Origin of the sequence: Sphingomonas sp. PP-CE-3A-406 (assembly GCF_003688625.1) — a bacterium.
Classification (GTDB): Bacteria; Pseudomonadota; Alphaproteobacteria; order Sphingomonadales; family Sphingomonadaceae; genus Sphingomonas.
Window position 1 is genome coordinate 851,710 of the sequence record NZ_RCWY01000003.1, and the last position, 113,149, is coordinate 964,858.

Consider the following 113,149-nt stretch of genomic DNA (forward strand, 5'->3'; position numbering starts at 1 on the left):
CGCTGGACGCTCTGCCGCGCTGATGCCGGTCAGCGATCCGGGCAACAGCGACAATCGTCCGGATCCGGATGCCCTCCTGCGTCAGGCCGAGCAGGAGGGGAGGGGGAAGCTCAAGATCTTCCTCGGCGCGGCACCGGGGGTCGGCAAGACCTTCGAGATGCTGTCCGAAGGCGCGGCACGGCGGCGCGACGGTGTCGACGTCGTCATCGGCATCGTCGAGACGCATGGCCGGGTCGAAACCGAACGGCTGACCCGCGGGCAGGAAATCGTCCCGCGTCGCGACGTCGCCTATGAAGGGCGCGTCCTGGCGGAAATGGACATCGACGCGATCCTCGCCCGCGCGCCCCGGCTCGCGCTCGTCGACGAACTCGCGCATACAAATGCCCCCGGCAGCCGCCATCCCAAACGCTATCAGGATGTCGAGGAACTGCTGGCGGCGGGGATCGACGTCTATTCGACGATCAACATCCAGCACGTCGAGAGCCTCAACGACATCGTCGCCAGTTTCACGCGGGTCCGGGTGCGCGAGACCGTGCCCGACCGAATCCTCGAACTCGCCGAGATCGAGGTCGTCGATATCCCGCCCGACGAGCTGATCGAGCGGCTGAAGGCGGGCAAGGTCTACCTGCCGCACGAGGCGACCCGTGCGCTCAGCCATTTCTTCTCCAAATCCAACCTGTCGGCGCTGCGCGAACTCGCGTTGCGCCGGGCCGCGCAAGCGGTCGACGCGCAGATGCTCGATCATGTCCGCGCGATCGGCATTGGCGGGACATGGGCGGGCACCGACCGGATCGTCGTCGCGATCAACGAACTGCCCGGCGTCGACGGCCTGGTCCGCGCGGCCAAGCGGGTCGCCGACGGACTGCACGGCCCGTGGACGGCGTTGTTCATCGAAACGCCGCGCACCGCGCACTTCACCGATGTCCAGCATCAGCGCGTCGCCGCGGCGATGACGCTGGCTACGCAGCTCGGGGCGGCGGTCGCGACGGTGCCGGCCGCGTCGGTGGTCGAGGGTATCCAGGGCTTCCTGATCCACGCGCGTGCGACCCAGCTCGTCGTCGGCAAGTCGCGCCGATCGCGTGCGTTCGAATTCATCCACGGATCGATCGTCGACCGGCTGATCCGCGGCACGAGCGGCGTCACCGTCCACGTCCTGCCGATGGAAACCGAAACCAGGACCTCCGCGCTGGCGTGGCGGCGGTCGAAGGCGGGTTGGGGCTCGCCGACCGGCTATGCCATCACGCTCGCGCTGGTCGCCGCGATCACGACCGTCGCCAGCGCGTTGTTCCATATCCTCGATCTCGGCAACGTCGCGCTGTTGTACCTGCTGCCGGTGATGGTGGCGGCCAGCCTGTTCGGGTTGCGCACCGGGCTGTTTGCCGGGATCGCGTCCAGCCTCGCCTACAACTTCTTCTTCCTGCCGCCGGTCGGCACGCTGAGCATCAGCAATCCCGAGAACCTGATCTCGATCTTCGTCCTGCTCGGCGTGGCGATCGCGACCAGCCAGCTCACCTCGCGGGTGCGGGCGCAGGCCGACCTCGCGGCGGCGAGCGCGCAGACCAACGCGACGCTGGCGGGGTTCCTGCGGCAGTTGAGCGCGATCAACGATCCCGCGGTCGCGGCGCGGATGATCTGCGACGACGTCGCGCAGGTCTTCGCGGTGCAGTCGGTCCTGCTCGCCCCGACGACGGGCGCCGGGCTGACCGTCCAGGCTGCAAGCACCGCGGATTACCGGCTCGACACGATGGATCTGGCCGCCGCGAACTGGGCGTTCGATGCCGGCGCGGCGGCGGGCAAGGGATCGGCGACGCTGGCCGCATCCGAATGGCTGTTCCAGCCGGTCAAGGCGGGCGGGCGGACGCTCGCGGTGCTCGGCATCGCGCGCGAGAACAGCGGCGATCCGGTCCGCGCCGATCAGCTGCCGCTGCTCACCAGTCTGGTCGATCAGTCCGCGCTGGTGCTCGAACGGCTGCGGCTCGAGACCGAGATGCGCGATGTCGACGCGGTGCGGACGCGCGATCGGCTGCGTGCGGCGCTGCTCTCGTCGGTCAGCCATGATCTGCGCACGCCGCTGACCGCGGTGATCGCTGCGGCGAACGAACTCGATCACGGTGCCACCCCCGACCTGATCGCGACGATCAAGACCGAGGCGGCGCGGCTCAACCGGTTCGTCGCCAATCTGCTCGACATGGCACGGGTCGAGGCGGGGGCGCTCAAGCTTAACGTCGAGGCGACCGATCTCAGCGATGCGGTCGCAGGTGCCGCGCACGACGCGCGCCGCGCGCTGGAGGGGCATGCCGTGCGGCTCGACGTGCCGCCCGACCTGCCGCTGGTCCGGGTCGATCCGCAGCTGCTGCATCACTGCCTGCTCAACCTGCTCGACAATGCCGGGCGCTACGGCGATCCCGGTACCGAGATCGTCGTCGAGGGGCGGCATCGCTACGGCGAGCTCAGACTGGCGGTGCTCGACCACGGCGCGGGCCTGCCGCCGGGTCGCGAGGCCGAGGTGTTCGAGACGTTCCGGCGGCTCGAAGGGTCGGACCGCGAGATCGTCGGGACCGGGTTGGGGCTTGCCATCGTCAAGGCCTTCGCCGAGGCGATGGGGATGATGGTCGAAGCCGGCAATCGCGTCGACGAACCCGGCGCCGCGTTCACGCTGGTGTTCCCGTCCCCTCTCATCGTGCGCAACGTCGCACCCGAAAGCGCGATCTGATGCCTGCGAAGATCCTGGTCGTCGACGACGAAATCTCGATCCGCCGCCTGCTCCGCAACACGCTGGAGCGCGCTGGCTATGCGGTGGTCGAAGCGGTCGACGCGCGCAGTGCGATCGCCTGCGCGGCGGCCGAGCATCCGAGCGCGATCCTGCTCGATCTCGGATTGCCCGATCGCGACGGCCTCAGCCTGATCCCGGTGCTGCGGCGCGATGGCGATGCGGTGATCCTGGTGGTGTCCGCGCGCGACGCGACCGACGAGAAGGTCGCCGCGCTCGATCTCGGCGCCGACGATTTCGTCACCAAGCCGTTCGACAGCGACGAGCTGCTCGCGCGGTTGCGCGTCGCGCTGCGGCATCGGGCCAGCGCCGACACCGCACCGAAGCTCGTGCGGAAAGGCGGTCTGACGATCGATCTCGATCGTCGCGTCGTCACGCGCGACGGCGAGGAACTGCATCTGACGCGCAAGGAGCACGAGGTGCTTGCGGTGCTCGCCCGGCACAGCGGGCGGGTCGTCACGCACGACAAGATCATCGCCGCGGCATGGGGTGGCGACGAAGATCCGCGGATCGAATATCTCCGCATCGTGATCCGCAACCTGCGCCAGAAACTCGAGGCGCCGGATCCGGTCGGCAGCGTGATCGCCAACGAACTCGGGGTTGGCTACCGTCTGCGCACTGACAGCTAGACGGCGACCGGGCCGGTCTGCCCGCTTTCCAGAGACGGGGTAAAGCTGCCATGCGCCGGCGATGATTCGCCTTCCGATCTCTGCACTCGTTTGCGTCCTCCTGTCGTCCGGCGCTGCCGTCGCGCAATCGACCTCCGAACCTGCACCCGACATCGTCGTGACCGGGCGCGGGCTGGCGCCGGCACCGGGCGATCGCGCCTATGACATCGTCACGATCGAGCGCGACCGGATCGACGCCAATGCCAGCAACCGGCTGGAGAGCGTGCTCGCCGACGTCGCCGGCTTGCAGCAGTTCCGCCGGTCGGATTCGCGCAGCGCCAACCCGACCAGCCAGGGGATTTCTTTGCGCGGGATCGGCGGCAATGCGTCGAGTCGCGCGCTGCTGATCCTCGACGGCGTGCCGCAGGCGGATCCGTTCGGCGGGTGGGTCGCGTTTCCCGCCTATGCGACCGGCCGGCTGGGTCGCATCCGCGTGACGCGCGGCGGCGGCAGTGGCTATCAGGGGCCAGGAGCGCTGGCCGGGACGGTCGAACTCGAAAGCGCGACGCCTAGCGAGCTGACGCCGTTCCAGGGCAGTGTCGCCTATGGCAGCCGGGACTCGGTCGATGCGCAGGGTTCGGCGGCATTGGTCCGCGAGGGCGGGTTCGCGACGCTGTCCGGCGCCTATGCGCGCGGCGACGGTTTCACGCCGACCGTGGCCGACAGTCGGGGGATCGTCGATCGACCCGCGCCGTACGAGCAGGCGTCGGGTGCGATCAGGGCGGTCGTCGGGATCGGCGCGAAGACAGAGTTGCAGGTGAACGCGAGCGCCTTCACCGACCGGCGCGATCGTGGGTCCGACTTCACCGACAATACGAGCGAAGGCGCCGATGCGAGCATCCGGCTGATCGGGCGCGGCGACTGGGGCTATTCAGCGCTCGCCTATCTCCAGACGCGCGCGTTCGCGAGCAGCTTCAACAGCATCAACGCCGCGCGCACGACCGCGATCCAGTCGCTCGACCAGTATAATACGCCGGCGACCGGGCTCGGCGGGCGGATCGAGATCCTGCCGCCGTTGGGCGAGAGCATCACGCTGAGGCTGGGCGCCGACCTGCGCGACGTCAGCGGCAAGACGCAGGAACTCTACACCTTCGTCGCGGCGGTCCCGACGCGGCGCCGCGAGGCGGGGGGAAGCACGACGACGACGGGCGTGTTCGCGGACGGCAGTCTGGTCGCGGGCGACTTCACCTTCAGTTTGGGCGGGCGCGTCGACTGGTGGTCGATCGACGGCGGCTATCTGTCCGAACGGCCGGTCGCCGTCGGACCTGCGCTGACCAACCAGCGCTACGCCGACCGCGACGGCAGCGAGACGACCGGCCGCGCCGGTATCGCCTACCAGCCCGCCGACGCGATCACGCTGCGCGCCGCGGGGTATCGTGGCTGGCGGTTGCCGACGCTCAACGAACTGTATCGCCCATTCCGCGTCGGCAACGACGCCACCGCCGCGAATGCGCTGCTTTCGCCCGAGCGGCTGACCGGGGTCGAGGGCGGCGTCACGCTGACGCCCGCGCGAAGTGTCAGCATTGCTGCGACCTATTTCTACAACCGGCTCAAGGACGCGATCGCCAACGTCACGACCACCAGCCCGACGCAGGTCCTGCCCGGCGTCACGACCTACCGCGTCCGCCAGAATCTCGACGCGATCCGCGCGCACGGGTTCGAACTGGATGCGTCGTATCGGCCCGGCCCGTTCGGCGTGCAGGCGTCGTGGTCACATACCAACTCGACCGTCGAGGGATCGGGGATCACCGCGGCGCTCGATGGATTGCGGCCGGCGCAGACGCCGCGCGATGCGGTGTCCGGAACGGTCGACTGGCGCCGCGATGCCGCCGCGCTGTCGCTGACCGTGCGCCATATCGGCCGGCAGTATGACGACGACCAGAATACGCGGGTGCTCGCGCCCGCGACAACGCTCGACGGCTATGCGGCACTGCCGATTCTGCGATCGCTGGTCGCCGAGTTGCGCGCCGAAAACATGGTGAATGAGCGGGTCGAGGCGGGGATCAGCGGCGGAAACATCGTCGAGCGTGCGACGCCGCGGACGTTCTGGCTCGGGCTCCGCTATGGCTTGCGTTGACCCGTGTCTGGGCTGCGACTAATGGCGGTGAGGTGAAGGGTTCCCGGCGACGGGATCAAAAGGGAAGTCGGTGCGCGGGAGGGTCGTCATGACCAAAGCCGCAAAACCGGCGCTGTACCCGCAACTGTGACCGGATAGCGGCCACCCCGAATATGCCACTGGGTGACAGCCTGGGAAGGCGGGGTGGGCGCGAAGACCCGGAAGCCAGGAGACCTGCCTCTCACGGTCGATCCACTGCGCGGGCGGGTGTCCGGCGCGGACGAGAGGCCCCCATGGGGCATCCTCGAGCGAGAGACGTCTGGCCGCTCTGCGAATGGTCGCAGGCGGTTCTGTTCAGGACGTGCCCGATGACGAAAACATTCCTACTTCTGAGCGCGGCGGCCGCGATCGCGTCGCCCGCCTACGCACAATCCATTCCCGACGGTGAGACGCCCGAGCTGGTCGTCACCGCCGCCCGCGTCGCGCAGCCCGCGAGCGAAGTCGGCCAGGCGGTGACGGTGATCGACCGCGCCGAGATCGAGCGCCGCCAGACCACGGTGGTATCCGACCTGCTCGCGACCACGCCGGGCGTCACCGTCACGCGCAACGGCTCGGTCGGCGCGCTGACCGGCGTGCGGATCCGCGGCGCTGAATCCGACCAGACCTTGGTCGTGATCGACGGCGTCCGCGTCAACGATCCGTCGTCGACCGGGGGCGGCTTCAACTTCGCCAACCTGTTGTCGAGCTCGGTCGAGCGGATCGAAGTGTTGCGCGGCCCCAACTCGGTGCCGTGGGGCAGCCAGGCGATCGGTGGCGTCGTCAACATCATTACCGCGACGCCGACCGAAGGCGTGCAGGCCCGCGCCAACGCCGAATATGGCTATGCCGACACTGTGTTCGCAAGCGCGGGCGTGTCGGGCGCCAAGGGACCGGTCTCGGGCTCGCTGACCGGCGGCTATCTGCGCACCGACGGCATCTCGTCGGCGGCTAGCGGCACCGAGCGCGACGGCTATCGCCAATATGGTGCGGCCGGGCGGCTGGGCGTCGAGTTCGCGCCGGGCATCGGTCTCGATCTGCGCGGCTATTATGCGGACAGCAAGGTCGCCATCGACGGGTTTCCGGCACCCGATTTCGTCCTGGCCGACGACCCCGAATATTCGAAGACGCAGGAGATCTATGGCTATGCCGGGCTTCATGCGAACTTCGCCGATGGCCGGTTCAACAACCGCGTGGCGTTCACGATCGCCGACATCAACCGCGACAATTACGATCCGACCTTCGGCACCGACCCGAGCTTCATCGGGCGCGGCCGCAGCGAGCGCTACGAATATCAGGGCGACTTCCGCCCCCTCGATCAGGTGCGCGTCGTCGCGGGCGTCGAGCGCGAGAACAGCCGCTATAACGACGGCTTCAGCTATGCCGACACGGGCATCACCAGCGTCTATGGCCAGCTGATCGTCAAGCCGATCGACATCCTCACGCTGACCGGCGGCGTCCGCAACGACGATCACGACGATTTCGGCAACCATACGACGTTCGGTGCCAATGCCGCACTGGCGTTGCGGACCGGCACGACGCTCCGCGCGAGCTACGGCGAGGGCTTCAAGGCGCCGACCTTGTATCAGCTGTTCTCCGACTACGGGAACCGCGGTCTCGATCCGGAAACCGCGCGGAACTTCGACGTCGGCGTCGAACAGGCGTTTCTCGGCAACCGGGCGCGCGTCGGCGTTACCTATTTCAATCGCCGCACGCGCAACCAGATCGACTTCCGCGATTGCAGCCCTACCGAGCTGAAGACACCCGGCTCGATCTGCGTCGATCGCCCGTTCGGCGTGTACGACAACGTCGCGCGTGCCGAGGCCGATGGCGCCGAGTTCACGCTGGCGCTGCGGCCGGTCGATGCGCTGACGCTCACCGCGAACTACAGCTATATCCACACCGAAAACCGGTCGATCGGCGACGATTTCGGCAAGACCCTCGCGCGGCGGCCGGAGCAGACCGCGAGCGTCAACGCCGATTACCGGTTCGCGTTCGGGCTGTCGATCGGCGGCACGGTAACGATGGTCGGCGACAGTTTCGACGACTCCGCCAATGCGGTGCGGCTCGACGGCTATGCGCTCGGCGGCGTCCGGGCGGAGTTCCCGATCGGCGAGCGGTGCGCGGTCTACGGCCGCGTCGATAACATCACCGACGCGTCGTACCAGACCATCGCCGGCTACGGTACCTATGGTCGGGCGGCCTTTGGCGGCGTGCGGTTGCGTCTGAAGTGAGCCGCGCGGCGATCCTCCTCACGCTGCTGATCGCGTCGATGCTCGGGGGCTGTTCCGTGCCGCCGGGCAGACGCGGCGGCGGGGGGATCGTCTCGACCAATCCGTGCGTCGATGCGGTGCTGGTGCGGATCGTGCCCGCATCGCGGATCGCTGCGATCAGTCATTATTCGCAGGATCCGGGCGGGACCTCGATCCCGCTCGACGTCGCGCGGCGGTTTCGCGCGACCGCCGGCACTGCGGAGGAGGTGATCGCGCTGCACCCCGATCTCGTCATCGCCAGCACCTACACGCCCGCGGCGACGCAGGCGGCGTATGCGCGGGCCGGGTTGAAGACCTTGCTGCTCGGCATCCCCGATTCGATTGCCGAGAGCCAGGCGCAGGTGACGCAGATCGCCGATGCGGTCGGTGCGCCGTCGGGTGGTGCGCGGATCAATGCCGATATCGATCGCGCCGTCGCCAAGTGGACGCGGCACAGCGCCAACCTGCCGAGCGCGCTGCTCTATATCACCGGCGATCTGGCGACCGGCGACGGTACGTTGCTGACCGACATGATGACCCGCGTCGGGTTGCGCAACGCCGCGGTGCGCTACGGCCTGACGCATACCGGCACGCTGTCTGCGGAGACGATCGTCACGCAGCCGCCCGATGTCGTCATCGCCTCGGAGCGCGTCGGGCGGGGGGCGGCACTGCGACACCGGCTATTGCCGACCACGCCGCAAGCGGTGTTTCCGCGTGTGCTGATCAACTGCGGTGGCCCGACGATTCCGCCCGCGCTCGAGCGGCTGGCTGCGATAAGGGCGGGGCTGTGATGGCCCACCTTTACCACCCCGGCGGAGGCCGGGGCCCAGTTGGGAAGGCCGGAGTAATGGAGCGCTGCCCGCAGTCACGATCGTCCCCCAACTGGGCCCCGGCCTTCGCCGGGGTGGCGTCTCGGCTTGGAGCTCTTCCATGTGCGGACTCGCGGCAATGACCCGCACGCTGAAACTGCTCGCGCTCGGGCTGCTCGTGATCGGGCTGTTCGCCCTCTCGCTCGGCTGCGGGAAAGTCTCGGTGCCGCCGTCCGCGTGGTTCTCCGCCGATCCACGCTGGTGGATCATCCTCGAACTGCGCCTGCCGCGCGCGGTGCTCGGCCTCGCCTTGGGGGCGACGCTCGGTCTGTCGGGTGCGGTGTTGCAGGGCTATCTGCGCAATCCGCTGGCGGACCCCGCGGTGGTCGGAGTCTCGTCGGTCGCGGCGCTCGCCGCGGTGGCCGCGATAGTCTTCGGGGTCGGCACCGGACCCGGCATCTTCATCGCGGCGATGCTCGGGGCAGGGGGCGCGGTCGCGCTGCTCGCCGCGCTGACCTGGCGATCGTCGAGCGCGATCACCTTCATCCTCGCCGGCACCGTGCTGACCAGTTTCGCCGGCGCGCTCACCGCGTTCCTGATTTCGATCGCGCCGAACCCCTATGCGGTGGCGGAGGTCATGGACTGGTTGATGGGCGCATTGACCGATCGCGGGTGGACCGACGTATATTCCGCGCTGCCGCCGATGCTGCTCGGGACGATCCTGCTGCTGACGACCGGGCGGTCGCTCGATTCGCTGTCGCTCGGCGAGACGGCGGCACGGTCGTTGGGCGTACGGATGGGCCGCATCCGCGTTCTCGTCGTGCTGGGGACGGGGCTTGTCGTCGGGGCGGGCGTCGCGGTGACGGGGGTCATCGGGTTCGTCGGCCTGATCGTGCCGCACCTGCTGAGACCGATATTCGGGCACCGGCCGGGCGCGCTGCTCCTGCCGTCGGCGTTGGGCGGCGCGGCGCTCGTGCTGGCCGCGGACAGCCTCGTGCGGCTTGCGCCCGGCGCCGGCGAAGTGCGGCTGGGCGTCGCGATGGCGATGATCGGCGCGCCGTTCTTTCTCGGGCTGCTGTTCAGGGAGCGAGGCCGCGCATGGATCTGATCGTCGATCGTCTGAGCGTGAAGCTCGGCAAGCGCACCGTGCTGCACGACATATCCGCGCATCTGCGCCCCGGCCGCGTGACCGCGATCCTCGGGCCCAATGGCGCCGGCAAGAGCACGCTGGTCAAGGCTGCGGCCGCGCTCGTCGGCTATGCGTCCGGCAGCGTCAGGCTCGATACGCAGGAGGTCCGGGCGCTGGACCCGAGGGTGCGGGCGCGTGCGATCGGCTATCTGCCGCAGGACGCGACGGTGCATTGGAACATCGTCGCGCGCGATGTCGTGGCGCTCGGGCGGCTGCCGCACCGCGGCGCGCATGCCGGCGCATCGCCCGCTGATCACGCGGCGATCGCGCGCGCGCTGCACGACACCGAAACGACGCATCTGGCGGATCGCCCGATCGCCGAACTGTCCGGCGGCGAGCGCGCCCGCGTCCTGCTCGCGCGCGTGCTGGCAGGGGAGCCGCGCTGGCTGCTCGCCGACGAACCGCTCGCCAGCCTCGATCCGTCGCACCAGATCGACCTGCTCGCGCGCTTGCGTATTTATGCGGCGGGTGGGGCGGGCGTGGCGATCGTCCTCCACGACCTCGTCCAGGCCCAGCGCACCGCCGATGACGCTCTGTTGATAGCGGACGGTCGGGTCGTGGCGTTCGGCCCGGTCGCCGATGTCCTCACGCCCGCCACACTCGGGCAGGTTTTCGGTGTTCGCGTCGCGACGTTGGAGGACGAGGACGGTCGCCTGTTCGTGCCCGTCGGCCGCATCGAACCGGCATAGACGGTCGACGCGCCCCGTTCGTCGCACTATCCCGCACCCGGTGATCGACATTCCTGCCCCGCTCCGTTTGCGCCTCGACGGCGATGCCCTCGTCCAGAACTGGCGCACGCTCGACCGCATGAGCGGGCGCGCCGCCTGCGGTGCGGCGGTCAAGGCGAACGGCTACGGCCTCGGCGCGATCGAGGTCGCGCGCCGCCTCGCCGATGCGGGCTGCCGCGATTTCTTCGTCTCGAACTGGCAGGAGGCCGCCGAACTCGCGCCGCTCGGGCTGACCGTGTCCGTGCTCCACGGCGTCCGCGACGAGGACATGGCGGCGGCGTTGGCGGGGTTCGCCCGCCCGGTCCTGAATACCGCGGGCCAAGTCGGGCGCTGGAAAGCTGAAGGCGGCGGGCCGTGCGACGTCATGGTCGACACCGGCATGAACCGACTTGGGGTGTCCACCGACGACATTGCCGCAGGTCTGCTCGACGGTCTCGAACTCGAGACGCTGATGAGTCACCTAGCCTGTGCCGACGAAGAGTCGCCGATGAACGAGGTCCAGCGCAATCGCTTTGCCGCGCTTGCCGGTCGAACGTCGGCGCGTCGGCTGAGCCTCGCCAATTCGGCGGGGATCGGCCTGGGGACGGACTATGCGTTCGATCTGACCCGGCCCGGGCTGGCGCTTTATGGCGGCATTCCCCGCTCCGATTTGGTGGACGCGATCCGGGCGGTGGCGGCGATCGAAGCGCAGGTTCTCCAGTGCCGCCGGGTCGGCGCCGGGCAGACGGTCGGGTACAACGCGACGTGGACGGCGAAGACCGACACGGAAGTCGCGATCGTCAACCTGGGCTATGCCGACGGCTATTTCCGCGGGTTCTCGAACGCAGGAACCGCAAGGGCGGGCGATACGGCACTGCCCGTGATTGGCCGCGTATCGATGGATCTTGTCGCCATCGATGTGTCGAGGGCGCCATCGGTGCATGAAGGAATGTGGCTCGCGCTGGACTTCGTATTCCCCGAAGCGGCTGCGGTATCTGGGGTGTCGCAATACGAATTGCTGACAAGCTTGGGTGCGCGGTTCAAGAGATCGTGGATCTGACATCGTCGGCCGCGCTTTCGGGACCGTTCCAGACGCTAAAGGGCCGAGCGCGAATCCAGCGCGTGGCCAGCCATTTAACGCCGTTTGTGACGGGCTCTCCGGCGTGCCTGGTCGTCGGATCGATTGATCCATCGGCGCATACATTGTCGAAAATGATCGCATCCCCCATCCGAGGGGTCACTCTAAGCGCGTTGTGGACAAAGTACGTGGCCCCGCCCGAGAAACCGTCGTTCAAATAAATGAGCACGGTTCGGATGCGCTGATTATGCGTGGCAGGCAGCGCGTCGATATGTGGCCGGAACTGCTGGCCGGGTCGATAACGGAGAACCGACAGGGCCTCGCCCTGACGCCAGTCGGTGTTCGATACGGCTGCAACGCGGCGGTTGAGCGCCTGGATAACCAACGTTTCGCGCGTGGGGCCGATGACGGCACTGTCCGAGGTGCGTACGGCGTTCGGAATGCTCGCTCCCGTGCGAGGGTCCGCGACCATCGCCGGCTCCAGTAGATCGGCAGCGCTGTACGCGACGTGAAGACATTCTTCCTGCGTGAACAGCCGGGGAATGTACTGGACGCAAGGGTGCTTGCCGATTGTTTCGGCTGTCGGAATATGTGCCGGCCCACCGTCGATGGTTAAGGTCATGCGGCGCAGCAGCGCGCGGTGCTCGGCCGCAACAGTATGATGATCGGCAATGCTCTCAAGCAAAGCAAGCGCTCCTGCCCAATCACTCGGAGCGCCACTGCCATTGGCGGTCAGTGCTATTTCCACCATCGTCGCATCTGCATTGCCCTGCGTCGACGCTCGACGAAGAAGTGCGCGCGCGCCGGGTAGGTCTCGTGCGATCGGTTCGCCGGCGAGTTTCCACATTGCATTACGGAATAGTGCGTCGGGGTGACCTGAAGCACTCGCTTCCAGGATCAAATCCACGGCTTCGCGAGCATGGCCTTCACGCAAAAGTTGGTCGGCACGTGCGACGGGGTCTTCGGTCATTCGTCTTCCATGATCAACAGCATGAAAAAGGGGCGGTGGAAAACCACCGCCCCTAAGGTAACTCGCATCGGCTTCGTTTAGAACCGGGCGCGGACGCCGGCATAGAAGCTGCGACCACGGATCGAGTAGATCGAGCTACCATCGCCCGTACCCGTCGAGCCAAGCGGTGGCTCCTTGTCGGCGACGTTATCGATACCGACGTAGAAGTTCATGCCCTTCTTTCCCTCTTCGCCAACCCGCAGGTCCAAGCGAATGTCGTGATATACGACGGACGGATATTTCAGGATGTCGGCATAGTCGGCATTCTCAGGAGGCCGCCCCTGAAGGCCGTTCTGATCCTCGTAGGTGTTGACGAACATCGAGCTGATGTACCGTCCACGATATCCCAATGTTACGCGATCGAGCGTCAAATCAGCTGTAAACTGGAACTCGTCCTTTGGATTTCCTAATTCTCCAAGTAGGCGGTTTTCATAGTTCGGGCGGGTTGGATCCTGATAGTTGCTGTTAGCCAAGACGTGCGTGTACAAAAGTCGCGTCGACAAACTGGTAGTTGCACCGATATCCGTGCGGTACGTCAGTTCTGTATCGATACCCGCACGCTTGCGCGATGCAAAGTTGAGCGGGATCTGATTGAGTGTACCGTCCAGGATCTGACCAGGAACTTCGCCATTCGGGCCTCGGGCATCGCCGGTGCCGCGGAAACGCTGGATCAGTGCACAGAACTGATTGTTCAGATCGGGAAGATCGTAGCAGCTGTTGACGACCGACTGCGCCGTCGGTGAAACGATGACGTTCTTCACCTTGATGTTATAATAGTCGACCGTGAGCCCCAGGCCGGGAGCAAAGCGTGGCGTGAAGACGGCACCGAGCGTGTAGGAGTCGGACTTCTCTGCCGTCAGGTTGGGGTTGCTGCCGCTCAGAATTTCCAAAGAATATACCGGAAGGCCTTGGAAATTCTGGTCGTTCAGAAGAGCGCCCAGATCGGCCGCGCAATTGGCTGCGCGGGTCTGGCTGCCGGAACCGATGTTCGTCGGGCGGCAGGGATCCTGGAAGCCCGGTGCGAAATCCTGACCGAGCGGGGAGCCCGTTTCAGTGTAGTTCGGTGCTCGAACGGCACGGCCGTAGTTGCCCCGGAACCGAATATCGCGAATGGGCGACCATTCGACGCCGCCGTTGTAGGTGTAGATCGTACCAGTGGTGCCATTATAGTCCGAGACGCGGCCCGCGCCATTCAATGTCAGTTCGTGAATAAACGGCAGATCGCGCAGGAGAGGAATACGCAACTCGCCGTACGCTTCCTTAACTTCGAAGGCTGGTGGATCGAAGGTCTGCAGGGCGTTCAGGAAGGTGCGCCCGGACTGAACCAGCGGGTCTGCTTCGAAACGAGCATCTTCACGCCGGTATTCGCCACCGATCGAGAAACTGATCGGGCCGCCTGGCAGTTCGAATAGCTGACTCAAATCGCCGGAGACGAAGCCGCTCAGGACGAGTTGCTGGAGCTTGCCGCGCGATACGGTGTCCTGAACGATGTAGTTGCGTGCGGCTGTATTATTGGGAGCGCCAAAGGGATTGTAGGGTACGCAATTCGCGATATCGGCGGCAAGAGCTGCGGCATCACCGGTGCTCGGATCATAGGCTACCGCCGCGGTCGGATCGAACTGCGAGCGGCACTGTATCTGGCCAGTCGAGGGATTGCGGCCCGAGTCCATGGCAAGCAGGAAGCGCTGGGTAACGATGTTGCCCTGGACCGTCGTGCGCTGATCGACCCGGCCATAGTTCGCGGACAGCTCGTAGGACCAGTCGGTGTTGAATTCCCCGCGCACTCCGCCGACGATCCGGTACGTGTCGCGCTTGGCATATTCGTCACGCAGACCGAGATCGAGCAAGTTGCGCGAATTGACGAAACGGAAGGTTCCGTTCGCGATAGCCGCACGATCCGCTGCCGTCAGCGCGGTGCGCGATGACAGGTTGGGGCGAAAGCCAGACGCGAGGACCGCATTGGCAATCGTGGTACGTGCTGCGCCGTTCAGGAACGGGTTGTCGAGGCGCGGGCGCTCGCGTTCATCGCCGAACGTGCCGCCCTGTACAAAGGCCGGACCGGAGTTCGATCCGTTGGAATTGACCCGAACAAACTTCGCCTCGACGAAGACATCGGCAGCTTTGCTGAATTCATAGTGACCCAGCATGTTGAAGTTGGCGCGCTCCTGATACGGCAGCACGGAAAGCTGCGTTTCTTCACGACCCGTTTGTCCATTGCCGCCGATGATGCCGCCGATGATCCCCGTACCGGTGCGGCTGCCCGTCTGCGGCACCAGCGAGCCGTCGGGATTGAAGATGTACGTGCAGTTATACGGCAGGCCGGCCGAGCTGCCGTTCCGGATACCGGTGCCGCAAAGCGGCGATCCGGCAGCCTGCGTGATCGGAACCAGGCCCCACCGGTGGATGCTCGCGCTGCGGATATCGCGAACGAAGGTCCGATCCGGGATGCCGTCGCTGCCATTGGGCAATCCCGCCGGATCGACCTGTGTGACGGCAAAACCGTTATTCTGGCGGAAGAAGGGGATGTCGGAGCCGTAGACGCGCTCCTGATGCGCATATTCGGCAGCCAGCGTGATGTTGCCGCGGCCCTCGTTGAAATTCTTGCCGGCGATTGCGGAAATGATCTGGTTGCCGCCTGCGCCGTATTCCGAAATACCGGCCCCACCGCGGATTTGAAGACCGTCGAAATCACGCTTGAGGATGAAGTTCACGACGCCCGCGATGGCGTCTGACCCGTACACGGCGGAATTGGCACCCGTTACGACGTCGACGCGTTCGATGAGATCGTTGGGGATCGTGTTGACATCGACCGAGACAGCGTTGTTCTGAATGTCGGCGGGTACATGGCGACGGCCGTTCACGAGCGTGAGCGTGCGCTGAGTGCCTAGGCCACGAAGATCCAGAAGGTTCAGGCCCTGGATGCCAATACCCAGTCCTGGATTCTGCTGGCCGACGGTGCTGCGCAGCTGGGGAAGATCGTTGAGCGTATCGCCGATGTTATTCTGACCGCGCTGAAAAAACTCCTCACCGCTAATGGATGTGACCGGCAGGTTCGATTCGAGATTCGGGCGGCGGATGCGCGATCCAGTAACGGTGATCTCGCCGCCTTCGCTCCCTTGGCCGTCAGCGCTCGTAGCCTGGCTATCGTCTGGAGCGGATGTTGGCAGGGTGGTAACCGTAGGGTCGGTTTGCGCGAAGCTCGGAGCCGCGACAAGAAGCGAGCTCGCCAGCGCGGTCGCTCCCAGAAGGTGAGAAAGCGTCATAAAAACCCCCGTTTTACCGGCACTTTTGCCGTTATGGGGGACATACAGCGCGTAAGGCGGCGCACTGGCAAGCCTGTGTTCAGGTTCAGGCCCCGTCGCCGTAACGTTTGTAACCGATCGTGACAAAATCGTCACATTGCGCCATGTAAGGTAGCGCTATCGATACAAAATTGCGCTGTATGTGTGTGTTACCGTTCCAAACACATAGCAATGCCCATGCCGCCGCCGATGCAGAGCGTTGCCAGTCCGCGCTTCGAATCGCGCTTCTGCATTTCGTAGATCAGCGTGGTCAGGACGCGGGCGCCGCTGGCGCCGATCGGGTGGCCGATCGCGATCGCGCCGCCGTTGACGTTGACCTTCGATGCGTCCCAGCCAAGTTCCTTGCCGACCGACAGCGCCTGCGCGGCGAAGGCTTCGTTGGCTTCGATCAGGTCGAGGTCGGCGAGCGTCCAGCCGGCTTTCTCCAACGCGCGCCGGGAGGCGGGGACGGGGCCGATTCCCATGATCGACGGATCGACGCCGGCCGAGGCCCAGCTTCGGATCGTCGCTAGGATGGTCGAGCCGCGGCGTTCGGCTTCGTCGCGGCGCATCATGACGAGGGCGGCGGCGCCGTCGTTGAGGCCGCTGGCGTTGGCCGCGGTGACGGTGCCGTCCTTCTTGAAGGCGGGCTTCACGCCGGAGACGCTCTCGATCGTCGCGCCGGCGCGGATGTATTCGTCGTCGGCGACCACGGTGTCGCCCTTGCGACCCTTGATCGTGACGGGTGCGATCTCGTCCTTGAAGCGGCCCGACCCGCGCGCGGCCTCGGCCTTGTTCTGCGAGGCGACCGAGAAGGCGTCCTGCTCGCCGCGCGTGACCTGGTATTGCTCGGCAAGGTTCTCGGCGGTGATGCCCATGTGATAGCCGTTGAAGACGTCGGTCAGGCCGTCGCTGACCATCGTGTCGACGAGGCTGAGGTTGCCCATCTTCTGGCCGCCGCGGATCGACTGCGCGTGTGCGGAGAGCGACATCGACTCCTGGCCGCCCGCGACGACGATGGTCGCGTCGCCGGTCTGGATCGCCTGTGCCGCGAGTGCGACCGCACGCAGGCCTGAACCGCAGACCTGGTTGACGCCCCAGGCGGGGATTTCCTTCGGGACGCCCGCCGCCATCGAGGCCTGGCGGGCGGGATTCTGGCCCTGGGCTGCGGTGAGGACCTGGCCGAGGATCACTTCGGAGACATCCTCACCGGCGACGCCGGCCTGTTCGAGCGCGGCTTCGATCGCGATGCGGCCGAGTTCGTGTGCGGGTGTGGTGGCGAACGCGCCGAGGAAGCTGCCGACGGGGGTGCGCTTGGCGGCGGTGATGACAACGTCGTTCGGGTTGAGATCGGTCATGTCAGGGTCCTCTATGGTTGGACCCCATGTAGGTCAGTCGAGTGCGGCGATCCAGTTGGCGAGCGGTTCCCAGAGGCGCGCACGCGCGGAACGGCCGACGATCATGCCGACATGGCCGGCGCCGAGGTCGCGGCGGTCGGCGAGGCCGATCGCGGTGGCGGCGGGGACGATGCGGTCGCTGAGCGAGACGAACTCTACGGTTGGGCAGGCGAGCGCTAGTGGATCGACCGGGGTGCCGGCAATGACCCAGTTGCCTTTGCCGGGCAGGTCGTTGGCGATGCAGTCCTCGAACAGCGAGGCGGCGGCGGCGTAGGGGAGGGGGGCACCGGCGTTGGCCCAATCCTCGAGCCGGACGAACGCGCGCGATTGCTCGCTGTCGGGGGGGAGGTCGGCGAACGTTTCGTATTTGGCGATGGTCCGTGCCGGGTCGAGTTGCCAGAAGCCGGCTTGCAGGACTTCCATCGGCAGCACGCCGAGCAACGCGGCGGCGGGCTGGACGGCGGCCCAGGTCGCGGCGAGCGTGGGACGACCCTCGCCATAGCCTGCGAAGTGCCACGGCGCGGCGATCGTCGCGACTCCGGCGGTCGGCGTGATCGCGGCGGCACCGAGCGCGAGCGTGCCGCCGAGGCAATAGCCGACCAGCACCGGTGGTTCGGGGAGTGCCTCGAGCAGCGGGACCAGCAACCGTTCGACATGCGCCGCCAGATCGAGATCGCGGTCCTCGCTGCCGGGCGATCCCCAGTCGACCAGCCAGGCATGAAAGCCTTGCGCCGCGGTCCATTGCACCAGCGAAGACTCGGGCGAATGGTCGAGGATGTCGGGCGGATTTATCAGCGACGGGACGAACACCACGGGGCGTCCGATGCCACCATAATCGCGCAACGCTACGCGTCCGGCGCGGTGGATCGCAGGCTTGGGATCAGGGCGTTTCTCTCGCGGCGCGCCCTGATAGGCGCGCAATCCCGCTAGCGCGCGGGCCATCCGGTCGGGCGATGCTGCGGTCTCGCTGCGCAGCACGGACAGGAACAAGGGTAAGGGCCTCGGACCTTGTTGCGGTGCGTCATCAAAGACTGTAGCCTCCGTTTCAAACATAAGACGGGGGATCCATGAAGAAGCAACCGGCTGCCGACGGAATCGTCATCATCAAGAAGTACGCCAACCGGCGGCTCTATAACACCGAGTCGTCATCCTACATCACGCTGGATCATCTCGCGACGATGACCCGCGAGGGACGCGACTTCAAGGTGGTCGACGCGAAGACCGACGAGGACATCACGCACAACGTCTTAACACAGATCATCATGGAGGAGGAGAGCCGCGGCGAGACGATGATGCCAGTGAACTTCCTCCGCCAGTTGATCTCGATGTACGGCGATTCGATGCAGACGATGGTGCCGGGGTATCTGGAGGCGTCGATGGACAGCTTCCGCCGCAACCACGACCAGTTCAAATCCGCGGTCGAGGGTGCGTTCGCGAACTCGCCGTTCGCCGATCTGGCCAAGCGCAACCTCGAGATGTTCGACGTCGCGACCCAGGCGTTCAAGCCCGGCACCGCTGGTGGCGTCGCACCGGCGGCGGCACCAGCCAGCAAGGACGACGAGATCGCAGCGCTGCGCAGCGAGCTCGCCAAGTTGCAGGAAAAGGTCGAGAAGCTCGGCTGACTGATGGCGCCGGTGTTGTGGAGTGCGAGTGGCGCGCTGGCCGCGCTCGCCATCGTCGCGGGGTTCGGGGAACGGCGCAGGCGACGGCGGCATGATCCGGATTCGGTTGGCTGGGTGGACTGGCCGACGGTGCAGATGCTGGCGTTGATCGCGCTTGCGGTGACCGTCGGGCTGGCGTTCAAGACCTGAATGCGCGGTCGTTCCGGAGATAGACGACGGTGAGCCAGCTGTTCCGCGGAGTCGTGAAGACGGGGCGGTAATCGCGCGCGAGCGTCGACTTGACCGCGCGCAGGCTCCCCCGGTTCCAGATCGACAGGCGCCGGTCGGACGTGACGATGACTGGTGGGCGCTTGGCGAGGATGCGGCGGACTTCGGCGGCTTCGTCGATCCCGGTCGCGCCCTGTTCGGTGTCGTAGGCGAGCAGATTGGGGAAGGCGTAGGCGGTCGGCAGGCACGCATGCGCGAGATGATAGGTGATGGTGTCGCCGATGAAGACGTACGGGCATTCGCGGCCGCTGTTCGCTTCGACGACATGCGCGACCGCATAGGCGCCGGCAGCGTCGCTGGGATGGAGCAGGCGTTTGGCGATCAGGATCGCGATCGCCACGCCCAGGGTCAGGAGCAGCAGGCGGATCGAACGCCCGAGCGTCGGCGCGGCTAGGATCGCCAGCGGCGCGACCAGCGGCAGCGCGTAGTGATCGAAGAACGTACCGATCGCGAAGAATCCGGCGAGCGCGAAGCCGAGCCAGGCGTAGCCGACCAGGATCGTTTCGCCTGCCACGCCGCCGCGCGGTCGGGTCCGCCACGTCAGGATCGCGGCGAGGATTAGTGGCGACAGTTGTGCGGCGATGCCGAGCAACCGCATCGCGAGATCGCTCGCCGAATAGCCCCTGCGCAGCGCGATCGACGTGATGTTGGCGAACCAGAACGCATCGAATGCCGCCGGCCCCTGCGCGCGATACCAGCCAATCGCGGCGAGCGTCGGTGCCAGACCCATCACCGCCCACACCGTCGCTGCAAGGATGACGTGTCGCCATTTTGCGCGGGTGCGCGCGAGAAACCAGATGTGCGTGAGGCCGAACGCCGCGCCTTCGAACATCGGCGTGTATTTCAGCTGGATCGCGATTCCTGCGAGCAGGCAGGCGGAGAGACCGCTGACGACGATCGCGAGGGTCTGGCCGGCGGCGGCCTTGGCGGGAAGCTGGAGCGTCAGCAGGCCGGCGACCGCCATCGGCAGATTGTAGAAGACCGGGGCCTGCCCACCGATGCCGCCGACCAGCGCGATGACCAGCAGATAGGCGGTCCCTGCACCCAGTGCGCCGCGATCGCTTGCGCCGAGAGTCCTTGCCGCGCGGGCGACGACGATCGCGGTCGCCCATGCGCACAACGTTGCCATCAGCTGGTAGGCGAGGATGCCGTTGCCGGGGAGCGTCCGGATGCCGGCGAACAGCAGGAACAGCCCGATCGGCTTGCGATCCCAGATATCGATATACGGCACTGCGCCGTGGAGCAGTCGATCGCCGACGAGCAGATAATATTGCTGGTCGGGATCGATCACCGGATTGCCGAAATCCCATGCCCGGACCGCCAGCGCAACCAGCAGCAGGATCAGCGCCTGCACCCACCGATTGCGCGGCATCAGTAGAAATTCCGCAGAGTAAGGGCGCGTGTCGAACCGTCGCACAGCCCGAGATTGACGACGCGGCCGGGTGCGCCGGCCGACCAGGCGGCGATTGGATTTGTCGCGTAATCTCGGGGTACCGCCGCGCCATCGATCGTGCAGATCATCTCGCCGTCCTTCCAGTTAGCGGCTGCGGGGCCGCCGCGCATGACGTGGAGCACCTTCAGCCGATCGTTCTCGATGCCAACGAGCAACCCGCTGGTCGAGCGCAGCGGCGAGCGGTCGGCACGGGGGCCTCGGCGGAGGATCATGTGGCGTGCGCCGGGATCGAGCAGCACGCGGTAGTTCTGGAGAAAGCCCGAGCCGATCCGGCCGGCGGTGCCGATCGCCTGGGAAAATCCGCCGGCGGGCTCGATCCGCACTTCGGCTTCGCGCGCGACCAACGCGCCGACGCGGAGATAGGGAACGATTGCGAGGCCGCTGACGGTGGGGCCGGCCAAGCCGAACGCGATCGCGGTGGTGGTCGGCAGCGCCTTCAGGTTCGCGGCATGCCATCCGGCGGCGGTGACGGTGATCGACGAGCCATCGCCGGTATCGACGACGATCGGCGCAAGGCGTCGGCCGCCGAGCGTGATCGCGCTTTCGTAGACGGTGCGCGCTGTGGAAATTCGCAGCGGTGCGGTCTCACCCTTGAACGGCATGCGGCCGGAGCGAAGCAGGCGAAAGCGGTGCGCGGCGTAATCGATGTCGAGCGCGTACCCCGAGAGCAGGTCTGCGCCGACCAGCAGGTCGACTGCGGCGGCGCTGCCGGTGGCGATCGCGGGAAGGCTCGCGACGGTCACGCCGCCGCCGGTCCGCGCGAGCCCGCCGAGTGCGAGCGAGCGCGTCGGCATCCAGCCGAGCGCGACCGATCCGCCGATCGCGCTGGCGCTACCGCCGGCGACCAGCTTGGCGGGGTCAAGCGCGGGGGAGGCCTTGGCGAGCAAGGTATAGCTGACTCCGGTATCGAGGATCGCGGTGACCTTTCGGCCATCGAGCTGCATCGTGAAGCGGATCTGGTTGCCGGGGGTGAGATCGAACGGCACCCAGCGCGCCTCGGCATCGGTGGCGAGATGATAGACGCCGCGGTCGCGCGCCTCGGGGGAGATGGTGGGCGTCGGCACGGTCGGCTCGCGTGCGGAGACGGTGAAGACCGCGAGGAGCGGGACGAGCGTGAGAAGAGCGCGACGCATGTGGGGGTGTCCGTAGCGGGTCGGTGGCGGCGTACAAGCGGGGGCTTCGCCGGGCGGGTTCAGGGACCGGGTGCGCGCTGCGCTCGTTATGTCGATCCGGTCCTGCCAATCCTACCGCAACACTCCTCGTTCTCGCGCGAAGGTGGGAGCCCAGGATTAGGGGCGGGGGCGTTCGGGGCTCCTGGACCCCCGCGTTCGCGAGGGAACAGAAGACGGGCGAGCCTGCCCAAGCTAGCCCTGGGAAACTGGGTCGATCAAAATCAGGCCGATGCAGAGCGAACTTGGATGTGCGTAACGCTCGAAAATTGCACCACCCCGGCGGAGGCCGGGGCCCAGTTGGGGGACGGTGCTAAGCGGTCGCAGCACGTCGTTACTGCCACCTTTCCAATTGGGCCCCGACCTTCGCCGGGGTGGTGGCAGGAGGGTTAGCGATGCTCTTCTACTGGCACGCTTGCGCCATTACAGACACGCCTCAAGATAAGCCTGGTCGAACCCGAACTGCTTGGCCTTCTCGAGCGTATACGGCCTGAGCCCCATCGACCGGTACTCGCCCAAAATCTTCCCGTCGGCCGACTCGTCCATATATTCGAACTTGAACAGCTCCTGCGTGACGATCACCGGCCCTTCCATCCCGATCACCTCGGTAATGTTGGTGACGCGGCGCGAGCCGTCGCGGAGGCGCTTCACCTGGATGATCAGCTCGACGGAATCCGCGATCTGGCGCGAAATCGCTTCCTTGGGCACCTTGATGTCGGACATCATCACCATGTTCTCCATACGCGCCAAGGCTTCGCGCGGGGAGTTGGCGTGGAGCGTACACATCGAGCCGTCGTGACCCGTGTTCATGGCGGCGAGCATGTCGAAACACTCGGAGCCACGAATTTCGCCGAGGATGATACGGTCAGGCCGCATACGCAGCGCGTTCTTCACGAGATCGCGGATCGAGATCTCGCCCTGACCCTCCAGATTGGCCGGCCGCGTTTCGAGCGGAAGCCAGTGCGGCTGTTGCAGGCGAAGCTCGGCGGCGTCCTCGATCGTCAGCACGCGCTCGCCGGGGTCGATCATCTTCGACAGCGCGTTGAGCATCGTCGTCTTGCCCGAGCCGGTACCGCCCGAGATCACGACGTTGAACCGCGACGCCCCGGCAATCTTCAGCGCGGTGGCCATCTTCGGCGACATCGAGCCGAACCCCGCCATCATGTCGAGCGTGATCGGTTTCGCGGAGAATTTACGAATCGAGATCGCGGTGCCGCGCAGCGACAGCGGCGGCACGATGACGTTGACGCGCGAGCCGTCCTTGAGGCGCGCATCGGCGAGCGGCGAGGTCTGATCGACTCGACGGCCGACCGAATTGACGATCCGCTGGGCGATCTGGAACAGATGCTCCTCGTCGCGGAACTGGATCGGCGCGAGCTCGAGCTTGCCCTTGCGCTCGACATAGGTCTGCTCCGGCCCGTTCACCATGATGTCGGTGATGTTCGGATCCGCCAGCAGCTCCTCCAACGGCCCGAGCCCGAGCAGTTCGTCGACCAGCACTTTTTCGAGCGCGAACTGTTCGCGGCGGTTGAGCGTCAGCTTCAGTTCGGCAAGCACTTCGCCGATGATCGGGCGGAATTCCTCGGCTAGCTCATCTTTGTTGAGCGTTGCCGCCGCTTCGGGATCGACACGTTCGAGCAGGCGCGGGAGGACCTGTTCCTTGATCTTGTGGATCGACTGTTCGAAACCCTCGACGCGGCTGTTGCCCGCCTCGCCGCTGGCATTCTGGCGATCGGACAGGCGCTGCATCGCGTCCAGCTGTCCGGCGGGCATCGTGCCGGGGCCGAAGCCGTCGCTCTCGCCGGGCATCGGCAGCGAGTCTATCGGCGGAAATTGCGCGCCGCCTTCGGGCTCGGGCCGCGGTGCGGGACCGCTGCCCTGCATGGGACGGGCGACGCCGAATGCGGGACGCACCGCTTGCGCCCCGTTCTGCCCCCCGCTCATGCCACTACGACGCCCGAATGCGCTCATGCCCAAATCCCCGGATGATTGCCTAAGGGGTTACGCGCCAAGGCTTGATAATTCGCTAACCAAACCGGACGTGCGGAGAGTGGCCTACAAGAGCCGAGGGTTGATCGCCGCGCGTAACTCCCCGAAGGCTGCTGCATGATCCGCCTGCTCCTCCTTCTCGCGCTGACTTTCGGGTTGGCGAGTTCCGCGTCCGCGGACGACATCGCCGCCACCGGGCGCGGCGTCGTTCGCGTCGTGACGATCGCGGTGGTCGACGATCAGGTGGTCGGCTTCGGCCACGGCAGCGGTTTCGCAATCGCGCCCAACCGGATCGTCACCAACGCGCACGTTGTCGATCTCGCCGAACGCTACCCCGACAACGTCGTCGTCGGCATCGTCCCGACCGAAGGCAGCAAATCCTACCAGGGCAAGGTGATCGCGTATGATTCGCAGCGCGACCTGGCGCTGATCGAGTTCACCGGCGCGCGCCTGCCGCCGAGCGCGCTGTATACCGGGCCGATGACCGAGGGTGACGCGGTGGTGTCGCTCGGCTTCCCCGGTAACGTCGACCTGGCGACGGCGCGGTCGGCGGCGGATTACATCCGGCCGATGACACCGGTGCGGTCCGAGGGCGTGCTCTCGGGGCGGCGCGTGCTGAGCGGCGTCGAGGTATTGTTGCACACCGCCAGTATCGCGCGCGGCAATTCGGGCGGGCCTTTGCTCGATCGGTGTGGGCGGGTGATCGGGGTGAACTCGGCGATCACGCGCGGGGAGGAGGGCGATTCGACGTTCGGGTTCGCGATCGCGGATACCGAGCTGGCGGGCTTCCTCCACGATGCGAAACAGCCTTATGCGTCGATCGGGACGGGGTGCACCTCGATCGAGGATCGCTTGCGGCAGGACGCCGACGCGGATGCGCGGGCGACGGCGGATGCGGCGTCCGCCAAACGCGACGCCGCGACGCAGGATGCGATGACCCGCGAGGTCGCGCTGGAGAAGGCGCGGACCGAGGCCGGGCGCGCAAGAGAGAACGTCATGGCGCTCGCCGGGCTGTTGCTGGTGGCGGGGGCGCTGGTGATCGGGAGCGCGGGACTGCTCGAATCGCGCGGGCAGCGGCGGCAGGCGGTGTGGGCGCTGTCGATCGGCGGGCTGAGCGTGCTGGTTGCGATTATCGTATTCGTGTTGCGGCCGTCGGGTGAGGTCGACGTGCCGCTGTCGGCGCTACCCAAGACGCGGATTTCGACGCCCGATGCCGCGCTCGGGAAGCTGATGTGCACGCTGATCCCGGAGCGCAGCCGGATCACGATCTCGTCGAGCGAGGACGTGCCGATCGACTGGGGCGCGAAGGGGTGTGTGAACGGCAAGACGCAATATGTCGGCGCGAACGGCCGGTGGGACCGCGTGCTGGTGCCCGACGCCGAGCAGACCGTCTCCGTGCTGTCCTTCGATCCGGCGACGCGCGTCTATTCGAACACGCGCTATCTGATGTCGGCGGCGGGGATGGAGGCGGCGCGGACCGCGCGGGGCGTCGTGCCGAACGTGTGCAACATGGACGATGCGGCGTTGGGTCGGTTGGCGGGGCAGCAGGCTGCGGTCCGTGCGGTGTTGCCGCCGCTACCGAACGAGAAGCTCGTCTATTCCTGCAAGTCGGCGCGCTGATCGGCTCTCGGAGCTTCCGCCGCGAGCAGCGCGCGCTTGCGATCGAGCCCGTAGGCATAGCCGCCGAGCGCGCCGCCGATCCGTTGCGCGCGGTGGCAGGGGATGACGATCGATACCGGGTTTTGCCCGCAGGCGGTGCCTGCGGCGCGAACCGCGGCGGGGCGGCCGGCAAGCGCTGCGAGTTCGCTGTAGGTGCGGGTTTCGCCGATCGGGATGGTGCGTAGCGCTTGCCAGATCGCTTCCTGGAAGGCGGTGCCGCGGACGTCTAGCGGGAGGTCTTGGTCGCGGTCGGGGGATTCCACTGCTGCGACGACTTGCGCCGCCAGGTCCGCGAGGGCTTCGTCGCCGGGTTCGATCGTGGCATTGGGGAAGCGGCGGTGGAGTTCGTCCGCGTCTTCGTCGAACGATACGCGACACAGGCCTTTTTCGGTGGCGGCGACGAACAGGGCGCCCAGGCTCGTATCGGCAGTGGTCCAGCGGATCGTGACGCCTTCGCCGCCGCGCGCCCAGGCGCTGGGGGCCATGCCGAGCCGTTTCGCGTCGGCCTCGTAGAAGCGGCTGGGGGCGGAATAGCCGGCGTCGTAGATCGCTTCGGTCACGGTCGTATCCTCCGATAGAGCGTTGGCCGCGCGGCCGGTGCGGAGCGCCCGCGCGTAGGCGGCGGGGGTGACGCCGGTGGCGCGCTTGAACAGGCGGTGGAAATGGTGCGGGGCGTAGCCGACCTTCGCGGCAACCTCGTCGAGCGAGAGGCGATCTTCGGCGGCTTCGAGAAGGACGACCGCGGCGGCGATGGCGGTCCGGTCGCGGCCGACTTCGTCCGGGGTGCAGCGCAGGCAGGCGCGGAAGCCGGCGGCGCGAGCGCTTGGCGGGTCGGGGTGGAAGGTGACGTTCTCGCGCTTGGGGTGCCGCGCGGGGCAGCTAGGCTTGCAGTAGATGCCGGTGGTCTTCACTCCGACGACGAACCGGCCGTCCCACGCGCGGTCGCGGGCTTCGAACGCGGTCCATGCGGTTTCGGTGTCGGGGGCGATGGTCATGGGATCGGTATAGCCGGTCGCGCCGCGCGCGCATCCCGTGGCTTGCGGTCAAAGCGGAGCCAATCGGCAGGCTGGCCGTTCTCCTCGGCATACCCCCTAACGAAAGATGTCTCATGGCCTCCGACACGCCCGTCTGGTTCATTTCCGGCTGCTCGACCGGTTTTGGTCGCGAACTCGCCAAGCTTGTGCTCGCCCGCGGTTGGCGTGCGGTGGTGACCGCGCGGGATGCGGATCGTGTTGCCGATCTGGCGGAAGGGGCCGAGGATCGTACACTCGCGCTGTCGCTCGACGTGACGGAGCAGGCGCAGATCGACGATGCAGTCGCGCAGGCCAAGGCGAAGTTCGGGCGGATCGACGTGCTCGTGAACAATGCGGGCTATGGGTATCAGGCGTCGATCGAGGAGGGTGTCGAGTCCGAGATCCGCGCGCAGTTCGATGCGAACGTGTTCGGGTTGTTCGCGCTGACGCGCGCGGTGCTGCCGATCATGCGTGGGCAGAAGAGCGGCAACATCATCAACATCACGTCGGTTGCGGGGCAAGTCGGGTTCCCGGGCTCGGGCTATTATGCCGCGTCGAAGCATGCGGTCGAGGGTTGGTCGGATGCTTTGCTGGCCGAGGTGAAGCCGCTTGGGATCGACGTGACGTGCGTCGAGCCGGGGCCGTTCCGGACGGACTGGGCCGGGCGTTCGCTGAAGCAGACGCCGGTGAAGATCGCGGACTACGCCGATACGGCGGGCAAGCGGCTGGATGGGACGCGCGAGGTTAGCGGGACGCAGGCGGGTGACCCGGTGCGGGCCGGCGAGGCGATGATCGCGCTGACCGAGGATGCGAACCCGCCGCGGCATCTGGTGCTCGGGGCCTGGGGGTATGATGCGGTGACGAAGAAACTGGCGGAGCGGTTGAAGGAGATCGAGGCGCATAAGGCGGATAGCCTTGGGGCTGATTTTCCAGCGGGGTAATCTCGGAGGAGCGAGAGAGAGTTGTTTCCCCGCGAAGGCGGGGACCCAGACTGGGCTCCCGCCTTCGCGGGAGAACAAGGAAGCAGGGGCTGCCTTCGCGTCTGTAGTGCTGGCCTGTGTCGAGGCCTTCTACCACAGCCACCACCCCGGCGAAGGCCGGGGCCCAATTGGGGGACGTCGCTAACGAAGCGCATTCCTCAATTATTGCCACCTTTCCAATTGGGCCCCGGCCTTCGCCGGGGTGGTGCCAAAGGGAGGGGCTGTGATCAGCCCCCATTCGCCCGAAACAGCTCCAGCGTTCGCTGTTTCGCCAGATCCGCACTAGGCTCGTGATAATCCTTCCGCCGGTCCGAATTGAACCCGTGGCCGGCCTCGTAGACGTACACCGTCGCATTCGGCCAATCCTTGGCGATGACCTGCTCGACGCCCTCCATCGGGATACCGTGGTCGTGGCGGCCGAAGTGCAGGATCACCGGCACCTTCGGTTCCTCGTCCGCCGCCGCCGGAATCATGCTGCCGTAATAACCGCTCGCCGCTGCGACACTGGTGAGCTTGGTCGAGGCGAACCACGCGACCGAACCGCCATAGCAATAGCCGACCACGAACACCGGCCCGGCGGGGGCGAGCGTGTCGATGCAGGTCTGGACGTCCTTCAGCGACAAGTCGAACGGGTGGAGCTGCCGCGCGAGTTCGACGCCGCGCGCGAGGCCTTCGCCCGAATAGTCCGCCTCGAAACCGGGATGCTCGCGATCAAACAGCGCGGGGGCCAGGACCTCGTAGCCGTCGGCGGCATACTCGTCGCAGAGGTCGCGGATGTGGTCGGTCACGCCGAAGATCTCCTGCACCAGCACAAGGCCACCGCGACGCTCGCCGGTCGGCTGCGCGTGATAGACCGCGACGGCCGCGCCGTCGGACATCGTCATCGTTTCCATCGTGGCGGTCATTCTCTCGTCCTCGTCGATTGGTCGTAACGGATGCCCAATACCGTCATTCCCGCGGAGGCGGGAACCCATAGTGGCAGGCCGTGCGGGGAAAGCGCCGGGTCCGGAGGATAGGGATCCCCGCCTGCGCGGGGATGACGGGGAGGGGCGGAATCATAACCGTCCAACCTCCGATCAATGACAAAACAGTCACAAACCCGTCCCCCTGACCCTCCCGCCGGGTTGCCAATCCGACAACCCGATGCTAACCGCGCCGCGTCCCAGGAGAGGTGCTTTCGCGCCCTCTCTTCCTTTGGGTCGGTTATTCGTTGCAGGCGAGGATAGAGGTTCCGTGGAGACATCCGGCGGTATTCAAGCGAGCTTAGGCGGGCGTTATGCGCTGGCCCTGTTCGAACTCGCGCGTGACGCGAAGACGATCGATGCGGTCGAGTCGAGCCTGGCGAACGTGCGCGACGCGCTCGCACAGTCGGAGGACTTCCGCACGCTGACGTCCAGCCCGATGGTGTCGCGCGGCGCGGCCGTGAAGGCGGTCTCCGCAGTCGCCGACGAACTCGGTGTCGATGCGACCACCAAGAGCTTTCTCGGCGTCCTCGCCGAGAACCACCGGTTGGGGGCGCTGCCGAAGATCATTAAGGCATTCCGGACACTTGCCGCGCAGCATCGCGGCGAGATCGCGGCCGAGGTGACGTCCGCGCATCCGCTGACCGACGAGCAGGTGATCGAGCTGAAGCATCAGCTCCGCCAGCGGGTCGGCCGTGAAGTTTCCGTCGACCTCAGCGTCGACCCATCGTTGCTGGGTGGACTCGTCGTCCGCGTCGGCAGCCAGATGATCGATTCGTCGATCAAGACGCGTCTCAACACTCTCGCGCACGCGATGAAGGGCTAAGCTAATGGATATCCGCGCCGCAGAAATCTCGAAGATCATCAAGGATCAGATCGCCAATTTCGGCACCGAGGCCCAGGTCAGCGAGACCGGCCAGGTGCTGAGCGTCGGCGACGGCATCGCGCGCATCTTCGGCCTCGACAACGTCCAGGCCGGCGAGATGGTCGAATTCTCGAACGGCGTGCAGGGCATGGCGCTCAACCTCGAGGCCGATAACGTCGGCGTCGTGATTTTCGGGAGCGATTCCGAGATCAAGGAAGGCGACATCGTCAAGCGCACCGGCACGATCGTCGACGTGCCGATCGGCAAGGAGCTGCTCGGCCGCGTGGTCGATGGTCTCGGCAACCCGATCGACGGCAAGGGCCCGATCCACACCACCGAGCGCAGCCGCGTCGAAGTGAAGGCACCGGGCATCATCCCGCGCCAGTCGGTCAGCGAGCCGGTCCAGACCGGCCTGAAGGCGATCGACGCACTCGTCCCCGTCGGCCGCGGCCAGCGCGAGCTGATCATCGGCGATCGCCAGACCGGCAAGTCCGCCGTCGCGATCGACGCGTTCATCAACCAGAAGATCGCCAACGCCGGCGACGACGAGTCGAAGAAGCTGTATTGCGTCTATGTCGCGATCGGCCAGAAGCGCTCGACCGTCGCCCAGTTGGTCAAGACGCTCGAAGAGAATGGCGCGATGGAATACACCATCGTCATCGCCGCGACCGCGTCGGACCCCGCACCGCTTCAGTATCTCGCGCCCTACACCGGCGTCGCGATGGGCGAGTATTTCCGCGATCGCGGCATGCACGCATTGATCTGCTACGACGATCTGTCGAAGCAGGCCGTCGCCTATCGCCAGATGTCGCTGCTGCTGCGTCGTCCGCCGGGCCGTGAGGCGTATCCGGGCGACGTGTTCTATCTCCACAGCCGTCTGCTTGAGCGTGCGGCGAAGATGTCGGACGCGAATGGCGGCGGCTCGCTGACCGCGCTGCCGATCATCGAGACGCAGGCGGGCGACGTTTCGGCGTACATCCCGACCAACGTGATCTCGATCACCGATGGCCAGATCTTCCTTGAGACCGACCTGTTCTTCTCGGGCGTGCGCCCGGCGATTAACGTGGGCCTGTCGGTGAGCCGCGTCGGTTCGGCGGCACAGACCAAGGCGATGAAGAAGGTGTCGGGCTCGATCAAGCTCGAGCTGGCGCAGTACCGCGAAATGGCGGCGTTCGCGCAGTTCGGGTCGGATCTCGATGCGTCGACGCAGAAGCTGCTGAACCGTGGTGCTCGTTTGACCGAACTGCTGAAGCAGGCCCAGTTCTCGCCGCTGCCGTTCGAAGAGCAGACTGTGTCGATCTTCGCGGGCACCAGCGGCTATCTCGACAAGGTGCCCGTCGCCGACGTGACCCGCTACGAGCAGGCGCTGCTGGCCGACATGCGCGCGAACCATGCCGACGTGCTGACGCTGATCCGCGATACCCGCGACCTGGGTAACGAGGCGAAGGACAAGCTGAAGGCAGCGCTCGAAGCGTTCGCGAAGACGTTTGCCTGATTAACTCCCTCTCCCCGACGGGGAGAGGGAGCAGAGCATGTAATCCGACCCTCCTCTGTGAGGAGCGAGGGAGCAGGAAGAGAAGATGGCATCACTTAAGGCCCTCAAGATCCGCATCGGCTCGGTGAAGTCGACGCAGAAGATCACCAAGGCGATGAAGATGGTCGCCGCCGCGAAGCTGCGCCGTGCGCAGGACGCGGCGGTCGCCGGGCGTCCGTATGCCGAGCGTCTCGAAGCGGTGATGGCGAGCCTCGCGGGGCGCGTCGGCATCGCGCCGGGCGCGTCGCCGCTGCTCGCGGGTACGGGCAAGGACCAGGTCCATCTGATCGTCATCGCGACGTCGGAGCGTGGCCTAGCGGGTGCGTTCAACACCAACATCGTTCGCGCGGCGCGCCGCAAGGCCGAGGAACTGATCGCGGCGGGCAAGACCGTGAAGTTCTACGTCGCCGGCAAGAAGGGGCGCGTGATCAAGCGCTTCTTCCCGAACGACATCCTCGCCGATCACGAGATGGGCCAGATCAAGCGCCTCGCGTTCAGCGATGCGCAGGAGATCTCGGAAGACCTGATCAAGCGCTTCGGCGAAGGCCAGTTCGACGTCGCGCATCTGTTCTACGCGAAGTTCGTCTCGGCACTGGTGCAGGTCCCGACCGGTATCCAGATCATCCCGATCCCGCTGTCAGCGATCCCGGGTGCCGAGGCCAAGCCGAACGCGCCGGCCGAAGCGGTCGTTGAGTACGAGCCCGACGAGGAAGCGATTCTCGCCGATCTGCTGCCGCGCAACGTTGCGATCCAGATTTTTCGCGCGCTGCTCGAAAACGCAGCGTCGGAGCAGGGCTCGCGCATGAACGCGATGGACAACGCCACGCGCAATGCCGGCGACATGATCACGCGCCTCTCGATCCAGTATAACCGTACCCGCCAAGCCGCGATCACGACCGAGCTGGTCGAAATCATCTCGGGCGCCGAAGCGCTCAAGTAAGTCCAAGGAAGCAGACAATGGCAACCGCCCCAGAGACCCTCGGAACCACGCTCGCCCCCAAGGCCACCAACAACACCGGCCGCATCTCGCAGGTCATCGGTGCGGTCGTCGACGTGCATTTCCCCGACAATTTGCCCGCCATTCTGTCGGCGCTTGAAACCGACAATAACGGCAACCGGCTCGTCCTCGAAGTCGCGCAGCATCTCGGCGAGAACACCGTTCGCACGATCGCGATGGACGCCACCGAGGGTCTGACCCGCGGCCAGACCGTCACCGACACCGGCTCGCAGATCCGCGTGCCGGTCGGCCCGAAGACGCTCGGCCGCATCCTCAACGTCATCGGCGAGCCGATCGACGAGCGCGGCCCCGTCGGCGCAGAGACGACCGCCCCGATCCATGCCTCGGCGCCGCTGTTCGTCGACCAGTCGACCGAGAGCGCGATCCTGGTCACCGGCATCAAGGTCATCGATCTGCTCGCACCCTATGCGAAGGGCGGCAAGATCGGCCTGTTCGGCGGCGCCGGCGTCGGCAAGACCGTGCTGATCCAGGAACTGATCAACAACATCGCCAAGGGTCATGGCGGCACCTCGGTGTTCGCGGGCGTCGGCGAGCGTACCCGCGAGGGTAACGATCTGTACCACGAGTTCCTCGACGCGGGCGTTATCGCCAAGGATGCCGACGGCAATCCGCAGTCGGAGGGCTCGAAGGTCGCACTCGTGTTCGGCCAGATGAACGAGCCGCCAGGCGCACGCGCTCGCGTCGCGCTGTCGGGCCTGACGATCGCCGAGTATTTCCGCGATGTCGAAGGTCAGGACGTGCTGTTCTTCGTCGACAACATCTTCCGTTTCACGCAGGCGGGCGCCGAGGTTTCGGCACTGCTCGGTCGCATTCCGTCGGCGGTGGGTTACCAGCCGACGCTGTCGACCGACATGGGCGCGCTGCAGGAGCGTATCACGTCGACCAACAAGGGGTCGATCACCTCGGTGCAGGCCGTGTACGTTCCCGCGGACGATCTTACCGATCCGGCACCGGCGACGTCGTTCGCGCATCTCGATGCGACGACCAACCTCAACCGTGCGATTTCGGAACTGGGCATCTACCCGGCCGTCGATCCGCTCGACTCGACCTCGCGTCTGCTCGAGCCACGCGTCGTCGGCCAGGAGCATTACGACACCGCGCGTGCGGTTCAGTCGACGCTGCAGAAGTACAAGTCGCTGCAGGACATCATCGCGATTCTCGGCATGGACGAGCTGTCGGAAGAGGATAAGCTCACCGTCCAGCGTGCGCGTAAGATCCAGAAGTTCCTGAGCCAGCCGTTCCACGTCGCCGAGGTCTTCACCGGCATCAGCGGCAAGTTCGTCCAGCTCGAGGATACGGTCCGGTCGTTCAAGGCGGTGGTCGAGGGCGAGTATGATCACCTGCCCGAGGCCGCGTTCTACATGGTCGGCGGCATCGACGAAGCCGTCGCCAAGGCCGAGAAGATGGCTTCCGAGGCTTAAGCTTAGCTCCCTCCCCTTTAGGGGAGGGTTGGGGTGGGGCCTGACCGCGAGCGTCGCGCCTGCCGCACTCCCCCACCCCAACCCTCCCCTGAAGGGGAGGGAGTGAGAAGATAGACATGCTGCATTTCGAACTCGTCACGCCAGAAAAGCTCGTCCGCTCGGAGGAGGTCTACATGGTCGTCGTCCCCGGCACCGAAGGCGATTTCGGCGTCCTCGAAGGCCACGCGCCCTTCATGTCGACGGTCCGCGACGGCGGCGTGCAGGTATATCGCACGCAGGACGGCACCCCCGAGATCATCGCGATCAAGGGCGGCTTCGCCGAGGTCAATGCCAAGGGCCTGACCGTCCTCGCCGAACACGCGGGCGAGTAAAGTCTCCAACTCAACGAAGAGTGTTTCCCCACGAAGGCGGGAATCCAGACTGGGCATCCGCCGTCTGCTTTCTCCGTCATCCTGACGAAAGTCAGGATCCAGAGCCACGCAACGCCACCCTCTGTTCCCCTGGATCCTGACTTTCGTCAGGATGACGGAAGGGGTGGGGCGTGACCGCCAACGCTACAAGAAATTATAAGGGTCGACGTCCACCGTCACCCGCACCTTCGACGGCCAGTCCAGCTTCCCCAACCACTCCCGGATCACATCCTGCACATCCAGCGCCCGTCGCGCATGGACGAGCAGCCGATACCGATGTCGCCCCCGCAACATCGCAAGCGGCGCCGGCGCGGGGCCGTACACGTGCATCCCCTCGACCTCGGGCGCACTACGGCCCACGAGCTTGGCGGTATCGTGCGCGCAAGACTGGTCCTCCGACGACACCACGATCGCCGCATACCTTCCGAACGGCGGCGCACCCGCGTCCTTCCGCGCGTCCGTCTCCGCGGCGTAGAACGCATCTGCGTCGCCGGTGATCAGCGCCTGCATCACCTGCGCGCCCGGACTATGCGTCTGGATGAACACGTGGCCGGGTTTCTCGCCACGCCCCGCACGCCCCGATACCTGCCGGATTTGCTGGAACGTGCGCTCCGCCGCACGGAGATCGCCGCCGTCCAGACCGAGGTCCGCGTCGACCACGCCCACCAAGGTAAGGTTCGGGAAGTGGTACCCCTTCGTCACAAGCTGCGTGCCGACGACGATGTCGATATCGCCCGCTTCCATCCGCCCGACGAACTCCGCCGCCTTGGCGGGCGACCAGATCGTGTCCGAGGTTACCACCGCGGTCTTCGCCTCGGGGAACAGCGCCGTCACCTCGTCGGCGATCCGCTCGACGCCGGGCCCGCACGCGACGAGCGTGTCCTCGCCCTTGCACTCCGGACACACCCGCGGCGTCGGCTCGATATGCCCGCAATGATGGCAAGCCAATCGCCGCGTCAGCCGATGCTCGACCATCCACGCGGTGCAGTTGGGGCATTGGAACCGGTGCCCACATGTCCGGCACAGCGTCAGCGGCGCATAGCCGCGGCGGTTGAGAAACAGCAGCGACTGCTCGCGCCGCGCCAGCGTTTCCTGCATCGCCTTCACGAGCCGGGGGGCGAGCCAGCGGCCCCGCTCGGGCGGTTCCTTGATCAGGTCGATCGGCTCGATCGTGGGCATCTCCGCCGCGCCGAACCGGCCGGGCAGCTTCAGCTCGGCATAGCGCCCGGTCACGACCTGCTGCCGCGTTTCGATCGCCGGCGTGGCGGAGGCGAGGATCACCGGACACCCCTCGAACTTGCCGCGCATCACCGCGACGTCGCGCGCGTGATAATGCACGCCCTCTTCCTGCTTGAAACTGGTCTCGTGCGCCTCGTCGACGACGATCAGCCCGAGATCGCGGTACGGCAGGAACAGCGCGGAGCGTGCACCCACCGTCACCAATGCCTCGCCGCTTGCGATCGCACGCCAAGCGCGCCGCCGCTGGGTCGATCGCAGCCCCGAATGCCACGCGATCGGCTCGCACCCGAAGCGGTCGTGGAAGCGCTTGAGGAACGGCTCGGTCAACGCGATCTCAGGCAGTAGCACCAGAGTCTGGCGGCCATCGCGGATTGCCTGCGCGACCGCCTCGAAATACACCTCGGTCTTGCCCGAGCCGGTCACGCCGTCGAGCAAGGTCGGGTGGAACGCATGCTCCGCCACCCCCGCGACCAGCGCATCTGCCGCCGCGCGCTGATCCTCCGAGAGGACCGGTTCGTGATGCGCGGGGTTCGGGACGGGGTAGGGGCTGTCCAGGCTGACCTCGACTGCCTCGATCGCGCCGACCTTCACCAGCCCGCGGATTACCGCATCGCTGACGTCCGCGGTGGTGGCGAGTTCGCGGATCAGGCCCTGGCGGTCGCCGATCCGCTCCAGCGCCTGCTCACGCTGCGGGGTGAGTCGGGGCGGTACGACGCCGGTCGCGCGGTACTCGACCGCCGTCCGCGCACCCTCCAGCGCCGACGTCGACGCCAGCGTCATCCGCAACACCGACGCCGCGGGCGCGAGGTAGTAATCCGCGGTCCACTCCACCAGCCGCCGCAGCGGTGCGCCCAGCGGCGGCACGTCCGCGACGGCGAGCAGGTTGCGCAACCGGTTGTCGCCGACCTCCGCATCGGACGGCATCCGCTCAGCCTCCCACACCACGCCGAGCAACTGTCGCGGCCCCAGCGGGGCGACCACGACCGAACCCGGCTCGACGCTCATGCCGGCGGGCACGCGGTAGTCGAGCGGCCCGAGGGCGGCGTTGAGGATCAGGACACGGGCGCGGGACGACATCGTGTCCGTATATGGGGACAGATCGACTCCGCGTGAACCGTCTAAGCAGGCACCGACTTGAAGGCGTCAGGCGGCGGCGCGGCGATCGCCGCCCCGGCGGCGTTCGCCGACCCGCGCGCGCTTCGCCTTGTAGAGGATCGTATCGGCCTTGTGGATGAAGTCGCGGATCGCATGGCAATCCGGCTCCAGCGCGGTGATCCCGACCGTCCCGGCGCTGATCATCGCCAGACCGTTCAGCGCGATCGGGAAGCGCAGCGCTTCCTCCAGTCGCGCACTGATGTAGCCGGGCGTCGCGGTCAGACCCGGATCCTCGATCAGCAGTCCGAATTCGTCACCGCCCAGCCGCGCGGCAAAGCTCTGCTTGAGCCAGGGGGCCTGCAATATCTCGCCGACCGCACGCAGCACGTCGTCACCCGAGGTGTGGCCGAGCGTGTCGTTGATCGCCTTGAACCCATCGAGGTCGATGAGTGCGAGCAGCAGCGGCGTGCCGTCGGTGTGCGAACGGGTCATCGCGGCGTCGAGCGCCCGATCGAATGCCGCGCGGTTGGATATTCCGGTGAGCGAATCGGTGTCGGCGGATCGGCGCAGGTTCAATTCGAGCGCATAGCGTTCGGTCACGTCCTGGAAAACGCCGACGAACCCGATGGTCGTACCCGCGTCGTCCTCGAGTTCGCCCAGCACGCGTACGCGCCGCGGCTCGCCCTGCGCGGTGGTGAAGTCGACCTCGATGTCGAACGGTATGCCGGTTTCCAACGTCGTCGTGAGACACGCGCTCAGTACGTCTCGGGCATGAGGCGGATAGAACGCCATCGCGACCTCCATCTCCGGCACCGGGCCGACGGGCAGGCCATAGATGTGAAAGACGCCGTCCGACCAGTCCAGATGCTGGTGATCGAGCGAGGTGCGCCACGATCCGATCGCCGCCATCCGCTCGGCCTGGCGAAAGATACGATCCTGCCGCGCGAGCGTCGCGGCCTGTCGGTCCGCGGTGGTGGCGATGGCGATCGCCTGATGCGCGGCGGACCGTGCCGCGACGGTCACCTCGGCCAGCGTCGCGAGATGCGTGAGCGCGCGACGGCCTGCGTCGTTCAAGCTGCGCGGCACCGAATCGATGACGCAGATCGAGCCGATCGCGTGACGCTCGCCGCGATCATCGACCGCATGGATCGCCGCTCCCGCGTAGAAACGCGCGCCGCGATCCGCCAGCACTAGCGGATTTTCCGCAAACCGCGAATCGGTGTCGAGGTCTTCGATCACAAGGGGGGCCTGGTTCTGGATCGTGTACGCGCACATGCCGATGTCGCGGCTGATCTCGCCGCGTTCGCCGCCGGCCGCGGCCTTGATCCACAGACGGTCGCTATCGACGAGAGTCATCAACGCGGTCGGGCATCCGAGCATTTCGGCGGCGAGTTCGACGAGCGCGTCGAACTCGCGTTCGGGTGCGCTATCGAGCAGCGCTAGCGCATGGAGCGCGGCAACGCGCCGTTTTTCGTCTGCGAATGCGTTTGTGACGAGGTCTTTCGGCGACATGGGCTGTTGGATACCGAAGGGATGTTAATTTTCCTTTGCTGCTGGAGCAGGTTAGTGTCCATCATGGTGACCACGACAGACCTGCCGCCGTCGATGCTCTGGGCGGACCATTTGACGCGAGATCGGCGACGGTCGGTGCACACGGTGCGTGCCTACCAAGCGTCGGCGGAACGCCTGACGGCATTCCTGATCGATCATTGGGGCGAGCGGGTCGAACGCGCGATGCTGGCGCGCGTGACCGCCGCCGATCTGCGCGCGTATCTGGCGTATCGTCGAGATTCGGGGCTCGGCAACGCGTCGGCGGCGCGCGAGCTGTCCGCAGTGCGCGGCTTTCTGGCCTGGGCGAACGACGGCGCGGAGCAGCCGCGGATCCGGGGCCCTCGCGTGAAGAAGGGCCTGCCGCGACCGATCTCTCCGGGCGAGGCGATCGCGCTGGCCGAAGACGTCGCCGAGGATGCGGCCGAGCCGTGGATCGGCGCGCGGGATTGGGCGGTGCTGCTGCTGCTATACGGTGCGGGGCTGCGGATCGGCGAGGCGCTGGCGTTGCCGGGGGCGATCCTGCCGCTTGGCGAGACGCTGGTGGTTACGGGCAAGCGGTCGAAGGCGCGGATGGTGCCGTTGCTGCCCAAGGTGCGCGCGGCGATCGAGGCGTATGTCGCGCAGACGCCGTGGCCGATCGCGGCCGACGCGCCGCTGTTCAGGGGCGCGAAGGGCGGGCCGCTGTCGGCGGTGGTGGTACGGCGCTCGGTGCGCGGCGCGCGCGCGCGGCTCGGGCTCGGCGATCGGACGACGCCGCATGCGTTGCGCCACAGTTTCGCGACGCATCTGCTGGGGCGGGGGGCGGACCTGCGCGCGCTACAGGAGTTGCTCGGCCATTCGAGCCTGAGTTCAACGCAGATATACACGCAGGTCGATGCGGCGCACCTGATAGACGTGTACCGCAACGCCCACCCGCATGGCGGGGTCTAGCTCTTCGGCTTCCAGGTCAGCACGCGCCAGCCATAGCCGATGATGATCACGACGAAGGTGGCGACCGCGACCGGCCCGACATAGCGATCGAGCTCCTCGAAATGCGAGCCGAGCAGGATGCCGGCATAGGTGAGCACGGTGTTCCAGATCGCGCTGCCCGCCGCGGTCCAGATCACGAACTGCCAGATCGGCATGCGGGTCATGCCCGCGGGTAGCGAGATGACGGTGCGGAAGGTCGGCATGAATCGGAACACGAAGATCACCCAACCGCCGCGCTTCGTGAAGAAGCGGTGGATCTTCTCGACGTCGGACCATTCCATCGTCAGCCAGCGGCCGTTGCGCTCGATGAACGGGCGGAAGCGTTCGTAGCCGATGTTGCGGCCGATATAGTACCAGAAATAGTTGCCGACGACCGACCCCGCGGTACCCCAGGCGATCAGCGGCACGACGCTCATGTCGCCGCGCGCGACGGCCATGCCGCCGAGCCCCATAATGACTTCGGACGGCACCGGCGGGACGATATTCTCGAGCGCCATCAACAGGAAGATACCGAAATATCCGCCCCAGGCGATGAGATCGAGGATGAATGCGGTCATGGGTATCACATACTGCCGGGATGCCGGATGTGTTCCGCGGACATCACACCACCCCGGCGAAGGCCGGGGCCCAATTGGGGGACGGTTATGACGGAGGACGGCGCTCCGTTACCGCGACCTTTCCAATTGGGCCCCGGCCTCCGCCGGGGTGGTATCCTCGCTTCGACTACCGAGCCGCTACCTTCGCCTCGATCGCATCCCAGATCATGCCGGCTACGTCCGTTCCATCGAACTTCTCGATCGCGACGATACCCGTCGGCGAAGTCACGTTGATCTCGGTCAGCCACGTGCCCCCGATCACGTCGATCCCGACGAACAGCAGCCCGCGCTTCTTCAGCTCCGGCCCGAGCACGGCGCAGATCTCGCGCTCCTTGCCGGTCAGTTGCGACTTCTCCGCCGAGCCGCCGACCGCGAGGTTCGAGCGGATCTCGCCCTCACCGGGCAGGCGGTTGATCGCGCCTGCGACCTCGCCGTCGATCAGCACGATGCGCTTGTCGCCCTTGGCCACGTCGGGGAGGAACGCCTGCACCATGTGCGGCTCGCGCCACGTCATGTTGAAGACCTCCATCAGCGCGGACAGGTTCGCGCCGTCCGACTCGACCTTGAAGATCGCCTTGCCGCCATTGCCGTGCAGCGGCTTGATCACGATCGCGCCGTGCTCGGCAAGGAACTTGCGTGCTTCGTCGAGCGAGCGCGTGACGAGCGTCGGCGGCATGAACTGCGGGTAATCGAGCACGAACACCTTCTCGGGCGCGTTCCGCACCTGCGCGGGGTCGTTCACGACCAGCGTCTTGTCGGCGATCCGCTCGAGCAGATGCGTTGCGGTGATGTAGCCGAGATCGAACGGCGGATCCTGGCGCATCAGAACCACGTCGGCCTCGTCGCCGAGGTCGAGGTTCACGGGCTCGCCGATGCTGAAGTGATCGCCGACGACGCGCTGCACGGTGACCGGGTGCGCCTTCGCCCAGACCCGGCCGTCGCGGTAGTTCAGGTCCTCGGCGGAGTAGTGGAAGAGCGTATGGCCACGGTCCTGCGCGGACAACATCAGTGCGAAGGTCGAATCGCCGGCGATGTTGATGCTGTCGAGCGGGTCCATCTGGACGGCGACGGTGAGGCTCATGCGTCTTCCTTCTGTTCGGTCGAGCGCATGTAGGCGCGGGCGGGCGCGAAGTCATCGGGTGACGTGGCATGCGTAACCCCGTCATCCTGACGAACGTCAGGATCCAGGATAATCGAGGGCATCGCTTCGTGGCTCTGGATCCTGACTTTCGTCAGGATGACGGAAGCGTTGCGAGGTTCGCCACGAATGGTCGAGGCGTCACCCGATCCAGGCATTCTCGATATGGCGGGGTCGGGTGCCGGGGGCGAGCAGGATGACGTCGACGCGGATATCGTCGCCGGGTCCTGCATAGCGCGGCATCAGAAACTCCGCGGCTGCGGCCACGCGGGCGAGGCGGCGCTCGTCGATCGCGAAGTCGAGTTCGGCGGCGGTCGCGCGGGTTTTTACCTCGACGAAGGCGACGAGGTTTCCCTTTCGGGCGACGAGGTCGACCTCGCCAGCGGGCGTGCGGACCCGGCGATCGAGGATGGTCCAGCCTTTGAGGCGCAGCCACCACCCCGCCAAGCGCTCTCCTCTGCGGCCAGCAATCTCGGCGGAACGACGATCACGCATCCCTGCTCCCATCCCTGGAAGGGAGGGGTTGGGGGTGGGTAGGCCGCTGGGACTCGGGACCGCCAGCCAAGCAGCCGACCCACCCCCGACCCCTCCCTTCCAGGGAGGGGGGAAGAAGGGCGATCATCCCTTTTCCGCCTTCAATTCCAGCGCCCGAGCATACAGCGCCTTCCGGTCAAGCCCGAGCTTCTTCGCCACCTCGCTCGCAGCCTGCCCGGTCGACAAGCGCGTTAGCGCTTCGGTCAATGCCGCGTTACCGTCCTCGACACTAGCCGGCGGCGCCTCCCCCGGCGGTGCGACGACGATCACGATCTCCCCCCGCGGCGGCGCATCCGCATAGCGCGCAGCGAGCGTCGAGAGCGTCCCCGTCACCGCCTCCTCGAATTTCTTGCTGATCTCGCGCGTCACTGCGGCTTCGCGGTCGCCGAGTCCCTCCGCCAGTGCGGCGAGGCAGGCTCCGAGGCGGGGGCCGGACTCGTACATCACCAGGGTCGCGCGGATCGTCGCCACCTCCGCGATCGCCTCCGCCCGAGCGTGCATCTTCGACGGCAGGAACCCGACGAACAGGAACCGATCAGTCGGCAACCCCGCCAGCGTCAGCGCCGCCACTGCCGCGCAGGGCCCCGGAATCGTCACCACCAGATGCCCGGCCGCGCGCGCATCGCGCACCAGCTTGAAGCCGGGATCGGAGATCAATGGCGTCCCAGCATCCGATACCAAAGCCACCGCCTGCGTCGCCATCCGCGCGATCAGCGCCGGCCGCACGCCCTCCGCACTGTGATCGTGATACGGCACCATCGGCGTCTTCGTGCCGATGTGACGGAGCAGACCGGCCGTCACGCGGCTGTCCTCGACTGCGATCACATCGGCGCGGCGGAGGATGTCGGCGGCGCGCGGCGACAGATCGCCAAGATTGCCGATCGGGGTCGCGACGATGTAGAGGCCGGGATCGAGAAGAGTTTCAGGGTTCATGGGGACGGTCATGGCAGACGCGACGACGATAGGGCAATCCGCACGTACCGCAGGGCGATGGGCGACGCTTGCCGCGGCGTGCCTGCTCGGCGCGTGCCAGACGATCGTCCCACGCGGTCCCGTCGAGCCGTCGCAGCAGCGCCCGACCACGCGTCCCGCCGATCGCCCCAACATCGGCGTCGAGACCGGTATTCCGCGCGATGCCGAGCGCAACCGCGTCGCGCTGCTCGTGCCGCTGTCGGGCAGCAATGCCGGTGTCGGCACCTCGATCGCCAACGCGACGATGCTGGCGCTGCTCGACACGCAGAACCAGCGCGTCCGCATCACCAACTACGACACCGCGACCGGTGCTGCCGCCGCTGCGCAGCGCGCGATCGCCGAGGGCGCGCAACTGATCCTCGGGCCGTTGCTCGCCGACGACGTCCGCGCGGTCGCGCCGATCGCGCGCGCCGCGAACATTCCGGTGCTGAGCTTCTCCAACGATCTCGGCGTGGCGGGCGACGGTGCGTATCTGATGGGTTATGTCCCGACCCAGTCGATCGCGCGCGTCGTCGATTTCGCGAAGGAGCGCGGCGTCAGCAACTTTGCCGGGCTCGTCCCGAACGGCCTGTACGGCGAACGCGCATCGACCGCGTTCCTACGCGCGGTAGAGGGCGCGGGCGGTCAGGTCGTCTCGCTCCAGACCTACGCGCGGGGCCCTGGTGGCATTTCCGGCGCCGTCACGCGGCTGGCGGCTAAGGCCCCGTATGACGCGGTCCTGATCGCCGATGGCGGCGCCACCGCAGCTTCGGCGGCAGCGATGGTCAAGCGCGGCAGCGGCGCGACGACGCGCATCCTCGGCACCGAACTCTGGAACTCCGACGCGGGGATCGCCGCCAAGCCAGCGCTGTCGGGCGCATGGTACGCCAGCGTCTCCGACACGCTCTACCGTCAATACGCCGCCAAATACCGCGCGCGGTTCGGGGCAGGGCCGTACCGCCTGTCGAGCCTCGGCTATGATTCGGTACTGCTGACGGTCCGCATCGCGCGCGACTGGAAGCCCGGCACGCCGTTCCCGGTGAAACGCCTGCGCGACGGCGACGGCTTCGCCGGGATCGATGGGGCCTTCCGCTTCGGCAAGGACAACGTCGCCGAGCGCGCGCTGGAGGTGAAGGAAATCCGTGGGGGTACCACTACGGTGGTCTCGCCTGCGCCGGCCGGGTTCGGGAAGTAAGCTTGTTCACCCGCCTTCGCGGGTGAACAAATTAAGCGGTAACGATCTCAGGCAAAATCGCGTCGAGGAGTAGGGCGCCGGCTTCGGTGACCCGCAATCGGCCCGGCGTGTGTGCGATCAGCCCCAACTCCTCAAGCCGCGCCACCGCCGCCAGATCCACTGGCACGACACCCGCGTTCAGCGCGGTAATCCGGTCCAGATCCACGCCTTCCGCCAGCCGTAACCCCATCAACAACGCTTCGGTCGCGCGCGTCGAGGGCGTCAGCGGATCCTCGACTTCCATGCCGTGGCCGTTGCGTTCGATCGCCGCCAGCCAATTCTCCGGCTTTTTCCGCCGCACCGTCGCCAGTCCCCCGCGACGCCCATGCGCGCCGGGGCCGATCCCCGCGTAATCCTGGTAGCGCCAGTACGCGAGATTGTGGCGGCTCTCCGATCCGGGTCGCGCGTGGTTCGACGTCTCGTACGCTGGCAACCCCGCGGCGGCGGTATCCGCGCGCGTCGCCTCGAACAGGTCGGCCGCCGAGTCGCCGTCCGGGATCACGATCCGGCCCGCGAGCGCTTCGGTCGCGAACCGTGTCCCCGCTTCGATCGTTAGCTGGTACAGCGATAGATGCTCGGTCCCGAGACTGAGCGCGCGCGCGAGTTCGGCGCGCCAGTCGTCGAGCCGCTGGCCCGGCAGCGCATAGATCAGGTCGAAACTGACGCGGGGAAACACGCTCTGCGCTGTGGCGAGCGCGGCCTGTCCCTCGTTGACGTCATGCGCGCGGCCGAGAAACTTCAACGACTGATCGTCGAGCGATTGCAGTCCGAGGGATACGCGGTTCACGCCGGCGCTCGCCAAGTCGGCGAACCGCGCGGCTTCAACCGAGGAGGGGTTCGCCTCCAGCGTGATCTCGATTCCTTCCGCGAACCCCCAAGCCTTTTCCGCCGCATCCAGCACCGCAGCGACGGTCGACGGCGGCATCAGCGAGGGGGTGCCACCACCGAAGAAGATCGACTGCAGTTTCCGCCCCGGCAACACGCTCGCCTCGTGCGCGAGATCGGTCAGCAGCGCGGCGCGCCACGCAGCCTGATCGACGTCATCGCGGACATGGCTGTTGAAGTCGCAATACGGGCATTTCGATACGCAGAACGGCCAATGGACGTAGAGCGCGAGATCGCCCGCTGGAGGAGCATCGGGGCTTGGTGTTTCGAAGACGGGCATTATCTGGCGCATATGGTCGCACAGGGCGGCCGAAGGAAGCGCAATGACGGCACGGTTGGGTTGGGCGCTTGCCGCGATGCTCGCGATTGCGGGGTGCGCACAGGGTCCGGAACGCGTCGTCGAGCGCCGCGATACGATGACGCCGGCCCCCCGCGGGGCGGCGCTGCTCAAGACCGCGATGGTCGACGGCCACAACGCCGCGCGTGCCGCGGTCCGCGTGGCGCCGCTGACGTGGAGCGATACGCTGGCGACCACCGCGCGCGCCTATGCCGAGCAGATGGCGCGGACCCGCAAGTTCGCGCACGCACCGCAGCCGCAGGGCATGACTCGTGAAGGCGAGAATTTGTGGACCGGTACGCGCTACGCCTATGCGTATTCCGAAATGATGGGCCACTGGGTCGCGGAAAAGCGCGATTTCATCAACATGCCGACCCCCGGGTTCAGCCGCACCGGCAATTTCGAGGACGTCGCGCATTACACGCAGATCGTCTGGCGCGGCTCCACGCAGGTCGGCTGCGCGATGGCGAGCAACACGACCGACGACTATCTCGTCTGTCGCTATTCACCGCCGGGAAATGTCGTCGGCGAGCGTGCGTATTGATCTGGAGCAAGCGATGACCGCGGCGACGGTCGCACTTTCTTAAGTGGACCGAGGTTAACCTGCGTTAATGACCTCACCATCTCATTCCGATGTGCCGCGTTCCGGTGGTTGTGCCGGCTGCCGCGACGGCGCTGGCCTGACCTTCGGCTTCTCGATGGCGTTCCAGCCGATCGTCGATATCGAGACCGAGACCGTCTTCGCCTATGAGGCGCTGGTGCGCGGGCCCGAGGGGCAGTCGGCGGCGAGCGTGCTTTGTCAGGTCGATGCGGAGAACCTCTACGCGTTCGACCAGCAATGCCGGGTCCGCGCGATCGCGGCGTCGGTGAAGGCGGGGCTGCTCGATACGCCCGCGCGGCTGTCGATCAACTTCCTCCCGAACGCGGTCTATTCGCCGGCCGCGTGCATCCAGTTGACGCTGAAGACGGCGCGCGCGGTTGGGTTGCCGACCGATCGCCTGATCTTCGAGTTCACCGAAAACGAGGAGATGCTCGATCCCGTGCATGTCGCGAACATCATCGCGACGTATCAGAAGATGGGTTTCGGCACCGCGCTCGACGATTTCGGTGCGGGGCATGCGGGGCTTAATCTGCTCGCGCGGTTCCAGCCGGGTATCATCAAGCTCGACATGGAGCTGATCCGCGACATCGACACGAGCCTGCCGCGGCGGATGATCGTCGAGGGGATGCTGCGGATGTGCACTGCGCTGGGGATCACGGTGATCGCCGAGGGGGTTGAGACGCTTGGCGAGTTCGAGGCGCTGCGGGGGCTCGGCGTGCGGTACATCCAGGGGTATCTGCTGGCGAAACCGGCGTTCGAGGCGCTGCCCGCGGTGACGTGGCCGGTGAAGCAGGCGATCGCCGTCTGAACCACACCTCCTCCGTCATCCTGACGAAAGTCAGGATCCAGAGTAACGGGCGGTGCCCTTAATGGCTCTGGGTCCTGACTTTCGTCAGGATGACGAGGAGCGCGGCGGAGGCCTTCCCCGCTACGTCTCTCAGAACACCGCGGCTTCGAGCAGCTTGAACGCCTCGTTCCGATGACTGATCGCGTTCTTCGTTTCGTGCGGGAGTTCCGCGTAGGTCTGGTCGTAGCCGAGCGGCACGAACACGGGGTCGTACCCGAACCCGACATTGCCGCGCGGCGGCCAGACGAGCGTCCCCTCGGCCCGCCCCTCGAACCATTCGACGTGACCATCGGGCCATGCGAGCGCCAGCACGCTGACGAAATGCGCGCCGCGGCCCACGTCAGGGCCCTTGGCCACGATCGCGTCCTCGACCTTCTGCATCGCCATCATCCAGTCGCGACCGTTCGGCGTCTCCGCCCAGTCCGCCGTGTAGACGCCCGGATCGCCGTTCAGCGCATCGACGCACAGCCCACTGTCATCCGCGAGCGCGGGATAGCCCGACAGGTCCGCCGCCGAGCGCGCCTTCAGTTCGGCATTCGCAAAGAAGGTCGTGCCCGTCTCGATCGGCTCCGGCAGGTCGAGGTCGGCGGCTGAGACGACTTCGAGCCCCCGGCCTTCCAACAGCGCCGCGATCTCGCGGACCTTGCCCTTGTTGTGGCTGGCGATGACCAGCTTGCCCGGCTGGAGTTTGCGGATCGCCTGCGGTTCCTTGCCTTCGCCGCTCACTTGGCGACGGCTTTCGCCTGCGCCGCGAAGATGTCGGTGCAACCGATCCGCGCGAGACGTAGCAGGCGGAGCAGCGCCTCCTCGTCATACGTCGCGCCCTCGGCAGTCGCCTGTGCCTCGGCGATGTTGCCGTTCTCCAGCAGCACGAAGTTCGCATCGGCATCCGCGCCCGAATCCTCGATATAGTCGAGGTCGAGCACCGGATTGCCCTGGTAGATCCCGCAGCTGATCGCCGCGACCTTCTGCGTCAGCGGGTCGGCGGTCAGCTTGCCGCTCGCCAGCAGGCCGTCGATGGCGAGCCGAAGCGCGACCCAGCCGCCCGAGATCGACGCGGTCCGCGTGCCGCCGTCCGCCTGGATCACGTCGCAGTCGATCACGATCTGGCGCTCGCCGAGCAGCTTGAGGTCGACGACGGCGCGGAGCGAACGGCCGATCAATCGCTGGATTTCCTGCGTGCGGCCCGACTGCTTGCCCTTGGCGGCTTCGCGGTTGTTGCGCGTGTTGGTGGCGCGCGGGAGCATGCCGTATTCCGCGGTTACCCAGCCTTCGCCCTTGCCGCGCATGAACGGCGGGACCTTCTCCTCGACGCTGGCGGTGACGAGCACCTTGGTGTCGCCGAAGCCGATCAGGACGGAGCCCTCGGCATGCTTGGTGAAGCGCGGCTCGATCGTGATCGCACGCATCTGGTCTGGGGCGCGGCCGGATGGGCGCATAGTCGGTGTCCTAATTAAATCCCGTTCGTCCCGAGTAGCCATCGAGCGTGTCGAGATGGCGTATCGAAGGACATGTACCTCGATACGGGTTCTCGACTTCGCTCGACCCCTACTCGGCACGAACGGGGGGTGGAAGGTAATTGCCGCTGCCTAGCCTTTCGTTTGGTCGCTCGCCAGCCTTCCCCGTCATCCTGACGAAAGTCAGGACCCAGGGTAATCGAATGGTGTCCTGTGTGGCTCTGGGTCCTGACTTTCGTCAGGATGACGGGTGGGGGTGAGGCGAGGCGGTTGCATTCCCTCTTTTGGCAAGGATCGATCCGCCCTAGATCAAAGCGATGGCCACGCCCCCCGTCACCGAACTGACCGATCGCGCGCGCGACATTTTTCGCGCGGTCGTCGACAGCTATCTCGCCAGCGGCACGCCGGTCGGGTCGAAGACGATCGCGCAACTGACCGGCCTCAGCCTCTCCCCCGCCTCGATTCGCGGCGTCATGGGCGAACTCGAAGGCCTCGGCCTGCTCGCCAGCCCGCATACCAGCGCCGGGCGCATGCCGACCGACCGGGGCTTGCGACTGTTCGTCGACGGCATGATGCAGGCGATGGAGCCGTCCTTCGAGGAACGCCAGACGATCGAGGCACGCGCCGGTGTTGGCGGCCCGGTCGAGGAGGCGCTGGCCGCCACCACACTCGCGCTGTCGGGGCTGTCGGCGTGCGCGGGGCTGGTGATGGTGCCGAAGCGCGAGTTGAAACTCCGCCAGATCGCCTTCGTCGCGCTGTCGCCCGAACAGGCGCTGGCGGTGCTGGTCAGTGAGGACGGCTCGGTCGAGAATCGCGTGATCGCGCTGCCCAAGGGCATGTCGCCGTCTGCGCTGATCGAGGCGGGCAACTACATGTCGGCGACGCTAGGCGGCCTGACGCTGGCGGATGCGCGGACCCGGATCGAGCGCGAACTGGCGGACGGGCAGGCGGCGCTCGATGGCGCGGCGCGGACCTTGGTTGAGCGCGGGATCGCGGTGTGGAGCGAGGATGCGGATCGCCGCCCGGTGCTGATCGTGCGCGGGCAGGGGCGGCTGATCGATGCCGCCGCTGCCGCCGATCTCGACCGGGTCCGCGACCTGCTCGACGATCTGGAGGGAAAGCAGGAAGTCGCATCGCTTTTGGACAGTGCGCGGGCCGGCGATTCGACGCGGATTTTCATCGGCGCGGAGACCAAATTGTTCGCGTTGTCAGGGTCTTCGGTGATCGCGCGACCGTTCCGTGGATTGGACGGCCGGGTGGTCGGCGTGGTCGGTGTCATCGGCCCGACGCGGTTGAACTATGCGCGCGTCGTGCCCATGGTGGATTTCACGGCTGCAACGCTCGCCCGGTTGATGGGTTGAGCCGGCCCAAATTATAGGGAAAACCATGTCCGACATCGACCAGAACACGCCTGCAGACCTGCGCGAAGAGACCGCCGAAGCCGCACCGGAGGTGGCCTCGAACGACCGCGTCGCCGAGCTCGAGAACCAGCTCGCCGAAGCTAAGCAGAACGTCCTGTACGCGCAGGCCGAGATCCAGAACGTCCGCCGCCGCGCCGAGAAGGAAGCACAGGACGCCCGCGCCTACGCCGCGACCGCGTTCGCGCGCGACGTGTTGTCGGTCGCCGATAATCTGTCGCGCGGCCTATCGGCGATCCCCGCGGACCTGCGCGCGGACGAGAAGATGAAGGGTCTCGTCACTGGCCTCGAAGCGACCGGTCGCGAGCTGGAGAGCGTGTTCCAGCGCCACGGCATCACCAAGATCGCTGCAGAGGGCCAGATGCTCGATCCGAACAAGCACCAGGCGATGCTCGAAGTGCCGAGCGACCAGCCTGCCGGGACGATCGTCCAGGAAATGCAGGCGGGCTACATGATCAAGGACCGCCTGTTGCGTCCCGCCATGGTCGGCGTCGCCAAGGCCGGCTGACACCGTCTTGCTCCCCTCCCTGACAGGGAGGGGCTGGGGGTGGGTCGGCCAGTTGGCTATCGGTGCGCCCGCCCCAGACCGACCCACCCCCGCCCCCTCCCTTCCAAGGAGGGGGGAGAGCAGCGATGAACCAGAACCTCACGACCGATCGCCAGACCTTCGTCACGCATCTCGAATGCTCGATCACCGGCGAGCGGTATGAGGCCGACCAGCTTCACGGGCTGTCGCGCGCCGGACGCCCCTTGCTCGTCCGCTACGACCTCGACGCGGTGCGGTCCTCGATCTCGCGCAACACGATCGAGGCGCGGCCGACAGACCTGTGGCGGTGGCGCGAACTGCTCCCCGTCCGCCACACGTCCAACATCGTCAGCCTCGGCGAGATCGAGACGCCACTCGTGCCGCTGACCAGGTCGGGCGGCCCCAACGTGCTGGTCAAGGACGAAGGCCGACTCCCGACCGGTTCGTTCAAGGCGCGCGGCCTCGTCATGGCCGTCGCGATGGCGAAGGAACTGGGCGTCACCAAGATCGCGATGCCGACTAACGGCAATGCGGGCGCGGCGCTGGCGGCTTACGCCACGCGCTGCGGGATCGAGACGATCGTGTTCTGCCCCGACGACACGCCCGAGATCAATGTCCGCGAGATCGCGATGCAAGGTGCGCGCGTCTGGCGGGTCAACGGGCTGATCGACGATTGCGGCGCGATCGTCGGCAAGGGCGCGGCAGAAGGTCGCTGGTTCGATTTCTCGACGTTGAAGGAGCCCTACCGGATCGAGGGCAAGAAGACGATGGGGCTCGAACTGGCCGCGCAGTTCGGCTGGAAACTGCCGGATGCGATCTTCTACCCGACCGGTGGCGGCACCGGCTTGATCGGGATGTGGAAGGCGTTCGACGAACTCGAAAAGCTCGGCTGGATCGGCCCGGAGCGGCCCAAGATGTTCGCGGTACAGGCAAGCGGCTGCGCACCGATCGTCCGCGCGTTCGAAGCGGGCGAGGAGCATGCCGAACGTTGGGAGGACGCAAGCACCGTCGCGGCGGGCATCCGCGTGCCTAAAGCGGTCGGCGACTTCCTGATCCTCCGCGCGGTTCGCGAGAGCGGCGGGCAGGCATTGGCGGTTGGCGATCCGGCGATCCTGAAGGCGGTCGATGCGGCGGCGAAGCAGGACGGGCTGCTGCTATGCCCCGAGGGCGGCGCGACGCTCGCGGCATATCATCAGGCGCTGAACACCGGGTTGGTCGACGAAGACGACAAGGTCGTACTTTTCAACTGCGCGACCGGATTGAAATATCCGATGCCCGAGGCGCCGCAAGCGCTTGATAGAACACGACCTATCGATTTCGACGCGCTGTAAGCGGCGGATCTCTGCCGATCGGGTGGGTCTTGATCTACCAGATCGGTGGTTGAAATTGATCCATGTTGTCTGCATCGGGGCGCCCTTATTTACAAAAGGGGTCCCCAATGCAGAAAATCGTCCAGGTCGTTTGCGTCGTGCTCATCGCGGCGGCGGTGATGTTCGGCGGTCGCTGGTACATGTACGTCGCGCGCGGCTCGAGCCCGTATGACGAGGTCGGCATCGCGTTGAACGGTTATGCGCCGGGGCCGATGCGTGCCTGGGGCTGCCACCAGATGCAGGCGCGGTTCCCGGGCCAGTTGCCGCCTTATGGCTGTGCCGGGCCGGATGGTCGTAGCTGGCTGTAACGTTAGGCCCGTCATTAAATACTCCGTCATCCTGACGAAAGTCAGGATCCAGAGTCGCAGCCGTCGCGCTGAGTTACTCTGGATCCTGACTTTCGTCAGGATGACGGGCGGGTTTGAGGTTACGCGCAGGCGTAAACGGCAGCACCGTCTCGTATTGCGCGAGCGGCGGGGCGCCCGCGACCTTCGCGCCCGCGCGCAGCAGGAAGGCGTGCCGCACGATCTCGCCCTGTTGCTCGATGCCGTAGCGATGCAGCGCCACCCCAGGCCGGAACGCATAGTCGTACCGACACCACGGATGCCGCGCCAAGGGCAGGAACACGCCGCGCTGATGCTGCCAGATGTGCGTCATCTCGTGGACGAAAAGCCCCTGCAATGTCAGGTTCGCGTGCGCGAAGTCGTCGCACCAGAGATCGCCCTTGGGGTGGAAGTGGATACACCCCCGCGGTGCCATCACCGTATCGCGCGGCTGGAAGAACGCCCATTTGCTGCGTGCCAGGCTCACCTGGGAATACTCGATCGCGCCCCCGAACACCGATGCTGCGAGCGCCGTCTCCCCCTCGGTCAGCGTGCGCTTCACTTCCCTACCGGCGTCCCCGCCGCGACCACGGTCGCGTTGTTTATGATGCGCGTCCCATCTGCGAACGCGAACGTGAGCGTCACGCGATCAGCGGGCTTGATCCCCGAGTTCATGTTGAACAACATCACATGCCGACCACCCGGCGCGAACGCTACGTCCGTCTTCGCGGGAATTTCCACGCGGGTCAGCGGCGCCATCGTCGACAGGCCGCCCTTGTCCATCGTCTCGTGCATCTCCGACTTGATCGCGACGTCGGTGGTGACCGAGATCAGCGTCGCCGGCGTCGGCCCGCCATGCACCGTAAAATACGCCGCCGCCGGTCGGCCCGTCACCGCGCCAAGCCGCACCCAGGCCCCGTCCACGGCCAACTCCTTAGGCTGCGAACACGACGCCAGTGCCATAGCGGCAACACCCAGTCCGAAAACGATACGCATAGGTTAACTTTCCCCGGGGGTTGCCTCTTGTGCATCCTATGACCGGTACAATCTTGCGGCAAGCGCGAGGCCACCTATATCGCGCCCATCATCAGAAAGGTTCCGCCTCCGAAACGGGGTGGAGCGGATTTCGTATTTTCGTTTCAAGTGAGGGGCTAATCAGAACTCATGGCTAAAGTAATCGGTATCGATCTCGGCACGACCAACAGCTGCGTTTCCGTCATGGAAGGCGGCAAGCCCAAGGTCATCGAGAATTCCGAGGGCGCGCGCACCACGCCGTCGATCGTCGCATTCGCCAAGGACGGCGAGCGACTGGTCGGCCAGCCGGCCAAGCGCCAGGCAGTGACGAACGGCGACAACACCATTTTCGCGGTGAAGCGCCTGATTGGCCGTCGCTTCGACGATCCGATCACCAAGAAGGACACCGAGCTGGTCCCGTACAAGATCTCGCGCGGGCCGAACGGCGACGCATGGGTCTCGGCGGGTGGCAAGGATTACTCGCCGTCGCAGATCTCGGCGTTCACGCTGCAGAAGATGAAGGAAACCGCTGAGTCGTATCTCGGCGAGACGGTCACGCAGGCGGTCATCACCGTGCCGGCCTACTTCAACGACGCGCAGCGCCAGGCGACTAAGGACGCCGGCCAGATCGCCGGCCTCGAAGTGCTGCGCATCATCAACGAGCCGACTGCGGCGGCGCTGGCCTACGGCCTCGACAAGCAGGACGGAAAGACGATCGCGGTCTACGATCTCGGCGGCGGCACGTTCGACATCTCGGTGCTCGAGATCGGCGACGGCGTGTTCGAGGTGAAGGCCACCAACGGCGACACCTTCCTCGGCGGTGAGGATTTCGACAACAAGATCGTCCAGTACCTCGCCGACGAGTTCAAGAAGGCCGAGGGCATCGACCTCGCCAAGGACAAGCTGGCGCTCCAGCGTCTGAAGGAAGCCGCCGAGAAGGCGAAGATCGAGCTCAGCTCGGCACAGTCGACCGAGGTCAACCTGCCCTTCATCACCGCGGACCAGAACGGTCCGAAGCATCTGGTGAAGTCGATCACCCGCGCCGACCTGGAGCGGATGGTCGAGGACCTGGTCAAGCGTACGCTCGAGCCGTGCCGCAAGGCGCTCGCCGATGGCGGCCTGAAGCCCGAGGACATCTCGGAAGTCGTGCTGGTCGGCGGCATGACGCGCATGCCGCGCGTCCGTGAAGTCGTGAAGCAGTTCTTCGGCAAGGAGCCGCACACCGGCGTCAACCCGGACGAGGTCGTCGCGATGGGCGCCGCGATCCAGGCCGGCGTGCTGCAGGGCGACGTCAAGGACGTGCTGCTGCTCGACGTGACGCCGCTGTCGCTCGGCATCGAGACGCTGGGTGGCGTGTTCACCCGGATGATCGATCGCAACACGACGATCCCGACCAAGAAGTCGCAGACCTACTCGACCGCCGACGACAACCAGGGCGCGGTGACGATCCGCGTGTTCCAGGGCGAGCGCGAGATGGCGGCGGACAACAAGATGCTCGGCAATTTCGATCTCGTCGGCATCCCGCCCGCACCGCGCGGCGTGCCGCAGATCGAGGTCACGTTCGACATCGATGCCAACGGTCTGGTCAGCGTTTCGGCCAAGGACAAGGGCACCGGCAAGGAGCAGCAGATCCGCATCCAGGCATCGGGTGGTCTTTCGGACAACGACATCGACCAGATGGTCCGCGACGCCGAGACCTTCGCCGAGGAGGACAAGAAGCGTCGTGCGGGCGCCGAGGCGAAGAACAACGCCGAGTCGCTGGTCCACACGACCGAGCGTCAGCTTGCCGACAATGGCGACAAGGTCGACGAATCGCTGAAGACCGAGATCCAGGCTGCAATCGACGCGACCAAGGCTGCGGTCGAGAGCGGCGATGCGGATGCGATGACCGAGAAGAGCACCGCGCTCGCCCAGGTCGCGATGAAGCTCGGTCAGGCGATCTACGAGAAGCAGGCCCAGGCGGACGCGTCGCCATCGGCTGACGGTGACGCGGCGAAGAAGGACGACGACGTCGTCGACGCCGAATTCTCGGAAGTCGACGACAACCCGAAGGCGTAACCGAAACTCCCTCTCCCCCTCGGGGAGAGGGCCGGGGTGAGGGGCAGTTCCGCGCGCTGCCGTGTGGAACTGCCCCTCACCCAACCCTCTCCCCGGAGGGGAGAGGGCTAAGAGGGCCGCTATGAGTACCCAGACAGATTATTACGAACTGCTCGAATGCGAGCGGACCGCGGATGCGGGGACGATCAAGTCGTCCTACCGCAAGCTCGCGATGAAATATCACCCGGACAAGAACGCCGGCTGCAAGGATTCCGAAGCGCAGTTCAAGGCGGTCAGCGAGGCGTACGAGTGCCTCAAGGATCCGCAGAAGCGCGCGGCCTATGATCGCTTCGGCCACGCCGCGTTTCAGAACGGCGGCGGCGGCGGTCATGGCGGCGGCGCGCAGGATTTCGGCGGCTTCAGCGACATCTTCGAAAGCGTCTTCGGCGAATTCATGGGCGGCGCGCAGCGTGGCGGCGGTCGCTCGGCGGCACGGCGTGGCGCGGACCTGCGCTACGACATGGAAGTCAGCCTGGAGGAAGCGTTCCACGGCAAAACGACCGAGATCACGATCGACGTTTCCGCGCTCTGCGACACCTGCGACGGCTCGGGCGCCAAGGCCGGCACGCGGGCTAAGACCTGCCAGCATTGCGGCGGTCACGGCAAGGTTCGCGCACAGCAGGGCTTCTTCGTGGTCGAGCGCGCCTGCCCGGTCTGTAACGGCGCCGGCGAAGTCATCGCCGATCCTTGCCCCGATTGCCGCGGCGAAGGTCGCGTCGAGAAGACCAAGACGCTGTCGATCAACGTCCCCCCCGGCGTCGACGAAGGCACGCGCATCCGCATGTCGGGCGAAGGCGAGGCGGGCGCCCGCGGCGCACCGTCCGGCGACCTCTACATCTTCCTTCACGTGACCAAGCACAATCTGTTCGAGCGCGAAGGCACGACATTGTTTGCGCGCGCACCGATCAGCTTCACGGTCGCGTCGCTCGGCGGATCGCTGTCGATCCCCGGCCTCGACGGTCGCACGCACGAAGTGAAGATCCCCGCTGGCATCCAGTCGGGCAAGCAACTCCGCCAACGCGGTGCTGGCATGCCGGTATTGCAGGGCCGCGGCCACGGCGACCTCGTCGTCCAGATCGACGTCGAAACCCCCACGCGTCTCAGCAACCGCCAGAAGGAACTGCTCGAGATGTTCCGCGAGACGGAAACAGGCGACGAATGCCCGGCCAGCCAGGGCTTCTTCGCCAAGCTAAAGGGCGTATTCGCGGGCGAGTAAGCAGAGGTCGACCACGTTCAAAAGGTACGTGGTCGAAAATAACCCGGTGGACTGTTTCCTAGTCTACCGGGCTTTGTAATCATTAACGCCGAGCATGATGTGCAGTCGCGAGCGCGTTGCAGAGATCGGCCGAGGCTTACGCCGTCAGAACATCCTCACGACCGGCACGCTGATCAGCATAACCTTGCCCTTCGTGCCTTGCTCGCCATCCAGTCCGGTTGCCGCGAGCGCAGGCAGTGCGCCAACGCTCCCGCCGTCGCCTCCGTGACAATGAAAATTGCCGCTTCCGCCGCTCCCACCATTGCCGGCGATGCCGCCACGTCCGCTTCTGCCATAGCCTCCGCCGAATCCCCCTTGGTTCAGGATCGAGGCGTAACCGAACTGGCCCACGCCTTTCTTCGTCGAAAGGAATGTCAGCGAGCCGCCGTTACCTCCTTGGCCTCCGCTACCTCCGGTTCCGCCAATGCCGCCGTCGCCGCCGCGTCCACCATTGCCGCCTCTTTGTATGCATCTGAATGCGCTCTGCGATGCCTCGTGGCCAACCGCGCCATTGCCGCCATCTCCGCCGATACCGCCAGAGCCGCCATCGCCGCCAGCAACGCCGCGCAATTTCAGCGACAGATTTATCAGTCGGGGGTTGGCGTTGCTGCCGATCGAGAAATGATCGACGACCAGATACACATGCGGCAGCACGCGTGTTTCGCCTGTGCCGCCAATCTGTCCGATCGCGCCGGCCGATGCCGATCCGCCTAGAAAGTTGACCTCACCCTGACCGTCTGCACCACGCGCACCGTCCGCGCCCTTGGCGGCTGTCGGTAGGTCAACGTCGGCGAACCGAATACGATAGCCCGATGTCGCGTCCGGAAATTTGACGTCTCGTGCCGCGATGATGATGTAAGGCGCCGTCGTATTCTGCAGCACCAGTTCGCTGTTGGGCGAAAAGCTGATGACGTTCGCTTTAAGCACGGTTCCTGCAAAGGGTTCCGACCCGTTGACCGCGAACAGCGATTGCACATTGTTGTTGCCTGCCAGCAAAAGCCGCACTTCCAAGGGCAGAGCGGCGTCGATCGATGCCTTGGCCAGCGGCACTTCGTCCTGCGCCTGTGCCGGTAGCGCGAAAAGTGCCGAGGTGATCAAGAATTGGTACCGCCGCATGTCCGTCCCTCTCTGATATGCCGAGCAGTGTTCCGCTAAGCTGGTGAGAACACTGCGGCCGTATCGCCAGAACTGCTATCAGGGGTGCAACCGTTTCGACGTAACGCGCTCGACGATTGATCCACTTCGGACCCGGTCGTCGCGTTGCCGTCGTAAACTTCCGGCCTAGCCGCGCCCCCTCGGGAGGGGGCGGGCGGGCCGATGGATCAGAAGGCGGTGATGACCACCCCGACCACCAGCGCTTGAGCCGCGATCGCCAGCATGGTGCTGGTCACGGTTTCGAACATGCGCATGGGTAGGTCTCCGATGCCGGAAACATATCCGGCAAGCGACATATGGGTATAGTTGCGCGTTGTCGCAATTTTGTAACAGGTAATCGCAATTGCATTGCGTGCACTTTGGGGTGGCTGGGGCGTCACATTTATTCCAACCACGACGGTCTCCCCTCCCTGAAAGGGAGGGGCAGGGGGTGGGTCGGCCGCCGAAAATTACAGACAGGGGTGGCTTGAGCCGGCCGACCCACCCCCAACCCCTCCCTTTCAGGGAGGGGGGAAAAGATGTCTCTTGGCGACTTCAGGCCGCGCCGAATACCCGCGCGAAGATCGTGTCGACGTGCTTCAGGTGGTAGCCGAGGTCGAACTTGTCCTCCAGTTCGGCATCCGACAGCGTCACTTCCGGATCCGCCTTCAGCAGTTCGAGCAGCGACAGCGCGCCGTCCGAATCCCACACCTTCATCGCGTTGCGCTGGACCAGGCGATACGCGTCCTCGCGGCTCACCCACGCCTGCGTCAGCGCCAGCAGCACGCGCTGCGAATGAACGAGGCCGCCCATCTTGTTGAGGTTCTTCAACATCCGCTCGGGGTACACGACCAGCTTGTCCATCACCCCGGTCAGCCGCGCGAGCGCGAAGTCGAGCGTGATCGTTGCATCGGGCCCGATGTAGCGCTCGACCGACGAGTGCGAGATGTCGCGCTCATGCCAGAGCGCGACGTTTTCCATCGCCGGCGTGACGTACCCGCGGACCATGCGCGCAAGGCCGGTGAGGTTCTCGGTCAGCACCGGATTGCGCTTGTGCGGCATTGCCGACGAGCCCTTCTGGCCGGGCGAGAAGAACTCCTCCGCCTCGAGCACTTCGGTGCGCTGCAGATGACGCACTTCGGTCGCGAGCCGCTCGATCGAGCTGGCGATCACGCCCAAGGTCGCAAAGAACATCGCATGGCGATCGCGCGGGATCACCTGCGTCGAGACCGGCTCGACCGACAGGCCGAGCTTGCCCGCGACATACTCTTCCACGAACGGATCGATGTTCGCGAACGTCCCCACCGCGCCCGAGATCGCGCAGGTCGCGACGTCCTCGCGCGCCGTCACCAGCCGCGCCCGGTTGCGGGCGAACTCGGCATGCGCCTGCGCCAGCTTCAGCCCGAACGTCACCGGCTCGGCGTGGATGCCGTGGCTGCGGCCGATCGTCGGCGTCATCTTGTGCTCGCGCGCACGGCGTTCAAGCACCACGAGCAGCGCATCGAGATCGGCGATCAGGATGTCGCTCGCCTTGGCCAACTGCACCGCCAGGCACGTGTCGAGCACGTCGGACGAGGTCATGCCCTGGTGCATGAAGCGGGCTTCGGGGCCGACATGCTCGGCGACGTTGGTCAGGAAGGCGATGACGTCGTGCTTGGTCTCGCGCTCGATCTCGTCGATCCGGTCGACCTCGAACGCACCCTTTTCCCAGATCGCGGCGGCGGCTTCCTTGGGGACGACACCGAGTTCGGCGAGGGCGTCGGTGGCGTGCGCCTCGATCTCGAACCAGATCTTGAAGCGCGCTTCAGGCGTCCAGATCGCGACCATGTCGGGGCGGGAATAGCGGGGGACCATCGGGTTTCCTCGGGGCTGATATCGGGCGTGAAAGCGATGCTGCGGTGGCGGTCCTCGTTTTGAGGTCTCGCCGATACAGGCTGAAAACGCGGTAGCAGGACACAGGAAAAGGTTCAAATACCCGTCATCGTGTATAAATCAGCCAATTTTGCGCGTATAGACTGAGTGAGCAGTTCGCGGCCTCGAGTATAGTGCAGGCTCGGTCGCCGGGTTTCTTAGTAAATGCGTAGAACAGTACCGGAGAGACGCAATGTTGAAATATGCTATCCTGGCTGGCGCGGCGTTGATTGCTGCGCCCGTATTGGCGCAAACGACCGCGACGTCCCCACAATCTGCCCCAACCGGCGCTGGTGTTGCATCGCAGCCACAAACGGATGCGATGGCATCACCGCAAGGCACACCGACCGACCCGGTGCCAATGCAGTCCGCCGCGCGCGAGCAACCGGCGACGGGCAGTCAGGTCGCGCAGGTCGTCGACACCGAGTTTCCCACTTATGACAAGAATGGCGACGGCAAGCTCAGCGCGGCGGAATTCGCCGGCTGGATGGTCGCGCTGAAGACCAAGACCGATCCCTCGACCAAGCCAGATGCGCCCGAGACCAAGAAATGGGTCTCTGCCGCCTTCGCGCAGGCCGATACCGACAAGAACAAGTCGCTGACTAAAACCGAAGTGACCAGCTTCTTGACGCAAGGCTGATCGATTCCGCGGATCAGGGGGCGACTTTCAACAATCCCTGATCCGCCAAAGTCGCTAGGCAAGCCTATCGATCAACCCGATTTGCGCGCTGCGCGTTCCTTTTCGGCCTGCGCCTCGATCAGGATCTGGCCTTGCGCTTCGACCGCGGCGTCCAGCAGCCGATCAGATGTCTCGACGGCGGCGTCGGGTGTAAGCGATACCGCAACGCCGTCCGGACCGTCTACCAGAACCTGACCGTGTTCCGCGGTTACGGTCGAGGCTTCGTCGTGTAACTTGTTGTCCACATGCAATTCCTTCGACGAGACAACGAAGGCGCGCGCGAAACGGCCCGGACTTTGAAGGAACTTACACGCTTATCTAGTTGCCTCAGATCAACCCCTGCGCGCGCAGGCTGACATGGCCGCCGGTGCCCATCACGATATGGTCGTGGACGGTGATGCCGAGCCGCTTGCCTGCCTCGGCGATGGTCCGCGTGATGTCGATGTCGGCGCGGCTGGGGGAGGGGTCCCCGCTCGGATGGTTGTGGACGAGGATGATCGACGCGGAGCCGAGGTCGATCGCGCGGCGGATGACCTCGCGGACATACACCGCCGCTTGGTCGATAGACCCCTTGCTCATCACCTCGTCGCGAATCAGCATGTTCTTGGTGTTGAGGTGCAGAACCCGGAAGCGCTCGATCGCGTGGTGCGCCATGTCGGCGCGGAGATAATCGAGCAACGCCTGCCAGTTGGCGAGCACGGGGCGGTCGCTGACCTGCGACTGGAGCAGGCGGATCGCGGCGGCGTGCGCGATCTTGATCGCCGCGGTCGAGATTTCGCCCATGCCCTTCACCCGGCTTAGCGCTTCGGCATCTGCGGTCAGCACACCGCCGATCCCGCCGAATTCGCGCATCAGCGCCTTGGCGAGCGCCTTGGTATCGCCGCGCGGGATGGCGATCGCGAGCAGGTATTCGATGAGTTCGTGATCGAGCAGCGCGTCGCTGCCGCCTTCGAACAGGCGTTTGCGAAGGCGGCCGCGGTGGCCCTTCAGATCGTCCCCCCGGACGTCAGCGTCTTCGTCCGGATCGGCCATTTTGCGATGCTAGCACATCCCTGGGCAATTGCATGACGCCCTCGCTCCCGCCTATGCAGGCCGCGAAAGCGTAGCGGAGTGAGTGGGTGACCGAGACGAGCGAGACGGGGGCCGACCCCGGGGCCGACCCTCGCCGTTCTGCGACTGCCCGCCGTGTTGCGCTGGGGATCGCGCTGCTCCTGATCGCCGCGCTGGTCGTGTTGTGGCTGGTGCGGAAGCCGATCGCCGAGGGGTTCATCGACCGCGAACTCGCCAAGGCCGGCGTACCGGCCCGGTACGACATCGCGGACCTCGCGCTGGGCGGCCAGCGACTGACCAACGTCGTGATCGGCGATCCGGCGTATCCCGATCTCGTGGCGGACTGGGTCGAGACTCGGACCGGCGTTGGGCTGTCCGGGCCGTATCTGGAGGGCGTGCGCGCGGGGAAGGTCCGGCTGCGCGGGCGACTGGTGGACGGCAAGGTCTCGCTCGGCGCGATCGACAAACTGCTGCCGGCGCCATCGGGGAAGCCGTTCGCGTTGCCCGCGCTCGACGTATCGGTCGCCGATGGGCGGATGCGGTTGGAGGCGCCGCAAGGGATCGTCGGGTTGAAGCTCGCCGGCTCCGGCAAGCTCGACGACGGGTTCCGCGGGTCGTTGGCAGCGATCAGCGAGCGGCTCGATGTCGGCGGGTGCGTGATCGATCGACTCGCGGCGACGGTGAAGCTGCGGATCGACGCGGCGAAACCGACGATCACGGGGCCGGTGCGCGTATCGCGGCTCGCCTGCGGGACGACGCAGGCCGAGCGGATCGTGGCCGATCTGGACGTTGGCCTCTCTGCGGCGCTCGATCGCTGGCAGGGCAAGGCTACGCTCAAGACTGGCGCGGCACGAACGCCGGGTGCGACTTTGGCTGGTGTCGGAGGCACGATCGACTTCACCGGAACCGCGGCGGCGACCGGCGGCAAGGCGAACATCGCCGCCGATACCGTTCGCACCCCTGAGGGCGGCGCGCGCCGGGTTGCGCTCACAGGCACCTACCGGATCGGCCAGCAGATGGCGTTCGACGGGCGCGTCCAGGCGAGCGGGGCGGCAGTGGCGCCGAAGCGACTCGCGGGGCTGGTAGGGATCGGCAGTGAGGCCGCGGGGACGCCCGTCGCGCCGTTGGCTAAAGCGGTGACGCAGGCCGTCCAGAAGGCCGGCCGCGAATTTGCCGCGGACGCCGACGTTCGCGTGCGGATCGACGGCGGGCGCGGCAAAGCGGTGCTGTCTCGTCTGGCGCTCGCGTCCGCCAGTGGTTCGCGCGTGGCGCTCGGTGGCGGGAGCGGGGTCGCGTTCGGCTGGCCGAACGGTGGCGTGCGGCTCGACACGGTGCTCGCAATGCGTGGCGGTGGCCTGCCGGAGGCCCGCGTAACGCTCGCACAGGCGAGACCAGGCGCGGCAATCCGCGGCGTCGCCACCATCGCGCCCTATGCGGCCGGTGGCGCGCGACTGGCGCTGACGCCAGTCAACTTCAGCGCGACTCCGGACGGGGCAACCTCGATCGCGACGCGTGTCACGCTCGGGGGACCGATCGGTGCGGGCGGTCCCGGCAACCGGATCGACGGCCTGTCGATGCCGGTCGCTGCGGTGTGGAACGGTCGCGGGCGGCTGGTCGTGAACACTGGTTGCGTGCCTTTGGCAGTCCAGCGCTTTGCGATCTCCGGCCTTGTGCTCGATCCGTCGCGGTTGACCTTGTGTCCGCTCGACGGCGCGCTGGTCCAGATCAATGGCGCGCGGGTCAGCGGCGGCGCGAAGATCGCAGCGGCCAAGATGGGTGGGCGACTCGGCACGACCCCGATCACGCTCGCGACCGCGGGAGCGATCGTGCGGCTGGCGGATCGCGGCTTTGCGATCGACGGCGTGCAGACCCGGATCGGCGCGCCCGCACGTGTCACGCGACTCGATTTCGCCACCGTCACGGGCCGCATGACCGGGCAGGGCGTGGCGGGTGCGTTCACGGGTGGCTCGGGACAGATCGCCAACGTGCCGCTGCTGCTCGGCGAAGCCGCCGGCAACTGGACGCTCGTCAAAGGCGCGCTCAACCTCACCGGCGCGATGGGGGTATCCGATGCCGCGCCGACGCCGCGGTTCAAGCCGCTCGCCGCACGCACTGTGACTCTCGCGCTGGTCAACGGCACGATCACCGCGGCCGGCACGCTGTTCGAGCCGACCACCAATACCAAGGTCGCCGACGTCACGCTGATCCACGCACTCGGCGCCGGCGCAGGCAAGGCCGACCTGAACGTGCCAGCGATCGCGTTCGCCAAGGACAAGCTGCAACCCGACGCGCTGACCCCGTTGACCTTCGGCGTGATCGCCGACGTCAACGGATCGGTCAGCGGCGAGGGGCATATTGCTTGGAACCCCGACGGCGTGACCAGCACGGGCGTATTCCGCACCGCCGGCACCGATCTCGCCGCCGCGTTCGGCCCCGTCACGGGAATCGCCACCGAGATCCGCTTCACCGACCTGCTCAACCTCCAGAGCGCACCCGGGCAGGTGGCGACGATCCGCACGCTCAACCCCGGCATCCCGGTCACCGACGGCACGATCCGTTACCAGACGCTGCCCGGCGCGCGCGTGCAGGTCGAGGGTGGGTCGTGGCCGTTCGCGGGCGGATCGCTGACGCTCGACCCGACCTTGCTCGACTTCTCCGCGCCGAAGGAGCGGCGGATGACGTTCCACGTCGTCAACATGGCCGCCGACCAGTTCCTGCAGCAGTTCGATTTCAAGAATCTCGATGCGACCGGGATCTTCGACGGCGTGCTGCCGATGATCTTCGATGAAACGGGCGGCAGGATCGAAGGTGGCGATCTCCAAGTGCGCAAAGGCGGCGGCACGCTCGCCTATGTCGGCGATCTCAGCCAGAAGGATCTCGGCATGTGGGCGAACATCGCGTTCCAGGCGCTGAAGTCGCTGCGGTATCAGTCGTTGCGCGTCGGCATGAATGGGCCGCTCGCGGGCGAGATGGTCACCGACGTGCGCTTTGCCGGGATCAGCCAGGGTGAGGGGGCGAAGTCGAACTTCATCGTTCGGCGGCTGCAGAAACTCCCGTTCGTGTTCAATATCCGGATCAAGGCGCCGTTCCGCGGGCTGCTCGATTCGGCGCAGAGCTTCTACGATCCGAAGCGGCTGATCCAGCGCAACCTGCCGGCGTTGTTGCAACAGCAGGCCGCGCCGCCGCCGCCTGACCCGACACCCAAACTTCCAACCATTCAGCCTCCCGCAAGCAGGATCGTGCCATGACCGAAACAGGATTGAAGAAGCTGGAGCAAAGGCCGATCTTGCGCAGGATGACGAGGACGATTGCTATTGTTGGGCTGTTAGCCGCCCTGCCGGGCTGCATCAACGTGTCGGCGCCCGACAAGCCGATCGAGATCAACCTCAACATCAATGTCACGCAGGAAGTGGTCTATCGTCTCGATGGCGAGGCGAAATCGTTGATCCAGCAGAATCCGGGGATATTCTAAGATGAAGACCAAGGTCCTTATGATGGTTGCCGCAGCGGCGGCTCTCGGTGGCCTGTCTGTCGCGGCAACCGCGCAGCGCGACCCTGCCTATGCCGCCGCGCGTGCCGGTGGCGAGGTCGGCGAGCAGCCCGACGGGTATCTGGGGCTGGTCGGTGCGGCGAGCGGCGATCTGCGTGCGCTGGTCAACAACATCAATATCCAGCGCAAGTCGGCGTACACCGCCAAGGCGCAGGCGAGCGGCGCGACGGTCGAGCAACTCGCATTCACGAGCGGCTGCAACCTGATCATGCAGACCAACCCCGGCGAGAAGTACAAGACCCCCAACGGTGTCTGGAAGACCCGCACCGCCGGCGCCCCCGACCGCGATTCGCGCTGCGTTTGAACCTCCGTCATGCCGGGCTCGTTCCGGCATCCACGGTTCCGCGTATTCGATAGTCGCGAGCGTGCGGAACCGTGGACCCCGGAACAAGTCCGGGGTGACGAACAAGGGAGCTTCCCCCGCGGCGCGAAGTCCCGGCCTTCGCCGGGATGACGAAGAGCGAGCGTCCTTCCGAGCTTCTCGACTGATCGCACCGAACGTTATCGCCAATCCCATCCGCCCCTCCCATTAATGACGCCCCTGTCACACCGGTTGACTTGCACCCCCCCCTTTTCTAAACGGACCGCGCCTTGGCGGGATCGCTCGTCGCTGCTTGCTTCCTCCCCGATGCGAAATCAGGTGGAGGAACGTGCGTGGCGGAGATCGAACCCGGACAGGACCCCCAGGGTGTTGAAGATCCGCGACTTTCCGCGCTCGATGAGCGATTGAGAGAGGCCAAGGCTCGGGAAGCACTCGCTAAGGGGCAGAAGGGGGCGGATGCCGAGCGGGGGTACTCGCAAGGCAATCGCGTCATTTCCGCTCTGATCGGGAGTCTCGTCGGCAGTGCGCTGATCGGCTGGTTGATAGACCGCTGGTTCGGCACTGGCCCTTGGGGACTGATCGTGCTGCTATTCCTCGGGATAGCGGTCGCGTTCAGGCAGATCATTCGAATTTCAGGCGAACGCCCGGAGTAACCGGGCGTTTGTCGTATCAAGACGGCAGGGATTCCACGTGGCGGCAGAACAGGGCGGCAAGATCGATCCGATGCACCAGTTCCTGATCGAGCCGGCGTTCGGCTCGCACTGGATCGTAGGTGGTTACGACCTGTCGTTCACCAATTCCGCATTGTGGATGGTGGTGACGCTGGTCGCGCTTTGGGCGTTCATGATCGGTGGCATGAAGCGCGAGCTCGTGCCCGGTCGCTGGCAGATGGCGGTCGAGGGCTTCACCGGCTTCATCTCGGGGATGCTCGAGCAGAATGTCGGCCCCGGCGGCAAGCGCTTCGTGCCTTACGTCTTCTCGCTGTTCATGTTCATTTTGTTCGCGAATATCATCGGGCTCCTGCCTTTCGGCATCGTCCCCGGTGTGCATCCGTTCACCGTGACCAGCCACATGACCGTCACCGGCGTGCTGGCGCTGATCAGCTTCGCGATCGTGCTGCTCGTCGGTTTCGGCAAGCACGGCTTCCACTTCTTCTCGCTGTTCGTACCGAGCGGCACGCCAATGCTGATGATCCCGCTGATCTTCGTGGTCGAGCTGATGTCGTTCCTGGTGCGTCCGTTCTCGCTCGGTCTGCGACTGTTCGTGGCGATGACTGCGGGGCATATCCTGCTCAAGGTGCTGGCCGCGTTCGTGATCAACGGCCTGAACCTGGGCGGGATGTATATCGGTCTGGTGACCGCGCCGAGCATGTTGCTGATGATCGGCATCACGCTGCTCGAACTGCTGGTCGCCGCGATCCAGGCATATGTGTTCGCGTTGCTGACGTCGGTCTATCTGAACGACGCGGTCAATCTCCACTGAGTGGGGCAACCTTCACCAAGTTTTCCATTACCTAACTGACTTTCAAAGGGAATTTAACATGGACGCACAAGCAGCAAAGATGATCGGTGCCGGCCTCGCAGCGATCGGCATGGGCCTCGCAGCACTCGGCGTGGGCAACGTGTTCGCCCAGTTCCTCGCCGGCGCTCTCCGCAATCCGGGCGCAGCCGACAGCCAGCAGGGCCGTCTGTTCATCGGTTTCGCAGCAGCCGAGCTTCTCGGTCTGCTCGCATTCGTCACCATGATCATCCTGGTGTTCGTCGCCTAACCACTCGCTGATTTGGCCGGGCAACCGCGCCCGGCCGGATTAACGCAGGACAGACCAATGCCCCAGATTTCCCAGATAGCCGCTACCTACGCCTCGCAGATCTTCTGGCTGCTCCTCACCTTCGGCATCCTGTATTTCGGGATCGGCAAGGGAATGGTGCCAAAGATCGTGTCCAACGTGGACTCGCGCGAAGGCCGAATCGCGGGCGATCTGGCGGCGGCGGTCGCTGCCCGTACGCAGGCCGATACGGTCCAGGCGAACTGGCAGGCCGAAATGGACGCGGCGCGCGTCGCGGCGCAGGCCGAGACCGCGGCAGCAGCCAAGCGCGCGGCGACGGCGTTCGAGCAGCAGGTCCATGCGGCCGACGCTGACCTCGCCGAGCGTCTGGGTCATCACGATCTGGCGGTAGCGAACGCGAAGGCCGAGGCGCTCTCGAACTTGCAGGGTGTCGCCGCCGAAGCAGCACAGCAATTGGCCGCCAAGGTCGCTGGTCTCCAGGTCAGCCTGGACGCGGCGACCGACGCGGTACGCAGGACGACGGCGCATGGCTAATCCAGATTCGGCCGCAAAGGTCATCCACGAAGAGGGCATGGCGCCCGAAGGTGCGATCGACAACCAGGGTCTCCAGGGTCACACGGCCGCCCCCGGCGGCGTCGAGCATGTCGCCGATCCGACCGCGCTCGGCCTGACCTCGACCGGCTGGGTCGCGGTGGCGATGATCGTCGTGATCCTGCTGATGATCTGGAAGAAGGTTCCAGGCATGATCGGCAAGATGCTCGACACGCGCATCGCCGGCATCCGCACGCAACTCGACGAAGCCAAGGCGCTCCGTGCCGAAGCCGAAGCGATCCGCACCGAATACGAGGCGAAGGCCAAGACGGCGCACGTCGAGGCCGAAGCGATGAAGGCCCACGCACACCACGAAGCCGCGGCGATCATCGCCAAGGCGAAAGCGGGCGCCGAAGACCTCATGACCCGCCGCGCGAAGATGGCCGAGGACAAGATCGCTGCCGCCGAACGGGCCGCGATCGCCGAAGTCCGGGCGCGGGCGGCTGATGCTGCGGCCAAGGCTGCTGGTATGCTGATCGCCGAGCATCACGACGCAGCCGCCGACCGCATGATGGTCGACCGCTCGATCTCCGGCCTTGGCCGCCTGAACTGATCCTGCTCCTCTCCCCTCGGGGAGAGGAAGGGGCCCGCTGCAAAGCAGTGGGAAGGTGAGGGCACGTCCCTCCCGCGACCCATCATTATTGACGGCCGTCTCTTCCCGGGTTTCCGGCGGCCGAGTCTCCAATCTGAGCCCGTTGGAGAATATTTATGTCCTGGCTCATCCTCGCCGTCGCCGTCGTCACCGAGATCTGCTGGGCGCTCAGCCTGAAATGGGCAGCCACCGTCGCCACATGGCAGGCCTCCAGCGTCCCGATCATCCTCAGCTTCGTGAACATGGGCCTGCTCGCGCTCGCCATGCGCGGCCTCCCCGCCGGCACCGCCTATGCGATCTGGACCGGAGCCGGTGCGATCGGCGTCATCATCGGCGGCGTGATCCTGTTCGGCGACAAGGTCAGCGGCATCCAGGCCTGCTTCATGGCCCTGACCGTCGTCGGCATCGTCGGCACCAAGGTCTTCGCGCAAACCTGACCGCTTCTCTCGGCCCGCAGGGCTTTGAAGATTGATTCACGCAAAGGCGCAAAGGCGCGAAGAGAAGGAAGATTGGTTCGCGCAGAGGCGCAGAGAGCGCGGAGGAGTTGCGCTCTGGACTGATGTTCGGATTGCTAAGAGGATCTTGAGCCTTCGGCGATCTGAGAACGGACGCTAATTCCGATCGACCCTTCTCTCAGCGTCCTCTGCGCCTCTGCGCGAAATCAATCTTCTCTTCGCGCCTTTGCGCCTTTGCGCGAACCATCTTCCGAAACCCGACAGAGGCGACCGCTGGCATAACCCCCTCGCACTCCCTAGATTCCCCAACGATGTCCTCCCCCAATTCCCCCGACCGGTTCAACGAAGACAAATCGACGTTCACCGTCCGCGGTGGTGGTGAAGCGCCCGACCTCGCGGCTGGCGTAGCGGCGATCAGGAACGTGCTCGACACGCTGCCGATCCGCCCCGGCGTTTACCGCATGCAGGACGCACGCGGCGACGTGCTTTACGTCGGCAAGGCGCGCGCGCTTCGGAACCGCGTCGCGAACTACGTCCAGGTCGAGCGGCTGACAAAACGCCTCCAGCGGATGGTGTCGCAAACCCGGTCAATGACAATCGTCACGACCAACAACGAAGCCGAAGCGCTGCTCCTCGAATCGCAGCTCATCAAGCGCTACCGCCCGGCCTACAACGTGCTGTTGCGCGACGATAAGAGCTTCCCCTTCATCCTCCTGCGCGACGATCACGCCTTCCCGCGCGTCCAGAAGCACCGCGGTGCACGGCGCGCGAAGGGCAATTACTACGGCCCGTTCGCCAGCGCCGGGTCGGTCAACAACACGCTCAACGCGCTCCAGAAGCTGTTCCTCCTGCGCAGCTGCACCGACAGCTTCTTCAAGACCCGCGACCGGCCGTGTTTGCTGTATCAGATCAAGCGCTGCTCCGCGCCTTGCGTGGGGCGGATCGACGAAACCGCGTACCGGGAACTGACCGAGGATGCGAAGGCGTTCCTCGGCGGCAAATCGACCGGCGTGCAGGCCAAGCTCGGCGCGCAGATGCAGGCCGCCGCCGAGAACATGGACTTCGAACTCGCGGCGCTGCTCCGCGATCGTCTTCGCGCGCTGACCTTCATCCAGGGCACGCAGGCGATCAACGCGGAGGGGGTGGGCGACGCCGACATCTTCGCGATGGCGTGCAAGGACGGGCTGATCGGCATCCAGGCATTCTTCATCCGCGGCGGCCAGAACTGGGGTCATCGCAGTTTTTTCCCGCAGCATACCAACGACGTCCCCGAGGACGAGGTGCTGACCAGCTTCCTCGGCCAGTTCTACGAAGAGGTCCCGCCCCCCAAGCAGATCCTGCTCGACCGCGAACTAACGGAAGGTGCGCTGCTGGCCGAGGCACTAGGCGAACGCGCCGGCTACAAGATCACGCTGCAGGTCCCGCAACGCGGTGACCGCCGCCGCCTGATGGATCAGGCCAAGCGCAACGCGATCGAGGCGATCGAACGGCGTCAGGCCGAATCGACGACGCAGGCCAAGCTGCTGCGCGAGGTCGCCGACCTGTTCGACCTCGCCGAGCCACCAGAACGCATCGAGATCTACGACAACAGCCATATCCAGGGCACCGCCGCGACCGGCGCGATGGTCGTCGCGGGTCCCGAGGGCTTTCGGAAAGGCCAGTATCGAAAGTTCAACATCAAGAACAAGGATACCGCGCCGGGCGACGATTTTGCGATGATGCGCGAGGTCTTCACCCGGCGGTTCTCGCGCGCGCAGGCCGAGGACCCCGATCGCGATTCGGGCGACTGGCCGGATCTGGTGCTGATCGACGGCGGCAAGGGACAACTCAATACGGTCAAGGCCGCGCTCGAGGAGATCGGCGTCGAGGACGTGTGCCTCGTCGGGATCGCCAAGGGACCGGAACATGGCCGCGATGGTCGCGAAGTGTTCCACATGCTCGACGGCCGCGAGTTCCAGCTCCCCGTCAACGCCCCGGTGCTATTCTACCTCCAGCGCCTGCGCGACGAGGTCCACCGGTTCGCGATCGGCGTCCACCGCGACAAGCGCAGCAAGGCGATCGGCGCCAGCCCGCTCGACGAGGTCCCCGGAATCGGCCCCGCGCGCAAGAAGGCGCTGCTGATGCACTTCGGCACCGGCCGCGCGGTCCGCAACGCCAGCCTCCAGGACCTCCAGCAGGCGCCGGGCGTGTCGGCGGGCGTCGCGCAACAGGTCTACGATTTCTACCATTCGCGCTGACCTCAGGTGAGGATCGGGCGCCGCTCGACCGGGCTAACCTAATCTTCATCACGAATTGTTACAGGCTGCGGCAGTGACGACATCCGTTTTCCTCACCGTCGATACCGAGTTCGCCTGGCGGCATCACGCGGCGGGTCTGGATTGCGAGGCGATCTACGCGAAGTCGCTCGAACCCGCGGGGGTCGGGCTCGGCTATCAGCTTGCCGAGCTGGCGAGGCACGATCTGAAAGCCTGTTTCTTCGTCGACCCGATGCCCGCGATCACCTTCGGGATGGCGCCGGTCCGCCGCATGATCGAGACGATTCTCGAAGCGGGGCAGGAGGTCCAGCTTCACATTCACCCCAACTGGACCGAGGCCAAGGCGGGGGATCGCGGGGCGGCGCATGCGCGCTTCGAACTGTTCGACTACAGCCTGACCGAACAGCTCGACCTTCTCGGTCAGGCGAGAGATCTGCTGATCGACGCCGGCGCGCCCAAGCCGATCGCCTTTCGCGCGGGAAGCTATGCCGCGAACGACGATACGCTGACCGCGTTGGCGATGCTCGGTTTCAGTTACGACAGCAGCCACAACGGGTCCGAAGCGCCGAAGACGAGCCGGATCTCGCTGGCGGCGGAACAGATCGCGCCGGTCGCGTGGTGCGTGGAGGACGAAACCGGCAGCGGCGAACGCTGCATCGTCGAAGTCCCGGTGACCGTGATCGAGGATGTCCGCGGGCGGGTGCGGACGTTCCAGCTCTGCGCGCTGTCGGCGGGCGAAAGCTACGACGCGTTGGAGCACGCGGCGGTGGCGGGGCATTCGGCGGTGACCATCGTCAGCCACGGCTTCGAACTCGCCAACCGGCGCGGCACGCGGCCGAACGCGGTCCATGTTCGGCGTTTCCAGGCGCTGTGCGGCACCTTGTCGGAGATGCGTGAAGTGTTGCCGACCGTGCACTTCGCCGATCGTCCGACGCTGGCGCTGGGACGCGCCGACGTCCCGCTCGGTCCCGATGCGCTCCGCACGCGCTGGCGGCAGGCCGAACAGCTCTGGTCGAACTGGGTCGAGGAGCGGCCGAGATCGATGCGTCGCGGATGACGACGCCGCGTATCGCGCTGAAGTTTCAGGTTGGCGCGCGGACTCTGGCGACGATCCCGCGACGGCTGGTGCGCGTGGCGTTTTCGCTCGATGCCGTGCTGGCGCCGGCTGCGACAGCGACCGGGCTGGTCCTGCCGCCGCTGCCCGACGATGCCGACGGATATCTGGTGACCTCGTTGCCCGAGCCGATGCTTGCCGGTCTCGATCGCGGCGGTCTGCTCGCGTTCGTTCGGCAGCGATACGTGCGGTATCATGTCGATCTGGCAGCGGGTGAGGCGGCGTGGTTGGCCGGATTGTCGGGCAGCGCGCGGTCGGGGATCAAGCGCAAGGCTAAGAAGCTCGCGGCGGCGAATGGCGGCGTGCTCGATATCCGGCGCTATCACGATGCGGCGGCGTTCGCCGAGTTCCATCCGCTCGCGCGCGGAGTGTCGGCGACGACCTATCAGGAGAGGCTGCTCGGATCGGGGCTGCCGGACGATCCGGCTGCGGTGTGCGATCTTGAATCTCTGGCGGAGCAAGGCCGTCTGCGCGCTTGGCTTATGTTTATCGCGGACATCCCGGCCGCCTATCTGTGCTGCACGGCCGACGGAGAGTCGCTGTGCTATACCCATGTCGGGCATGATCCGTCGCATAACGACCTGTCGCCAGGCGCGGTCTTGCAGATCGAGGCGATGCGCGATCTGTTTGCCGAGAGGCGGTTTGCGCGGTTCGACTTCACCGAGGGCGAAGGACAGCACAAGCGCCAATTCTCGACCGCGGGGACGGCGTGCGTAGATGTGCTGCTGCTGCGACCGACGCTGGCGAACCGCGCGACGGTGGCGGCGTTGCGGGGGTTCGATAGTGCGATAGCCTCGGCAAAGCGCGCGGCGGCCCATCCCGCCCTAGCCAAGCTCGCCCAGAACATCCGACGCTAGAATCGGACTAGTTTATCCTCATCTGCGCATTGGATCGAACTCTTCTAAAGACCCATCACCGTTCTAAAGACCCACCACCGTCATCCTGACACAAGTCAGGATCCAGAGCCACGCAGGGTGGCACTTGTTACTCTGGATCCTGACTTTCGTCAGGATGACGGGGCAGGCGGAACAAGAGGCCTCCCACGCACCGCAGGAGAGGCTAAGAACACCCCATGCACCTTCGCGCAGCCGCCATCGTCGTCGCCGTCCGCCAACATGGCGAGCATGGCGCGATCGTGCGGGCGCTCACCCGGAACGATGGTGTCCAGCCCGGCTATGTCCGCGGTGGACGGTCGCGAGCCATGCGGCCGGTGCTGCTCCAGGCCAACGTCATCCAGGGCGAGTGGCGTGCGCGGACCGGCGAACAGCTCGCCTCGCTGACCGCCGAGCTGATCCACAGTCGCGCGCAGATGCACGGCGAGCCGCTCGCCGCGGGCGCGCTTGAATGGGCCACCGCGCTCACCGCCGCCGCCCTCCCCGAAGCGCAGCCCTATCCGCATATCCACGATGCGCTGGAGGGGGTGCTCGGCGCGATCGAGGCGGCGCCGTCCGCGCGCGGCTGGGCGGCGGCACTGGTGCGGTACGAATTGCTGCTGCTCGCCGAACTCGGTTTCGGGCTCGATCTGGATCGGTGCGTTGCCAGCGGCACCGAGGACGATCTCGGCTTCGTCAGCCCCAAAAGCGGCGCGGCGGTCTCGCGTGGGGCGGCGTTCGGCTACGAGGCCAAGCTGCTCAGATTGCCGCCCTTCCTCAAGGCCGGCAGCGAGGCTGCTTGGCCCGACATCTTCGACGGCCTGCGGCTGACCGGTCATTTCCTCGCGCGCGACATCCTCGTCGATCGTCGCGCCGACCCGTTGGCGGCGCGCGACCGGCTGGTCGATCGGCTCAAAAGGGCGGTTGCGTGAGCGCGCACCGCCCGGCAAGGGCCGCGCAGGAGGAACGCACATGCCTTTGATTGCGATACTGGCCGGCGACGGCATCGGACCCGAAGTCACCGCGGAAGCGCGGCGGGTGCTCGATACGCTCGGTCTCGACCTCACCTACGAAGAGGGCCTCGTCGGCGGTGCCGCGTACAAGGCCGCGGGTCATCCGCTTCCCCCCGAGACGCTCGAACTCGCCAAGCGCGCCGATGCCATCCTGTTCGGCGCGGTCGGCGATCCCGACTGCGATGCGCTCGAACGCCAGTTTCGCCCCGAGCAGGCTATTCTCGGCCTGCGCAAGGAACTGGGCCTGTTCGCCAATTTGCGCCCGGCCAAGCTGTTCGCCGGCCTTGAGGACGCCTCTGCGCTCCGTCCCGAGGTCGCCCGGTCGATCGACATGGTCATCGTCCGCGAACTGACCGGCGACGTGTATTTCGGTACCAAGGGCATCCGCACCACCGCCGACGGCTTGCGCGAAGGCCATGACGAGATGCGCTACGACGAGACCGAGATCGCGCGTATCGCCCGCGTCGGCTTCGAGACCGCACGCACCCGGAAGGGCAAGCTGCTCTCGGTCGACAAGGCCAACGTGCTGGAGACCTCGCAGCTGTGGCGCGACGTCGTGATCGAGGTCTCGGCCGAGTATCCCGACGTCGCGCTCAGCCACATGTACGTCGACAACGCGGCGATGCAGCTGGTGCGCAATCCCGGCCAGTTCGACGTGATCGTCACCGGCAACCTCTTCGGCGACATCCTCTCCGACGAGGCGTCGATGTGCGCGGGCTCGATCGGTATGCTGCCATCCGCCGCGCTGAACGACTCGAACAAGGGCATGTACGAGCCGATCCACGGCAGCGCGCCCGACATCGCCGGGCAGGGCAAGGCCAATCCCTGCGCCGCGATCCTGTCCGCGGCGATGATGCTGCGCCACTCGCTCGACCTGCCCGACGCCGCCGACCGGATCGAGGCGGCGGTCGCCGCCGCGATCCTGAAGGGCGCGCGTACCCCCGATCTCGGCGGCACGCTCTCGACCTCTGCGATGGGCGACGCCATTCTCGCCGAACTAGGCTGACCCGATGATCCCGGACCTTCTCGAACTCGCGATCGTCATCCCGACGTTCAACGAGAAGGCCAACGTCCCGACGTTGATCGCCAAGCTCGACCAGGCGCTGGCCGGGCGCAACTGGGAGGCGATCTTCGTCGACGACGACAGTCCCGACGGTACCGCCGATGCCGCGCGCGAGATCGCCCGGCTCGACAAGCGGGTCCGCGTGATCCAGCGGATCGGCCGGCGCGGGTTGTCGTCGGCCTGCATCGAGGGAATGTGCGCGACGGCTGCCCCGATCGTCGCGGTGATCGACGGCGATCTCCAGCACGACGAGACGTTGCTGCCGAAGATGCTCGATCTGCTCAAGGACGGCGAGACCGACGTGGCGATCGGCTCGCGCTTCGTCAGCGGTGGCTGCACCGGGGAGTGGGACAGCGACCGGGTCGCCAAGTCTGTGCTCGCCACCAAGCTGTCGCGCCGCGTGCTGAAGTGCGACCTCAACGATCCGATGAGCGGCTTCTTCATGATCCGCACCGACATTGTCCGCCGCCTCGCGCCGTCGCTGTCGGCGATCGGCTTTAAGATCCTGCTCGACCTGCTCACCGCGTCGCCGACACCGCTGCGTTTCGTCGAGGTGCCCTATACCTTCCGCTGTCGCACCGAGGGCGAGAGCAAGCTCGATCACGTCGTCGCGATGGAATATCTGATCGCGATCTACGACCGGATGTTCGGGCGGGTCGTGCCGGTGCGGTTCGCGATGTTCTCGGCGATCGGCGTGCTCGGCGTCGGCATCCACATGGCGGTGCTGACCGCGTTGTTCATCGGGTTCGGTGCGAATTTCCTCGTCGGCGAGATCGTCGCGACCTTGGCCGCACTGACCTTCAACTTCTTCCTCAACAACGCGCTGACCTATCGCGACCGTCGTCTCAAGGGCTGGCGGCAACTGGTCGACGGCTGGGTGTCGTTCGCGGTGATCTGCTCGGTCGGCGCGGTCGCCAATGTCGGCATCGCCGCGTTCCTGTACGAGATGCGCGACGGAGCGTGGGCCGCCTCCGCGCTGATCGGCGTGCTGGTCGGCGCGGTGTGGAACTACGCGCTGTCCTCGAAATTCACCTGGGGCCGCTACTAACCGGATCTTTGATCCTCCCCCGCAAGGGGGAGGTGGCTGGCGCTTGCCAGACGGAGGGGGAGGAAAGGGTAACCGCGGTTGCGTGGTCCTCCTCCTTCGGCGCCACCTCCCCCTGGCGGGGGAGGATCGAGACACTCCGCACCCCTCTTCACACCCGCAAGGCTTGTCCCCGGGCTTGTCATAACGGCTCCCCCCCGGCAAAGCGGCGCGCATGAAGCGCAAGACCGGCCAGGATCGTTCGATCACTCAGAATTGGCGTCCCGCGACGCGCGCCATCCGCGGCGGCACCGCCCGCAGCGAATATGGCGAGACGTCGGAGGCGTTGTTCCTCACCTCGGGCTATTGCTACGACAAGGCAGGCGACGCCGCGGCGCGCTTTGCCGGCGAGCAGGAGGGGATGACCTACTCCCGCCTCCAGAACCCGACGGTGCAGATGCTCGAGGAGCGGATCGCGTTGCTGGAGGGCGCCGAGGCGTGCCGGACGATGGCGACCGGCATGGCGGCGATGACCGCCGCTCTGCTGTGCCAGCTCCAGACCGGCGATCACCTCGTTGGTGGGCGCGCGGCGTTCGGCTCGTGCCGCTGGCTGACCGACACGCTGCTGCCGAAGTTCGGGATCGCCACGACGATCGTCGATGCGCGCGATCCGCAGGCGTTTCTCGACGCGGTCCGTCCCGAGACGAAGGTGTTCTTCTTCGAGACTCCCGCCAACCCGACGATGGACATCGCCGACCTCAAGGCGATCTGCGACATCGCGCGCGAACGCGGCATCACGACGGTGGTGGATAACGCGTTCGCGACGCCGGCCTTGCAGCGGCCGATGGAGTTCGGCGCGGACGTCACCGCGTACAGCGCGACCAAGATGATGGACGGGCAGGGCCGCGTGCTCGCCGGCGCCGTCTGTGGGACCGAGGATTTCATCACCAACACGCTGTTGCCGTTCACGCGCAACACCGGGCCGACGCTGTCGCCGTTCAACGCGTGGGTGGTGCTCAAGGGCCTGGAAACGCTCGACCTGCGTATCCACCGCCAGTCCGAGAACGCGATGAAGGTCGGGCAATTTCTCGAAGGCCGCGTGCCCCGCGTGCTGCACCCCTTCCTGCCGAGCCATCCGCAGCACGAACTGGCCAAGCGCCAGATGGACGCCTGCGGGCCGATCTTCGCGTTCGAGGTCGACGGGCGCGAACAGGCGCACGCATTGCTCGACGCGCTGGAGCTGGTCGACATCTCGAACAACATCGGCGACTCGCGCTCGCTGATGACGCATCCCGCCTCGACCACGCACGCGAGCGTCTCGCCCGACAAGCAGATCGAGATGGGCGTGACCGAGGGGCTGTTGCGGATCAACGTCGGGCTCGAGGATGCGCAGGACGTGATCGACGACCTCGACCAGGCGCTCCGTCAGGCGGGCCTGTGAAGGCGCTGTTCCCCAACGCGGCGACGACCGATGGGGTGACGGTGCGCGTGTCGGTCAGCTATTTGCCCGAACAGTCCGAGCCCGAGCGCGGCCGCTGGTTCTGGGCCTATCACATCCGCCTTGAGAATGAGGGCACCGAGACCGTCCAGCTGCTCACCCGCCACTGGGTGATCACCGACGGTCGCGGCGCGCGGCATTCGGTCGAGGGCGAAGGCGTGGTCGGCGAACAGCCGGTGATCGAACCGGGCGCGAGCTTCGACTACGTCTCGGGCTGCCCGCTCGCGACCCCGTCGGGTGCGATGCAGGGGAGCTACCAGATGGTCCGCGAAGACGGCGCCGTGTTCGCGGTCGAGATTCCCCGCTTCTCGCTGTTCGCGCCCGCGGTGCTGAATTGAAGCGTACGCATCTCCCGCTTAATGGCCTGCGCGTGCTCGATGCGGCGGCGCGGCATCTGTCGTTCACGCGGGCTGCGGACGAACTGGCGGTGACGCCGGCGGCGGTGGGGCAGCAGATCCGCGCGCTGGAGGATACGCTCGGCGTCGTCCTGTTCCGCCGCACCACGCGTGGGCTGGAACTGACGCCTGAGGCGGAAGCGGGTCTAGGCGCGCTCCGCGGTGGGTTCCTCCAGTTCGAGGAAGCCGTGCGCGCGATGCAGGCGGGTCAGTCGTCGAAATCGCTGACGATCGCCGCGCCGCGCGACCTGACCGAGAAGTGGCTGATGCCGCGCCTCGCGCAGATCGCCGAGGCAGACCCCGAACTGCGCTTCGTGCTGATCACCGCCGACGAGAATGTCGACTTCACCGAAGCCAATCTTGATCTCGCGATCCGCTGGGGCAATGGGCCCGGCGAGCATGAGGGTGAGGCACTGGAATCGGAGGGCATGGTGACGATCGCCAAGCCCGGCACCGATAGCGAAGCCGCGATCGCGTGGTCGGGTGAGGACGGCGTCGCGCTGGTCCGCGTCACCGACGCCGGGCTCGCGATCGATGCGGCGGCGGCGGGGCTCGGTCGCGCGACGGTGCCGGAACTGCTTGCTCGCCGCGATCTGGCGCAGGCCCGCGTACGGCTTATCGGCGAGTCGCAGCCCTCGAAGGGGGGGTACTGGCTGGTCGCCCCGCTCCCGCAGTGGCGCCAGAAGAAAGTCCGCGCGCTCGTGGATGCCCTGACCGCGTGAGGCAACCCGGGCGCAGACCACGGCGCGCCGGCGTTTCGCCAGTGCTGAAGACGCGTCGGCTGCGCCTGCGGCCGCTGGTCGAAGGCGACGCGACCGCATTGCACCCGATGCTCGCCGACGCCGAATTGATGGCGTATTCCGCCGACGGTCCCTTGGGTTCGGTCGACGACGTCCGCACCTACCTCGCCGAGGAAGCAGCGCCGGGCAACCAGCGTACCTGGGCGATCACCCGCACCGGCGACGACCGCGCGATCGGCTGGGTCTCGGGCAGCGAGGCCGATGGGGCAGGGGTGACGGAGATCGGTTTCATCCTCGCGCGCGAAGCGTGGGGAAGGGGGATCGCGCGTGAGGCTGTGTCGGCGGTGATCGATCGCCTGTTCGCAGAAGGCCGAAGCCGGGTTTTCGCGGATGCCGATACCGAGAATACTGCGTCGATCACCTTGCTGGAACGTCTCGGCTTCCGTCGTGAACGGCTGTTGCGCGACGAGTGGGAAACGCATCTGGGGTTGCGCGACAGCCTGATCTACGGGCTCTGCGCCGATAGCTGGCAGGCGGCCGGGCGAGCCTGAGCCACCGCCGCCATCCCCACTGATAACACCACCCCGGCGAAGGCCGGGGCCCAATTGGGAAGGTGGCAATAACGAAGCGCTACCCGCCGTTAGCAACGTTCCCCAATTGGCCCCCGGCCTTCGCCGGGGTGGTGGCCCTTGATATGAGGCGGGGCAGCGAACCCTACCGCGCCGCCAACAACGCCAGAGCCCGCCCCATCAACCCCGCGAACTGAACCTCGTTCACGCCATCATCAGCCCGGTGCCAGTTCCCGGTCGCCACATACCAGCGGCCGTCCTTCGCCTGCACCAGATAGTTCAGCGTCAGCACCCCAGGCTCGCCGCCTCCCTTAAACCCGACATACCCAAACCGCTTGGCGATCGCCGGATCGACCCCCGCATTGACCGCCAGCACCGCCCGGGTCGTAGCGTCCGCCCCCCGCAGCGCGTTCAGCACCACAGCCATCGCCGCCGGGCTCGAAAACCATTCGACGCTGTCGATCGCCACCGGCTTCCCCGCGAACACCGTCGGATCGAGCTTGGCAGTGGAAATCCTTACCGCATTGTCCAACAGCAGCGCGCGCCGCGCATCTACCGACCCCGCCGCCCAAGCCCTCGTCAGCGCCGAATCCCCCTTCAACGCGAACATCTCGCGCGTCGTCATCACGGGCACGCTGCCGCCAGCCGCTTCCGTCATCGCATCCACCTTCGCGCGTCCGAGCGTCGTCAGCAGCGTATCCGTCGCGGTGTTGTCGCTGATCGAGATCATCATCGTCGCCAGTGTCTGCACCGTCACCGGCGACCCGGCGGGCCAGGTCTGCAACACGCCCGACGGCAAGGACGGCGCTCCGACCTTCACGACGTCCTCCCAGTGTCGCTCGCCGCTCGCCACCTGCCGTGCCAGTTCCGCCAGCACCCATAGCTTGAACGCCGACCCAAGTGGCGCCGCCACATCCGCTCGATATTCCAGGATTGGCGTCGGTCTGCCGTTGCCCAGCGCGTAAAGCCCGAACCCGCTAGCCCCCGGCAGTGCGCGAAACTCCGCTTCGAGCTTGGCGAGGCTGTCGTCACGCGGCGCTGTGCCGGTAATCAGCAATCCGGTCGCGGCATGCGGCGGAGCGGGGTCGATCACCAGGCGGACGCTCGCCGTCCCGCGCGCGTACCCGACGGTCAGGTCCGCCGACCATGCCGAGGTCGCGGTCAACGTCTCGATCTTCTGCGGGGCGCCGAGTGCTGTCTTCAACTGCGCGGCGATGACCGACAGTTGCGCCGCGGGGACCTTGTCGCGAAAGCTCGCCGCGAAATATGTTTCGTACGACCCGCGGCCGTCCAGTATCGCGACCAGCGCGTCCGCCTTGGCGCGCAACGCCGGGTCTGGCGCCAACCCCTGCGCCGCGACTCCGACGGGCAGTACCGCCAGCAGGAGCGCGAACAGCCGGAGCGCCAGCTTTTTCATCAGTTCTTCAGCTTCCAGCCGCTCTGCAACAGCCGGTAGCACAGCGTCGCCAGCACCAGATCGATCACCAGGATCACGATCCCGCCGATCATCACCGGCGAGTCGGCGATCCCCAGGAACCCGTAGCGGAAGCCCGAGATGATGTAGAAGAACGGGTTCGCATGGCTGAACGCGCGGAACGCCGGGGCGAGCTTGTCGACCGAGTAGAACGTCCCCGACAACAGCGACAACGGCGCGATCACGAAGTTGGTGACCGCAGCCGCATGATCGAACTTGTCCGCCCAGATCGACGTCAGCACGCCGAGCAGCGCGAGGAACGTCGCGCCGAGCAACCCGAACCAGATGATCGCGAGTGGCGCATGCGGGGTGACGTGCACGCCCGGATACAGCGCCATCGCGCCCCATACGACGATCCCGACGATCACCGCACGCGTCATCGCGCCGCCGACGAGCGCGGCCAGCAACTCACCCGTCGACAGGGGCGGCTGGAGATAATCGACGATCGTCCCCTGCATCTTGCCGGCCAGCAGCGAGAAGCTGGCATTGGCGAACGCCGGCCCCATCATGCCCTGCGCGATGATCAGCCCCGGCGCGATGAAATCGGCGAAATCGACGATCTGGCCGTCGACGGGCACCGGGCTTTTCGCGCCCGTCGCGATGGTGAACACGATCAGAAACAGCAACGTCGTGATCGCTGGCGCCCACACCGTCTGGAGCTGCACCTTGAAGAACCGGCGCACCTCCTTGATATAGAGGGTTCGCAGTCCCTCCCAGTTCACGCTCTTTATGACGGGAACACCGGGGGCGGAATGCACCGCCGACTGGATTTCACCGATTGGGGGCTGGCTGCTCATGGGAGTTGCGGGTAATCCCTGCCGCTGCCGCCCGCAACCCGGCTTGAAGATTGGCCGACTGACGTAGACTAAGGAACGAACATGTCCTGGACCGACGAGCGCATCGCGACGCTCAAGACGATGTGGGAGGCCGGCCAGACCGCCAGCCAGATCGCCGAAGCACTGGGTGGCGTGAGCCGCAACGCCGTCATCGGCAAGGCGCACCGCCTCGAGCTACAGGCGCGCCCGTCGCCGGTGAAGCCGAACGATCCCGAGGCTAAGGCGGCTGCTGCTGCCGAAGCGTCAGCTGCTGCGGTGGCTCCCGAGCCGGTCGCGGCACCGGAGCCGGTCGAGGTCGAGGCGCCCAAGCCTGCACCGGTCGCACCGCCCGTCGTCGCAGCGGCCAAGCCTACCGCACCGGTCGAGCCGGAGCCGGTCGCCGAAGAGCCTGAAGACGACGAGGACGAGGATGAGGACGAGGCTGCTCCGGCCGTCTCCGCGCCCGTCCGCGCGCCGCAGCCGATCCTGCGCTCGGTCGGCCCGGGCGGCTTCCTCCGCCAGGCACCCGGCGAGCAGCAGCCTCCGAGCACGCCGGCGCCGCCGCGTCGCCTCGTGCCTGCCAAGCCGTCCGCCGAGATGGCGAACAAGACGAGCCTGCTCGAACTGAACGACCGCATCTGCAAATGGCCGCTCGGCCATCCCGGCGAGCCCGACTTCCACTTCTGCGGCAAGGCGGTGAACCCGGGCTTCCCGTATTGCGTCGATCATTGCGGCCACGCGTACCAGGCACAGTTGCCCCGTCGCGATCGTCGTCCGACCCCGCCGCTTCCGTTCGGCGGTCCGCGGCCCAGGTGAGGCGAAGGGCGGCCTGCGCCAACCTGGCGCAGGACTCGCCCAAGCCCGGCCGGCGCGGCTAGCCGCGACCGACGACATGGGCTTTGCCCATGGCTAGCTTGGTATAGAAAAGGCCGTTTCCTCGGGCGAGGAAGCGGTCTTTTTTCCAACAGGCTCCACCCCGGCGAAGGCCGGGGCCCAATTGGAAAGGTCTCGGTAACCGAGCGCTGCGCCCGTTTGGCAACGTTTCCCAACTGGGCCCCGGCCTCCGCCGGGGTGGTGCTCTATAGCTCAGCGCCTACCGCCCCCTCTGGTTCTCCCGCGAAGGCGGGAGCCCAGACTGGGTCCCCGCCTTCGCGGGGAAACAAACTTTGCATGCAATCAAAAAAGGCCGCTTCCCCGTGTGAGGAAGCGGCCTTTTTCATATCACGCTAGCCATGGGCAAAGCCCATGTCGTCGGTCGCGGTGAACCGCGCCGGCCGGGCTTGGGCGAGTCCTGCTCCAGCTTGGAGCAGGCCGCCCCGCGCCTCAGAACCGAAACGCCACCGTGCCGCGCAGGCTGTGCCAACGGAAATTATCATCCGAGCGCTTGAACGCGGTACCCGCCGTGTTCGGCGCGAGCACGAACGGGTTGTTCGCAGGCTGCGTACCGCGCGTCACGAGAACGCGCGCGTCGTCGTCCTGATACTGGTGGAACATATATTCCATGCCGACCGAGATGTTCTTGCCGAGCTTCTGCTCGATGCCACCGCCGCCGGTGATGCCGAACTGGTTCTTCTTGCCACTCTGCGCATAGGCGTTGGCCGTGTTGCTCGAATAGAAATCACGATTGATGCGCGCATAGCCCGGACCGAACGTGCCGTAGAACAGCGTCGTGTTGACCGCATAGCCCACACGGCCACGGATCGAGGCTTCCCAGGCGAGGTCGCGCGTCATCGTGTAGAAGGCGGGCGTGGTCGAGAAGGCGGTGACGCTGTCGCGGATGTTCGACTTGCCGAACTCGCCGACGACGCCGACGACGATGTTGCCACGCTGCTGGTCGATGCCGACGCGCGCGTAATAGGCGGTGTTGTCCTTGTCGTTGCGGCAGCCACGGCCACCGACGGCAGGAGCGGTGCTGCTCCGCGCGGCGCCGTTGCAGAAACCGGGCGAGAACGCGTTTGCGCCGGCCGCGGTCGTGACGGCATCGCCGAAGCGGCCATCGAGGTTGCGATCGAACAGGATCGACGAACCCTCGTCGTTCGGCTGCACGTCATACCCACCGGCCGCACCGAAATAGATGCCGCTGAACGGCGCGTCGGCCGTAACTTCCTGCGCAGCGGCAGGCGCCGCGAACCCCAGCGTAGCGGCGCCAGCGAGCACCACCATCATCGTCTTGCTCATATTCACTCCCGGAAACTTCATGACAGGTTTTTCATAAACGGCGGATCGCTCGAAATTTATCCCATCGATGCAACAATCTACATCAATGTGGCTTTCCGGTAACACGGAGAACAAACAGAGCCTGTGGCTTTGTCGCAAGCCAGCGGCTACGTTCGCTCCATGGCTGAAGATCTGTTCGCGTCTCCGGGCGCGTCTGGCGGGAAGACCGCTGCAAACACCTATGACGCGTCCTCGATCGAGGTGCTCGAAGGCCTTGAACCCGTACGTCGCCGTCCCGGCATGTATGTCGGCGGCACCGACGAACGCGCGCTGCATCACCTCGCCGCCGAGGTGCTCGACAACGCGATGGACGAGGCGGTCGCCGGCCACGCGACGCGCATCGAAGTCACGCTGGAGGCGAACAACCGCCTGACGATCGTCGACAATGGTCGCGGCATCCCGGTCGATCCGCATCCAAAATTTCCTGACAAGTCCGCGCTGGAGGTGATCCTCTCGACGCTTCACTCGGGCGGCAAGTTCGCCGGCAAGGCCTATGCGACATCGGGCGGCCTGCACGGCGTCGGTATCAGCGTCGTCAACGCGCTATCGTCCGACACCGTCGTCGAGGTCGCGCGCGACCGGCAATTGTACCGCCAGCGCTTCGCCAAGGGCCTGACGCTCGGGCCGATCGAGCATCTCGGGGCCACGCCCAACCGTCGCGGGACCAGCGTCGCCTTCACGCCGGATACCGAGATCTTTGGCAGCGAACTGAACTTCAAGCCGCAGCGTCTGTACAAGCTCGTCCGCTCGAAGGCGTATCTCTTCGCCGGCGTCGAGATCCGCTGGCACTGCGCGCCCGACCTGATCGCGGACGACACACCAGCACAGGCCGTGTTTCAGTTCCCCGGCGGCCTAGCCGACCACCTTCGCGACCAGATCGCCGGCCGCGAATGCGCGACCTCCGACTTCTTCTCCGGCTCGCAGGATTTCCCGAGCGCGAACGGTGAAACCCAAGGCCGCGTCGAATGGGCGGTCGCATGGCCGCTGTGGAGCGACGGCTCGTACAGCTGGTATTGCAACACCATCCCGACCCCCGACGGCGGCACGCACGAACAGGGCCTCCGCCAGGCACTGGTCCGCGGCCTGCGCGCGTTCGGCGATCTCGTCGGCAACAAGAAGACCAAGGATATCAGCGCGGACGATGTCATGGTCGGCAGCGAGCTGATGCTGTCCGTGTTCATCCGCGAGCCGCAATTCCAGAGCCAGACCAAGGATCGCCTCACCAGCCCCGAAGCCGCCGGCCTCGTCGAAAAGGCGGTGCGCGATCATTTCGACCATTTCCTCAGCCACAACATGGAGCGCGGCAAGGCGCTGCTGAACTATGTGCTCGAGCGGATGGACGAACGCCTGCGCCGCAAGCAGGAACGCGACGTCAAGCGCAAGACCGCGACCTCCGCGCGGAAGCTGCGGCTGCCCGGCAAGCTCACCGACTGTTCGGCGAACTCGCCCGAAGGCACCGAACTCTTCATCGTCGAGGGCGATTCGGCCGGTGGCTCGGCCAAGCAGGCGCGCGACCGGAAGACGCAGGCGATCCTGCCGATCCGCGGTAAGATCCTCAACGTCGCGTCGGCCACCAGCGCGAAGATCTTCGCCAACCAGGAAATCGCCGACCTTACGCTCGCGCTAGGCTGCGGCACTCGGAAGGACTGCACCCCGGACACGCTACGCTACGAACGCATCGTCATCATGACCGACGCTGACGTCGACGGCGCACACATCGCTACGCTGCTGATGACGTTCTTCTTCCAGGAGATGCCCGAACTCGTCCGCCGCGGGCATCTCTACCTCGCGCAACCGCCGCTCTACCGCCTGACCGTCGGCACCAAGAGCGTCTACGCCCGCGACGACGCGCACCGCGCCGAACTCGAACGCACCGTGTTCAAGGGCAAGAAGGTCGACGTCGGCCGCTTCAAGGGCCTCGGCGAGATGAACCCGAGTCAGCTCCGCGAAACCACGATGGACCCCGCTACCCGCGGCATGCTCCGCATCACGCTCCCGCAGGAATATGAAGAGCGCGCACAGGTGAAGGACCTCGTCGACCGCCTGATGGGCAACAACCCCGCGCACCGGTTTGCCTTTATCCAGGAAAATGCGGGGCGGATGGACGAGGAGGCGATCGACGCATGAACCAGACACGTCCACTTCGTAAGGAAGCGCTTATCGCTTCATGGGCCAATTCGGACTGGGACGACGTCGCGCGTTTCATCGGGCCAAATGCGCACCGTTTCGCCAGTGCATGGGGAAAGGCACGTGACAAGATGGTGAAAGCCGGCGGGGGGCTCGTGCTCACTTGGTGCTGGCCCGCGCTGTTTTTCGGGTTCGCGTGGTTTCTGTACCGCAAGCAATGGGCAGTTGGCGCCGTCCTGATTATCCTGCCGCTGGTGGTCGGGTATTTCTTTTCCGTTTCGGCCGGCGGTGGCGCGGCAATCTTCATTGCGATGATAGCCAAATCGACAATCGCGCAGGATGCGGTCACCAAGATCGCGAAGATTCGTGCAGCGGGTGGCAGCGACGCGGAGATTGCCGCGGCAGGCGGAGTCTCGGTCATCGCCGGCGTGCTGGGCGGTATCGTCCTGGTGGCGGAGCTGGCGCTCGCGTTCGTGGGCGCAGTAATGGATCAGCAGGCCCATTTGGCCAGTCTCAGCAACGTCTAGAACCGGTGGGCGTGCCCATTCGACCGGCGTCCAGCGTCGGACGTGATTGACGCACCCGCCGCGCTACCGATATGAGGCCGTGTCGGGCGACCATTGGGTCGCCCTTCTCGTTTCGGAAAGGAAGCGCCTGTGACCATCACCCCGCTCATGCCCGTCTACCCGCGGTGTGGCGTGCGTCCGGTCCGAGGCGAGGGCGCGTACCTCTTCGGCGAGGACGGCCAGCAATATCTCGATTTCGCGAGCGGCATCGCGGTCAATGCGCTCGGCCACGCGCATCCGCATTTGACCAAGGCGATCGCGGATCAGGCGGCGACGCTGATGCACGTGTCGAACCTGTACGGGTCGCCGCAGGGCGAGCACCTCGCGCAACGCCTCGTCGACAACACATTCGCCGACACCGTGTTCTTTACGAACTCGGGCGCGGAAGCGGTCGAGTGCGCGATCAAGACCGCACGGCGCTATCACTTCGCCAACGGCAACCCGCAGCGCCACACGCTGATCACGTTCGACACCGCGTTTCACGGGCGCACGCTCGGCGCCATCTCGGCGACCAACCAAGCGAAGATGCGCGACGGGTTCGAGCCGTTGTTGCCGGGGTTCGGCTACGCGAAGTTCAACGATCTCGAAGGCGCGCTGGCGCTGATCGACGACAACACCGCGGGCTTCCTGGTCGAGCCGATCCAGGGCGAGGGCGGTATCCGCCAGGCGAGCCACGAGTTCCTCACCGGCTTGCGCAAGGCCTGCGACGAGCACGGCCTGTTGCTGGTGCTCGACGAGGTCCAGTGCGGCTACGGCCGGACCGGCAAGTTCTTCGCGCATGAGCTGTACGGCATCACGCCTGACATCATGGCGGTTGCCAAGGGTATCGGTGGCGGCTTCCCGCTGGGCGCGTGCCTCGCGACCGAGGAAGCGGCCAAGGGCATGGTCGCCGGCACGCACGGCTCGACCTATGGTGGCAACCCGCTGGCGATGGCGGCGGGCGAGGCGATCCTCGACGTGATGCTTGAGGACGGCTTCCTCGACAACGTCACGGCGATGGGCGACCGGTTGCGGCAGGGGCTCGAGCAGATGATCCCGAACCACGATCACCTGTTCGATAGCGTTCGCGGCACCGGGCTGATGCTCGGGTTGAAGCTGAAGAGCGACAGCCGCGCGTTCGTCGCGTTTGCGCGCGACAACCACAATCTGCTCCTGGTGTCGGCGGGCGAGAACGTCGTCCGTATTCTGCCGCCGCTGGTGATCGACGAGAGCCACATCGCCGAATGCATCGACAAGCTGTCGACCGCCGCGCGCGTCTACGTGCCCGCTGCCGACGATTGAAACTGATCCTCCCCGGTACGGGGAGGGGGACCATGCGAAGCATGGTGGAGGGGGCTTTCCCCGCAGCGTAGCGCCCGTGGAGGTCCCCCTCCACCCCGCTCTGCGAGCGCGGTCCCCCTCCCCGTGCCGGGGAGGAATTATGCGTCATTTCCTGAATCTCACCGACGCCGGAGCCGACGGCATCGCCGCGATGCTGTCCGATGCACTCGACCGCAAGGCAGCGCGCGCCGGCTTCCCCAAGGGCCGCGCCGACGCCGATGCGCCGCTCGCCGGCCACACGCTCGCGATGGTCTTCGAGAAGAGCTCCACCCGCACGCGTTTCTCGTTCGACATGGCGATCCGTCAGCTCGGGGGCACCTCGATCGTGTCCGATGGCGGCTCGATGCAGCTCGGCCGCGGCGAGTCGATCGCCGACACGGCGCGCATCCTGTCGGGCTATGTCGACGCGATCATGATCCGCACCGACGATCACGCCAAGATCGAGGAGATGGCGCATTACGCCTCGGTCCCGGTCATCAACGGCCTGACCGACGCGTCGCATCCGTGCCAGATCATGGCCGACCTGCTGACCATCATCGAGAGCGGCAAGACGCTGCCCGGCCTCAAGGTCGCGTGGCTCGGCGACGGCAACAACGTGCTCGCCTCGATCGTCGAGGCGGCGGGGCTGATGCAGTTCGACGTCGTCGCGGCCTGCCCGCAGGGCTTCCAACCGGAAGAAGAGGCGATCGTCCGCGCTTCGGGCCGTGCCCGCGTCGTGGCCGACCCGCGCGAGGCGGTCGAAGGTGCGGACATCGTCGTTACCGACACCTGGATCTCGATGGGGCAGGCGCACGCCGAGGCCAAGCTGAAGGCGCTCACCCCGTACCAGGTCGACGCCGCGCTGATGGCACTCGCCAAGCCCGACGCTAAGTTCCTCCACTGCTTGCCTGCGCACCGCGGTGAGGAAGTCACGCCCGACGTGATCGACGGCCCGCAGTCGCTGATCTGGCAGGAGGCCGAGAACCGCCTCCACGCGCAGAAGTCGGTGCTGCGCTGGTGCTTCGGGCAGATCGGTTGACCTGAACAGGCAGGGTCACCATCTGGCGGACGATGAACGATACGCCAAAATTCGACCCCAACATGACCGATCTCGACCGCGCGCTGGCTTTCGCGATCCCGACGCGCAGTGCACGCGGCCGGATCGTGCGGCTCGGCACCGCGCTCGACGAAGTGCTTGCCGCGCACGCCTATCCGCCCGCGATCGAGAAACTGCTCGCCGAAGCGCTCACGCTCGCCGCGCTGATCGGTTCGACGCTCAAGGATTCGAGCGGCCAGCTGACGATGCAGACGCGTACCGACAACGGCGTCGTTCAGCTGCTCGTCTGCGACTACCGCGGCGGCGAAGTGCGCGGCTACATCGAATACGACGCGGACAAGCTCGCCGAAGCGCCCGCCGAACCATCGCTGTTCGCGCTGTTCGGCGCCGGCTATCTCGCGATCACGTTCGACATGGCGACCAGCAACGAGCGCTATCAGGGTATCGTCCCCCTCGACGGCGACACGCTGTCGCAGGCGGCGCAGAGCTATTTCACGCAGTCCGAGCAAATCCCGACGATGATTCGCACCGGCATGGCGAAGGGCGCTGACGGTCGCTGCATCTCCGGCGGGCTGTTCCTCCAGCATCTTCCCGAGGGCGAGGACGGGCGTGAGCGCCTGCATACCAAACTCGATCATCCGGAATGGGAGCATGTCGCTACGCTCGGCAACACGATGGGCGTCGATGAACTCACCGATGCGACGTTGCCGCTGGAAACGCTCGTCTGGCGCCTGTTCAACGAGGAGGAGGACGTCCGCATTCTCGCGGATATTCCGATCACGCGCGGGTGCCGCTGCGATCCCGAGTACATCAAGGGCGTGATCTCGAAATTCCCAATCGAGGAACGGCGGTCGATGGCCGACGAGACCGGGTTCATCATCGTCGACTGTGCGTTCTGCGCGACGAAATTTCCCGTGCCGGTCGACGAGTGATGCACTTTTGCCGGTCGATCGAGCCGCTAACGTAAGGAATTAACGCCCCATTTACTTATGTTAGGTATAGATCGGGCTGTGCTTTTTATTCAGCACGTTTTTCTCCCTTGTGGCGCGATCCGCGCCAACCTCAGGGGCTGCCTCACCGGGCGGCCCCTTTCTTTTTGCGCGCCGCTGGCCTAGCGCACTCCGCATAATGACATCCCCTGCTCCCTTTGCGGTCGCGCTCGTTTCGGGCGGGCTCGACTCGATGATATCCGCCGCGATTGCGCGCGAAGCCGGCCAGCGGCTGCTCGCGCTATCGTTCGATTACAATCAGCGTCACCGGATCGAACTCGATGCGGCGCGCCGCGTCGCCACCGCGCTCGGGGCCGAACGCCATATCGTGCTGCCGATGGACCTGTCCGCGTTCGGCGGCTCCGCGCTGACCGCCGATATCGACGTGCCGAAGGACGGCGCAGGCACCGAAGACGGTGGCGGCATCCCCGTCACCTATGTGCCCGCGCGCAACACGATCTTCCTCAGCCTTGCGCTCGGCTGGGCCGAGGCGGCGGGCGCGCGCGACATCTATATCGGCGTCAACGCGCTCGATTATTCGGGCTATCCCGATTGCCGTCCCGAGTTCATCGCCGCGTTCGAAGGTCTCGCCGAACTCGCCACCAAAGCCGGCGTCGAGGGCGAACCGTTCCGCATCCAGGCGCCGCTCCAGCATATGACCAAGGCGGATATCGTCCGCGAAGGCACGCGGCTCGGGCTCGATCTCGGGCTGAGCTGGTCGTGCTACGATCCGACGCCCGACGGCAGGCATTGCGGCGAGTGCGACAGCTGCCGGCTCCGCGCGCGCGGTTTCGACGAGGCTGGGATCGCGGATCCCACCGTCTATGCCGTGAAGCCCGCCTGACATGAGCTATGCGGTCAAGGAGATGTTCCTGACGCTGCAAGGCGAGGGCGTGAACGCCGGCCGCCGCGCGGTGTTCGTGCGGTTCGCCGGCTGCAACCTCTGGTCGGGCCGCGAACAGGATCGCGCGACCGCGGTGTGCCGGTTCTGCGATACCGAGTTCGTCGGCACCGACGGCCTCGGCGGCGGCAAGTTCGCCGACGCGCAGGTGCTGGCGGCGGCTGTCGCCGGCTTCTGGGGCGAGGGTGCGCGCGACCGCTTCGTCGTGCTGACCGGTGGCGAGCCGATGCTCCAGATCGACGACGCGATCGTCGATGCGCTGCATGAGCAGGGGTTCCGGATCGCGATGGAGAGCAACGGCACGATCCCCGCGCATCCCGGGATCGACTGGGTGTGCATCAGCCCCAAGGCCGGCAGCATCGTCGTCCAGCGCACCGGTGACGAACTGAAGCTGGTCTGGCCGCAACCGGGTACCGACATCGACGATATCGAAACCTGGGACTTCGCCAATCTGCTGCTCCAGCCGCTCGACGATCCACGCGCAGACGCCAATCGCGCGGCGTGCGTCGATCTGGTCATGCAGCGGCCGCAGTGGCGGTTGTCGTTGCAGACGCACAAGCTGCTGGGGTTGCGCTGAGCGAAGCGGGGTCGGCGGTCGATATCCTGTCATCCCGGCGAAAGCGGGGATCAGTTTGGCGCGCATCGCCCTCTGACGTTGGGACAAGGTAGGTGAGGGCGGCAGCCAGGGCTCGGCCGGTATTCCTCGCCGATATGTGCCCGTCATCCCCGCGGAAGCGGGGACCCAGATGCTCAAACGGTGGCGATCATGTCGCTGGCGTTTGCCAATATGGGTTCCCGCCTGCGCGGGAATGACGGTAACATGTTTGTCAGGGATAAGCGCCCCGGGGTCTTACTGCCCGGCCATCCCGACGCCCGCTGGCGGCCAGTTCTGCGCGCCGCACTTCTTCTGGACCCACTCGCCCTTCTTGTTCCAGCAGATCGCGTCGAGCCGCGGCATCGTCGCGCGGTCGCGGCCGATATAGCGCGGGAAGCGCTGTTCGCCCCACGGAATCAGGCTGTTACGCAGTTCACGCGAGCGCGCCAGCGCGACCTCGAACAGGTGACCACGCGGCGCGAAGACCGCATCGCGACCGATCGACGAGGCGGTCTTGCAGAAGCCGAACTGTGCGGCGACCGTGGCGAAGCTCGAATAGGTGCGCGTGCCGAACTGGTCGAGCGCAGTCTGGCCGGCCTTGACCCCGGAGGCCTTGTTCACGCGCGCGAAGTATTTGGTCAGCGTCGTGAACGAGTTCTTCAGCTCTTCGCTGTGATCGGAGATCATCGCGTTGTAGTTGGGCACGGTCAGCAAGGTCGGCTCGAACTGGCATTGCAGCGCCGCCACGTTAAGCGCGGCGCGCATGTGCCACACCAGCGCAGCGCGGATTTCGTCCTGCGTCGCGCCGGGCAACACCTGGCCGAGATCGGCTTCGTCGCCGACCACCGCTGCACCCGAGAAATCGCGCGACTGCAAGAAAAACTGCGCCGACGCCGACTGGGCTACAGCCAGTCCACTCGTCGCCACGCATAGCGCGAGCGCGGTACGCAACACCTTCATTCCAACCTCCCCGGGATCTTCAAGTCATCGATTCTAAAGCGTTTCGACGCCGCTCCCAAGTGAATTTAACTATAGAAGGCGGGCGGTAGCGTCCATGTTTGCCGATCACGGCGGTTTTTCGTCGCAGGCGAAATGATTCCGCGGTCGACGGCGGGTATGTGCCTCGCCTGATGGGGCTGGCGTGGAGGCGTCTCTATTCCGCGGACCGCGCGAGCAAGCCCTAGAAGCCCGCAAACGCAAAGGGCCGCCCGGTCGCCCGGACGGCCCTTTCGCAGCACGACATCCCTTTCGGGCATGCCGTACCGCAGCAGTAATTCCCTTGCGGAAATTACATTGCGTTGTTGGTCACCGCGGTGTCGTTCGACATCATCGTGTCGTTCGCCATCATGGTGTCGTTGGCCATCATGCCACCGTTCGACGCGCCGTCTACTGCGGTCATGTTGTCGGTCATCGTGTCCATGCCTTCGCTGGCATTCATGTCGGTGACCATCGTGTTGTCGGTCGTCGTCTCGGTCTTCGGACCGCACGCCGAAACGGCGAGTGCTGCGCTGGCGATCAGCGAACCGGTCAGGACCTTGGAAATGAGTGCACGCATGTGGAAGCTCCCTAGATAGAGGATTTGGCTGGCTGCTCGCCCTTAATACCCAAATCGTAGTGGACATTAATCCGATAACGCTTTGCCCTCAAGCCTCGTTTTCTCAAGGACAAGAAACTGTTTCAAGGAAAGCATCGGCCGTCAACGCCAGGGCGGCGTCGAAGGTTGCAAGGTCGGCCGGAATACCCAACGATTGCAGGCTCGTAACGCCGTACTCCGGCAGGCCGCACGGGACGATGCCACCAAAATGGGCCAGATCGGGCGCCACGTTCACCGAGAAGCCGTGGAGCGTCACCCAGCGCCTGACCCGCACGCCGATCGCCCCGATCTTCGCCTCGCGGCCCCCCGGAGCATTGGGATCGAGTGTCCATATCCCGACGCGGCCATCCACTGCGAACGCCTCGACGCCGAGTTCGCCGAGCGCGGCGATCACCCAGGATTCGAGCGCGTGGACATAGCGGCGGACGTCGCGCCCGCGCTTCGTGAGGTCGAGCACGACATAGCCGATCCGCTGGCCCGGTCCATGATAGGTGTATTTGCCGCCCCGCCCGGTGGGGATCACCGGAAAGCGCGCATCGATCAGGTCGCCTGGTTCTGCGCTCGTGCCCGCAGTGTAGACCGGCGGATGTTCGAGCATCCACAGCAGTTCGCGCGCCTCGCCCGCGCCGACTGCTGCCGCGCGCGCCTCCATCTCGGCCAGCGCGTCGGCATAGGGGGTCAGGCCGACGCTGGTCCGCCATTCGATATCGTCGGGCAGGGGGATGGTCACCGACCCCAATTGCGCACCCGCAGCCCGACTTGCAAGCAGGCGTGCAACCTGTGGTCAAGCGCAAGGGCTTCGGCTAACCCGCGCGCTACAGGAACCCGGGGGAGTTTGGCGCATGGTGAAGATGGGGACGGTCTGGGATCGCACGATCGAGGTGCTCAACGGGCGCACCGGCATGATCGCACCGATCGCGCTGCTCGGCATGCTGCTGCCCAGCGTAATCCGTGACGGCTATGTCGCGTTCGCTGCACAGGGAACGATGAGCTTCGCGCTGATCGGAAGCATTTTGGCGATCGGTACGCTGGTCGCGATGCTCTGGTCGCAACTGGCGATCGTCGCGATCGCCACCGATCCCGCTACCGATGCCGCGTCCGCGCGCCGAGACGCTGGTGCGCGTGTGCTCCCGGCGCTGGGCATCACCGTCCTGATCACGCTTGTCGCGGCGCTGCTCGTCGTGCCGCCGATGATCGTCCTGATCCAGTCGGGGTTCGATTTCACCGCCGCCGCCAACGGCCGCAGCGCGCAGATGACCCCGCCGAGCGCTGGCGTTGCGGGTTTCATCGCGCTGTACAGCCTCGCGTATCTCTTGGTCGCGATCTGGATCGGCGCGCGGCTGGTGCTGCTCAACCCGGTCATCCTCAACGAACGGCTTGGGATCGGCGCGATCCGCCGCTCGGTTCAGCTGACCAAGGGGCTGACGTGGCGGATCATCGGCGTGCTGATCCTGTTCGCGATCGTCATGCTCGTCTCGACCTGGGCCGCGCAGTCGGTGACCGGGATCGTCTTCCGCCTCGCGCTCGGCGCCGACGCGATCGCCACCGCGACCTTCCTGTCGGGTGTCGCCGCGACGGTCGTCACCACTGCCTTCACCGCGCTCGCCGCCGTCTTCACCGCGCAGCTCTACGTCGCGACCAGAGAGAAACACGCCGTTCCATGAAGCTCGATTTCGCGACCGTTCTCACCGACGCCTGGACGCTGTTCAAGCGCGACCGCGACCTGCTGCTGCGGATCGCCGCGCCGTTCCTGTTCCTGCCCGCGTTCGCGCTCGCGCTGGTCGTGCCCGATCCGCCGATGCCCGACGCGGCGGCGGGCAACAACGAAGCGCAGGCGATGGTCTGGGCCGACGCGGTGCAGACCTGGGCGGCGGCGTATGGCGGCTGGTATCTGCTCGCCTATGTGATGAGCTTCTTCGGGACGTCGCTGTTCTACGCGCTGTATCTCGATCGCGAGCATCTCGACCTGCGTGCAAGCCTGACCCGCTGCCTGCGGATTTTTCCGCGGTTCCTGCTGGCGATGGTGATCGTCTCGCTGCCGGCGGGGGCGGGGCTGCTGCTGTACGCGATCCCCGGCCTCTACATCCTCGGCCGGACGATGCTGACGGGGCCAGCGCTGTTCGCCGAAGCGCCGCTCGGTGCGCTGGCTGCGATCCGTCGCAGTCTCGTACTCAGCCGCGGCGCGGGGTTGCCGCTCATGGGGCTGGCGGCGTTCAGCTACATCAGCGGCTGGCTCGTCGGTGCCCCCTTCATGATGGCCGACAAGGCGTTGCGCGACGCCGGCGAGGCCAACCCGGTAGCGCTCGCGATCGTCGATGCCGGTGCCGCCGTGGCAGCAATGGCGGCCGGTATCGCGATGGCCCTTATCGCGATCTCCGCCTACCGCCGCTTGGTTAGATAAGGGGGCAGGCTTCAGCGTTCGCCAAAGCCAGTAAGCATCCACCTGCTTCTCCCGCGTCGTGTTCTCCCGCGAAGGCGGGAGCCCAGTCTGGATCCCCGCCTTCGCGGGGAAACATTTCTTGGGTTTACCCCCGCTTCCCCAGGTACGGGATCTGTGGCGCCGTCTCCAACGGCAACAACCCGGAAGCCCGCGGATCCAGAAACGTCTCGATCGTCCGCTTCACCGCCACGAATCCCTGCGCCCGATAAAACCCCAGCGCGCTCGGATGATCGAGCGTGCAGGTATGCAGCCAGACCCGCACCACCCCCTTGGCCCAGGCCCGCGCGCACGCCTCGGCCATCAGCCACCGACCATGGCCTTGCCCGGCCAGTTCCGGGATCAACCCGAAATACGAAATCTCGCACGCCCCCGCCTCGCGGAAATCGAGTTCGAGCATCCCAATTTCGATCCCCGCCGGATCGAGCACCGCGTACACCGCGATCCCCGGATCCTGCACGATCGCCGCCAGTGCATCGTCCGCCATCACCAGCCGCGAGAACCACAGCCACGGGCTCCCCACCCGCCGGAACAGCGCGCGGTATTTCTCCAGTGCCGGCCGCTCCCACTTCACCAGCCGCAACCGCGACCCCGGGCTCGGTCGCAGCGGTGGCCGCTTGCGCATCTCCAGCGTCGTGACGATCGTCGCGAGGACGTCGTCGGCAACCGGGATCAGCGCCACATCAAGACCACGTAGCGCGCGGCGGCAGGCTCATCAGGATCGCGTCGATGTTGCCGCCGGTCTTGAGCCCGAACAACGTCCCGCGATCATAGACGAGATTGAACTCGGCATAGCGCCCACGCCATTCGAGCATCTGTGCCTCGTCGGCGGCATCGAACGGCGTATCCATCCGCCGCCGCACGATCCGCGGATACGCATCGAGAAACGCCTCGCCGACGTCGCGCGTGAACGCGAAGTTCGCGTCGAAATCGCCGTCGAGATGGTCGAAGAATATACCGCCCGCACCGCGGCTCACTTTCCGGTGCGGGATGTAGAAATACGTCTCCGCCCAGTCCCTGAACCGCTCGTAATGCGCCGGATCATGCGCGTCGCACGCCGCCTTCATCGTCGCGTGGAAGTCGGCCGTATCCTCCTCGATCGGCAGCGGCGGGTTGAGATCGCCGCCGCCGCCGAACCAGCGCTTGGTGGTGTTGAGGAAGCGGCAGTTCATGTGCACCGCGGGCACGTGCGGGTTGGTCATGTGCGCGACCAGGCTGATCCCGGTGGCGAAGAACCGCGGGTCGTCCCCCGCACCGTGGATCGACTTGGCGAAGTCCCCTTCGAACGTGCCGCCCACGGTCGAGACGTTGACGCCGACCTTCTCGAAGACCTTGCCCTTCATCACGCCGCGGACCCCGCCGCCGCCGGGTTCGCCCGACGGATCGATCCGGTCCCACGGGGTGTATTCGAAGCTCGCGTCGGAGCCCGCCTCGCGCTCGATTGCTTCGAACTCGGCGCAGATCCGGTCGCGGAGCGATTCGAACCAGTGGCGGGCGGCGGCTTGCTGGGGGTCGAGATCGGTCATGCGCGGGTCTCTACCAAATCCTCCGCGCGACGGGGAGGGCGCATGGTCGATCGAGTCCGCCGTCCGTCTGCAAACACCGTCATCCTGACGAAAGTCAGGATCCAGAGCCACGAAAGGCGGCGTTCGTTACCCTGGATCCTGACTTTCGTCAGGATGACGGCGTACGTGAGGAAGCACCACGCGCCATCGCTAAACCGGCCAGCCACCCGTCTGCCGCAAAGCCTCGGCCGCGACGATTCCCGTCGCCACGGAAATGTTCATCGATCGCAACTCAGGCCGCATCGGGATTACCACCCGCACGTCAGCCCTAGCATGCACCTCTTCAGGAACCCCGGCGCCTTCGCTCCCCATCAGCAACACGTCGTCCTCGCGAAACTCCGCGACATCCAGCCGCACCGCGCCCTTCGTCGTCAGCAACACGATCCGCCCCTGCACCTGCGCCAGGAACGCGTCCCAATCGACATGCCGCACCACGTCGACCGCCCCGACATAATCCATCCCCGAGCGCGCGACGGCCTTCTCGCTCCAGGTGAATCCCATCGGTTCGATCAGGTCGACGCCGATCCCCATGCACGCGGCGGTCCGCAGGATCGAGCCGACATTTCCGGCAATATCCGGCTGATAGAGAGCAATACGCATACCCGATCCTCTAGCGCGCCGAGGCTCCGGAGGTAACCCAAAGCAAAATGCAGTTGGCAAACCCGCGCCCCGCCGTCTATCAAAGCACAGCCTCCGTGGGGACGGTCGGGCAGGGTGGACGTACGGTTCGTCGAAACCGGAAGCCCCGCCAGGCCACGATAAAAATAACGTGCAAGGGCGAGATGAATGGCGACAGTCGACGACATGGTTCCCCCCGGCGAATCGCCAGAGCCGTTTCACGAAGAGGTCCACGATCCTCGCCGCCGTGATTTCATCAACATCGCCGCCGTATCGTTCGCCGGCGTCGGCGCGATCGCGATCGTCCTGCCGCTCATCAATCAGATGAACCCCTCCGCCGACGTGCTCGCACAGTCGACCACCGAGATCGACCTGTCGAAGATCCTCCCCGGCCAGGCGATCAAGACCAGCTTCCGCAAGCAGCCTCTGTTCGTGCGCAACCTGACGCCGAAGGAGATCAGCGAGGCCGATGCGGTGCCGCTCAGCGAACTGCGCGATCCGCAGACGCTCGAACAGCGCACCAAGGCCGGCAAGAAGAACTGGCTGATCACGCTGGGTGTCTGCACGCACCTCGGCTGCGTCCCGCTCGGAGCCGGCGAAGGCGAGAACAAGGGGCCGTATGGCGGCTATTTCTGCCCGTGCCACGGCTCGGCCTACGACACCGCCGCGCGCATCCGCAAAGGCCCCGCTCCGTCGAACCTCCACGTTCCGGACTATGCCTTCAACTCCGACACCGTCGTCACGGTAGGCTGAGGAACGACCATGAGCTTTCCCTGGGCCAAGCAATACGAACCGAAGCTGCCGCTGACGCGGTGGCTGGATGAGCGGCTTCCCGTTCCCCGGCTCGTCTACAATTCACTCGGCGGGGGCTATCCCGTCCCGCGCAACCTCAATTACTTCTGGAACTTCGGCGTGCTCGCCGGCGCCGCGCTGGCGATCCAGATCGTCACCGGCATCGTCCTGGCGATGCATTACGCCGCCAACGGCCTGGTCGCATTCGACTCGGTCGAGAGCATCATGCGCGACGTCAACGCCGGCTGGTTCCTGCGCTATGCACACGCCAACGGCGCCTCGATGTTCTTCATCGTCGTCTACACACACATCTTCCGCGGGCTCTATTACGGCTCGTACAAGGCACCGCGCGAGATGGTGTGGCTGCTCGGCGTCGTCATCTTCCTGCTGATGATGGCGACCGCGTTCATGGGCTACGTGCTTCCCTGGGGCCAGATGAGCTTCTGGGGCGCGCAGGTCATCACCGGGTTCTTCTCGGCGATCCCGCTGGTTGGCGATACCATCCGCATCTGGCTGCTCGGCGGATTTGCGCCGGACAACGCCGCGCTCAACCGCTTCTTCTCGCTGCATTACCTGCTGCCGTTCGTGATCGCGGGCGTCATCATCCTGCACATCTGGGCGCTGCACATCCCCGGCTCGAACAACCCGACCGGCGTCGACGTGAAGGGCGAGCAGGACACCGTCCCGTTCCACCCCTATTACACCGCGAAGGACGGCTTCGGGCTCGGCATCTTCATGCTGATCTTCGCCAGCCTGCTGTTCTTCTTCCCGAACTATCTCGGCCACCCGGATAACTATATCCCGGCGAACCCGCTCTCGACGCCCGCGCACATCGTCCCCGAATGGTATTTCTGGCCGTTCTACGCGATCCTGCGCGCCTTCACCGCGGACTTCATCCTGCCGGCCAAGCTGTGGGGCGTGCTGGCGATGTTCGGCTCGATCCTGCTGCTGTTCTTCCTCCCCTGGCTCGACAGCTCGCCGGTTCGTTCGATGAACTATCGTCCAAAAGCGCGGATCGCGTTCTGGGTGCTGGTCGCGGACATCTTCGTGCTCGGCTATTGCGGTGGCGCGCCGGCGAACGCGTTCTACGTGATCCTCAGCCAGATCTGCGCGGCATACTATTTCGCGCATTTCCTGATCATCCTGCCGCTCATCTCGCGCTCCGAGCGTCCGCGGCCGCTGCCCAACTCGATCACCGAGGCCGTGCTGAACAAGCATGGCGGCACCAGCCCAGCCCACACCGCGCTGTCGACGGCGCCCACGTCGCATGGCGCGCCCTCCGCGCCGCACGCCGCGCACTGATACGAACTAGAGGACACACACATGGTTCGTCTCATCGCATCCTTTGTCGGCGCGGCCTTCGTGCTGGTGCTCGGCATCGCGCTCTTCGGCAGCGTCTATGGGGTCATCACCGATCCCGTAGCGCCGACCGCGGAGAGCGTCGCGCACAAGCACCCCAAGGAACTCGAGCTCGCCTCCAATGGCGTGTTCGGCAAGTTCGACCGTCGCCAGCTTCAGCGCGGGTTCCAGGTCTACAAGGAGGTCTGCTCGGCCTGCCACTCGCTGCGGCTGGTGTCGTTCCGCGACCTGACCAAGATCGGCTATACCGACCCCGAGGTAAAGGCGATCGCCAACCAGTGGGTGATCGAGCAGCCGTCGATCAACCCGGAGACGGGTGAGCCGGCGACGCGCAAGAATATCCCGTCGGATCACTTCCCGTCGCCGTTCGCCAACGAGATTGCCGCGCGCGCCGCGAACAACAACGCGCTGCCGCCCGATCTCTCGCTGATCACCAAGGCGCGCGAGGACGGCACCGCGTATGTCCATTCGCTGCTGACCGGCTACACGACGCAGCCCGCCGCGCTGCTGAAGGAATTCCCGGATATCAAGACGCCGACCGGGCTCCACTACAATCCGTATTTCGCGAACCTCAACATCGCGATGCCGCCACCGCTCACGTCGGATGGTCAGGTCGCTTACGCGGACGGGACGAAGGCGACGAAGGAGCAGATGTCGACCGACGTCTCGGCGTTCCTGACCTGGACCGCCGAGCCCAATCTCGAGGCGCGTCACGCGGCCGGGTTCGCGTCGATCATCTTCATCCTGATCTTCTGCGGTCTTGCCTGGGGTGCGTACCAGAACGTCTGGCGCGACGTTAAGCATTGATGATGGCCGGGCTCCCGCAGTAAGGGCGCACGGATAAAGGGAGCGGCGGACGGGTGGTATGCCCGATCCGCCGCTTTTGTTTTGGCCGTAGCGCCCTGTCGCGATACGGCCGCCGCTCCGCGCGAAGAAGGGAATGTCCATGGCCGATATCAACGAGCGCAACGCCGATCTGAAGGCCCTGATCCGCACCATCCCGGACTTCCCCAAGCCCGGTATCCAGTTCCGCGACATCACCACCCTGCTGCTCGACCCGCAGGGTTGGGCGACCGCGATCGAGCGGATGGTCGCGGCGGTCTCTGGCCCGGTCGATCTCGTCGCCGGCATCGAAGCCCGCGGCTTCCTGTTCGCCGCCGCGCTCGCCGCACCGCTCAAGGCCGGCGTCCTGCTGATCCGCAAGGACGGCAAGCTGCCCGGCGCGACCATCGCCGAGGACTATGCGCTGGAATACGGCACAGACCGCATCGCGATCCACGCCGACGCCTTTGCGCCCGGCGCGCGCGTCCTGCTGGTCGACGACCTGATCGCCACCGGCGGCACCGCCCGCGCCGCCGTCCGCCTCCTCCACAAGGCCGGCGCGGTCGTCACGCAAGCCCAGTTCCTGGTCGACCTCCCCGACCTGGGCGGCGCGGACGCACTGCGCACCGACGGCATCGAAGCAACCGCCCTGATCCACTTCCCCGGCCACTGACCGCGCGCTTGCCGCGGAAGCCCGCGGCCTCGTTCCCCCGCGGACGCGGGGGCCCAGCTAGATACCGCAGCGCACCACTACCCTGGACCCCCGCGTTCGCGAGGGAACAGTAAAGGGAGGGCGCGCCCGCACAGACGCTCCACCCGCCAAACCCCGTCAGACCCCATTCATGGAACTCGCGATACACCGACTCCGTTGTACGACGAATAGCGGCGCGTTGTGTCCGCTCTCCACGTACGGGAGACTCTCCATGTTCATGAAGCGCTTCGGCATCATCGGCCTAGCCTTGGGCCTCGGACTCGGCGTCGCAGGCTGTACCGACGGGTACGGCTATGGCGGCGCGGGCGTTAGTTACGCCAGCGACCCCTATTACGGCGACGGCTATTACGGCGCGGGCTATGGCGGACTCGGCGGCGGGCTGGGCGGTGGGTATGGCGGCTACGGCCTTGGCGGGCTGAACTCCTACTACGGCTGGAGCGGCGATTATTATTATCCCGGCTCGGGCGTCTACGTCTACGATCGCTATCGCCGCCCGCACCGCTGGAACGGCAACCAGCAGCGCTATTGGCAGGGTCGCCAGCAGTATCGCGGCAACGGCTTTGACGGGCGCGGAAACTGGGGTGGGTTCGCCAACCGCGGTGACCGCGGCAATCGTGGCCGAGACGGCGACTGGCGCGGTAACCGCCCGGGCAACCCCGGCACGCCTGGTCAGGGCCAGTTCGGCAAACGCGATCCCGGCCGCGGCTGGGATCGTGGGCGTGGTCCCGATCGCGGCCAATTCGGTCAACCCGGCCAGCAGCCACAAGCGCAAGGCGGCTTCCGCGGCAATCGCGGCGATGGTGCGTTCCAAGGCAATCGCGGCGGCGGCGGCCAGCGCTTCGGCGGTGGACGGCAGGGCGGCGGTAACCGCGGCGGCGGTCGTCCGTCGCGATAACTAGAAAACGTTTGGTTCACGCGAAGGCGCAATGGCGCGAAGAGAAGGTTCAGATTTCGCGCAGAGGCGCAGAGAGTTACTTGGTGCTAGCGCGGCGAGCTTTCGCGATAGCAGCGAAACTCGCCCGAGCCTCTGCCATCCTAAAATCTCTCCGCGCCTCTACGCCTCCGCGCGAACAAACCTTCTCTTCGCGACTTTGCGCCTTCGCGTGAATCAATACTCGATGGCAGCCAGCCGCCCCTCAGGGCCAAAGTTCGCCAATCAATCGGCCCGCGCATCCGTGGGGCGCGTCGCGACGAGGCCGTTCGAAACGAACGTCATCACCATCACGTCGTCCTGGTTGAACACCCGCATCCGGCTCTTGAAGATCCCCATCTCCGGCCGACTGGCCGACACCCGCTTCTCGAGGATTTCGGTCTCGCAGCGCAGAGTGTCCCCCGGATATACCGGCTTGATCCACTTCAACTCATCGATCCCCGGCGACCCGAGCCCCGCCTGCCGGTTTTCCTTCAGATGCGCGACCAGCATCGCCATCGTCATCGCACACGTATGCCAGCCGCTCGCCGACAACCGACCGAAATGCGTCTGCGCGGCCGCCTCGTCGGACAGATGAAACGGCTGCGGATCGTATTTCGCGGCGAAGTCCATCACCTCCTCGCGCGTGACCGCGTAGGAACCGAACGAAGCAATCCGACCGACCTCGATATCCTCGAAATACTGCACAACCTCTCCTCTTATCGTTGCAGCACCTTCTGGAAGGGTGCGTCGGTGCCGTCCAGCCCCGCCTCGGCCGGCAACCCGATCAGATCGCGCAGCAAAGGCTCGATCGCAACGTTGTCGAAGCTCGCAATCGTCTTGCCCGCCACGAACGCCGGCCCATTGGCGATGAACAGCGCGCGCATTTCCGGAGCCATGTTGTCATAACCGTGCATCCCGCCGACCGAAGCCTTGGTCGGTGCGCTCGGATCGACCCGCCAGCCGACATCGGCAAGGCACAGATAGCTCGGCACGCGCGGGTTGCGTCCATAATGGAATCGTGCCGGGATCTCCCCCTTGCGCCAGCATTGCAGATGATCGTGGCGGGTCAGCAACCGCGCCTCCAGTGCCGCCTCATGCCCCGGCACCGCGAACAGAGTCGCGTACGGCCCCGTCTCGACGGTACGATAGTCCGCCTTGTCCGCGATCGCGTCGAGCGCCACGACGCGCGTGCTGCTCGTCGCCGCCATGCCGTGATCGGCGACGATCACCAGGTTCGCCCGCTGCCCCAGCGCGGCCAGCCCATCGACGAGCGCGCCAATGCTCGCATCGACATCCGCCACCGCCTGAGTCACCCCAGCGCTCTCCGGCCCACCCGCATGACCCGCGCTGTCGACCGTATCGAAATACAGCGTCACCAGCTTAGGCCGGATCGCGGCCGGCCGCCGCATCCAGTCGAGCACCGCGTTGAACCGCTGCGTTCCCGACACCTGCTGGTTGAACTGCTGCCAGTCCTCCGGCTGCGTCCCCCCCTCGATCGCCCCATGGCTGTCGGGTTTCACCTTGCCGCCCACCGCCACGTTCGCGCCCGGCCAGAACATCGTCGCCGTCCGGATCCCGGCCTTCTCTGCATCGACCCAGATCGGCGAACTCTCGCTCCACCAGAACGGATCGTCGGTCGCCATCGTGAACGTCTCGCCCGGCCGCGCGGGATCCTCCATCTTGTTGCCGACGATTCCGCTGCGATCGGGCCGAAGCCCCGTCACCAGCGTCCAGTGATTGGGAAAGGTGATGCTCGGAAACGACGGCCGCATGCTCGCGAACACGCCGCCCGCGCGCAGGCGGTTGAGGTTCGGCGTCACCCCCCGGTCGAGATAATCCGGCCGGAAGCCATCGATCGACACGAGAATCGTGACCGGCGCCCGAGTCTCGTCCGGCATCGCAGCCGCCGCCATCGTGGTCGGAGCAGGCGCAGTAATCGGCGCAAGGGCAGGGGGCGTATACGGATACGCACACCCGGCGAGCGTCAGCCCGAGTGCAGAACCGAGGAGAGCCAGCGCGTTCTTGATCATAACCGTTCGTCCCGAGCAGGTGCCGACGTCGCGCGATCCCTACTCGGCACGAATGGCGAGCGAAAGCGATCCGTTCGCGCAGTATATCTGGCCGCCCAAAGGGCACCACCCCGGCGAAGGCCGGGGCCCAGTTGGGGGCGGGTGCTGATAGGCGTTGCACGTCGTTACTGCCGCCTACCCAACTGGACCCCGGCCTTCGCCGGGGGGGAGCTGATCACCCCCAATTGCTACCGGCCTACAACCCCGCCGCCAGCTTACTGAACAACGTCCAGCTCACCGGCGTCTTCCCATACGCCGCCTCCAGCGCCGCCGGCTTGGCATACGCCGCCACCGTCCCGCCGAGCGCCAACCCAAGCGGCCCGACGATCGGCACCCGGTACGCATACCCGACCTCCGCCTTCGTCACCCGGAACTTGGTATCGTGCAGCGGATCGCCCTCGTCGGGAAACAGCTCGTCGTTCGCCACGTTCTCGAGCCTGCCGAACACGGCATGCCGCGGCGTCAGCTCGTACGTCGCCTCCGCCAGGAACGCGCTCAGCTTCTCCCCCGGCATGCGGTCCTTGAGGCTGTACGCAAACGTCGTCGCCAGCCCGCCCCGCGCATATTGCACGCTGGCGGTCGAGCGGTTCTCGTCCTCCCCCGGATGCTGTGCCTCGGGCTCCTTCAGCCGCCCATGGCTCACCTGCACCGCCCAGAACGGCGACGGCGTCCACGTCCCGCGCACGCTCCACGAATCGAGTCGCGGCGTCTCGATATTCCAGCGATGCTCGTCCGGCTCGCGCCCCTTGAACGCCGACGCCTCCAGCTGGAACGAAGGCGTCGCATACCCCGCCGTCACCACGCCGTAGGTGATGTGCGTCGAGTCGAACCAGTGATGCGTGATCGGCGACATCGACTGATACCGCGCCGACCCGCGGTGCATGAACGCGCTCGGCCCCAGCGCCGGCTCACCGACCGGCCCGCCATACAGGAAGATGCTCGCACCGTTCCCCAGCCGGTAATCGACCTTCGTGGCAAGCTCCATGAACAGATCGTGCGGATGCTGGCGGTCGACCAGCGGCCGGTCGTTCGCCAGCTCACCCGTCGCGAACAGATTGGTGTAGCCCCGCGCGCCCATCAACGGCTCAAGGCTGTTCATCGTCCGCAACTGGATATGAAACCGGTCGCCCAGGTCGCGATCCGCCATCAGCATCGCCATCGACTCGACGAACGCCTCGCTCTTGCTGCGCGGCCCCCCCTGGTCGGTCGCGACGCCCCACGCATAGCCATGCGCCATCAGCATCCACTCGCCCGCCTGGACCATATACCCGCGCATCGGCCCCTCGGCCGCCGGCAGCCGCGACGTCCCGCTACCCTGGCTGTAGAAGCCCGCCGACGTCCCCATCGCCATCCCCGCCATCGCCGACCCCGCCGGCATCTTCGCCAACGCCGCATCGGACGCCGAACGGTAGGCGGGATCGGTGATCATAGCGTGCCCCATCGCAGCATGGTTCGCGCCATGGTTCATCGCGCCATGATTCATCTGGGCATCATCCATGGCCGCCTGGCCCATCGAAGCGTCAGGCATCGGCCCCTGGTCCGTCGGCATCGTGGACATGGCCGGCGTCGCGCCCGGTGCCGATGCGGCCTGTTGGTCGACCGCTCCATGCTCTTCGAAGGTGTGTGCGTGAGTTGCCGGCGTCGGCTTGGCAGCCGTGGACTTCGTCCTAGGCCGAGCGCGCGTCGTCGTCTTGGTCTTGCTGGGCCGCACGCGCGCATCCGGCGTGGTCATAGGCATCGGCATGGTCATGCCTGCACCATGTTGCGCAGCCGCGGCATGGGGCAGGCACAGCGCCGCGGCACTCGCCGCGAGCAGCATCGATCGTGTCATCGTCTGAAATCCCGATAAAGCATGAAGGCCAGGGTGCGGATGCACCCGACGATCATGCGGTTCGGGGTGGTGGCAGCGCTGGGGCGGCGGTCATGCCGATGTCGAATACGGCGGCTCGCTCGACCGGTACGGCGGCCGCGGCCGGCGGGACGTGATCGATCTGCGCTGCGGTCCAAGCCGAAGGTGGAATGCAGCCGATGCAGCCGTGCGGCGCGACCGCTTTGTGATCGGCCTCTTGCCCCATCCCGTCCGCGGGCGCGCCTGCCATCGCCGGCATAGCATGCGGAGCCGCCGTCGACCTGCCATGACACGCCGCGGGCGCTGCGGCGGGAAGCGCGAACGCGGCAAACAGAAGCACCAGGAAAAACCGCATCAGCATATGATCCGGGTAAGGACGCACCGGCGCGCGATCAACCCCGTTGCACGGTGGCGTGTCCGATCCGGCCGTGATTGGCTTGCCACCGTTTTCAGCAGCCGCGACAGCGTCGGTATCATGATCGTGTCATCCGAATGCCGTACGCACCTCCTGGCCTGTGCTGGCTTGCATGCCTGCATTCATCCGAAATATCCGCTAATCGGCCGGATACACGGGCCCGCCGGACTGCGCGGACTTGAACGCGGTACAGCGTATGCGGCAGGAGTAATGGCATGACTCGTCCTCTCGAACTTCATCCCGACCGGTTGTTCCCCGCCGATCCTGCCACCCGCGACATCGCCCGCGCGCTGTACGCGGAGATTGCCGACCTGCCGATCGTCAGCCCGCACGGCCATACCGATCCGACGTGGTTCGCGGACAACCGCAACTGGACCGACGCGACGTCGCTGCTGCTCGCGCCCGATCATTACCTGTTCCGGATGCTCTACAGCCAGGGCGTCGATCTCGATGCGCTGATGATCCCGCGCAAGGATGGCAAGGCGACCGCCGATCCGCGATCGGCATGGCGGACGCTCGCCGCGCATTACCCGCTGTTCCGCGGTACGCCGTCGCGGATGTGGCTCGATCATGTGTTCGCCGAGGTGTTCGGGTTCGACGTCGCGTTCGAGCCGGCCACCGCGGACCTGTATTTCGACACGATCGGCGAGAAGCTCGCGACCGACGCGTTCCGCCCGCGCGCGCTGTTCGACCGCTTCCGGATCGATTTCCTCGCCACCACCGAAGGCGCGCACGACAGCCTCGACGCGCACCACCGCATCCAGGCAAGCGACTGGAATGGCCGGGTCGTCACGACCTATCGCCCGGACGGCGTGATCGATGTCGAGCACGAACAGTTCGCCGGCGCGCTGCGACGCTTCGGCGAAATCACCGGCGAGGACGTGTATGACTGGCAGGGCTATCTCGCCGCACACCGCAAACGTCGCGCCGATTTCCGCGCGGCTGGTGCGACCGCGACCGATCACGGCCACCCGACCGCCGCGACCGCGAACCTCTCGACGCCCGAGTGCGAGGCCTTGTTCGCGCGCATAACCGGCAACGCCTGGACCGCTGCCGACGCCGAGCTCTTCCGCGCGCAGATGCTCACCGAAATGGCGGCGATGAGCATCGAGGACGGCATGGTCATGCAGATCCATCCCGGCTCGGTCCGCAACCACAATGCCGGGCTGTTCGTGAGCCACGGCCGCGACAAGGGCGCGGATATCCCCGGGCGCACCGATTACGTCCACGCGCTGAAGCCGCTGCTCGACCGGTTCGGCACCTCGACCGAGTTGTCGATCATCCTCTTCACGCTCGACGAGAGCGTCTACGCGCGGGAACTGGCGCCGCTCGCGGGCCATTATCCGTGCCTGAAGCTTGGGCCGAGCTGGTGGTTCCACGACAGTCCGGAGGGGATGCGGCGGTTCCGCGAGATGACCACCGAGACCGCGGGCTTCTACAACACCGTCGGCTTCAACGACGATACGCGCGCGTTTCTCTCGATCCCGGCGCGGCACGATGTCGCGCGGCGGGTCGATTGCGGCTTCCTCGCGCGGCTGGTCGCCGAGCACCGTCTGGAGGATTGGGAGGCGGCCGAACTCGCGCACCAGTTGACCAGCGACCTCGTGCGCAAGGCGTACCGGCTGTGAGGTTGTCCCGAGCCACCCTGCCAGCGCTCTCGAAGAACGTAGCGCAGCCCGCGTCGTCGGATGCGCCCGTACGACGGATCGTCCATCTCGGGATCGGCGCGTTCCACCGTGCGCACCAGGCGGTCTACACGCAGGATGCTATGACGCCCGACGATGGCTGGCGGATCACCGGCGTATCGCTGCGCTCAGCCCAGGTCCGCGATACGCTCGCGCCGCAGGACGGTCTGTACACCGTGACCGAGCGAGCGAACGGTGCGACCTCGACCCGGCTGATCACCGCGATCGACACCGTGCTGGTCGCCGCCGAGGATCCGCAAGCGGTGATCGCCGCGCTGGCCGATGCAGCTACGCGTGTCGTCACGCTGACCGTTACCGAGAAGGGCTATTACCGGCACCCGGCAAGTGGCGCGCTGCTGACCGACGATCCCGCGATCGCCAACGATCTCGGCGGCGGCGTGCCACGGACGATCTTCGGCTATCTCGCAGCGGCGCTGGAGCTGCGGCGCAGCACGGGGGCAGGGGGGCTGACGCTCGTCTCGTGCGACAATCTGTCGGGCAACGGCGCGCTGTTGATGAGCCTGCTGACCGCGTTCGTCGACCACCGCGATCCCGATCTAGGCGCGTGGGTCCGCGCGCATGTCGCCGCCCCCGATACGATGATCGACCGGATCGTGCCGGCGTCGACTCCAGCTGAGCGCGCGAGCGTGGCGAAGGCGATCGGCGTCGACGACGCCGCAGCGATCGTCACCGAGCCGTTCCGCCAATGGGTGATCGAGGACCGCTTCGCCGGCCCGCGCCCGGCCTGGGAGACCGCAGGCGCGCAGATCGTCGACGACGTCGCGCCGTTCGAACTCGCCAAGCTGCGGCTGTTGAACGCGAGCCATTCGACGCTCGCCTATGTCGGGCTCCAGCTCGGCCACGGCTTCGTCCACGAGGCGATCGCCGATCCGGTGCTGCGCGCGTTCGTCGTCGCGCAGATGCGGGAGGAGGCGGTGCCGAGCCTGACCGCCGCGGCGGGGCTCGACCCCGACGCGTATATCGACGCGATTCTTGATCGTTTCGCCAACGCCGATCTGCATCACCGGCTCGATCAGATCGCGATGGATGGATCGCAGAAGCTGCCGCAACGCTGGATCGCGACCGTGACCGATCGTCTGGCACTAGGGTTGGACAGCCCGCGGCACAGCCTGAGCCTGGCCGCGTGGATCGCCTACACCGCCGACGCCCCGCGCATCTCGGACGATCCGCTGCGCGATCGTTTCGCCACGATCTGGGCAGAGTCCGCAGACGATCCGCGCCAGGTCGTCGCGCGCTTCGTCACCGAGCTCGGCATATTCCCCGCACAGTTCGACGACGCGATCGTCGATTCGCTCGCCCAGTCCGTTGCGACATGGCGTGCGGAAGGTCCACGGGCCGCGCTGCTAGCAGCGGTAGGGGAGTTCGACGCATGACCGGCACGGTGCTCTGTTTCGGCGAGATGCTGTTGCGCCTCGCCGCACCCGATCGCGGGCATCTGTTCCAGGAGGCCCGGCTCGACGCGCATTTCGGCGGCGCAGAGGCCAACGTCGCGGTCGCGCTCGCCAGGCTCGGCGAACCCGCCGCGGTGATCACGACTTTGCCACACGGATCGCTCGGAGACGCTGCGCTCGAATCGGTCCGCGCCGCCGGTGTGAATGTCTCGCGCGTACAGCGCACCGACGGTCGGCTCGGCCTGTATTTCCTGTCGCCGCCGAGCGGTCCGCGCGGCGCGCACATCGTCTACGACCGCCTCGACAGCAGTTTCGCGGTGACGCCGTCCGACGCCTACGACTGGCCCGCGATGCTGGACGGCGTGGCTTGGCTCCACCTGTCGGGGATCATCCCCGCGATCGCCCCCGAAGCGGCACGGCTGTCGCTCGACGCGATCGCCGCGGCGAAGGCAGCGGGCGTGCAAGTCTCGTTCGACGGCAATTTCCGTGCGAGCATGTGGGCGCGCTGGTGCGTCGATCCGCAGCAGATCCTGCTCGACCACGTCGTCGGCGCGGACCTGCTGTTCGGCAGTCACCGCGACATCTCGCTGTTGCTCGGCGAGGACTTCGCCGGCGACACGCCAGCCGCCCGGCGGCGCGCCTGCGAGGCGGCGTTCGCGCGGTTCCCGAGCCTGACCTGCATCGCTTCGACCGCGCGCCGGGTTATCGATGCCGACACGCACGAACTGTCCGCGCGAGTCGATCGTCGCGACGTCGCGTTCGAGACCGAGACGATCCTCGTCACCCAGATCGTCGACCGGATCGGCACCGGCGACGCGTTCGCCGCCGGCGTGCTGTCGCGCCTCGACGAGGGTTGCGAAGCCGCTGCCCGCTGTGGCCTGGCGATGGCGGCGTTGAAGCACGCAACCGCCGGCGATCACAGCCGGACGACGCCCGCCGATCTCGCCGCCTTCACCGGAGCGCCCGCCGACGTTCGACGCTGACCTCAGCGCGGGTTCGGCGTTTCCGAAACCGGGGTGAGCGCCTTGCCGGTGTCGAACCACGCGCGGATATTGTCGACGACGAGCTTCCCCATCGCCTCGCGCGTGTGCTGCGAGGCCGAACCGATATGCGGCAGCAACACCGTGTTGGGCAGTGCGCGCAGGCTGTCGGGAACGTTGGGCTCGTCGGCATAGACGTCGAGGCCGGCCGCCAGGATCGTCCCGTCCTGCAACGCCGCGATCAGCGCGTCCTGATCGACCACGCTGCCACGCGCGACGTTGATGAAGATACCGTCCGGGCCGAGCGCGGCGAGAACGGCGGCATCGACCAGATGCTGCGTCCCCTGACCGCCGGGCACGATTGCGATCAGCACGTCGCAGGCGGCGGCGAGCGCAACAGGTGTCGCGTGATAGTCATAGCCGATGTCCGACTGCCGCGATCGGCCGTGATAGGCGACCGCGACGCCGAACGCCTCGAGCCGCCGCGCCACGGCCTTGCCGATCGCGCCGAGCCCGAGGATGCCGATTCGCCGTCCGCGCAATGTCGGCGACAGCGGAAAGGAGCCTTGCGCCCATGCGCCGGTGCGGACGTGGCGATCGGCCTGCGGGATGCGGCGCAGCGTCGCGAGCAGCAGGCCGAGCGTCAGGTCGGCGACCTCCTCGTCGAGCACGCCGGGTGTGTTGGTGACGACGATCCCGCGCTCGGCGGCCGCCTTCGCATCGATGCCGTCATAGCCGACGCCGAAATTCGCGACGATCTCGAGCGCGGGGAGCCGGTCGAACCAGCCGCTGCCGATCCGCCCCGCCAGCGAACTCGCCGCGAGGCCGCGGATGCGGGGCGAGACGGTCGCCAGGAAGGCGTCGGGATCGGCATGGTCCCGCAACTGGTGGACGACGAATCGCTCGCTCAACGCCGCGGCGACGCTCGGAAGCATGGGCGCGGGTATCAGTATCTCTGGTCGGGTCATGCCGTGGCTTTAGGCGTTACCCGGCGCGCCGGCATCCCCTTTTGCAGCGCCGACCGTTCAGCCGGGGATGCCCCAATTGGCCTCCTCGTTGGCCGCCGCCGCGGTCTTGACGAGATGCTCGACATAGTTCTGGAAGATCGGCACCGTGAACGTCACCAGCGTCGGCTCGCCCTTGGGCTCCTTGAACGTCAGGATGACGAACCGCTGGCCGTCTTCGTCGAGCACGAGGCCCGCTTCCATCGCGCCGGGGCCGCTGGGTGTGATGACGGTCGCTGCCATGTGTCTCGCCTTTACGAAATGTCCGTGGTTATCGCCGAGCGCCTTAGCGACGCTTGCCGCCAAGCAGAAGGATCACACGCGGTAGCGCGCTTCGAGCAGGTCCAGTTCGCGCATCATCTTCTGCGCGGTGGCGCTGCCGATCCGCCGGTCGCGGACCCGCTCGACGACCGAGGCGCGTTCGGCCTTGATCCCCGCCAGCCTGAACGTGCGCTCGAGCTGGTCCTGGAGCCGCGCCTCCGCGGACGCCTTGGCCGACCCGGTGCGGCTCTCGATCCGCTCGCGGTACAGGTCCATCACCCGGGTCCCCGCCGCGGAATAGAAGTCGGCGTTGCCGTCACGCTCGGCCAAGTCGTGCTGCGCAACCTCGATCGCGCCGATCGCCGCTTCGGCCGCCGCGACCCGGGCGGCATCCTCCTCGGCCTGCAACGACGGTTCGGGCGGCATGGTCAGGCCGTTGAGCAGGATCGGCAAGGCGATGCTGGCGACCGCGAGCGACACGATGATCACCCCGGCGGCGAGAAAGATCGCGAGATCGCGCGCCGGAAACGCGGTGCCGTCGGTCATCGTCAGCGGGATGGTCAGGACACCCGCCAGCGTGATCGCGCCGCGCACGCCGGCCAGCGACATCGCCGCCACCAGCCGCCAGTCGGGGCTGTATTCGGGCTTCTCCGAGCCGCGATGACGCCGCCGCAGCAACGTCAGCCGCAGCGAAACCCACACCCAGCCGAACCGCAGCGTCGCCAGCCCCGCGACGATCGCCAGCACGTACAGGCCGAGCCACCACGTGCCGTGATGCCCGGTCAGCAGCACCGTGGCCTTCGCGCCTGCGAGAATCGCGGGAAGCTGTTCGCCCAGCAGCACGAAGATGATGCCGTTGAGCGCGAACTGGATCGTGTCCCACACCGAGTTCCGGCGCATCCGGGTGGCGGCCAGCGCCTGCCGCGAGATTTCCGCGAAGGTCATCGTTACGCCCGCCGACACCGCCGCGAGTATACCCGAGGCGTGGAGGTGTTCAGCCATCAGATAGGACCCGAACGGGATCAGCAGGCTGACCAGGATCTGCGACCCGGGCTCTTCGCCGAACCGTCGCGATACCCACGCCTTCGCGCGCGTCGCGGCGAGCGTGACGAGGACGCCGACCGCAAGGCCCACGCCCGCGACCCACGCGAAATTGGTCGCCGCCGCGGACGCGGAGAATGTACCCGTCAGCGCCGCGGCGATCGCGAAGCGCAGGCACACCAGCCCCGACGCATCGTTCAGCAGCGATTCGCCTTCGAGGATATGCATCATCCGCTTGGGGATCGGTACGCGTGCGGCGATCGCCGACACCGCGATCGGATCGGTCGGGGACACCACCGCCGCGAGCGCGAACGCCACCGCCAGCGGCATCGCCGGGATCATCCAGTGGATGAAGAACCCCATCCCGACCACGGTCAGCAGGACGAGCCCGAGCGCGAGTTCGACGACCGTCGACAGATCCTTGAGCAGCTCGTCCTTGGGGATTCGCCAGCCATCGAGAAACAGCAGCGGCGGCAGGAACAGCAGCAGGAACAGCTCGGGATCGAGCTCCACGCGGTACGAGGTCGACAGCCCGATGACCGCGCCGAGCAGGATCTGCACCAGCGGGGTCGGCACCGACACCGGCACCATGCGCGACACCGCGCCGCTCATTACCACGGCGAGCAACAGGAATAGGACGATCGATACGGCTTCCAAACGGCACTCCCAGCGTTGGCTCACACGTCAGTACCGGGCGCGGTCGGGGTAGAACAACCCCGCACGGACCGAGCCGCGCAGGAACACGTGGCCTTCGATGCGACGTTCGGGCACAATCTAGCGTTCCAGCGCTCGCTGGCCACACGCTTTGAGATCGGGACAATGCATGGGCGACAGCGAGGCAGGTGCAGGATCGGGGAGGGCAGGGCCGCTCGCCGGCGTCGTGGTTATCGAATTCGATGCGATCGGGCCGGTACCCTTCGCCGCGATGATGCTCGGTGACATGGGGGCGGACATCGTCCGCATCGTCCGGCCGGGTCGCACGTACAGCGCCAGCGCGGATGGGCCGGCCTTGGGGCGGGGAAGGCGGACCGTCGAACTCGACCTCAAGACGCCAGCGGGTCGCGTCGATGCGCTGGCGCTCGTCGCGACCGCCGATGCGCTGCTGGAGGGGACGCGGCCGGGCGTGATGGAACGGCTCGGGCTTGGCCCCGTGGACTGCCATGCTGCCAATCCGACGCTGGTCTACGGCCGGATGACCGGCTGGGGGCAGACCGGACCGCTGGCGCAGGAGGCAGGGCACGACATCAACTATCTCGCGCTGACCGGCGCGCTGCACGCGATCGGCCCGGCGGAGCGTCCGATACCGCCGCTCAACCTGGTCGGCGATTATGGCGGCGGGGCGATGATGCTCGCGCTCGGCGTCGTCGCGGGCGTGCTGGCCGCGCGCGGCGGCGGGCCGGGCCGGGTGGTCGATGCGGCGATGACCGACGGCGCCGCGTTGCTGTCGAGCCTGTTCTACACGCTCGGCGCAGTGGGGCAGTGGGACGACCGGCGCGCGGCCAACCTGCTCGACGGCGGCGCGCCCTTCTATCGCTGTTACGCATGCGCGGACGGCAAGCATGTCGCGGTCGGCGCGATCGAGCCACAATTCTTCGCCGCCTTGCTCGCCGGGCTGGGCGTCGCGGACTGGCGCACGGTGCAGCACGATCGCGCCCGCTGGCCCGAAATGGCGGCGGCGTTCGAAGCCGCGTTCGCCACGCGTCCGCGCGATGCCTGGGCGGACCATTTCGCCGGCACCGATGCCTGCGTCACCCCCGTCCTCGATCTCGCCGAAGCACCACACCACCCGCACAACGTCGCGCGAGGGACCTTTATCGATGGCTACCCGGCGCCAGCGCCGCGCTTCGCCGCCGCGGCCTCGAACCAGCGCTAGATTATCGCGGCCTGCTCACGGCGTGCCGACCAGCGCCTGTCGGA

Annotated in this window: 109 protein-coding genes and 1 riboswitch (2 of these 110 running past the window's edge); of the genes, 67 read left to right on the plus strand and 42 right to left on the minus strand. The window is 66.4% G+C overall.

Going from position 1 to position 113,149, the window contains the following annotated elements; translation table 11 throughout:
• From kdpC to alr, 9 genes are all read left to right on the plus strand, one after another.
• Positions 1–23, plus strand: partial view of a potassium-transporting ATPase subunit KdpC gene (gene kdpC, locus C8J44_RS15800; protein ID WP_121905509.1) — the 3' portion only. The gene continues 547 nt to the left of window position 1, outside the view; only the last 23 of its 570 coding nucleotides appear in the window; its start codon lies off the left edge, out of view; the stop codon is at positions 21–23.
• Positions 23–2,713, plus strand: coding sequence for a sensor histidine kinase KdpD (locus C8J44_RS15805; protein WP_121905234.1), 2,691 nt, complete (start codon positions 23–25; stop codon positions 2,711–2,713). The genes kdpC and C8J44_RS15805 overlap by 1 nt, the downstream gene beginning before the upstream one ends.
• Positions 2,713–3,399: a response regulator transcription factor gene (locus C8J44_RS15810; protein WP_121905235.1), complete on the plus strand. Its 687-nt coding sequence runs from the start codon at positions 2,713–2,715 to the stop codon at positions 3,397–3,399. Before C8J44_RS15805 ends, C8J44_RS15810 begins: the two co-directional genes overlap by 1 nt.
• A 61-nt stretch (positions 3,400–3,460) precedes the next feature.
• The gene (locus tag C8J44_RS15815) at positions 3,461–5,515 is read left to right on the plus strand and encodes a TonB-dependent receptor (RefSeq protein ID WP_121905236.1); all 2,055 of its coding nucleotides are present in this window, start codon (positions 3,461–3,463) and stop codon (positions 5,513–5,515) included.
• Positions 5,516–5,535: 20 nt separating this feature from the next.
• Positions 5,536–5,751: riboswitch (cobalamin riboswitch) on the plus strand.
• Positions 5,752–5,862: 111 nt separating this feature from the next.
• Complete coding sequence (locus C8J44_RS15820) at positions 5,863–7,764, plus strand: TonB-dependent siderophore receptor (RefSeq protein WP_121905237.1); 1,902 nt, start codon at positions 5,863–5,865, stop codon at positions 7,762–7,764.
• Positions 7,761–8,573 carry an ABC transporter substrate-binding protein gene (locus C8J44_RS15825; protein ID WP_259466897.1) on the plus strand — a complete coding sequence of 271 codons (813 nt, stop codon included), beginning with the start codon at positions 7,761–7,763 and terminating at the stop codon, positions 8,571–8,573. Before C8J44_RS15820 ends, C8J44_RS15825 begins: the two co-directional genes overlap by 4 nt.
• 157 nt (positions 8,574–8,730) lie before the next feature.
• Complete coding sequence (locus C8J44_RS15830) at positions 8,731–9,699, plus strand: iron ABC transporter permease (RefSeq protein ID WP_121905238.1); 969 nt, start codon at positions 8,731–8,733, stop codon at positions 9,697–9,699.
• Positions 9,690–10,469, plus strand: a complete 780-nt coding sequence (locus tag C8J44_RS15835) for an ABC transporter ATP-binding protein (protein WP_121905239.1) — start codon at positions 9,690–9,692, stop codon at positions 10,467–10,469. Before C8J44_RS15830 ends, C8J44_RS15835 begins: the two co-directional genes overlap by 10 nt.
• A gap of 49 nt (positions 10,470–10,518) precedes the next feature.
• Positions 10,519–11,547, plus strand: a complete 1,029-nt coding sequence (gene alr / locus C8J44_RS15840) for an alanine racemase (protein ID WP_259466926.1) — start codon at positions 10,519–10,521, stop codon at positions 11,545–11,547.
• Here the strand turns inward: alr and C8J44_RS15845 are convergent.
• From C8J44_RS15845 to C8J44_RS15860, 4 genes are all read right to left on the minus strand, one after another.
• On the minus strand, positions 11,528–12,535 hold the full coding sequence (locus C8J44_RS15845; protein ID WP_121905241.1) for a 2OG-Fe(II) oxygenase: 1,008 nt from the start codon (positions 12,533–12,535) through the stop codon (positions 11,528–11,530). The two genes, alr and C8J44_RS15845, sit on opposite strands and share 20 nt — an antisense overlap.
• 77 nt (positions 12,536–12,612) lie before the next feature.
• On the minus strand, positions 12,613–15,972 hold the full coding sequence (locus tag C8J44_RS15850; RefSeq protein ID WP_259466898.1) for a TonB-dependent receptor domain-containing protein: 3,360 nt from the start codon (positions 15,970–15,972) through the stop codon (positions 12,613–12,615).
• Between the two features lie 53 nt (positions 15,973–16,025).
• Entirely contained in the window at positions 16,026–17,213 is a 1,188-nt protein-coding gene (locus C8J44_RS15855; RefSeq protein WP_121905243.1) for an acetyl-CoA C-acetyltransferase, read from the minus strand.
• A 33-nt stretch (positions 17,214–17,246) separates the two neighbouring features.
• Positions 17,247–18,242 carry an alpha/beta fold hydrolase gene (locus C8J44_RS15860; RefSeq protein WP_259466899.1) on the minus strand — a complete coding sequence of 332 codons (996 nt, stop codon included), beginning with the start codon at positions 18,240–18,242 and terminating at the stop codon, positions 17,247–17,249.
• 77 nt (positions 18,243–18,319) lie between these two features.
• On the opposite strand from C8J44_RS15860, the gene phaR reads away from it, so the two are divergent.
• Together phaR and C8J44_RS15870 are read left to right on the plus strand one after the other, a co-directional pair.
• The gene (gene phaR, locus C8J44_RS15865; RefSeq protein ID WP_121905245.1) at positions 18,320–18,874 is read left to right on the plus strand and encodes a polyhydroxyalkanoate synthesis repressor PhaR; all 555 of its coding nucleotides are present in this window, start codon (positions 18,320–18,322) and stop codon (positions 18,872–18,874) included.
• Positions 18,875–18,877: 3 nt separating this feature from the next.
• Positions 18,878–19,063, plus strand: a complete 186-nt coding sequence (locus tag C8J44_RS15870) for a hypothetical protein (RefSeq protein ID WP_121905246.1) — start codon at positions 18,878–18,880, stop codon at positions 19,061–19,063.
• Here C8J44_RS15870 and C8J44_RS15875 read toward each other — a convergent pair.
• The 3 genes from C8J44_RS15875 to C8J44_RS15885 form a co-directional block, all read right to left on the minus strand.
• The gene (locus C8J44_RS15875; RefSeq protein ID WP_183128807.1) at positions 19,053–20,513 is read right to left on the minus strand and encodes a hypothetical protein; all 1,461 of its coding nucleotides are present in this window, start codon (positions 20,511–20,513) and stop codon (positions 19,053–19,055) included. The genes C8J44_RS15870 and C8J44_RS15875 overlap by 11 nt on opposite strands.
• Complete coding sequence (locus tag C8J44_RS15880) at positions 20,513–21,727, minus strand: hypothetical protein (RefSeq protein WP_121905247.1); 1,215 nt, start codon at positions 21,725–21,727, stop codon at positions 20,513–20,515. Before C8J44_RS15880 ends, C8J44_RS15875 begins: the two co-directional genes overlap by 1 nt.
• A gap of 459 nt (positions 21,728–22,186) precedes the next feature.
• Entirely contained in the window at positions 22,187–23,734 is a 1,548-nt protein-coding gene (locus C8J44_RS15885; RefSeq protein WP_056055300.1) for a CpaF family protein, read from the minus strand.
• A 135-nt stretch (positions 23,735–23,869) separates the two neighbouring features.
• Here C8J44_RS15885 and C8J44_RS15890 point away from each other — a divergent pair, with 135 nt between their 5' ends.
• On the plus strand, positions 23,870–25,372 hold the full coding sequence (locus C8J44_RS15890) for a S1C family serine protease (RefSeq protein ID WP_121905248.1): 1,503 nt from the start codon (positions 23,870–23,872) through the stop codon (positions 25,370–25,372).
• On the opposite strand, the gene ada is transcribed toward C8J44_RS15890, so the two are convergent.
• Complete coding sequence (ada, locus tag C8J44_RS15895; RefSeq protein ID WP_121905249.1) at positions 25,348–26,406, minus strand: bifunctional DNA-binding transcriptional regulator/O6-methylguanine-DNA methyltransferase Ada; 1,059 nt, start codon at positions 26,404–26,406, stop codon at positions 25,348–25,350. The two genes, C8J44_RS15890 and ada, sit on opposite strands and share 25 nt — an antisense overlap.
• Positions 26,407–26,519: 113 nt before the next feature.
• Here ada and C8J44_RS15900 point away from each other — a divergent pair, with 113 nt between their 5' ends.
• Positions 26,520–27,365, plus strand: coding sequence for an oxidoreductase (locus C8J44_RS15900; RefSeq protein ID WP_121905250.1), 846 nt, complete (start codon positions 26,520–26,522; stop codon positions 27,363–27,365).
• A 266-nt stretch (positions 27,366–27,631) separates the two neighbouring features.
• Here the strand turns inward: C8J44_RS15900 and C8J44_RS15905 are convergent, their stop codons facing one another.
• On the minus strand, positions 27,632–28,309 hold the full coding sequence (locus C8J44_RS15905) for a dienelactone hydrolase family protein (RefSeq protein WP_121905251.1): 678 nt from the start codon (positions 28,307–28,309) through the stop codon (positions 27,632–27,634).
• 328 nt (positions 28,310–28,637) lie between these two features.
• Here C8J44_RS15905 and C8J44_RS15910 point away from each other — a divergent pair, with 328 nt between their 5' ends.
• The 5 genes from C8J44_RS15910 to C8J44_RS15930 all read left to right on the plus strand — a co-directional run bounded on the left by C8J44_RS15910 (position 28,638) and on the right by C8J44_RS15930 (position 33,575).
• Positions 28,638–29,192 carry a F0F1 ATP synthase subunit delta gene (locus tag C8J44_RS15910; protein WP_121905252.1) on the plus strand — a complete coding sequence of 185 codons (555 nt, stop codon included), beginning with the start codon at positions 28,638–28,640 and terminating at the stop codon, positions 29,190–29,192.
• Between the two features lie 4 nt (positions 29,193–29,196).
• Positions 29,197–30,726, plus strand: coding sequence for a F0F1 ATP synthase subunit alpha (atpA, locus tag C8J44_RS15915; RefSeq protein ID WP_056488470.1), 1,530 nt, complete (start codon positions 29,197–29,199; stop codon positions 30,724–30,726).
• Positions 30,727–30,811: 85 nt separating this feature from the next.
• Positions 30,812–31,705 carry a F0F1 ATP synthase subunit gamma gene (locus C8J44_RS15920; RefSeq protein ID WP_121905253.1) on the plus strand — a complete coding sequence of 298 codons (894 nt, stop codon included), beginning with the start codon at positions 30,812–30,814 and terminating at the stop codon, positions 31,703–31,705.
• 17 nt (positions 31,706–31,722) lie between these two features.
• On the plus strand, positions 31,723–33,204 hold the full coding sequence (atpD, locus tag C8J44_RS15925) for a F0F1 ATP synthase subunit beta (RefSeq protein WP_056488474.1): 1,482 nt from the start codon (positions 31,723–31,725) through the stop codon (positions 33,202–33,204).
• 116 nt (positions 33,205–33,320) lie between these two features.
• Positions 33,321–33,575: an ATP synthase F1 subunit epsilon gene (locus tag C8J44_RS15930; RefSeq protein WP_121905254.1), complete on the plus strand. Its 255-nt coding sequence runs from the start codon at positions 33,321–33,323 to the stop codon at positions 33,573–33,575.
• A 183-nt stretch (positions 33,576–33,758) separates the two neighbouring features.
• Here the strand turns inward: C8J44_RS15930 and C8J44_RS15935 are convergent, their stop codons facing one another.
• Positions 33,759–35,930 carry a primosomal protein N' gene (locus tag C8J44_RS15935; RefSeq protein WP_121905255.1) on the minus strand — a complete coding sequence of 724 codons (2,172 nt, stop codon included), beginning with the start codon at positions 35,928–35,930 and terminating at the stop codon, positions 33,759–33,761.
• Between the two features lie 66 nt (positions 35,931–35,996).
• Positions 35,997–37,460, minus strand: a complete 1,464-nt coding sequence (locus tag C8J44_RS15940) for a diguanylate cyclase domain-containing protein (protein WP_121905256.1) — start codon at positions 37,458–37,460, stop codon at positions 35,997–35,999.
• 63 nt (positions 37,461–37,523) lie between these two features.
• Here C8J44_RS15940 and C8J44_RS15945 point away from each other — a divergent pair, with 63 nt between their 5' ends.
• Entirely contained in the window at positions 37,524–38,429 is a 906-nt protein-coding gene (locus tag C8J44_RS15945; RefSeq protein WP_259466900.1) for a tyrosine recombinase XerC, read from the plus strand.
• On the opposite strand, the gene C8J44_RS15950 is transcribed toward C8J44_RS15945, so the two are convergent.
• The 4 genes from C8J44_RS15950 to rsmI form a co-directional block, all read right to left on the minus strand.
• Entirely contained in the window at positions 38,426–39,025 is a 600-nt protein-coding gene (locus C8J44_RS15950) for a DedA family protein (RefSeq protein ID WP_121905257.1), read from the minus strand. The genes C8J44_RS15945 and C8J44_RS15950 overlap by 4 nt on opposite strands.
• A 166-nt stretch (positions 39,026–39,191) precedes the next feature.
• A complete protein-coding gene (gene gshB, locus C8J44_RS15955) occupies positions 39,192–40,145 on the minus strand; it encodes a glutathione synthase (protein ID WP_121905258.1) in 954 nt (317 codons plus the stop codon).
• A 198-nt stretch (positions 40,146–40,343) separates the two neighbouring features.
• Positions 40,344–40,697 (minus strand): YraN family protein, encoded by a 354-nt coding sequence (locus C8J44_RS15965; RefSeq protein WP_121905260.1) that lies wholly within the window; start codon positions 40,695–40,697, stop codon positions 40,344–40,346.
• 123 nt (positions 40,698–40,820) lie between these two features.
• On the minus strand, positions 40,821–41,669 hold the full coding sequence (rsmI, locus tag C8J44_RS15970; protein WP_121905261.1) for a 16S rRNA (cytidine(1402)-2'-O)-methyltransferase: 849 nt from the start codon (positions 41,667–41,669) through the stop codon (positions 40,821–40,823).
• Between the two features lie 10 nt (positions 41,670–41,679).
• On the opposite strand from rsmI, the gene C8J44_RS15975 reads away from it, so the two are divergent.
• Positions 41,680–42,882 carry a penicillin-binding protein activator gene (locus C8J44_RS15975; protein WP_121905513.1) on the plus strand — a complete coding sequence of 401 codons (1,203 nt, stop codon included), beginning with the start codon at positions 41,680–41,682 and terminating at the stop codon, positions 42,880–42,882.
• 31 nt (positions 42,883–42,913) lie between these two features.
• Here the strand turns inward: C8J44_RS15975 and hemW are convergent, their stop codons facing one another.
• Complete coding sequence (gene hemW / locus C8J44_RS15980) at positions 42,914–44,086, minus strand: radical SAM family heme chaperone HemW (RefSeq protein WP_121905262.1); 1,173 nt, start codon at positions 44,084–44,086, stop codon at positions 42,914–42,916.
• Between the two features lie 43 nt (positions 44,087–44,129).
• On the opposite strand from hemW, the gene C8J44_RS15985 reads away from it, so the two are divergent.
• Positions 44,130–44,687 carry a CAP domain-containing protein gene (locus tag C8J44_RS15985; protein ID WP_121905263.1) on the plus strand — a complete coding sequence of 186 codons (558 nt, stop codon included), beginning with the start codon at positions 44,130–44,132 and terminating at the stop codon, positions 44,685–44,687.
• A gap of 154 nt (positions 44,688–44,841) precedes the next feature.
• Positions 44,842–45,552 carry an EAL domain-containing protein gene (locus tag C8J44_RS15990; RefSeq protein WP_056055354.1) on the plus strand — a complete coding sequence of 237 codons (711 nt, stop codon included), beginning with the start codon at positions 44,842–44,844 and terminating at the stop codon, positions 45,550–45,552.
• Between the two features lie 129 nt (positions 45,553–45,681).
• On the opposite strand, the gene rdgB is transcribed toward C8J44_RS15990, so the two are convergent.
• Together rdgB and rph are read right to left on the minus strand one after the other, a co-directional pair.
• The gene (gene rdgB, locus C8J44_RS15995; RefSeq protein ID WP_121905264.1) at positions 45,682–46,317 is read right to left on the minus strand and encodes an RdgB/HAM1 family non-canonical purine NTP pyrophosphatase; all 636 of its coding nucleotides are present in this window, start codon (positions 46,315–46,317) and stop codon (positions 45,682–45,684) included.
• Positions 46,314–47,030 carry a ribonuclease PH gene (gene rph / locus C8J44_RS16000; RefSeq protein WP_056055360.1) on the minus strand — a complete coding sequence of 239 codons (717 nt, stop codon included), beginning with the start codon at positions 47,028–47,030 and terminating at the stop codon, positions 46,314–46,316. The genes rdgB and rph overlap by 4 nt, the downstream gene beginning before the upstream one ends.
• 335 nt (positions 47,031–47,365) lie before the next feature.
• On the opposite strand from rph, the gene hrcA reads away from it, so the two are divergent.
• The 4 genes from hrcA to C8J44_RS16020 all read left to right on the plus strand — a co-directional run bounded on the left by hrcA (position 47,366) and on the right by C8J44_RS16020 (position 50,670).
• Positions 47,366–48,409, plus strand: coding sequence for a heat-inducible transcriptional repressor HrcA (hrcA, locus tag C8J44_RS16005; protein WP_093399755.1), 1,044 nt, complete (start codon positions 47,366–47,368; stop codon positions 48,407–48,409).
• A 25-nt stretch (positions 48,410–48,434) separates the two neighbouring features.
• Positions 48,435–48,974: a nucleotide exchange factor GrpE gene (gene grpE / locus C8J44_RS16010; RefSeq protein WP_121905265.1), complete on the plus strand. Its 540-nt coding sequence runs from the start codon at positions 48,435–48,437 to the stop codon at positions 48,972–48,974.
• A 125-nt stretch (positions 48,975–49,099) separates the two neighbouring features.
• On the plus strand, positions 49,100–50,323 hold the full coding sequence (locus tag C8J44_RS16015) for a threonine synthase (protein ID WP_121905266.1): 1,224 nt from the start codon (positions 49,100–49,102) through the stop codon (positions 50,321–50,323).
• Positions 50,324–50,430: 107 nt separating this feature from the next.
• Positions 50,431–50,670, plus strand: a complete 240-nt coding sequence (locus C8J44_RS16020) for a hypothetical protein (RefSeq protein WP_121905267.1) — start codon at positions 50,431–50,433, stop codon at positions 50,668–50,670.
• A gap of 73 nt (positions 50,671–50,743) precedes the next feature.
• On the opposite strand, the gene C8J44_RS16025 is transcribed toward C8J44_RS16020, so the two are convergent.
• On the minus strand, positions 50,744–51,247 hold the full coding sequence (locus tag C8J44_RS16025) for a vgr related protein (RefSeq protein ID WP_121905268.1): 504 nt from the start codon (positions 51,245–51,247) through the stop codon (positions 50,744–50,746).
• Complete coding sequence (locus C8J44_RS16030) at positions 51,244–51,609, minus strand: copper chaperone PCu(A)C (protein WP_259466901.1); 366 nt, start codon at positions 51,607–51,609, stop codon at positions 51,244–51,246. Before C8J44_RS16030 ends, C8J44_RS16025 begins: the two co-directional genes overlap by 4 nt.
• Positions 51,610–51,849: 240 nt before the next feature.
• Between C8J44_RS16030 and dnaK the strand changes: the two genes are divergently transcribed.
• Together dnaK and dnaJ are read left to right on the plus strand one after the other, a co-directional pair.
• Entirely contained in the window at positions 51,850–53,757 is a 1,908-nt protein-coding gene (dnaK, locus tag C8J44_RS16035) for a molecular chaperone DnaK (protein ID WP_056055380.1), read from the plus strand.
• Positions 53,758–53,878: 121 nt separating this feature from the next.
• Positions 53,879–55,012, plus strand: a complete 1,134-nt coding sequence (gene dnaJ / locus C8J44_RS16040) for a molecular chaperone DnaJ (RefSeq protein ID WP_056055383.1) — start codon at positions 53,879–53,881, stop codon at positions 55,010–55,012.
• 144 nt (positions 55,013–55,156) lie between these two features.
• Here the strand turns inward: dnaJ and C8J44_RS18825 are convergent, their stop codons facing one another.
• The 3 genes from C8J44_RS18825 to purB all read right to left on the minus strand — a co-directional run bounded on the left by C8J44_RS18825 (position 55,157) and on the right by purB (position 58,039).
• Positions 55,157–56,167 carry a hypothetical protein gene (locus C8J44_RS18825; RefSeq protein WP_147453217.1) on the minus strand — a complete coding sequence of 337 codons (1,011 nt, stop codon included), beginning with the start codon at positions 56,165–56,167 and terminating at the stop codon, positions 55,157–55,159.
• A 206-nt stretch (positions 56,168–56,373) separates the two neighbouring features.
• Entirely contained in the window at positions 56,374–56,502 is a 129-nt protein-coding gene (locus tag C8J44_RS18830) for a hypothetical protein (RefSeq protein ID WP_259466902.1), read from the minus strand.
• A gap of 238 nt (positions 56,503–56,740) precedes the next feature.
• The gene (gene purB, locus C8J44_RS16055) at positions 56,741–58,039 is read right to left on the minus strand and encodes an adenylosuccinate lyase (protein ID WP_121905271.1); all 1,299 of its coding nucleotides are present in this window, start codon (positions 58,037–58,039) and stop codon (positions 56,741–56,743) included.
• A gap of 379 nt (positions 58,040–58,418) precedes the next feature.
• On the opposite strand from purB, the gene C8J44_RS16060 reads away from it, so the two are divergent.
• Positions 58,419–58,736 (plus strand): EF-hand domain-containing protein, encoded by a 318-nt coding sequence (locus tag C8J44_RS16060; RefSeq protein WP_259466903.1) that lies wholly within the window; start codon positions 58,419–58,421, stop codon positions 58,734–58,736.
• Between the two features lie 71 nt (positions 58,737–58,807).
• Here C8J44_RS16060 and C8J44_RS16065 read toward each other — a convergent pair whose 3' ends face one another.
• Together C8J44_RS16065 and radC are read right to left on the minus strand one after the other, a co-directional pair.
• Positions 58,808–59,020, minus strand: a complete 213-nt coding sequence (locus tag C8J44_RS16065; RefSeq protein ID WP_121905273.1) for a hypothetical protein — start codon at positions 59,018–59,020, stop codon at positions 58,808–58,810.
• An 82-nt stretch (positions 59,021–59,102) separates the two neighbouring features.
• Positions 59,103–59,807, minus strand: a complete 705-nt coding sequence (radC, locus tag C8J44_RS16070) for a DNA repair protein RadC (protein ID WP_121905274.1) — start codon at positions 59,805–59,807, stop codon at positions 59,103–59,105.
• 86 nt (positions 59,808–59,893) lie between these two features.
• Between radC and C8J44_RS16075 the strand changes: the two genes are divergently transcribed.
• From C8J44_RS16075 to C8J44_RS16170, 19 genes are all read left to right on the plus strand, one after another.
• Positions 59,894–63,073 (plus strand): YdbH domain-containing protein, encoded by a 3,180-nt coding sequence (locus tag C8J44_RS16075; RefSeq protein ID WP_259466904.1) that lies wholly within the window; start codon positions 59,894–59,896, stop codon positions 63,071–63,073.
• Between the two features lie 47 nt (positions 63,074–63,120).
• Positions 63,121–63,297, plus strand: a complete 177-nt coding sequence (locus tag C8J44_RS16080; RefSeq protein ID WP_121905275.1) for a YnbE family lipoprotein — start codon at positions 63,121–63,123, stop codon at positions 63,295–63,297.
• 1 nt (position 63,298) lies between these two features.
• Positions 63,299–63,679, plus strand: coding sequence for a YdbL family protein (locus C8J44_RS16085; RefSeq protein WP_121905276.1), 381 nt, complete (start codon positions 63,299–63,301; stop codon positions 63,677–63,679).
• 350 nt (positions 63,680–64,029) lie between these two features.
• Positions 64,030–64,350 carry an AtpZ/AtpI family protein gene (locus C8J44_RS16090; RefSeq protein WP_121905277.1) on the plus strand — a complete coding sequence of 107 codons (321 nt, stop codon included), beginning with the start codon at positions 64,030–64,032 and terminating at the stop codon, positions 64,348–64,350.
• Positions 64,351–64,420: 70 nt separating this feature from the next.
• Positions 64,421–65,179, plus strand: coding sequence for a F0F1 ATP synthase subunit A (locus C8J44_RS16095; protein WP_121905516.1), 759 nt, complete (start codon positions 64,421–64,423; stop codon positions 65,177–65,179).
• A gap of 58 nt (positions 65,180–65,237) precedes the next feature.
• A complete protein-coding gene (locus C8J44_RS16100; RefSeq protein ID WP_055873230.1) occupies positions 65,238–65,465 on the plus strand; it encodes a F0F1 ATP synthase subunit C in 228 nt (75 codons plus the stop codon).
• A gap of 57 nt (positions 65,466–65,522) precedes the next feature.
• The gene (locus C8J44_RS16105) at positions 65,523–66,017 is read left to right on the plus strand and encodes an ATPase (protein WP_121905278.1); all 495 of its coding nucleotides are present in this window, start codon (positions 65,523–65,525) and stop codon (positions 66,015–66,017) included.
• 37 nt (positions 66,018–66,054) lie between these two features.
• Positions 66,055–66,627 carry a hypothetical protein gene (locus tag C8J44_RS16110; RefSeq protein ID WP_259466927.1) on the plus strand — a complete coding sequence of 191 codons (573 nt, stop codon included), beginning with the start codon at positions 66,055–66,057 and terminating at the stop codon, positions 66,625–66,627.
• Between the two features lie 155 nt (positions 66,628–66,782).
• Entirely contained in the window at positions 66,783–67,103 is a 321-nt protein-coding gene (locus tag C8J44_RS16115; RefSeq protein ID WP_056488555.1) for a multidrug efflux SMR transporter, read from the plus strand.
• Between the two features lie 329 nt (positions 67,104–67,432).
• Positions 67,433–69,358 (plus strand): excinuclease ABC subunit UvrC, encoded by a 1,926-nt coding sequence (uvrC, locus tag C8J44_RS16120; RefSeq protein WP_121905280.1) that lies wholly within the window; start codon positions 67,433–67,435, stop codon positions 69,356–69,358.
• Positions 69,359–69,431: 73 nt separating this feature from the next.
• On the plus strand, positions 69,432–70,433 hold the full coding sequence (locus C8J44_RS16125) for a polysaccharide deacetylase (RefSeq protein WP_121905281.1): 1,002 nt from the start codon (positions 69,432–69,434) through the stop codon (positions 70,431–70,433).
• The gene (locus C8J44_RS16130) at positions 70,430–71,347 is read left to right on the plus strand and encodes a GNAT family N-acetyltransferase (RefSeq protein ID WP_121905282.1); all 918 of its coding nucleotides are present in this window, start codon (positions 70,430–70,432) and stop codon (positions 71,345–71,347) included. The genes C8J44_RS16125 and C8J44_RS16130 overlap by 4 nt, the downstream gene beginning before the upstream one ends.
• A gap of 215 nt (positions 71,348–71,562) precedes the next feature.
• Positions 71,563–72,294 (plus strand): DNA repair protein RecO, encoded by a 732-nt coding sequence (recO, locus tag C8J44_RS16135; RefSeq protein ID WP_121905283.1) that lies wholly within the window; start codon positions 71,563–71,565, stop codon positions 72,292–72,294.
• Positions 72,295–72,334: 40 nt separating this feature from the next.
• Entirely contained in the window at positions 72,335–73,381 is a 1,047-nt protein-coding gene (gene leuB, locus C8J44_RS16140; RefSeq protein WP_121905517.1) for a 3-isopropylmalate dehydrogenase, read from the plus strand.
• Between the two features lie 4 nt (positions 73,382–73,385).
• Positions 73,386–74,486 carry a glycosyltransferase family 2 protein gene (locus tag C8J44_RS16145; protein ID WP_183128811.1) on the plus strand — a complete coding sequence of 367 codons (1,101 nt, stop codon included), beginning with the start codon at positions 73,386–73,388 and terminating at the stop codon, positions 74,484–74,486.
• Between the two features lie 211 nt (positions 74,487–74,697).
• Positions 74,698–75,903 (plus strand): PLP-dependent aspartate aminotransferase family protein, encoded by a 1,206-nt coding sequence (locus C8J44_RS16155; protein ID WP_121905285.1) that lies wholly within the window; start codon positions 74,698–74,700, stop codon positions 75,901–75,903.
• Entirely contained in the window at positions 75,900–76,298 is a 399-nt protein-coding gene (apaG, locus tag C8J44_RS16160) for a Co2+/Mg2+ efflux protein ApaG (RefSeq protein ID WP_056488567.1), read from the plus strand. The genes C8J44_RS16155 and apaG overlap by 4 nt, the downstream gene beginning before the upstream one ends.
• Positions 76,295–77,077, plus strand: coding sequence for a LysR family transcriptional regulator (locus C8J44_RS16165; protein WP_121905286.1), 783 nt, complete (start codon positions 76,295–76,297; stop codon positions 77,075–77,077). Before apaG ends, C8J44_RS16165 begins: the two co-directional genes overlap by 4 nt.
• A gap of 41 nt (positions 77,078–77,118) precedes the next feature.
• Complete coding sequence (locus C8J44_RS16170; protein ID WP_235529861.1) at positions 77,119–77,646, plus strand: GNAT family N-acetyltransferase; 528 nt, start codon at positions 77,119–77,121, stop codon at positions 77,644–77,646.
• Positions 77,647–77,809: 163 nt separating this feature from the next.
• Here C8J44_RS16170 and C8J44_RS16175 read toward each other — a convergent pair whose 3' ends face one another.
• Both C8J44_RS16175 and C8J44_RS16180 read right to left on the minus strand, forming a co-directional pair.
• Positions 77,810–79,081 carry a class A beta-lactamase-related serine hydrolase gene (locus C8J44_RS16175; RefSeq protein ID WP_259466905.1) on the minus strand — a complete coding sequence of 424 codons (1,272 nt, stop codon included), beginning with the start codon at positions 79,079–79,081 and terminating at the stop codon, positions 77,810–77,812.
• The gene (locus tag C8J44_RS16180) at positions 79,081–79,935 is read right to left on the minus strand and encodes an ABC transporter permease (RefSeq protein WP_121905288.1); all 855 of its coding nucleotides are present in this window, start codon (positions 79,933–79,935) and stop codon (positions 79,081–79,083) included. The genes C8J44_RS16175 and C8J44_RS16180 overlap by 1 nt, the downstream gene beginning before the upstream one ends.
• An 81-nt stretch (positions 79,936–80,016) precedes the next feature.
• On the opposite strand from C8J44_RS16180, the gene C8J44_RS16185 reads away from it, so the two are divergent.
• Positions 80,017–80,769: a GcrA family cell cycle regulator gene (locus C8J44_RS16185; protein WP_121905289.1), complete on the plus strand. Its 753-nt coding sequence runs from the start codon at positions 80,017–80,019 to the stop codon at positions 80,767–80,769.
• A 507-nt stretch (positions 80,770–81,276) separates the two neighbouring features.
• Here C8J44_RS16185 and C8J44_RS16190 read toward each other — a convergent pair.
• A complete protein-coding gene (locus tag C8J44_RS16190) occupies positions 81,277–82,131 on the minus strand; it encodes an outer membrane protein (protein WP_259466906.1) in 855 nt (284 codons plus the stop codon).
• Between the two features lie 159 nt (positions 82,132–82,290).
• On the opposite strand from C8J44_RS16190, the gene parE reads away from it, so the two are divergent.
• The 7 genes from parE (at position 82,291) to queE (ending at position 89,686) form a co-directional block, all read left to right on the plus strand.
• On the plus strand, positions 82,291–84,297 hold the full coding sequence (gene parE, locus C8J44_RS16195; protein ID WP_121905290.1) for a DNA topoisomerase IV subunit B: 2,007 nt from the start codon (positions 82,291–82,293) through the stop codon (positions 84,295–84,297).
• Entirely contained in the window at positions 84,294–84,824 is a 531-nt protein-coding gene (locus tag C8J44_RS16200) for a DUF2628 domain-containing protein (RefSeq protein WP_121905291.1), read from the plus strand. The genes parE and C8J44_RS16200 overlap by 4 nt, the downstream gene beginning before the upstream one ends.
• Before the next feature lie 129 nt (positions 84,825–84,953).
• Positions 84,954–86,144, plus strand: a complete 1,191-nt coding sequence (locus tag C8J44_RS16205) for an aspartate aminotransferase family protein (RefSeq protein ID WP_121905292.1) — start codon at positions 84,954–84,956, stop codon at positions 86,142–86,144.
• 139 nt (positions 86,145–86,283) lie between these two features.
• Positions 86,284–87,201, plus strand: coding sequence for an ornithine carbamoyltransferase (gene argF, locus C8J44_RS16210; RefSeq protein ID WP_121905293.1), 918 nt, complete (start codon positions 86,284–86,286; stop codon positions 87,199–87,201).
• Positions 87,202–87,233: 32 nt separating this feature from the next.
• Positions 87,234–88,151, plus strand: a complete 918-nt coding sequence (locus C8J44_RS16215; RefSeq protein WP_259466907.1) for an Hsp33 family molecular chaperone HslO — start codon at positions 87,234–87,236, stop codon at positions 88,149–88,151.
• A 196-nt stretch (positions 88,152–88,347) separates the two neighbouring features.
• Positions 88,348–89,052 (plus strand): 7-cyano-7-deazaguanine synthase QueC, encoded by a 705-nt coding sequence (gene queC / locus C8J44_RS16220; RefSeq protein ID WP_121905294.1) that lies wholly within the window; start codon positions 88,348–88,350, stop codon positions 89,050–89,052.
• A 1-nt stretch (position 89,053) separates the two neighbouring features.
• Positions 89,054–89,686, plus strand: coding sequence for a 7-carboxy-7-deazaguanine synthase (queE, locus tag C8J44_RS16225; protein WP_121905295.1), 633 nt, complete (start codon positions 89,054–89,056; stop codon positions 89,684–89,686).
• Between the two features lie 273 nt (positions 89,687–89,959).
• On the opposite strand, the gene C8J44_RS16230 is transcribed toward queE, so the two are convergent.
• The 3 genes from C8J44_RS16230 to lipB form a co-directional block, all read right to left on the minus strand.
• Positions 89,960–90,664, minus strand: coding sequence for a hypothetical protein (locus C8J44_RS16230; protein WP_056055478.1), 705 nt, complete (start codon positions 90,662–90,664; stop codon positions 89,960–89,962).
• 328 nt (positions 90,665–90,992) lie between these two features.
• On the minus strand, positions 90,993–91,259 hold the full coding sequence (locus C8J44_RS16235) for a hypothetical protein (RefSeq protein ID WP_056055480.1): 267 nt from the start codon (positions 91,257–91,259) through the stop codon (positions 90,993–90,995).
• A 103-nt stretch (positions 91,260–91,362) separates the two neighbouring features.
• Complete coding sequence (gene lipB, locus C8J44_RS16240; RefSeq protein ID WP_404969221.1) at positions 91,363–92,028, minus strand: lipoyl(octanoyl) transferase LipB; 666 nt, start codon at positions 92,026–92,028, stop codon at positions 91,363–91,365.
• 112 nt (positions 92,029–92,140) lie between these two features.
• Between lipB and C8J44_RS16245 the strand changes: the two genes are divergently transcribed.
• Positions 92,141–92,962 (plus strand): hypothetical protein, encoded by an 822-nt coding sequence (locus C8J44_RS16245; RefSeq protein ID WP_121905296.1) that lies wholly within the window; start codon positions 92,141–92,143, stop codon positions 92,960–92,962.
• Positions 92,959–93,699 (plus strand): hypothetical protein, encoded by a 741-nt coding sequence (locus C8J44_RS16250; protein WP_121905297.1) that lies wholly within the window; start codon positions 92,959–92,961, stop codon positions 93,697–93,699. Before C8J44_RS16245 ends, C8J44_RS16250 begins: the two co-directional genes overlap by 4 nt.
• Positions 93,700–93,823: 124 nt before the next feature.
• Here the strand turns inward: C8J44_RS16250 and C8J44_RS16255 are convergent, their stop codons facing one another.
• From C8J44_RS16255 to C8J44_RS16270, 3 genes are all read right to left on the minus strand, one after another.
• On the minus strand, positions 93,824–94,417 hold the full coding sequence (locus C8J44_RS16255; RefSeq protein WP_121905298.1) for an N-acetyltransferase: 594 nt from the start codon (positions 94,415–94,417) through the stop codon (positions 93,824–93,826).
• 1 nt (position 94,418) lies between these two features.
• Positions 94,419–95,261 carry an oxygen-dependent coproporphyrinogen oxidase gene (gene hemF / locus C8J44_RS16260; RefSeq protein ID WP_121905299.1) on the minus strand — a complete coding sequence of 281 codons (843 nt, stop codon included), beginning with the start codon at positions 95,259–95,261 and terminating at the stop codon, positions 94,419–94,421.
• A gap of 189 nt (positions 95,262–95,450) precedes the next feature.
• Positions 95,451–95,900, minus strand: coding sequence for a tRNA (cytidine(34)-2'-O)-methyltransferase (locus C8J44_RS16270; protein WP_121905301.1), 450 nt, complete (start codon positions 95,898–95,900; stop codon positions 95,451–95,453).
• 204 nt (positions 95,901–96,104) lie between these two features.
• Between C8J44_RS16270 and petA the strand changes: the two genes are divergently transcribed.
• The 5 genes from petA (at position 96,105) to C8J44_RS16295 (ending at position 100,498) form a co-directional block, all read left to right on the plus strand.
• Entirely contained in the window at positions 96,105–96,671 is a 567-nt protein-coding gene (gene petA / locus C8J44_RS16275; protein ID WP_121905522.1) for a ubiquinol-cytochrome c reductase iron-sulfur subunit, read from the plus strand.
• A gap of 9 nt (positions 96,672–96,680) precedes the next feature.
• Entirely contained in the window at positions 96,681–98,012 is a 1,332-nt protein-coding gene (locus C8J44_RS16280) for a cytochrome b/b6 (RefSeq protein WP_121905302.1), read from the plus strand.
• A 21-nt stretch (positions 98,013–98,033) separates the two neighbouring features.
• The gene (locus C8J44_RS16285; RefSeq protein WP_121905303.1) at positions 98,034–98,876 is read left to right on the plus strand and encodes a cytochrome c1; all 843 of its coding nucleotides are present in this window, start codon (positions 98,034–98,036) and stop codon (positions 98,874–98,876) included.
• Positions 98,877–99,015: 139 nt separating this feature from the next.
• Positions 99,016–99,564 (plus strand): adenine phosphoribosyltransferase, encoded by a 549-nt coding sequence (locus C8J44_RS16290; RefSeq protein WP_121905304.1) that lies wholly within the window; start codon positions 99,016–99,018, stop codon positions 99,562–99,564.
• Positions 99,565–99,814: 250 nt separating this feature from the next.
• The gene (locus tag C8J44_RS16295) at positions 99,815–100,498 is read left to right on the plus strand and encodes a hypothetical protein (RefSeq protein ID WP_121905305.1); all 684 of its coding nucleotides are present in this window, start codon (positions 99,815–99,817) and stop codon (positions 100,496–100,498) included.
• 261 nt (positions 100,499–100,759) lie between these two features.
• Here the strand turns inward: C8J44_RS16295 and C8J44_RS16300 are convergent, their stop codons facing one another.
• The 4 genes from C8J44_RS16300 to C8J44_RS16315 all read right to left on the minus strand — a co-directional run bounded on the left by C8J44_RS16300 (position 100,760) and on the right by C8J44_RS16315 (position 104,789).
• Positions 100,760–101,221: a MaoC family dehydratase gene (locus C8J44_RS16300; RefSeq protein WP_121905306.1), complete on the minus strand. Its 462-nt coding sequence runs from the start codon at positions 101,219–101,221 to the stop codon at positions 100,760–100,762.
• A gap of 11 nt (positions 101,222–101,232) precedes the next feature.
• The gene (locus tag C8J44_RS16305) at positions 101,233–102,546 is read right to left on the minus strand and encodes an ectonucleotide pyrophosphatase/phosphodiesterase (protein ID WP_121905307.1); all 1,314 of its coding nucleotides are present in this window, start codon (positions 102,544–102,546) and stop codon (positions 101,233–101,235) included.
• Between the two features lie 235 nt (positions 102,547–102,781).
• Positions 102,782–104,416 (minus strand): hypothetical protein, encoded by a 1,635-nt coding sequence (locus C8J44_RS16310; RefSeq protein ID WP_121905308.1) that lies wholly within the window; start codon positions 104,414–104,416, stop codon positions 102,782–102,784.
• 52 nt (positions 104,417–104,468) lie between these two features.
• Positions 104,469–104,789, minus strand: coding sequence for a hypothetical protein (locus C8J44_RS16315; protein WP_147453218.1), 321 nt, complete (start codon positions 104,787–104,789; stop codon positions 104,469–104,471).
• A 275-nt stretch (positions 104,790–105,064) separates the two neighbouring features.
• On the opposite strand from C8J44_RS16315, the gene uxaC reads away from it, so the two are divergent.
• From uxaC to C8J44_RS16330, 3 genes are read left to right on the plus strand one after another with little or no spacing between them, the layout of a single operon-like run.
• Entirely contained in the window at positions 105,065–106,477 is a 1,413-nt protein-coding gene (uxaC, locus tag C8J44_RS16320) for a glucuronate isomerase (protein ID WP_121905310.1), read from the plus strand.
• Entirely contained in the window at positions 106,474–107,928 is a 1,455-nt protein-coding gene (locus tag C8J44_RS16325; protein ID WP_121905311.1) for a mannitol dehydrogenase family protein, read from the plus strand. The genes uxaC and C8J44_RS16325 overlap by 4 nt, the downstream gene beginning before the upstream one ends.
• Positions 107,925–108,929, plus strand: a complete 1,005-nt coding sequence (locus C8J44_RS16330) for a sugar kinase (RefSeq protein WP_121905312.1) — start codon at positions 107,925–107,927, stop codon at positions 108,927–108,929. Before C8J44_RS16325 ends, C8J44_RS16330 begins: the two co-directional genes overlap by 4 nt.
• 2 nt (positions 108,930–108,931) lie before the next feature.
• Here the strand turns inward: C8J44_RS16330 and C8J44_RS16335 are convergent, their stop codons facing one another.
• The 3 genes from C8J44_RS16335 to C8J44_RS16345 all read right to left on the minus strand — a co-directional run bounded on the left by C8J44_RS16335 (position 108,932) and on the right by C8J44_RS16345 (position 111,889).
• Entirely contained in the window at positions 108,932–109,861 is a 930-nt protein-coding gene (locus C8J44_RS16335) for a 2-hydroxyacid dehydrogenase (protein WP_259466908.1), read from the minus strand.
• Between the two features lie 90 nt (positions 109,862–109,951).
• The gene (locus tag C8J44_RS16340; RefSeq protein WP_056055529.1) at positions 109,952–110,173 is read right to left on the minus strand and encodes a hypothetical protein; all 222 of its coding nucleotides are present in this window, start codon (positions 110,171–110,173) and stop codon (positions 109,952–109,954) included.
• Between the two features lie 72 nt (positions 110,174–110,245).
• Positions 110,246–111,889 carry a Na+/H+ antiporter gene (locus tag C8J44_RS16345; protein ID WP_121905314.1) on the minus strand — a complete coding sequence of 548 codons (1,644 nt, stop codon included), beginning with the start codon at positions 111,887–111,889 and terminating at the stop codon, positions 110,246–110,248.
• A 166-nt stretch (positions 111,890–112,055) separates the two neighbouring features.
• Between C8J44_RS16345 and C8J44_RS16350 the strand changes: the two genes are divergently transcribed.
• A complete protein-coding gene (locus tag C8J44_RS16350; RefSeq protein ID WP_121905315.1) occupies positions 112,056–113,105 on the plus strand; it encodes a CaiB/BaiF CoA-transferase family protein in 1,050 nt (349 codons plus the stop codon).
• Between the two features lie 15 nt (positions 113,106–113,120).
• On the opposite strand, the gene C8J44_RS16355 is transcribed toward C8J44_RS16350, so the two are convergent.
• Positions 113,121–113,149, minus strand: the final stretch of a protein-coding gene (locus C8J44_RS16355) for a glycoside hydrolase family 5 protein (protein ID WP_259466909.1). Its footprint extends 1,000 nt past the window's final position; only the last 29 of its 1,029 coding nucleotides appear in the window; its start codon lies beyond the right edge, outside the window; its stop codon occupies positions 113,121–113,123.

Excerpts from the sequence above, each read along its gene's own strand:
- C8J44_RS15920 (WP_121905253.1), top strand. The coding sequence starts at position 30,812 with ATGGCATCACTTAAGGCCCTCAAGATCCGCATCGGCTCGGTGAAGTCG.
- C8J44_RS16250 (WP_121905297.1), top strand. The coding sequence starts at position 92,959 with ATGAAGCTCGATTTCGCGACCGTTCTCACCGACGCCTGGACGCTGTTC.
- C8J44_RS16100 (WP_055873230.1), top strand. The coding sequence starts at position 65,238 with ATGGACGCACAAGCAGCAAAGATGATCGGTGCCGGCCTCGCAGCGATC.
- C8J44_RS16190 (WP_259466906.1), bottom strand. The coding sequence starts at position 82,131 with ATGAGCAAGACGATGATGGTGGTGCTCGCTGGCGCCGCTACGCTGGGG.
- phaR (WP_121905245.1), top strand. The coding sequence starts at position 18,320 with ATGAAGAAGCAACCGGCTGCCGACGGAATCGTCATCATCAAGAAGTAC.
- rph (WP_056055360.1), bottom strand. The coding sequence starts at position 47,030 with ATGCGCCCATCCGGCCGCGCCCCAGACCAGATGCGTGCGATCACGATC.
- C8J44_RS16335 (WP_259466908.1), bottom strand. The coding sequence starts at position 109,861 with ATGCTTCCGAGCGTCGCCGCGGCGTTGAGCGAGCGATTCGTCGTCCAC.
- C8J44_RS16185 (WP_121905289.1), top strand. The coding sequence starts at position 80,017 with ATGTCCTGGACCGACGAGCGCATCGCGACGCTCAAGACGATGTGGGAG.
- C8J44_RS16285 (WP_121905303.1), top strand. The coding sequence starts at position 98,034 with ATGGTTCGTCTCATCGCATCCTTTGTCGGCGCGGCCTTCGTGCTGGTG.
- C8J44_RS16145 (WP_183128811.1), top strand. The coding sequence starts at position 73,386 with ATGATCCCGGACCTTCTCGAACTCGCGATCGTCATCCCGACGTTCAAC.
- C8J44_RS15950 (WP_121905257.1), bottom strand. The coding sequence starts at position 39,025 with ATGACCGCATTCATCCTCGATCTCATCGCCTGGGGCGGATATTTCGGT.
- purB (WP_121905271.1), bottom strand. The coding sequence starts at position 58,039 with ATGGTCCCCCGCTATTCCCGCCCCGACATGGTCGCGATCTGGACGCCT.
- C8J44_RS16215 (WP_259466907.1), top strand. The coding sequence starts at position 87,234 with ATGAACGATACGCCAAAATTCGACCCCAACATGACCGATCTCGACCGC.
- C8J44_RS16340 (WP_056055529.1), bottom strand. The coding sequence starts at position 110,173 with ATGGCAGCGACCGTCATCACACCCAGCGGCCCCGGCGCGATGGAAGCG.
- dnaJ (WP_056055383.1), top strand. The coding sequence starts at position 53,879 with ATGAGTACCCAGACAGATTATTACGAACTGCTCGAATGCGAGCGGACC.
- argF (WP_121905293.1), top strand. The coding sequence starts at position 86,284 with ATGCGTCATTTCCTGAATCTCACCGACGCCGGAGCCGACGGCATCGCC.
- C8J44_RS15990 (WP_056055354.1), top strand. The coding sequence starts at position 44,842 with ATGGCGTTCCAGCCGATCGTCGATATCGAGACCGAGACCGTCTTCGCC.
- C8J44_RS15985 (WP_121905263.1), top strand. The coding sequence starts at position 44,130 with ATGACGGCACGGTTGGGTTGGGCGCTTGCCGCGATGCTCGCGATTGCG.
- C8J44_RS16085 (WP_121905276.1), top strand. The coding sequence starts at position 63,299 with ATGAAGACCAAGGTCCTTATGATGGTTGCCGCAGCGGCGGCTCTCGGT.
- atpA (WP_056488470.1), top strand. The coding sequence starts at position 29,197 with ATGGATATCCGCGCCGCAGAAATCTCGAAGATCATCAAGGATCAGATC.
- C8J44_RS15875 (WP_183128807.1), bottom strand. The coding sequence starts at position 20,513 with ATGCCGCGCAATCGGTGGGTGCAGGCGCTGATCCTGCTGCTGGTTGCG.
- gshB (WP_121905258.1), bottom strand. The coding sequence starts at position 40,145 with ATGAGCCTCACCGTCGCCGTCCAGATGGACCCGCTCGACAGCATCAAC.
- petA (WP_121905522.1), top strand. The coding sequence starts at position 96,105 with ATGGTTCCCCCCGGCGAATCGCCAGAGCCGTTTCACGAAGAGGTCCAC.
- C8J44_RS15930 (WP_121905254.1), top strand. The coding sequence starts at position 33,321 with ATGCTGCATTTCGAACTCGTCACGCCAGAAAAGCTCGTCCGCTCGGAG.
- radC (WP_121905274.1), bottom strand. The coding sequence starts at position 59,807 with ATGGCCGATCCGGACGAAGACGCTGACGTCCGGGGGGACGATCTGAAG.
- C8J44_RS15835 (WP_121905239.1), top strand. The coding sequence starts at position 9,690 with ATGGATCTGATCGTCGATCGTCTGAGCGTGAAGCTCGGCAAGCGCACC.
- C8J44_RS15820 (WP_121905237.1), top strand. The coding sequence starts at position 5,863 with ATGACGAAAACATTCCTACTTCTGAGCGCGGCGGCCGCGATCGCGTCG.
- C8J44_RS15935 (WP_121905255.1), bottom strand. The coding sequence starts at position 35,930 with ATGTCGTCCCGCGCCCGTGTCCTGATCCTCAACGCCGCCCTCGGGCCG.
- C8J44_RS16110 (WP_259466927.1), top strand. The coding sequence starts at position 66,055 with ATGGCGCCCGAAGGTGCGATCGACAACCAGGGTCTCCAGGGTCACACG.
- uvrC (WP_121905280.1), top strand. The coding sequence starts at position 67,433 with ATGTCCTCCCCCAATTCCCCCGACCGGTTCAACGAAGACAAATCGACG.
- C8J44_RS16270 (WP_121905301.1), bottom strand. The coding sequence starts at position 95,900 with ATGCGTATTGCTCTCTATCAGCCGGATATTGCCGGAAATGTCGGCTCG.
- C8J44_RS16245 (WP_121905296.1), top strand. The coding sequence starts at position 92,141 with ATGGTGAAGATGGGGACGGTCTGGGATCGCACGATCGAGGTGCTCAAC.
- C8J44_RS18830 (WP_259466902.1), bottom strand. The coding sequence starts at position 56,502 with ATGTCGCTTGCCGGATATGTTTCCGGCATCGGAGACCTACCCATGCGC.
- C8J44_RS16315 (WP_147453218.1), bottom strand. The coding sequence starts at position 104,789 with ATGCGGTTTTTCCTGGTGCTTCTGTTTGCCGCGTTCGCGCTTCCCGCC.
- C8J44_RS15845 (WP_121905241.1), bottom strand. The coding sequence starts at position 12,535 with ATGACCGAAGACCCCGTCGCACGTGCCGACCAACTTTTGCGTGAAGGC.
- dnaK (WP_056055380.1), top strand. The coding sequence starts at position 51,850 with ATGGCTAAAGTAATCGGTATCGATCTCGGCACGACCAACAGCTGCGTT.
- C8J44_RS16105 (WP_121905278.1), top strand. The coding sequence starts at position 65,523 with ATGCCCCAGATTTCCCAGATAGCCGCTACCTACGCCTCGCAGATCTTC.
- C8J44_RS16295 (WP_121905305.1), top strand. The coding sequence starts at position 99,815 with ATGTTCATGAAGCGCTTCGGCATCATCGGCCTAGCCTTGGGCCTCGGA.
- ada (WP_121905249.1), bottom strand. The coding sequence starts at position 26,406 with ATGACCATCGCCCCCGACACCGAAACCGCATGGACCGCGTTCGAAGCC.
- grpE (WP_121905265.1), top strand. The coding sequence starts at position 48,435 with ATGTCCGACATCGACCAGAACACGCCTGCAGACCTGCGCGAAGAGACC.
- recO (WP_121905283.1), top strand. The coding sequence starts at position 71,563 with ATGCACCTTCGCGCAGCCGCCATCGTCGTCGCCGTCCGCCAACATGGC.
- C8J44_RS16060 (WP_259466903.1), top strand. The coding sequence starts at position 58,419 with ATGGCATCACCGCAAGGCACACCGACCGACCCGGTGCCAATGCAGTCC.
- C8J44_RS15805 (WP_121905234.1), top strand. The coding sequence starts at position 23 with ATGCCGGTCAGCGATCCGGGCAACAGCGACAATCGTCCGGATCCGGAT.
- C8J44_RS15965 (WP_121905260.1), bottom strand. The coding sequence starts at position 40,697 with ATGCGTGATCGTCGTTCCGCCGAGATTGCTGGCCGCAGAGGAGAGCGC.
- C8J44_RS15940 (WP_121905256.1), bottom strand. The coding sequence starts at position 37,460 with ATGTCGCCGAAAGACCTCGTCACAAACGCATTCGCAGACGAAAAACGG.
- C8J44_RS16230 (WP_056055478.1), bottom strand. The coding sequence starts at position 90,664 with ATGAAGGTGTTGCGTACCGCGCTCGCGCTATGCGTGGCGACGAGTGGA.
- C8J44_RS15855 (WP_121905243.1), bottom strand. The coding sequence starts at position 17,213 with ATGACCGATCTCAACCCGAACGACGTTGTCATCACCGCCGCCAAGCGC.
- C8J44_RS15905 (WP_121905251.1), bottom strand. The coding sequence starts at position 28,309 with ATGACCGCCACGATGGAAACGATGACGATGTCCGACGGCGCGGCCGTC.
- C8J44_RS16330 (WP_121905312.1), top strand. The coding sequence starts at position 107,925 with ATGACCGGCACGGTGCTCTGTTTCGGCGAGATGCTGTTGCGCCTCGCC.
- C8J44_RS15870 (WP_121905246.1), top strand. The coding sequence starts at position 18,878 with ATGGCGCCGGTGTTGTGGAGTGCGAGTGGCGCGCTGGCCGCGCTCGCC.
- C8J44_RS16280 (WP_121905302.1), top strand. The coding sequence starts at position 96,681 with ATGAGCTTTCCCTGGGCCAAGCAATACGAACCGAAGCTGCCGCTGACG.
- C8J44_RS15890 (WP_121905248.1), top strand. The coding sequence starts at position 23,870 with ATGATCCGCCTGCTCCTCCTTCTCGCGCTGACTTTCGGGTTGGCGAGT.
- leuB (WP_121905517.1), top strand. The coding sequence starts at position 72,335 with ATGCCTTTGATTGCGATACTGGCCGGCGACGGCATCGGACCCGAAGTC.
- C8J44_RS15885 (WP_056055300.1), bottom strand. The coding sequence starts at position 23,734 with ATGAGCGCATTCGGGCGTCGTAGTGGCATGAGCGGGGGGCAGAACGGG.
- C8J44_RS16155 (WP_121905285.1), top strand. The coding sequence starts at position 74,698 with ATGAAGCGCAAGACCGGCCAGGATCGTTCGATCACTCAGAATTGGCGT.
- C8J44_RS15975 (WP_121905513.1), top strand. The coding sequence starts at position 41,680 with ATGGCAGACGCGACGACGATAGGGCAATCCGCACGTACCGCAGGGCGA.
- C8J44_RS16080 (WP_121905275.1), top strand. The coding sequence starts at position 63,121 with ATGACGAGGACGATTGCTATTGTTGGGCTGTTAGCCGCCCTGCCGGGC.
- atpD (WP_056488474.1), top strand. The coding sequence starts at position 31,723 with ATGGCAACCGCCCCAGAGACCCTCGGAACCACGCTCGCCCCCAAGGCC.
- C8J44_RS16115 (WP_056488555.1), top strand. The coding sequence starts at position 66,783 with ATGTCCTGGCTCATCCTCGCCGTCGCCGTCGTCACCGAGATCTGCTGG.
- parE (WP_121905290.1), top strand. The coding sequence starts at position 82,291 with ATGGCTGAAGATCTGTTCGCGTCTCCGGGCGCGTCTGGCGGGAAGACC.
- C8J44_RS18825 (WP_147453217.1), bottom strand. The coding sequence starts at position 56,167 with ATGCGGCGGTACCAATTCTTGATCACCTCGGCACTTTTCGCGCTACCG.
- C8J44_RS15815 (WP_121905236.1), top strand. The coding sequence starts at position 3,461 with ATGATTCGCCTTCCGATCTCTGCACTCGTTTGCGTCCTCCTGTCGTCC.
- C8J44_RS16290 (WP_121905304.1), top strand. The coding sequence starts at position 99,016 with ATGGCCGATATCAACGAGCGCAACGCCGATCTGAAGGCCCTGATCCGC.
- C8J44_RS16020 (WP_121905267.1), top strand. The coding sequence starts at position 50,431 with ATGCAGAAAATCGTCCAGGTCGTTTGCGTCGTGCTCATCGCGGCGGCG.
- C8J44_RS15900 (WP_121905250.1), top strand. The coding sequence starts at position 26,520 with ATGGCCTCCGACACGCCCGTCTGGTTCATTTCCGGCTGCTCGACCGGT.
- queE (WP_121905295.1), top strand. The coding sequence starts at position 89,054 with ATGAGCTATGCGGTCAAGGAGATGTTCCTGACGCTGCAAGGCGAGGGC.
- C8J44_RS15945 (WP_259466900.1), top strand. The coding sequence starts at position 37,524 with ATGGTGACCACGACAGACCTGCCGCCGTCGATGCTCTGGGCGGACCAT.
- uxaC (WP_121905310.1), top strand. The coding sequence starts at position 105,065 with ATGACTCGTCCTCTCGAACTTCATCCCGACCGGTTGTTCCCCGCCGAT.
- C8J44_RS16310 (WP_121905308.1), bottom strand. The coding sequence starts at position 104,416 with ATGACACGATCGATGCTGCTCGCGGCGAGTGCCGCGGCGCTGTGCCTG.
- C8J44_RS16180 (WP_121905288.1), bottom strand. The coding sequence starts at position 79,935 with ATGAGCAGCCAGCCCCCAATCGGTGAAATCCAGTCGGCGGTGCATTCC.
- queC (WP_121905294.1), top strand. The coding sequence starts at position 88,348 with ATGACATCCCCTGCTCCCTTTGCGGTCGCGCTCGTTTCGGGCGGGCTC.
- C8J44_RS16015 (WP_121905266.1), top strand. The coding sequence starts at position 49,100 with ATGAACCAGAACCTCACGACCGATCGCCAGACCTTCGTCACGCATCTC.
- C8J44_RS16200 (WP_121905291.1), top strand. The coding sequence starts at position 84,294 with ATGAACCAGACACGTCCACTTCGTAAGGAAGCGCTTATCGCTTCATGG.
- C8J44_RS16130 (WP_121905282.1), top strand. The coding sequence starts at position 70,430 with ATGACGACGCCGCGTATCGCGCTGAAGTTTCAGGTTGGCGCGCGGACT.
- hemW (WP_121905262.1), bottom strand. The coding sequence starts at position 44,086 with ATGCCCGTCTTCGAAACACCAAGCCCCGATGCTCCTCCAGCGGGCGAT.
- hrcA (WP_093399755.1), top strand. The coding sequence starts at position 47,366 with ATGGCCACGCCCCCCGTCACCGAACTGACCGATCGCGCGCGCGACATT.
- rsmI (WP_121905261.1), bottom strand. The coding sequence starts at position 41,669 with ATGAACCCTGAAACTCTTCTCGATCCCGGCCTCTACATCGTCGCGACC.
- C8J44_RS16095 (WP_121905516.1), top strand. The coding sequence starts at position 64,421 with ATGCACCAGTTCCTGATCGAGCCGGCGTTCGGCTCGCACTGGATCGTA.
- hemF (WP_121905299.1), bottom strand. The coding sequence starts at position 95,261 with ATGACCGATCTCGACCCCCAGCAAGCCGCCGCCCGCCACTGGTTCGAA.
- C8J44_RS16305 (WP_121905307.1), bottom strand. The coding sequence starts at position 102,546 with ATGATCAAGAACGCGCTGGCTCTCCTCGGTTCTGCACTCGGGCTGACG.
- C8J44_RS15830 (WP_121905238.1), top strand. The coding sequence starts at position 8,731 with ATGACCCGCACGCTGAAACTGCTCGCGCTCGGGCTGCTCGTGATCGGG.
- C8J44_RS16350 (WP_121905315.1), top strand. The coding sequence starts at position 112,056 with ATGGGCGACAGCGAGGCAGGTGCAGGATCGGGGAGGGCAGGGCCGCTC.
- C8J44_RS16235 (WP_056055480.1), bottom strand. The coding sequence starts at position 91,259 with ATGCGTGCACTCATTTCCAAGGTCCTGACCGGTTCGCTGATCGCCAGC.
- C8J44_RS15880 (WP_121905247.1), bottom strand. The coding sequence starts at position 21,727 with ATGCGTCGCGCTCTTCTCACGCTCGTCCCGCTCCTCGCGGTCTTCACC.
- C8J44_RS16175 (WP_259466905.1), bottom strand. The coding sequence starts at position 79,081 with ATGAAAAAGCTGGCGCTCCGGCTGTTCGCGCTCCTGCTGGCGGTACTG.
- C8J44_RS15810 (WP_121905235.1), top strand. The coding sequence starts at position 2,713 with ATGCCTGCGAAGATCCTGGTCGTCGACGACGAAATCTCGATCCGCCGC.